103 protein-coding genes and 3 pseudogenes are annotated in these 112,747 nt (G+C 72.6%); 43 read left to right on the forward strand and 63 right to left on the reverse strand.

Annotated features, from left to right (window positions below; translation table 11 throughout):
- Positions 1-180 precede the first annotated feature (180 nt).
- The gene (locus tag AC07CM_RS26945; protein ID WP_478879008.1) at positions 181-753 is read right to left on the reverse strand and encodes a lamin tail domain-containing protein; all 573 of its coding nucleotides are present in this window, start codon (positions 751-753) and stop codon (positions 181-183) included.
- Positions 754-1,129: 376 nt separating this feature from the next.
- On the opposite strand from AC07CM_RS26945, the gene AC07CM_RS26950 reads away from it, so the two are divergent.
- The 6 genes from AC07CM_RS26950 (at position 1,130) to AC07CM_RS26975 (ending at position 9,275) form a co-directional block, all read left to right on the forward strand.
- Positions 1,130-2,368 carry an LmeA family phospholipid-binding protein gene (locus AC07CM_RS26950; protein ID WP_478879009.1) on the forward strand — a complete coding sequence of 413 codons (1,239 nt, stop codon included), beginning with the start codon at positions 1,130-1,132 and terminating at the stop codon, positions 2,366-2,368.
- 710 nt (positions 2,369-3,078) lie between these two features.
- Positions 3,079-4,458, forward strand: coding sequence for an MFS transporter (locus tag AC07CM_RS26955; protein WP_478879010.1), 1,380 nt, complete (start codon positions 3,079-3,081; stop codon positions 4,456-4,458).
- Positions 4,455-6,248, forward strand: coding sequence for a S9 family peptidase (locus AC07CM_RS26960; protein ID WP_478879011.1), 1,794 nt, complete (start codon positions 4,455-4,457; stop codon positions 6,246-6,248). The genes AC07CM_RS26955 and AC07CM_RS26960 overlap by 4 nt, the downstream gene beginning before the upstream one ends.
- A 57-nt stretch (positions 6,249-6,305) precedes the next feature.
- On the forward strand, positions 6,306-6,431 hold the full coding sequence (locus AC07CM_RS26965) for a hypothetical protein (RefSeq protein ID WP_328557511.1): 126 nt from the start codon (positions 6,306-6,308) through the stop codon (positions 6,429-6,431).
- 178 nt (positions 6,432-6,609) lie between these two features.
- Positions 6,610-8,568, forward strand: coding sequence for a RiPP maturation radical SAM C-methyltransferase (locus tag AC07CM_RS26970; protein ID WP_478879012.1), 1,959 nt, complete (start codon positions 6,610-6,612; stop codon positions 8,566-8,568).
- Positions 8,569-8,615: 47 nt separating this feature from the next.
- Positions 8,616-9,275: a DUF5825 family protein gene (locus AC07CM_RS26975; protein ID WP_478879013.1), complete on the forward strand. Its 660-nt coding sequence runs from the start codon at positions 8,616-8,618 to the stop codon at positions 9,273-9,275.
- Positions 9,276-9,450: 175 nt separating this feature from the next.
- Here AC07CM_RS26975 and AC07CM_RS26980 read toward each other — a convergent pair whose 3' ends face one another.
- On the reverse strand, positions 9,451-10,017 hold the full coding sequence (locus AC07CM_RS26980) for a TetR/AcrR family transcriptional regulator (RefSeq protein ID WP_478879014.1): 567 nt from the start codon (positions 10,015-10,017) through the stop codon (positions 9,451-9,453).
- 84 nt (positions 10,018-10,101) lie between these two features.
- Between AC07CM_RS26980 and AC07CM_RS26985 the strand changes: the two genes are divergently transcribed.
- Positions 10,102-11,025 (forward strand): SDR family oxidoreductase, encoded by a 924-nt coding sequence (locus AC07CM_RS26985; protein WP_478879015.1) that lies wholly within the window; start codon positions 10,102-10,104, stop codon positions 11,023-11,025.
- A gap of 89 nt (positions 11,026-11,114) precedes the next feature.
- Here AC07CM_RS26985 and AC07CM_RS26990 read toward each other — a convergent pair whose 3' ends face one another.
- Positions 11,115-12,326: a S8 family peptidase gene (locus AC07CM_RS26990; protein ID WP_478879016.1), complete on the reverse strand. Its 1,212-nt coding sequence runs from the start codon at positions 12,324-12,326 to the stop codon at positions 11,115-11,117.
- A gap of 329 nt (positions 12,327-12,655) precedes the next feature.
- The gene (locus AC07CM_RS26995; RefSeq protein ID WP_478879017.1) at positions 12,656-13,846 is read right to left on the reverse strand and encodes a S1 family peptidase; all 1,191 of its coding nucleotides are present in this window, start codon (positions 13,844-13,846) and stop codon (positions 12,656-12,658) included.
- 154 nt (positions 13,847-14,000) lie between these two features.
- Between AC07CM_RS26995 and AC07CM_RS27000 the strand changes: the two genes are divergently transcribed.
- Positions 14,001-14,522: a hypothetical protein gene (locus AC07CM_RS27000; RefSeq protein ID WP_478879018.1), complete on the forward strand. Its 522-nt coding sequence runs from the start codon at positions 14,001-14,003 to the stop codon at positions 14,520-14,522.
- 243 nt (positions 14,523-14,765) lie between these two features.
- Positions 14,766-15,575, forward strand: a complete 810-nt coding sequence (locus AC07CM_RS27005) for an SGNH/GDSL hydrolase family protein (protein ID WP_478879019.1) — start codon at positions 14,766-14,768, stop codon at positions 15,573-15,575.
- A gap of 42 nt (positions 15,576-15,617) precedes the next feature.
- On the opposite strand, the gene AC07CM_RS27010 is transcribed toward AC07CM_RS27005, so the two are convergent.
- From AC07CM_RS27010 to AC07CM_RS27030, 5 genes are all read right to left on the reverse strand, one after another.
- A complete protein-coding gene (locus AC07CM_RS27010; protein ID WP_478879020.1) occupies positions 15,618-16,361 on the reverse strand; it encodes a DUF2071 domain-containing protein in 744 nt (247 codons plus the stop codon).
- Entirely contained in the window at positions 16,358-16,690 is a 333-nt protein-coding gene (locus AC07CM_RS27015; RefSeq protein ID WP_478879021.1) for a metalloregulator ArsR/SmtB family transcription factor, read from the reverse strand. The genes AC07CM_RS27010 and AC07CM_RS27015 overlap by 4 nt, the downstream gene beginning before the upstream one ends.
- A 140-nt stretch (positions 16,691-16,830) precedes the next feature.
- Positions 16,831-17,799, reverse strand: a complete 969-nt coding sequence (locus AC07CM_RS27020; RefSeq protein WP_478879022.1) for an RNA polymerase sigma-70 factor — start codon at positions 17,797-17,799, stop codon at positions 16,831-16,833.
- Positions 17,796-18,728: an NAD-dependent epimerase/dehydratase family protein gene (locus AC07CM_RS27025; protein ID WP_478879023.1), complete on the reverse strand. Its 933-nt coding sequence runs from the start codon at positions 18,726-18,728 to the stop codon at positions 17,796-17,798. The genes AC07CM_RS27020 and AC07CM_RS27025 overlap by 4 nt, the downstream gene beginning before the upstream one ends.
- Positions 18,729-18,822: 94 nt before the next feature.
- Positions 18,823-19,788 (reverse strand): NAD(P)H-dependent flavin oxidoreductase, encoded by a 966-nt coding sequence (locus tag AC07CM_RS27030; protein WP_478879024.1) that lies wholly within the window; start codon positions 19,786-19,788, stop codon positions 18,823-18,825.
- 264 nt (positions 19,789-20,052) lie between these two features.
- On the opposite strand from AC07CM_RS27030, the gene AC07CM_RS27035 reads away from it, so the two are divergent.
- Positions 20,053-20,805: a CDP-alcohol phosphatidyltransferase family protein gene (locus AC07CM_RS27035; protein ID WP_478879025.1), complete on the forward strand. Its 753-nt coding sequence runs from the start codon at positions 20,053-20,055 to the stop codon at positions 20,803-20,805.
- Between the two features lie 25 nt (positions 20,806-20,830).
- On the opposite strand, the gene AC07CM_RS27040 is transcribed toward AC07CM_RS27035, so the two are convergent.
- The 9 genes from AC07CM_RS27040 to AC07CM_RS27080 form a co-directional block, all read right to left on the reverse strand.
- Entirely contained in the window at positions 20,831-21,787 is a 957-nt protein-coding gene (locus AC07CM_RS27040) for a hypothetical protein (protein ID WP_478879026.1), read from the reverse strand.
- A gap of 135 nt (positions 21,788-21,922) precedes the next feature.
- Entirely contained in the window at positions 21,923-22,534 is a 612-nt protein-coding gene (locus AC07CM_RS27045; RefSeq protein WP_478879027.1) for a TetR/AcrR family transcriptional regulator, read from the reverse strand.
- Positions 22,535-22,581: 47 nt separating this feature from the next.
- Complete coding sequence (locus AC07CM_RS27050) at positions 22,582-23,484, reverse strand: 3-hydroxybutyryl-CoA dehydrogenase (RefSeq protein WP_478879028.1); 903 nt, start codon at positions 23,482-23,484, stop codon at positions 22,582-22,584.
- A gap of 98 nt (positions 23,485-23,582) precedes the next feature.
- Positions 23,583-24,755, reverse strand: coding sequence for an acyl-CoA dehydrogenase family protein (locus tag AC07CM_RS27055; RefSeq protein ID WP_478879029.1), 1,173 nt, complete (start codon positions 24,753-24,755; stop codon positions 23,583-23,585).
- A gap of 37 nt (positions 24,756-24,792) precedes the next feature.
- On the reverse strand, positions 24,793-25,965 hold the full coding sequence (locus AC07CM_RS27060; RefSeq protein WP_478879030.1) for an acyl-CoA dehydrogenase family protein: 1,173 nt from the start codon (positions 25,963-25,965) through the stop codon (positions 24,793-24,795).
- A 44-nt stretch (positions 25,966-26,009) separates the two neighbouring features.
- Positions 26,010-28,064, reverse strand: coding sequence for an acetate--CoA ligase family protein (locus AC07CM_RS27065; protein WP_478879031.1), 2,055 nt, complete (start codon positions 28,062-28,064; stop codon positions 26,010-26,012).
- Position 28,065: 1 nt separating this feature from the next.
- Entirely contained in the window at positions 28,066-28,257 is a 192-nt protein-coding gene (locus AC07CM_RS27070) for a ferredoxin (protein ID WP_478879032.1), read from the reverse strand.
- Between the two features lie 56 nt (positions 28,258-28,313).
- A complete protein-coding gene (locus AC07CM_RS27075) occupies positions 28,314-29,567 on the reverse strand; it encodes an NADH-ubiquinone oxidoreductase-F iron-sulfur binding region domain-containing protein (RefSeq protein WP_478879033.1) in 1,254 nt (417 codons plus the stop codon).
- A complete protein-coding gene (locus AC07CM_RS27080; protein ID WP_478879034.1) occupies positions 29,564-30,001 on the reverse strand; it encodes a hypothetical protein in 438 nt (145 codons plus the stop codon). Before AC07CM_RS27080 ends, AC07CM_RS27075 begins: the two co-directional genes overlap by 4 nt.
- A 435-nt stretch (positions 30,002-30,436) precedes the next feature.
- On the opposite strand from AC07CM_RS27080, the gene AC07CM_RS27085 reads away from it, so the two are divergent.
- From AC07CM_RS27085 to AC07CM_RS27125, 9 genes are all read left to right on the forward strand, one after another.
- Positions 30,437-31,621, forward strand: a complete 1,185-nt coding sequence (locus tag AC07CM_RS27085) for an aromatic ring-hydroxylating oxygenase subunit alpha (protein ID WP_478879035.1) — start codon at positions 30,437-30,439, stop codon at positions 31,619-31,621.
- Positions 31,622-31,795: 174 nt separating this feature from the next.
- Positions 31,796-32,923 (forward strand): polyamine ABC transporter substrate-binding protein, encoded by a 1,128-nt coding sequence (locus AC07CM_RS27090; RefSeq protein ID WP_478879036.1) that lies wholly within the window; start codon positions 31,796-31,798, stop codon positions 32,921-32,923.
- Position 32,924: 1 nt separating this feature from the next.
- Positions 32,925-33,824, forward strand: a complete 900-nt coding sequence (locus AC07CM_RS27095) for an ABC transporter permease (RefSeq protein ID WP_478879037.1) — start codon at positions 32,925-32,927, stop codon at positions 33,822-33,824.
- A complete protein-coding gene (locus AC07CM_RS27100; RefSeq protein ID WP_478879038.1) occupies positions 33,821-34,702 on the forward strand; it encodes an ABC transporter permease in 882 nt (293 codons plus the stop codon). The genes AC07CM_RS27095 and AC07CM_RS27100 overlap by 4 nt, the downstream gene beginning before the upstream one ends.
- Before the next feature lie 4 nt (positions 34,703-34,706).
- Positions 34,707-35,777: an ABC transporter ATP-binding protein gene (locus tag AC07CM_RS27105; RefSeq protein ID WP_478879039.1), complete on the forward strand. Its 1,071-nt coding sequence runs from the start codon at positions 34,707-34,709 to the stop codon at positions 35,775-35,777.
- 36 nt (positions 35,778-35,813) lie between these two features.
- Positions 35,814-37,133, forward strand: a complete 1,320-nt coding sequence (locus tag AC07CM_RS27110) for a flavin monoamine oxidase family protein (RefSeq protein ID WP_478879040.1) — start codon at positions 35,814-35,816, stop codon at positions 37,131-37,133.
- Positions 37,126-38,547, forward strand: a complete 1,422-nt coding sequence (locus tag AC07CM_RS27115) for an aminobutyraldehyde dehydrogenase (RefSeq protein ID WP_478879041.1) — start codon at positions 37,126-37,128, stop codon at positions 38,545-38,547. The genes AC07CM_RS27110 and AC07CM_RS27115 overlap by 8 nt, the downstream gene beginning before the upstream one ends.
- A gap of 158 nt (positions 38,548-38,705) precedes the next feature.
- A complete protein-coding gene (locus AC07CM_RS27120; protein WP_391837208.1) occupies positions 38,706-38,906 on the forward strand; it encodes a DUF6229 family protein in 201 nt (66 codons plus the stop codon).
- 119 nt (positions 38,907-39,025) lie between these two features.
- Complete coding sequence (locus AC07CM_RS27125) at positions 39,026-41,851, forward strand: type 2 lanthipeptide synthetase LanM family protein (RefSeq protein WP_478879042.1); 2,826 nt, start codon at positions 39,026-39,028, stop codon at positions 41,849-41,851.
- Positions 41,852-41,875: 24 nt separating this feature from the next.
- Here AC07CM_RS27125 and AC07CM_RS27130 read toward each other — a convergent pair whose 3' ends face one another.
- Entirely contained in the window at positions 41,876-43,582 is a 1,707-nt protein-coding gene (locus AC07CM_RS27130) for a serine/threonine-protein kinase (protein ID WP_478879043.1), read from the reverse strand.
- A gap of 105 nt (positions 43,583-43,687) precedes the next feature.
- Positions 43,688-44,824, reverse strand: a complete 1,137-nt coding sequence (locus AC07CM_RS27135; protein WP_478879044.1) for a PP2C family protein-serine/threonine phosphatase — start codon at positions 44,822-44,824, stop codon at positions 43,688-43,690.
- A 233-nt stretch (positions 44,825-45,057) separates the two neighbouring features.
- Between AC07CM_RS27135 and AC07CM_RS27140 the strand changes: the two genes are divergently transcribed.
- Complete coding sequence (locus tag AC07CM_RS27140) at positions 45,058-45,780, forward strand: FAD binding domain-containing protein (protein WP_478879045.1); 723 nt, start codon at positions 45,058-45,060, stop codon at positions 45,778-45,780.
- 52 nt (positions 45,781-45,832) lie between these two features.
- Here AC07CM_RS27140 and AC07CM_RS27145 read toward each other — a convergent pair whose 3' ends face one another.
- Positions 45,833-46,444, reverse strand: a complete 612-nt coding sequence (locus AC07CM_RS27145; protein WP_478879046.1) for a TetR/AcrR family transcriptional regulator — start codon at positions 46,442-46,444, stop codon at positions 45,833-45,835.
- A gap of 100 nt (positions 46,445-46,544) precedes the next feature.
- On the opposite strand from AC07CM_RS27145, the gene AC07CM_RS27150 reads away from it, so the two are divergent.
- The gene (locus tag AC07CM_RS27150; RefSeq protein ID WP_478879047.1) at positions 46,545-47,336 is read left to right on the forward strand and encodes an SDR family NAD(P)-dependent oxidoreductase; all 792 of its coding nucleotides are present in this window, start codon (positions 46,545-46,547) and stop codon (positions 47,334-47,336) included.
- Between the two features lie 65 nt (positions 47,337-47,401).
- Here AC07CM_RS27150 and AC07CM_RS27155 read toward each other — a convergent pair whose 3' ends face one another.
- Entirely contained in the window at positions 47,402-47,608 is a 207-nt protein-coding gene (locus AC07CM_RS27155; protein WP_478879048.1) for a hypothetical protein, read from the reverse strand.
- Between the two features lie 112 nt (positions 47,609-47,720).
- Here AC07CM_RS27155 and AC07CM_RS27160 point away from each other — a divergent pair, with 112 nt between their 5' ends.
- Entirely contained in the window at positions 47,721-48,077 is a 357-nt protein-coding gene (locus AC07CM_RS27160) for a PRC-barrel domain-containing protein (RefSeq protein WP_478879186.1), read from the forward strand.
- Between the two features lie 25 nt (positions 48,078-48,102).
- Positions 48,103-48,276: a hypothetical protein gene (locus tag AC07CM_RS27165; protein WP_478879049.1), complete on the forward strand. Its 174-nt coding sequence runs from the start codon at positions 48,103-48,105 to the stop codon at positions 48,274-48,276.
- A 65-nt stretch (positions 48,277-48,341) separates the two neighbouring features.
- Here AC07CM_RS27165 and AC07CM_RS27170 read toward each other — a convergent pair whose 3' ends face one another.
- Entirely contained in the window at positions 48,342-49,187 is an 846-nt protein-coding gene (locus AC07CM_RS27170) for an SGNH/GDSL hydrolase family protein (protein ID WP_478879050.1), read from the reverse strand.
- 317 nt (positions 49,188-49,504) lie between these two features.
- On the opposite strand from AC07CM_RS27170, the gene AC07CM_RS27175 reads away from it, so the two are divergent.
- Together AC07CM_RS27175 and AC07CM_RS27180 are read left to right on the forward strand one after the other, a co-directional pair.
- Positions 49,505-50,059, forward strand: a complete 555-nt coding sequence (locus tag AC07CM_RS27175) for a TetR/AcrR family transcriptional regulator (protein WP_478879051.1) — start codon at positions 49,505-49,507, stop codon at positions 50,057-50,059.
- A gap of 128 nt (positions 50,060-50,187) precedes the next feature.
- Entirely contained in the window at positions 50,188-50,922 is a 735-nt protein-coding gene (locus AC07CM_RS27180) for an aquaporin (RefSeq protein WP_478879052.1), read from the forward strand.
- Positions 50,923-50,935: 13 nt separating this feature from the next.
- On the opposite strand, the gene AC07CM_RS27185 is transcribed toward AC07CM_RS27180, so the two are convergent.
- Both AC07CM_RS27185 and AC07CM_RS27190 read right to left on the reverse strand, forming a co-directional pair.
- Positions 50,936-52,759: an arabinofuranosidase catalytic domain-containing protein gene (locus tag AC07CM_RS27185; protein WP_478879053.1), complete on the reverse strand. Its 1,824-nt coding sequence runs from the start codon at positions 52,757-52,759 to the stop codon at positions 50,936-50,938.
- A 344-nt stretch (positions 52,760-53,103) separates the two neighbouring features.
- Complete coding sequence (locus tag AC07CM_RS27190) at positions 53,104-54,597, reverse strand: long-chain-fatty-acid--CoA ligase (RefSeq protein ID WP_478879054.1); 1,494 nt, start codon at positions 54,595-54,597, stop codon at positions 53,104-53,106.
- 159 nt (positions 54,598-54,756) lie between these two features.
- Between AC07CM_RS27190 and AC07CM_RS27195 the strand changes: the two genes are divergently transcribed.
- Both AC07CM_RS27195 and AC07CM_RS27200 read left to right on the forward strand, forming a co-directional pair.
- The gene (locus tag AC07CM_RS27195; RefSeq protein WP_478879055.1) at positions 54,757-55,941 is read left to right on the forward strand and encodes a PucR family transcriptional regulator; all 1,185 of its coding nucleotides are present in this window, start codon (positions 54,757-54,759) and stop codon (positions 55,939-55,941) included.
- A 147-nt stretch (positions 55,942-56,088) separates the two neighbouring features.
- On the forward strand, positions 56,089-56,244 hold the full coding sequence (locus AC07CM_RS27200; protein WP_478879056.1) for a DUF6131 family protein: 156 nt from the start codon (positions 56,089-56,091) through the stop codon (positions 56,242-56,244).
- 24 nt (positions 56,245-56,268) lie between these two features.
- Here the strand turns inward: AC07CM_RS27200 and AC07CM_RS27205 are convergent, their stop codons facing one another.
- From AC07CM_RS27205 to AC07CM_RS27225, 5 genes are all read right to left on the reverse strand, one after another.
- Positions 56,269-56,673 (reverse strand): SRPBCC family protein, encoded by a 405-nt coding sequence (locus AC07CM_RS27205; protein ID WP_478879057.1) that lies wholly within the window; start codon positions 56,671-56,673, stop codon positions 56,269-56,271.
- Positions 56,674-56,683: 10 nt separating this feature from the next.
- Entirely contained in the window at positions 56,684-57,136 is a 453-nt protein-coding gene (locus AC07CM_RS27210; RefSeq protein WP_478879058.1) for a MarR family winged helix-turn-helix transcriptional regulator, read from the reverse strand.
- A gap of 110 nt (positions 57,137-57,246) precedes the next feature.
- Complete coding sequence (locus tag AC07CM_RS27215; protein ID WP_478879059.1) at positions 57,247-57,534, reverse strand: DUF1905 domain-containing protein; 288 nt, start codon at positions 57,532-57,534, stop codon at positions 57,247-57,249.
- 466 nt (positions 57,535-58,000) lie between these two features.
- On the reverse strand, positions 58,001-59,641 hold the full coding sequence (locus tag AC07CM_RS27220; RefSeq protein WP_478879060.1) for a sigma-70 family RNA polymerase sigma factor: 1,641 nt from the start codon (positions 59,639-59,641) through the stop codon (positions 58,001-58,003).
- Positions 59,642-59,810: 169 nt separating this feature from the next.
- Positions 59,811-60,611, reverse strand: coding sequence for an SDR family NAD(P)-dependent oxidoreductase (locus AC07CM_RS27225; protein WP_478879061.1), 801 nt, complete (start codon positions 60,609-60,611; stop codon positions 59,811-59,813).
- An 87-nt stretch (positions 60,612-60,698) separates the two neighbouring features.
- Here AC07CM_RS27225 and AC07CM_RS27230 point away from each other — a divergent pair, with 87 nt between their 5' ends.
- Positions 60,699-61,550, forward strand: a complete 852-nt coding sequence (locus AC07CM_RS27230; RefSeq protein ID WP_478879062.1) for a helix-turn-helix transcriptional regulator — start codon at positions 60,699-60,701, stop codon at positions 61,548-61,550.
- 30 nt (positions 61,551-61,580) lie between these two features.
- Here the strand turns inward: AC07CM_RS27230 and AC07CM_RS27235 are convergent, their stop codons facing one another.
- Positions 61,581-62,165, reverse strand: coding sequence for an inositol monophosphatase family protein (locus tag AC07CM_RS27235; protein ID WP_478879063.1), 585 nt, complete (start codon positions 62,163-62,165; stop codon positions 61,581-61,583).
- On the opposite strand from AC07CM_RS27235, the gene AC07CM_RS27240 reads away from it, so the two are divergent.
- Complete coding sequence (locus tag AC07CM_RS27240; RefSeq protein WP_478879064.1) at positions 62,146-62,427, forward strand: Lrp/AsnC family transcriptional regulator; 282 nt, start codon at positions 62,146-62,148, stop codon at positions 62,425-62,427. The genes AC07CM_RS27235 and AC07CM_RS27240 overlap by 20 nt on opposite strands.
- A gap of 148 nt (positions 62,428-62,575) precedes the next feature.
- Here AC07CM_RS27240 and AC07CM_RS27245 read toward each other — a convergent pair.
- Both AC07CM_RS27245 and AC07CM_RS27250 read right to left on the reverse strand, forming a co-directional pair.
- Positions 62,576-63,014, reverse strand: a pseudogene (locus AC07CM_RS27245) (VOC family protein).
- Positions 63,015-63,086: 72 nt separating this feature from the next.
- Complete coding sequence (locus AC07CM_RS27250; protein ID WP_478879065.1) at positions 63,087-64,070, reverse strand: ArsR/SmtB family transcription factor; 984 nt, start codon at positions 64,068-64,070, stop codon at positions 63,087-63,089.
- A gap of 57 nt (positions 64,071-64,127) precedes the next feature.
- Here AC07CM_RS27250 and AC07CM_RS27255 point away from each other — a divergent pair, with 57 nt between their 5' ends.
- Complete coding sequence (locus AC07CM_RS27255) at positions 64,128-65,432, forward strand: MFS transporter (protein WP_478879066.1); 1,305 nt, start codon at positions 64,128-64,130, stop codon at positions 65,430-65,432.
- A 47-nt stretch (positions 65,433-65,479) separates the two neighbouring features.
- On the opposite strand, the gene AC07CM_RS27260 is transcribed toward AC07CM_RS27255, so the two are convergent.
- A complete protein-coding gene (locus AC07CM_RS27260) occupies positions 65,480-66,931 on the reverse strand; it encodes a purine-cytosine permease family protein (RefSeq protein ID WP_478879067.1) in 1,452 nt (483 codons plus the stop codon).
- A 348-nt stretch (positions 66,932-67,279) separates the two neighbouring features.
- Between AC07CM_RS27260 and AC07CM_RS27265 the strand changes: the two genes are divergently transcribed.
- The gene (locus AC07CM_RS27265; RefSeq protein ID WP_478879068.1) at positions 67,280-68,164 is read left to right on the forward strand and encodes a serine hydrolase; all 885 of its coding nucleotides are present in this window, start codon (positions 67,280-67,282) and stop codon (positions 68,162-68,164) included.
- Positions 68,165-68,226: 62 nt separating this feature from the next.
- On the opposite strand, the gene AC07CM_RS27270 is transcribed toward AC07CM_RS27265, so the two are convergent.
- Positions 68,227-68,928, reverse strand: a complete 702-nt coding sequence (locus AC07CM_RS27270) for a DUF4232 domain-containing protein (RefSeq protein WP_478879069.1) — start codon at positions 68,926-68,928, stop codon at positions 68,227-68,229.
- Between the two features lie 252 nt (positions 68,929-69,180).
- Between AC07CM_RS27270 and AC07CM_RS27275 the strand changes: the two genes are divergently transcribed.
- The 4 genes from AC07CM_RS27275 (at position 69,181) to AC07CM_RS27290 (ending at position 74,977) form a co-directional block, all read left to right on the forward strand.
- Positions 69,181-70,254 (forward strand): NAD(+)/NADH kinase, encoded by a 1,074-nt coding sequence (locus AC07CM_RS27275; protein ID WP_478879070.1) that lies wholly within the window; start codon positions 69,181-69,183, stop codon positions 70,252-70,254.
- A gap of 97 nt (positions 70,255-70,351) precedes the next feature.
- Complete coding sequence (locus tag AC07CM_RS27280) at positions 70,352-71,164, forward strand: intradiol ring-cleavage dioxygenase (protein ID WP_478879071.1); 813 nt, start codon at positions 70,352-70,354, stop codon at positions 71,162-71,164.
- Positions 71,165-71,273: 109 nt separating this feature from the next.
- Entirely contained in the window at positions 71,274-73,784 is a 2,511-nt protein-coding gene (locus tag AC07CM_RS27285; protein ID WP_478879072.1) for an ATP-binding protein, read from the forward strand.
- Between the two features lie 395 nt (positions 73,785-74,179).
- On the forward strand, positions 74,180-74,977 hold the full coding sequence (locus tag AC07CM_RS27290; protein ID WP_478879073.1) for a CAP domain-containing protein: 798 nt from the start codon (positions 74,180-74,182) through the stop codon (positions 74,975-74,977).
- A 126-nt stretch (positions 74,978-75,103) separates the two neighbouring features.
- Here AC07CM_RS27290 and AC07CM_RS27295 read toward each other — a convergent pair whose 3' ends face one another.
- Both AC07CM_RS27295 and AC07CM_RS27300 read right to left on the reverse strand, forming a co-directional pair.
- Positions 75,104-75,430, reverse strand: a complete 327-nt coding sequence (locus tag AC07CM_RS27295; protein ID WP_478879074.1) for an SCO4225 family membrane protein — start codon at positions 75,428-75,430, stop codon at positions 75,104-75,106.
- Positions 75,431-75,606: 176 nt separating this feature from the next.
- Entirely contained in the window at positions 75,607-77,370 is a 1,764-nt protein-coding gene (locus AC07CM_RS27300) for an LCP family protein (protein WP_478879075.1), read from the reverse strand.
- Positions 77,371-77,698: 328 nt separating this feature from the next.
- Here AC07CM_RS27300 and AC07CM_RS27305 point away from each other — a divergent pair, with 328 nt between their 5' ends.
- The 3 genes from AC07CM_RS27305 to AC07CM_RS27315 all read left to right on the forward strand — a co-directional run bounded on the left by AC07CM_RS27305 (position 77,699) and on the right by AC07CM_RS27315 (position 80,300).
- Complete coding sequence (locus AC07CM_RS27305) at positions 77,699-78,916, forward strand: serine/threonine-protein kinase (protein ID WP_478879076.1); 1,218 nt, start codon at positions 77,699-77,701, stop codon at positions 78,914-78,916.
- 96 nt (positions 78,917-79,012) lie between these two features.
- Positions 79,013-79,753: a VOC family protein gene (locus tag AC07CM_RS27310; protein ID WP_478879077.1), complete on the forward strand. Its 741-nt coding sequence runs from the start codon at positions 79,013-79,015 to the stop codon at positions 79,751-79,753.
- 133 nt (positions 79,754-79,886) lie between these two features.
- The gene (locus tag AC07CM_RS27315) at positions 79,887-80,300 is read left to right on the forward strand and encodes an SRPBCC family protein (protein ID WP_478879078.1); all 414 of its coding nucleotides are present in this window, start codon (positions 79,887-79,889) and stop codon (positions 80,298-80,300) included.
- A 52-nt stretch (positions 80,301-80,352) separates the two neighbouring features.
- Here the strand turns inward: AC07CM_RS27315 and AC07CM_RS27320 are convergent, their stop codons facing one another.
- The 6 genes and pseudogenes from AC07CM_RS27320 to AC07CM_RS27345 form a co-directional block, all read right to left on the reverse strand.
- The gene (locus tag AC07CM_RS27320) at positions 80,353-81,207 is read right to left on the reverse strand and encodes an oxygenase MpaB family protein (RefSeq protein WP_478879079.1); all 855 of its coding nucleotides are present in this window, start codon (positions 81,205-81,207) and stop codon (positions 80,353-80,355) included.
- A 47-nt stretch (positions 81,208-81,254) separates the two neighbouring features.
- Positions 81,255-81,743 carry an MSMEG_6728 family protein gene (locus tag AC07CM_RS27325; RefSeq protein ID WP_478879080.1) on the reverse strand — a complete coding sequence of 163 codons (489 nt, stop codon included), beginning with the start codon at positions 81,741-81,743 and terminating at the stop codon, positions 81,255-81,257.
- Between the two features lie 37 nt (positions 81,744-81,780).
- Positions 81,781-82,014 (reverse strand): hypervirulence associated TUDOR domain-containing protein, encoded by a 234-nt coding sequence (locus tag AC07CM_RS27330; RefSeq protein WP_478879081.1) that lies wholly within the window; start codon positions 82,012-82,014, stop codon positions 81,781-81,783.
- 54 nt (positions 82,015-82,068) lie between these two features.
- A complete protein-coding gene (locus AC07CM_RS27335; RefSeq protein WP_478879082.1) occupies positions 82,069-82,944 on the reverse strand; it encodes an SDR family oxidoreductase in 876 nt (291 codons plus the stop codon).
- A complete protein-coding gene (locus AC07CM_RS27340) occupies positions 82,926-83,132 on the reverse strand; it encodes a hypothetical protein (protein WP_478879190.1) in 207 nt (68 codons plus the stop codon). The genes AC07CM_RS27335 and AC07CM_RS27340 overlap by 19 nt, the downstream gene beginning before the upstream one ends.
- A 115-nt stretch (positions 83,133-83,247) precedes the next feature.
- Positions 83,248-83,618 (reverse strand): annotated as a pseudogene (locus tag AC07CM_RS27345) (NAD(P)/FAD-dependent oxidoreductase); the annotation flags it as partial.
- 242 nt (positions 83,619-83,860) lie between these two features.
- Here AC07CM_RS27345 and AC07CM_RS27350 point away from each other — a divergent pair.
- Positions 83,861-84,085 carry a hypothetical protein gene (locus AC07CM_RS27350; protein ID WP_478879083.1) on the forward strand — a complete coding sequence of 75 codons (225 nt, stop codon included), beginning with the start codon at positions 83,861-83,863 and terminating at the stop codon, positions 84,083-84,085.
- 36 nt (positions 84,086-84,121) lie between these two features.
- Here the strand turns inward: AC07CM_RS27350 and AC07CM_RS27355 are convergent, their stop codons facing one another.
- The gene (locus AC07CM_RS27355) at positions 84,122-85,051 is read right to left on the reverse strand and encodes a YegS/Rv2252/BmrU family lipid kinase (protein ID WP_478879084.1); all 930 of its coding nucleotides are present in this window, start codon (positions 85,049-85,051) and stop codon (positions 84,122-84,124) included.
- Between the two features lie 51 nt (positions 85,052-85,102).
- Positions 85,103-86,695: an FAD-binding oxidoreductase gene (locus AC07CM_RS27360; protein WP_478879085.1), complete on the reverse strand. Its 1,593-nt coding sequence runs from the start codon at positions 86,693-86,695 to the stop codon at positions 85,103-85,105.
- 83 nt (positions 86,696-86,778) lie between these two features.
- Between AC07CM_RS27360 and AC07CM_RS27365 the strand changes: the two genes are divergently transcribed.
- Complete coding sequence (locus AC07CM_RS27365; RefSeq protein WP_478879086.1) at positions 86,779-87,387, forward strand: TetR/AcrR family transcriptional regulator; 609 nt, start codon at positions 86,779-86,781, stop codon at positions 87,385-87,387.
- Positions 87,384-88,967: a glycerol-3-phosphate dehydrogenase/oxidase gene (locus AC07CM_RS27370; RefSeq protein WP_478879087.1), complete on the forward strand. Its 1,584-nt coding sequence runs from the start codon at positions 87,384-87,386 to the stop codon at positions 88,965-88,967. The genes AC07CM_RS27365 and AC07CM_RS27370 overlap by 4 nt, the downstream gene beginning before the upstream one ends.
- Before the next feature lie 6 nt (positions 88,968-88,973).
- Here AC07CM_RS27370 and AC07CM_RS27375 read toward each other — a convergent pair whose 3' ends face one another.
- Together AC07CM_RS27375 and AC07CM_RS27380 are read right to left on the reverse strand one after the other, a co-directional pair.
- Positions 88,974-90,332 (reverse strand): tannase/feruloyl esterase family alpha/beta hydrolase, encoded by a 1,359-nt coding sequence (locus AC07CM_RS27375; RefSeq protein WP_478879088.1) that lies wholly within the window; start codon positions 90,330-90,332, stop codon positions 88,974-88,976.
- A 372-nt stretch (positions 90,333-90,704) separates the two neighbouring features.
- Positions 90,705-91,474: pseudogene (locus AC07CM_RS27380) on the reverse strand (SDR family NAD(P)-dependent oxidoreductase).
- A gap of 1,104 nt (positions 91,475-92,578) precedes the next feature.
- On the opposite strand from AC07CM_RS27380, the gene AC07CM_RS27385 reads away from it, so the two are divergent.
- Entirely contained in the window at positions 92,579-93,931 is a 1,353-nt protein-coding gene (locus AC07CM_RS27385; RefSeq protein WP_478879187.1) for an FUSC family protein, read from the forward strand.
- 43 nt (positions 93,932-93,974) lie between these two features.
- Here AC07CM_RS27385 and AC07CM_RS27390 read toward each other — a convergent pair whose 3' ends face one another.
- The 14 genes from AC07CM_RS27390 to AC07CM_RS27455 form a co-directional block, all read right to left on the reverse strand.
- Positions 93,975-95,039, reverse strand: coding sequence for a YihY/virulence factor BrkB family protein (locus AC07CM_RS27390; RefSeq protein ID WP_478879089.1), 1,065 nt, complete (start codon positions 95,037-95,039; stop codon positions 93,975-93,977).
- 40 nt (positions 95,040-95,079) lie between these two features.
- Positions 95,080-95,478, reverse strand: coding sequence for an ACT domain-containing protein (locus AC07CM_RS27395; protein ID WP_478879090.1), 399 nt, complete (start codon positions 95,476-95,478; stop codon positions 95,080-95,082).
- A gap of 10 nt (positions 95,479-95,488) precedes the next feature.
- Positions 95,489-96,427, reverse strand: a complete 939-nt coding sequence (locus tag AC07CM_RS27400) for an L-tyrosine/L-tryptophan isonitrile synthase family protein (RefSeq protein ID WP_478879091.1) — start codon at positions 96,425-96,427, stop codon at positions 95,489-95,491.
- A 394-nt stretch (positions 96,428-96,821) separates the two neighbouring features.
- Positions 96,822-98,051, reverse strand: coding sequence for a cytochrome P450 family protein (locus tag AC07CM_RS27405; protein WP_478879092.1), 1,230 nt, complete (start codon positions 98,049-98,051; stop codon positions 96,822-96,824).
- A 9-nt stretch (positions 98,052-98,060) separates the two neighbouring features.
- On the reverse strand, positions 98,061-99,887 hold the full coding sequence (asnB, locus tag AC07CM_RS27410) for an asparagine synthase (glutamine-hydrolyzing) (RefSeq protein WP_478879093.1): 1,827 nt from the start codon (positions 99,885-99,887) through the stop codon (positions 98,061-98,063).
- A gap of 16 nt (positions 99,888-99,903) precedes the next feature.
- A complete protein-coding gene (locus AC07CM_RS27415) occupies positions 99,904-101,391 on the reverse strand; it encodes an MFS transporter (protein WP_478879094.1) in 1,488 nt (495 codons plus the stop codon).
- Positions 101,339-102,250, reverse strand: a complete 912-nt coding sequence (locus AC07CM_RS27420; RefSeq protein WP_478879095.1) for an ABC transporter ATP-binding protein — start codon at positions 102,248-102,250, stop codon at positions 101,339-101,341. Before AC07CM_RS27420 ends, AC07CM_RS27415 begins: the two co-directional genes overlap by 53 nt.
- Complete coding sequence (locus AC07CM_RS27425) at positions 102,247-103,311, reverse strand: FecCD family ABC transporter permease (RefSeq protein ID WP_478879096.1); 1,065 nt, start codon at positions 103,309-103,311, stop codon at positions 102,247-102,249. The genes AC07CM_RS27420 and AC07CM_RS27425 overlap by 4 nt, the downstream gene beginning before the upstream one ends.
- Before the next feature lie 2 nt (positions 103,312-103,313).
- Positions 103,314-104,381, reverse strand: coding sequence for an ABC transporter substrate-binding protein (locus AC07CM_RS27430; RefSeq protein WP_478879097.1), 1,068 nt, complete (start codon positions 104,379-104,381; stop codon positions 103,314-103,316).
- Between the two features lie 151 nt (positions 104,382-104,532).
- On the reverse strand, positions 104,533-105,156 hold the full coding sequence (locus AC07CM_RS27435) for a sigma-70 family RNA polymerase sigma factor (protein ID WP_478879098.1): 624 nt from the start codon (positions 105,154-105,156) through the stop codon (positions 104,533-104,535).
- A 170-nt stretch (positions 105,157-105,326) separates the two neighbouring features.
- A complete protein-coding gene (locus AC07CM_RS27440) occupies positions 105,327-106,019 on the reverse strand; it encodes a hypothetical protein (RefSeq protein ID WP_478879099.1) in 693 nt (230 codons plus the stop codon).
- A 404-nt stretch (positions 106,020-106,423) separates the two neighbouring features.
- Entirely contained in the window at positions 106,424-107,080 is a 657-nt protein-coding gene (locus AC07CM_RS27445) for a ScbR family autoregulator-binding transcription factor (protein WP_478879100.1), read from the reverse strand.
- Between the two features lie 294 nt (positions 107,081-107,374).
- The gene (locus AC07CM_RS27450; RefSeq protein WP_478879101.1) at positions 107,375-108,613 is read right to left on the reverse strand and encodes a cytochrome P450 family protein; all 1,239 of its coding nucleotides are present in this window, start codon (positions 108,611-108,613) and stop codon (positions 107,375-107,377) included.
- 121 nt (positions 108,614-108,734) lie between these two features.
- Positions 108,735-109,418: a ScbR family autoregulator-binding transcription factor gene (locus AC07CM_RS27455; RefSeq protein ID WP_478879102.1), complete on the reverse strand. Its 684-nt coding sequence runs from the start codon at positions 109,416-109,418 to the stop codon at positions 108,735-108,737.
- 395 nt (positions 109,419-109,813) lie between these two features.
- Here AC07CM_RS27455 and AC07CM_RS27460 point away from each other — a divergent pair, with 395 nt between their 5' ends.
- Positions 109,814-111,757 carry an acyl-CoA dehydrogenase family protein gene (locus tag AC07CM_RS27460; protein ID WP_478879103.1) on the forward strand — a complete coding sequence of 648 codons (1,944 nt, stop codon included), beginning with the start codon at positions 109,814-109,816 and terminating at the stop codon, positions 111,755-111,757.
- A gap of 85 nt (positions 111,758-111,842) precedes the next feature.
- Here AC07CM_RS27460 and AC07CM_RS27465 read toward each other — a convergent pair whose 3' ends face one another.
- Both AC07CM_RS27465 and AC07CM_RS27470 read right to left on the reverse strand, forming a co-directional pair.
- A complete protein-coding gene (locus AC07CM_RS27465; protein ID WP_478879104.1) occupies positions 111,843-112,256 on the reverse strand; it encodes a hypothetical protein in 414 nt (137 codons plus the stop codon).
- Between the two features lie 82 nt (positions 112,257-112,338).
- Positions 112,339-112,740, reverse strand: coding sequence for a peptidase M23 (locus AC07CM_RS27470; protein ID WP_478879105.1), 402 nt, complete (start codon positions 112,738-112,740; stop codon positions 112,339-112,341).
- Positions 112,741-112,747 lie beyond the last annotated feature (7 nt).

Below are 112,747 nucleotides of genomic sequence, written 5' to 3' on the forward strand. Positions count from 1 at the left end.
TGGACGACCTGCGGAGTTTGTGTCTCGCGGCCTGTCTGGACGACCCCTGACTCCCCCCCCCCCCCTGGGCCACCTGTCGTCCGCCTGTCTGACCGCCCGGCGCGCCGCTCCTCAGGAGCGACGCGCCGCGGTTCCGGTGATCGTGCACCGCCGCGGGGCCGGCCGGCACGCCCGGGGGAGTCAGCGGCCGTGGCCGCCGCGGTAGTGGCGGTCGTGGCCCGGGTAGTCGCGGTCGTCGCCGCGGTAGTGGTGGTAGTCGCGGTCGTCGCCGCGGTAGTGGCGGTGGTCGTCGCCCCAGGAGATGGCGTCGATGAAGCGCCCGTGGTCGTTGCGCAGGGTGGCGGTGTCGTCGTTCCTGTCCCACACGGAGCGGCGGCGGTCCTGGTAGAGATCGGTCTTGCTGTCGCGGCCGAATCCCGTGTGGACGCGGACGGTCGAGCGGCCGTCCAGCCAGTAGTGGCGGAAGGTGTAGGTGTTGCCGTCCCGGTCGGACAGCGTCCAGCCGGTCAGGTTCACGTCGCGACGGCCGTTGTTGGTGATCTCCACCCATTCCCGGTTGAGGGAATGGTTGGACCGCTCGTAGCGGCCGTGGATGCCGTACTGCACGTCACCGATGACCACCTTGGCGCGGTCCGGGTACGCGCTGGGACGGTCCGCGGCGGCGGCCGGCAGCGCGACCGCGCCCACGGCGACGGCCGCCACGGCGGCTGCCGCCGTCAGACGGAGCGAGCGCACGGAATCGGAAGCGGACACTGGGTCCCCCTTGCAGGGTGCGGGCACGCCCGGCGTCACGGAACGGGCCGTGGGCCGGGGTGCGGAGGTTGAGCGGCCGGACGGCCGCACACGCACACCTTCCAGCCTCGAAGCTGCGAAACTGGACATACACGACTTGTGTTACGTGTTGCGAACATATCGATGACACTCGCCTGCATCGTGCATCTATGTTGTGAAGTACGTATTTGACGCACCATCACGCCATTCCCCGCCTGGGTGCACGGCGGGTGCCACCTGAAAGTGAGCAACAACCGTGAGCCGCGGGCACCGCACGTCGGCCGCGAAGTGGTCGATTTCGCGCCTTACTTCAGTGAGGACTTGCAGGCCGGGTAGGCTTATATGATCAAATCTGCCGATGCGTACCCCCCACATACAGACGCATCAGCCTGCCCAGTCGGACGGGCCTCCCGCCGAGGGCGTTCCATCCCGCCCCAATCCGTACGACGAACTCGCCGCACTGGCGGACAATCCGCTCGACGACTTGCTCACCGAGGACGACACTCCGGCGCCCCGGGACGAAGAGGAGCCCTGGACCCCGCCCAACCACCGGCGCGGCAGCCGCCGCCGCAACCGCGCCACCGGCCTGCCCACCATGATCAGAGTCCTCGCGTGGGCACTCACCCTCGCCTGCCTCGTGACCCTCGCCGACCGCTGGGCGCTGCTCTACGCCGAGCACAAGGCCGCCGAACGGCTCAAGGACCAGCTGCACCTCACGGCGACCCCCGAGGTACGGATCGGCGGCTTCCCCTTTCTCACCCAACTGGCCGCACGGCGCCTGGACTCGGTCCGGGTCACCGTCCCCGGCATCCCGGCCCACCGGGTGACCCTCACCGAGGTCACCGCCACCGCCCACGGGATACGCGTCGACGGCGACGGACCCACCGACGTGCGCGGCGCACTCGTCCAGCGGATACACGGCAGGGTCCTGCTGTCCTTCGCCGATCTGAACCGCGAACTCGGCGCCTCACAGGTGGCCTTCACCGCCCGCGGACCCGGCCGCGTGCGCGCCGCCGGTGCCCTGCGCGTCGCGGGGCACGACCTGCGCGTACGGGCCGACGCCCGCATCCGGCGCGAGGGGCGCAACGGCATCGCCACCTCCGTCGACGGCATACGGCTCGACATCGGTGACCTCGCGACGTACCGGCCCGGCACCGGGCGCGGCGAAGGTCTCCACCTGACCCGTGCCTCGGCGCGCCGGCTCACCCGGGAGGCGGAGAAGATCAAGGCCCTGCTGGCCGTCCCGGAGATCGTGCACCGCCTGGGCGTCCCCGACAGCGCGGTGCGTGCGGCCCTGCGCGACGAGGACAAGCTCCACCGGCTCACCGGCGCGCCGCGCTTCCTGCACGACCTGACCCGCGTGAACCTCGTGGACGCGGCGCTCGCCCACCCGCGGCTGCTCGAGCGGCTCGGCCTCGACCTCTCCCTCCTCACCGCCCTGACCAAGCTCACCCGCCCGCAGATCGCCGACCGTTTCTCCTTCTCCTTCCAGCTTCCGAAACCACCTTCGGGCGCCCTGCGCCTGCGAGGCGTGACAGTGACGAAGGACGGCGTCCACGCCGACGTCGTGGGGACAGGGCTGCTGCTGGGGCGCTGAACCTGCCCACTCCTCACCGTTCAGCGCCGGCCGGGCAGGCTGCCGCACACCGAGGGGGCCCGGCGCGCGGGTCGGCTCAGCTTCATGAGCCGCGCCCGCGGTGTCCGAGGCGGAATGCTTGATTGCTGTTTGGATTCCGATGGGGGACGTTGTCGGCCAATGTGGCGCGCCCGCGCCGGACCGTCACCGAACGACCGCACCGCGCGGATCCGTGGAGCGTCGCGGAGCGGACTCGGGGGCACGTGCCCCCGGCAGGGAACGCCCCCCTTTCGCGGCGCAACGCCCGTACGCGCGCCGGGTTCCCGAGGCCGACGGCCGTGCGTCCGGGCCGGTGAAGGCTCGCGGCCTCCACCGGTGCGGCCCTTGCCCGAGGTCCACGGGAGCCGCCACGGCCGTCTCCCCGGTACGCGATCGCGAAGCAACGGGCTGCCTCGCGGGGCCACCGGGAGCGCCGGGCGGGACATGGCACGCGGGGCCTCGGCTGCCGTGTCCGGGCAGTCGAGTGTCGGCCAAATCCGGCGCCGCGAACGGGCGCAGGGAAGCTTCAGGGCCCTTGTTCCCGCCGCGCCGGGGTGATTAGGCTCCGGCTCGCTTTCGCACGTCGTACACATTTTCCACACATGACGGCCGGAATCTTCGGTCCGGCGGTCGCGTGCGCATGCGCACTTCGGCGATCTCCCACGGGGGGACCGTCAGCACGTCCAAGGGGGGTGGGGGGCATCGAGGCATCTCGGTTACCGCGGCGTGCCGACGGCGAGCTGTCCGCGCCGGCCGCCACTCCCCTCTCGCCGGCTGCCGGGACCCGTACGGGCAGCCGACGCGACGTCGCCGTCCTGTGGTGGGTCAACGCCGTCGACGGACTCGGCAGCCAGGCCTCCGGGCTGGTGTTCCCGCTCCTGCTCCTGGACCTGGGCCACGGCCCCGGAACGGCGGGCCTGTTCGCCAGTGCCGCCGCCCTCACCGGTGTGCTCCTCGGCCCGCTCGTGGCCGTACCGTCCGACCGGGGGCACCGGCGCGGCCTCATGACCGGTGCGGCGGTGGTGGCAGCCGTGGCGATGGGCGGCCTCGCCGTCGCCTGCCTGCGGCACCCGCCCCTGTGGATCCTGCTGGGTCTGGCCTTCACCGAGCGTCTGTGCGCGACGACGTACGAGACGGCGGCGCGCGGGGCGCTGTACCGGCTGGCGGCGCCCGACGACCTGCCGCGTGCCGTGGCCGGCGTCCAGGCGGGCGATCAGACGGCGCTGGTGGTGGGACCGGCGCTGGGCGGCGTCCTGTTCGGGCTGAGCCGTTTCCTGCCGTTCGCCGTCGACGCGGTCTCCTATGCCGCGGCCGCCCTCGGGGTGCGGGCCATCCGCACCCCCCTCGACTCTCCGGTCGTTCCCCCGGCGTCGACGGACACGTCCCGTGCCGCATCGACTGCCGCCGGCGGCAAGGCGGGCGCGCCGTGGCGGGCGGGCCTCCTCGCGGTGGTCCACTCCCCCGTGCTGCGGCTGGTTCTGCTGTGGTCGTCGGTCGCGAGCGGGGTGCTGGCCCTGCTGTTCTACACCGCGGTGTTCGTGCTCGGCCCCGACGCGGGCAGCACCGCCATCGGCGTGGTGCTCGCGGCCTCCGGCGCGGCGGGGCTGGCCGGTTCGCTGGTGGCAACGCCGGTGGTGCGCCGGCTCGGCGCGGGCCGGTCGCTGACGGCGGCGACCTGGCTGCTGCTCCTGCCCTGTGCCGCGCTGTCGGGGGCCGGCGGCGCGTGGTTGTGGGGGGTGTGCTTCTCCGCGCTGTGCCTGGTGCTGCCGGTGGTCACCGTCGTCCTGGGCGGGGCGGCCGTGCTCGCCGTGCCCGAGGACCTGCAGTCGCGGACCGGGGCCGTACTCGGGTCCGCCACCGCCGTGACCGCCGCCGTCGCGCCCGCCCTCGCGGCCGCCCTGGTGACCTGGGGCGGTCCCCGGGTCCCGGCCCTGATCTGCGGCGTCGTCCTGGCTCCGCTCGCGGTCCACACGCAGCGCACGGCCCGTACCGCCCTGCGGCCCGTCGTACCGGCGGGCGGGCACGAGCAGCACGCCGGCCCATCCGGTCCGCCCCCGGGGAGCCGGCCATGACCAGTCCCTACCAGGTGTTCGTCGCCGCCCTCCCCGACGTGTGCCCGGCGGACCCGCGCCGCATGGTGTTCACCGCCGACTCCGGCGGCCGTTGTGAGGTCTTCACGTGGGACGCCGGATCCCGCCGGGCCCTTCAGGTCACGGACAGCCCCGGGGGTACGGTCCATCGCGCGATCGACGCCGACGGCCATGTGTGGTGGTTCGAGGAGGACGCGACGGAGAGCGGCCGCTGGTGGTTCCGGCATTTCGACGGCGGTCCACGGCTGCCGGGCCTGCCCGGTGCGCCGGCCGGGCGACCGCGCGGACTGGCCGTGACCCCGGGAGGGACGGTCGCCGCGGCCGTCGACGACGGGCGGGAGACCGTGGTGCTGGTGGGGCGGCGCGGCAGCGCCCCGCGCGAGGTGCTGCGTGCCTCCGGACCGTGCCGGCTGGGTGGCATCGCCCCGGACGGCACGCTGATCGCCCTGGCGTCGTCGGCGGAGGACTCGGCCGCCGTCACGGTGGTCACGCCCGACGGCAGGACCGTCGCCACCCTGCCCGGCCCGGGGCGGCCCGGCACCGGACTGTGGTGCCAGGGCTTCTCGCCCCGGGCCGGACAGCGCGAGTTGCTGCTGGTGCGCGACCTCGGAGACCGCTACGCCCTGGCCACCTGGACTCCGAGGCGGGGACTGCGCACCCATGGCCGGTTCACCTTCGACACGGAGATCAGCGCCCGCTGGTACCCGGACACGCGTGAGGTGCTGGTGCGTCAGGACCGCTACGGCCGCTCCCTGCTGCACCGCCTGGACCTCGACCGGGCGCGGCTCGGTGTCGTGCCCACGCCCGCCGGGAGCGTACTGGACGCGGCACCCCGGCCCGGCGGGGCGGTGGACTACCTGTGGACCGACACCGCCCATCCACCCGTCCTGCACGCCACCGACGGCATGGCCCTGCCCCCGCCGGGGCCCTCGGCCGTCGTGCCCGGCCGGCACAGCGACCTGTGGACGCCCACCGACTCGGCCCGCGTGCACACCCTGCTGAGCCTGCCGGAACCGGCCGGAGCCGCGCCGCCGCCCGCGGTGTTCCTGATCCACGGCGGACCGGCCGACCACGACCGGGACGCCTACGACGCCACCGTGCACTCGCTGGTGGCCTCCGGCTACGCGGCCGTCCGCGTCAACTACCGCGGCTCCACCGGATACGGGCCGCACTGGCGGCGCGCGTTCCCCGCCGGGGTCGGCCACACCCAGGTGGCGGACCTGACCGCGGTCCGCGCCGACCTCGTCGCCCGGGGTCTGATCGCGGGTGACGCGAGCGCGCTGTGGGGCGTTTCCTGGGGCGCCTATCTGGTGCTGCTCGCCCTCGGCTCCCGGCCCGGGCTGTGGCAGGCCGGGATCGCCGTCAAACCGGTCGCCGACTGGGTCGGCGCCCACCGCACCACCACACCGGCGCTGCGGGCCCTGGACGTCCGGCTGTTCGGCGGCGGCCCGGACGAGGTGCCGGAACGTTACGCCAGCAGTTCGCCCCTCACCTACGCGGCCGCGGTCACCGCACCACTGCTGGTGGTCGGCGCGGCCCACGACGCCAAATGCCCGCCCGGGCAGATCCGTACCTACCTCGCCGCGCTGGCTGCCGCGGACGTACCGCACGAGGCCATGTGGCTCGACACCGGGCACGACGGCTACGACGGCGCGACGCACGTCGCCGTGCTGCGCCGTTCCTTGCGCTTCCTGCGCGACCGGTTGCCCGACCCGGCGCTCCGCGCCCCCGAACGTCCCCCCGCGCCCGCGGGAGGACCCCGGTCCCGCTGAGGCAACAGCGGGACCGGGCGTGCACAGCGACACCCCACTCACAGAAGGAGGAACACCGTGCAGAAGGACATCATCCACAACGACCCGCTCGCGGGCGACGAGGAGAACCGCAGGCCGGGCATCGGCATCACGATCACGATCCCGTTCCGCAACGCCGACGAGGGCGGCGACGACGAGGAGTGAACCCAGGCCCGGGGGGGGCGCGAGGGGGGGGGGGGGGGGGGGGGCCCCCCTTCTCCCCCCCGCGCCCCCCCCACACCCCCACCCCCCCCCCCCCCCCCCCCCCCCCCCCCCCCCCCCCCCCCCCCCCCCCTCCCCGCTCCTCCGCCCTTCTCCCACGCCGTTCCCCAAGGAGCCGACCGTGCGCGTTCTCCTGCTCAACATGCCCTGGTCGCCCATCGACCTGCCCTCGCTGGCCCTCGGCATCCTCAAACGCAGTGTCGACGAGCGCGTTGCGGGCGCGACGTGCGAGGTGCTGCACGCCAACCTGGAATTCACCGACTGGATCACCCGGCGCACCGAGTTCGCCGCGGAGGACTACGAGTACTACGCGCTGTCCTCCTACTTCCTCGGCTGCGGCGACTGGGTGTTCTCCAGCGCCCTGTACGACGACCCGGCCTGGAAGGACGCCGAGTTCACCGAGGTGATGACCGGCAAGCTGCGTTCGGCCCGGATGCGCATGACCCGTCGACTGCACGAGATCGTGCCCGAGTTCGTCGAGGAGATCGCACGGCGGGTGGCCGACCTCGCGCCCGACGTCGTGGGGCTGACGTCCACGTTCCAGCAGAACACCGCCGCCCTGGCCGTGGCCCGGCACATCAAACGGCTCGCCCCGCACGTCGTGACGGTCATGGGCGGCGCCAACTGCGACGCCGAGCAGGGCGCGGCCGTCCACCGCAACTTCCCCTTCGTCGACTTCGTGGTGCGCGGCGAGGGCGAGGACGCCTTCCCGCGCCTGCTCGAGGCAGTGCGGGACGGAGCGGAGGCCACCGCCTTCGCCGGCATCCCGGGGCTGTGCCACCGCGCCGACGGCATCGCCTCCACCGCCAATCCGATGCCCACCGGTCCACTGCCCCCGGCGGCGATCCTGCCCCCGGACTACAGCGGCTACTTCGAACGCCTCGCCGGGTCCGTCGCGCGCAACTGGGTGGAGCCGAAGCTGGTGGTCGAGGGAGCCCGCGGCTGCTGGTGGGGCGAGAAGCACCACTGCACGTTCTGCGGGCTGAACGGCTCGTTCATGCAGTTCCGCAGCAAGAGCCCCGACATCTTCTACCAGGAGATCATGGAGCTGGCGGAGCGTCATCGCGTCCTCGACATGTACGTCGTGGACAACATCCTCGACATGCGCTACCTGTCCACCGTGCTGCCCCGGATCATCGACAGCGGCTACGACCTGCGCATGCACATCGAGATCAAGGCCAACATGCGCCGCCCGCAACTCCAGGTCCTCGCCGACGCCGGGCTCATCTACGTCCAGCCCGGCATCGAGAGCCTCAACAGCAGGGTGCTCGACCTCATGGACAAGGGTGTCGGCGGCTGCCAGAACGTGCGCATGCTCCGGGACGCGGCCGAGACGGGACTGTCCGTGTCCTGGAACTACCTGCACGGCTTCCCCGGTGAGACCGCCGAGGACTACGACCCCGTGATCCGCCAACTGCCCGCGCTGGAGCACCTGAACCCGCCGGTCGACCTGTCCGCCCGGATCGCCATCGAACGCTTCAGCCCCTACTTCAACCGGCCGGAACTGGGTTTCACGGGGCTGCGCCCCGAGGAGCACTACCTGTTCACCTACGACCTGCCCGAGGAGGAGCTGCACGACCTGGCCTACGTCTTCCAGGCACCCGAACGCGGCATCGGCAAGGACACGGTGACCCGGCTGAACGACGCCATCGCCGGATGGAAGAAGCACCACACCGACGCCAGGCTCACCCACACCGACCTGGAGGACGAGATCGTCCTGGTCAGCCGGAGGCGCGCCTTCGACTGGGGGACCGTACGCCTGACCGACCCGTTCGCCGTCGCGGTGTTCCGGCTGCTGGACCAGCCGCACTCCCCCACGGCCCTGCACCGCAAGGCGACCTCCGCCCCCGCCTTCGCCGGCCGCACTCCCGAGGACGTGCGGGCCCTGCTGGACGAATGGACGGCGCTGGGCGTGACCTTCACCGACGCGGGCCAGTTCGTCCACATCGCCCCGGCCTCGGTCAACCAGGACCTCCTGCGCCTGGACTACATGCGCCACGTGCACGCCCGCCCCGCGGCCGAACCGTCCGGGGAGGCTCTCACGACGGCCCACACCGCACCCGCTCCCGCGCTCCCCTGAGCCCGCCGTCCCGCCGATCCGACTCCGGCCACCGACAAGGACCGACCATGCCACCCAGCACACCGAGCCCGGCCGTCGAGGCCTGGCGCGACCACGACACACAGGCCCGGGAGCTGCCGGGCATGGCCCTGGGCCGCGTCCCGCTCGGCGCGGACGCGGGCGACGCCGAACGGCTGTGGACCATGGGCGCGCGACGCGCCGAACTCGACGCCCCCGTGGACCTCGCCACGCCCGGACCGGCCGCCGCCCGCGCGGCGATCGACCGGCTCTGCCTGGTCCGCGACCTGACGGCACGCGCCGTACAGGTCGACTGGGACCTGCGCCTGCCGCCGGACCGGGCCGACCACCTCTGGAAGGTGCTGTCCCATCTGCACCCGCCCCGCACCCTCACCGGCCTCACCGAAGCCGACACCGCCCTGCACGCCTGGCGAACCCGCCACTACCTCTGCAAACTGATCTGGCGTCGGGGCCCGGGCTTCCTCCAGATCCGCGACCGGCGCTGGGGCGATCTGCGCCGGTTCACCGCCGACGACCCCCGCTACCCCGCGGCCCTCGCCCGGCTCGACCGAGGCGTCCACAGCGCGGACGTCTCCGCGGACATCGTGGAGGAGCTGACCGCCGAACACCTCGTGCTGCGAGCGGACGACCTGGTCTGGTGGCTGCCCTACCGCGTCTCCCGGTGGCTGCAGGAGGCCATGGCCGTGTAGGCGGCGCCGCGCGACGGAGAAGTGCCGTCCGCTCCGTGCCGGATCCTCCGGAGAAGTCCCAGGCCCTGCGTGGAGGGACGTAGGAACCCTCCACCGCCTGGGACTTCGCGCTCCGCGCGAGCCCCACGCCCGGCCGACCGCCGGTCCGGCTCCGCCACGGGGACCCGAGGTGCGTCTAGCCTCCCGCGGCCACCGTCTTGAGTTCGTCCAGGGATTCCCGCACCAGCCGGGACATCTCGCGGTCCTCGCCCGCCGCGACCCAGCGTTCGAAGCCGACCTTGAAGACGGCGACGCCCGCCTCCGCGGTCAGGCTCGCGGCCGGCTCCGCGACCCCGCGTTCGCGCAGGGCGCCGGCGAGCGCGGCCGACATCGAGGCGAGCTTGATCAGCTCGCGCTCACGGAGTTCCGCGTTCGCCATGATCACGCTCTGTCGTCTGCGCGCGTGTTCGCGCCGGTCGGCGAACACGTCGCAGACCGCGTCCAGGCCGACTGCCAGGACGTCGATCGGCGCCGCGGGCTCCGGCGCGCCGGCGACCGCCCGCACGAGCAGCTCCTCCAGCTCGCCGGCGCCGGCGAACAGTACCTCGCGCTTGTCCGCGTAGTGCCGGAAGAAGGTCCGCTCGGTGAGGCCGGCCCGTTTGGCGATCTCCGCCACGGTGGTCTGCTCGAACCCGCGCTCGCTGTAGAGCTCCAACGCCGCCTTCGCGAGGCGCTCGCGCGCGTTCGGCTGCCATCTACCCATGCGCAGATCCTACGCGATGACAGCGACTGACATCAGGTGCTAGCGTTGATGTCAGTGACTGACATCAACAGTTTGGGGTCCCCCATGCGTATCTTCGTGACCGGTGCGTCCGGCTGGATCGGCTCCGCCGTCGTTCCCGAGCTCATCGACGCCGGACACCAGGTGGTCGGGCTCGCCCGCTCCGACGCCTCCGCCGCGGCGCTCACCACCGCCGGGGCGGACGTCGTGCACGGCACCCTCGACGACCTCGACGTACTGCGGAACGCGGCCGCCGCCTCGGACGGGGTGATCCATCTCGCCTTCAAGCACGACATCGCCTTCACCGGTGATTTCCAGGGCGCCGCCGAAGCCGACCGCCGCGCCGTCGACACCATCGGCGAGGCGCTCGTCGGCACCGACCGCCCCTTCGTCCTCGCCTCCGGCCTGGCGGGCCTCGTGCTCGGGCGGGTGGCGACCGAGCGGGACACTCCGACGACCGACGACTCACCGATCTCCATCCGGGCCACCACCGCACAGGCGGTGCTCGCACTCGCCGCCCGCGGCGTGCGCTCGTCCGTGGTACGGCTCTCCCCGACCTGCCACGGTGAAGGAGACCAGGGCTTCATGGCGACGCTGGTCGCCCTCGCACGCGACAAGGGTGTATCCGGATACATCGGCGACGGCACCAACCGCTGGCCGGCCGTGCACCGTCTCGACGCCGCACGGCTGTTCCGCCTGGCGGTGGAGAAGGCTCCCGCCGGGTCGGTGCTGCACGGCGTCGCCGAAGAGGGCATCTCCCTCAGTGAGATCGCCGAGGTGATCGGCCGTCACCTCGACGTGCCGGTGAGGTCCGTGGCGCCGGAGGCCGCGCCCGAGCACTTCACCTGGCTGGCCGCCTTCCTCGGTATCGACGCCCCGGCCTCGAACACCCTGACCCGTCAACTGCTGCACTGGGAGCCGACCCAACCCGGCCTCCTCGCAGACCTGGACAAGGGCCACTACTTCGACCTGCCCGGCCGCGCCGCCTGACGGCAGCGGCCCGGCGGCCGCCCGCTGCGGTGAGCAGACGGCGTCGCCGGGCCGCTGTTGTCTCTCGGTCCTGCGCGGTCAGGTGGGTGCTACTCGGTCACCTTCAGCAGCTTGTTGGGCGTGCCGCTGCCGACGTCGGTGAGCCTGTCGGCGGTCGCCGCACCGGTCAGGGCCGAGGCGACCTGGGCCGGCGTGGCGTCCGGATGCCCGGCGAGGTAGACGGCGGCGGCTCCCGTGACATGGGGTGTGGCCATGGAGGTACCGGAGATCGTCTTGGTCCCCTGGTCGCTGTCGTTCCAGTCCGAGGTGATGTCCGAGCCCGGTGCGTACAGGTCGACGACGGAGCCGAAGTTGGAGAAGTCGGACTGGGCGTCCTTGTCGGTGCTGGAGGCGACGGTGATGGCCTCGGGCACTCGCGCCGGTGAGCTGTTCTTGGCGTCGGCCGATTCGTTGCCGGCGGCGACCGCGAAGGTGACGCCCGAGGCGACGGCCTTGCTCACCGCCTCGTCGAGAGCGGGGTCGGCGCCGCCGCCCAGGCTCATGTTGGCGACGGAGGGACCCTTGTGGTTCTTGGTCACCCAGTCGATGCCGGCCACGACCTGCTCCGTGGTACCGGAACCGTTGTCGTCCAGGACTCTCACGGCGACGATCTTGGCCTTCTTGGCGACCCCGTGCGCGGCACCGGCGATGGTTCCCGCCACGTGTGTGCCGTGGCCGTTGCCGTCGTCGGCCTTGTCGTCCTTGTCGACCGCGTCGAAGCCGTAGCTTGCACGGCCCTGGAAGTCCTTGTGGCTTATGCGTACCCCGGTGTCGATGACGTACGCGGTCACACCCTCCCCGGCCTTGTCCGGGTACGTGTACTTGTGGTCACCGGCCGTGTCGGACTGGTCGATGCGGTCGAGTCCCCACGAAGGCGGGTTGTCCTGGGTGGCGTCGATGTGGAACTTCTTGTTCTGCACCACGGTGGCGACCGCCGGGTCGGCGGCCAGGCGCTTGGCTTCCGTCTCGGTCAGGCTCGTCGCCGAGAACCCGTCGACCGCCGATCCGTAGGTCCGGCCGAGCTTGCCGCCGTACTGCGTCGCCAGCTCGGTCTTCTGCGCGCGGGACGCGTCGTGGTCCAGCAGGACGATGTAGCTGCCGGAGACCGCGCCCTGGGCGTGCAGTCCGTAGACCGTTCCCTCGGCGGGGCGTTCGGCGTGCGCGACGGGCGATACGACCGCGGCGATGCCGACGACGGTCGCGGCCGAGACGATCGCGGTGGCGAGCCTGGCCTTCCCGATGCGTTTGTGCTGCGTCGTCAAGAGGGGTCTCCTCGTTGTGTGGGGGGTGAATTGGGGGATGCCGCCGGCGGCGAACGCCGGTGCGCCTCGGAGCGTGCCGACTTGTCGCGAACGGATCAACCCCGCAGGAACGGGAGGGAAGTCACCCCCGCACACACCTCCACCAGATCCCCTCACCCGCAAGGCAACCCGACGGTAAAGCCCCAGCTCTCGGCCTTGTTTGAAAGCGGAAAGCAACATCGAAGGAGCCTTCGTGACTCTTTCTGCACAGGACGCCCACTCCTGCCGCCGGCGTCGCCCCGGGGGCTCCGCCGATGTGCGGACGGAACCCCCGGTGCGAGCGCGTGCGGTCAGTACGTGTGCAGGGTCAGGCCATAGCGGTTGAGGATCTCGTTGACCGGCTGGAACCAGGTCTCGCCGCCACTGGTGCAGTTGCCCCAGCCGCCGGAGGTGACGCCCTGTGCCTGGTCACCGGTGATGAACGAGCCCCCGGAGTCGCCGGGTTCGGCGCACACGCTCGTCTTCGTCAGCTCGTGCACCGCGCCCTGGCTGTAGTTGACGGTCTCGTTCGTGGCCAGGACCGTGCCGCAGTGCCAGTGCGAGGTGGACCCGGAACGGCACACCGACGAGCCGACGGGCGCCACGGCCGAGCCGCGCACGAGCTGGTCGGGCACCGTGCCCCAGCCCAGGACCACCGGAACCGTCCACCAGCCGCTGCCGACGCTCACCCACGCGTAGTCGTTGTCCGGGAACGAGGAGCCCTGGAAGGTGCCGATGTAGGAACCGTCCCAGCCACTGACCCCGGCGCCGGGCCGGCCGCAGTGCCCGGCGGTCACGAAGCCGCCGTACACCGAGAAGCCTATGGAACAGCGGACGTTGCCCGTGTAGTACGGGTCGCCGCCGACCGTGCCCGCGGCGAAGGTCCGCGGTGCCGCGGCGACGGTCTCGACGGTGACCGGACCCGCCTGGCGGGCTCGGGACACGAAGCGCTGGACATCGTTGTCGGACCGCGCGGCACGCACGACGTCCACGACGACCGTGTTGGCCTTCGGATCGACGTGCCAGCCGCTCACCCCCGCGGGGGCGGACAGCCGGTCGATGCGTGCCTTGACCGTGTCCAGCCGTTCGGCGTTGTGCACGGCCGTGCGGACGTCGGCACCGGCTTCCTCGATCGCCCGGCGTGTGGCCGTCGAGGCGTTCGGGGTGAGTGCCACCGCCAGGCGTCCGCGCGCGGCGTCGAACCAGGAACCCGCGTACGCGTCCCCGGCCGCCCGGCGCACCTTGGGAGCGAGCGTCTCGGCGGCCCGCTCGGCCGCGAACCGCGCCTCGGCCTGCTTCCGCGTCAGGCCGAGATCCCGCCGCATCGCGGTGACGACTCCGTCGGACGCGGACTTGGCCGACGTGGATGCGGACCCGGGCGCGGGTGCGGCGGTTTCGGCGGTGGAGCCGGTCGCCGAGGCGGGGAAGGCGCCTGCCGCACTCAGCCCGCCGAGAACCAGGAGTGCGGCCAGGAGTGAATGTGCAAGTCTCTTGCGTCTCATGGGCGTTGCCCTTCGTCGTTCCAGTGGTGGGGATGGAACAGCCGATGCCTGAGAGCGCTCTCACATGTGGCGGAGCAGAGCCTAGCGATCCGGCGGCGTCAGGTCCATGCCAATGTAGGGACGGAATTCGGGTCCGGCCTCTAGGGTGTCCCGGGTGAGCGTCGGGCGGCGGGGCTATCGGTATGTGGGACCGGCGGATCTGAGAGCTGTCGTTCTGCCCGGCAGTGAGGGGTGCCGGATCGGTACTGCGGCCGACTTCGGCGCCTGGATCGCGGAACGGTCCACCGGCGAACTGGCCGAGCCGTTCACCTTCGTGGTCGGAACCGACGGCCTGCTGCGGCTGGCTCCGCGTCGCAGCGAGCATGTGGCCTGTGCGGGTGGAGAACCGGTCCTGAGCGCCGGCGAGATCGCCTTCGTCCGCGAGGCGGGCCGCTGGTCGGTGTGCGAGGTCAGCAACCAGTCGACCGGGTACCGCCCGGACGTCAGTTCATGGCCGGCGGTGGCTCGGGCCTTGGAACAGGCGGGACTTGGGCATCCGAGCGGCTTCACTCACGAGGTCGTCTTTCGGCGCTGCCTTCGCTGCCAGGAGCACAACATCGTGCGCGAGGGCGATTTCGTCTGCGTCTTCTGTGGCAGCGATCTACCCGGGTACTGGAACGTGGACCCGGCCGGCTGAGACCGCGCATCACCACCACGGTGGTGCGCCGAGTCGCTGTGCGGGCGCCGCCGTACGGGTGACGGCCCACCGGGTGACGTCCGGCGCGGGAACGGCACGGCACCGCATGCCTGAATGCGCTCGGCCTCCCTGCGAGTGCTGGGCGCTTCGGGTACGGCATTGCCGCCGATGTTTGTCAAGGCGGCTGAGCCGGGTGGAGGGCGACGGCGGGCGATACGGGCAGGGCCGCGATACAGGAGAGGTATGAGACAGCCCCGAATAGCGTCCTACGGGTCCTCCCTGCTCCTCGCGGCCGCTTGCACTCTCGCCGGTCCGGCGATCGCGGAACCGGCGCCCAGCACGGTGGCCACGGGTTACGTGGCTCTCGGTGACTCCTACTCGGCCGGTGTCGGAGCCGGCAGCTATCTCGCCTCCGGCGGCAACTGCCTGCGCAGCAGCCGGGCGTACCCCGCCTTGTGGGCCGCGGCCCACGCACCGTCCACCTTCAGTTTCACCGCGTGCAACGGCGCACGGACCAGCGATGTCCTGGCGAGTCAGCTCGGCCCGCTCGGCCCACGTACCGGCCTGGTCAGCATCACGGTCGGCGGTAGCGACGCGGGCTTCGCCCGGGTCATGGGGACCTGCCTGCTGCCGGGCCGTACCGCGTGTCTGTCCGCCATCACCAGTGCCCTCTCCTACGTGGACGGGACCCTCGCGGACAACCTCGACCGTCTCTACGCCACCATCAGGACCAAGGCGCCCGCCGCCCATGTCGTCGTGCTCGGCTACCCCCACTTCTACCAGCTCCACGGCACCTGCTCGCGCGGCCTCCAGGACACGGAGAGGCTGGCGCTCAACGAGGCCGTGGACCACCTCAACAGCATGATCGCCCTGCGCGCCGCCGATCACGGGTTCACGTTCGCCGACCCACGGGCCGCCTTCAGCGGGCACGAGATCTGCTCGTCCAGCCCCTGGCTGCGCAGCGTCGAGTGGATGGACCTCACCGAGTCGTACCACCCGACGGCCCCCGGACAGTCCCTCGGTTACCTTCCCCTGTTCACCCGCGCGGCCTGAAGAGTCGCCGCGGACGTGGATGCGTGAGGCGGTGTGTTTCGATCAGGCGGCCTGAGCGTCCCGGTTCGTCGCCATGCTCCGCAGAGGCCGCCAGCCGACGGGCACGTTCCGCATGACCAGGGCGCAGTCCAACGTCGCGCTCCCTCGCGGAAAGCGGTCCGGGTCGTCGAAGAAGGACGACGTGACGGAGCGGACGCGGCCGGCCTCCACGTGCCAGGCGCTGGTGCTCAGCTCCATGCCGTCCAGGTGACGGCCCGATACGGTGGCCGAATAGCCCTTGGTTCCGCTACGGAAGAAGCGGGAGGCCTCCGGGAGGTCGGCGAAGAGCTCGCTGCCGCGCAGTTCGTCGGACAGCTCGACGGTCACGTCGACTCGTGTGTCGCCGTCCAAGGACGCCAGGGCCACGCGTACTTGGCCGGGTGTCTCGTGCACCTGGAAGTCGGCGCGGCCGTGTTCACCGGGGAAGACACGGCCCCCGGCCCAGGCGTTGACCCGGGAGGCGGTGTCGCGCCGTGGGATGTACACCCCGGTCTCGACGCCGTCCGGTCCGTCCCATTCGACGGCGATCCGGTGCGCGGCGTTCTCGCTCCGCAGACCGAGGGCCTTGGGCGCCCAGGCCGGTCGAACGTGTCCCAGACGCAGCAGGCAGATGCCCGCGACCGCGTGGCCGCGCACGAGTTGTGGGCGCAGCGGCTCGGGGAGCAGGCGTGCGGCGACGTCCGGGTCGACCCGGTAGTTCACCAGGAGTCGTCGCTCGATGACGCTGGAAAGGTGCGGCTGTCTCATGATTCCTCGCTCTGCGCCCCTGGGCGCCATCTGGTGTGGCGCAGCACGATCTGTTCGGGGCAGACGGCGCTGAGGAACCTGCCGATGCCGGTCGCCAGGCGGTCCTCGGCGAGGGTGTAGAGGATCCGGTTGCCCTCCCGGCGCTCGGTGACCAGGCCGGCTCCCTTGAGCACACCGAGGTGCCGCGAGACGGAGGGTGCGCTGATCGGGAACCTGGCCGCGATCTCACCGGCCGCGAGTTCGCCTTCTCTGAGGTACTCGAGGATCTGACGTCTCGTCGGGTCGGCGAGGGCCCGGAAGACTCCGGTCTCGTCCTGCGCTTCTGCCACACCCGATATTTAGCATGTTGGCTAAGTGGCTAACAAGAGTCGGTTGCCGTGACCGACAAGGCGGCCGTCCACGAGCGCGTCACACGGCTCAACGAGTACGTGCTTCGGGCGCCTTGCTGCGAGCCGACGGCGCCGGCCGCTCACGCGAGTGGGCCTTCCGGACCTTGTGGGGAGCGCCTTGCCTGCCGCACCTCGTGGACGACCGCCCAGGCGTCCGCCACCGGCCCCACGTGCCCGAGCTTGTCAGGGTTGAGTACCGTGCGGATCGTCTGGATCCGTCCGTCGAGGATGTCGAGGGTCCAGGTGTTGACGACCCTGCCGTCACGGTCGCGGAAGATCGCGCCAGGCTGGCCGTTCATCAGATGCGGCTCCACGACGCCACCGACCTGTGCGAAGAGAGGGACGATCACGGTGAGTGCCCGGGCCACCTTCTCAGCGCCGAACACGCCCTTGCCCCACCGCGGTGCCTTGCCACCGCTGTCGCTGACCAGGTGGACATCCGCGGCGAGCAGATCGCGCAGCCCGTCGACGTCCCCCTCCCGGAACGCTCCGAAGAAGCGCTCGGCGAGTTCCTCGCGTTCCTTCCGGTCGGCCTCGAATCGCGGCCTGCCCGCGTCCATGTGACGGCGCGCCCGCACGGCGAGCTGACGGCACGCCGCCTCCCCGCGCCCCACGGCCGACGCGATGTCCGCGAAGCCGTATCCGAACACCTCGCGCAGCACGAAGACCGCACGCTCGAGCGGGCTGAGCCGCTCGAGCAGGAGCAGGGCCGCCATCGACACCGAGTCGGCCAGCTCCGCGGACCGCGCCGGATCCTCGTACGGGTCGGTCAGCAGGGGCTCCGGGAACCACGGCCCGATGTACTCCTCCCGCCGGACCCTGGCCGACCGCAGCACGTCGATCGAGACCCGGGTCACCACCGAAGACAGGAACGCCCTGACCGAAGTGGGTCGGGCCGCTGTGGTCTCGTAGCGGAGCCAGGTCTCCTGGACCGCGTCCTCGGCCTCGCTCACGCTGCCGAGGAGCCGGTAGGCGATCGAGAACAGCAGCGGCCGCAGCTCCTCGAACTGCTCCGCCCGGGTGCTGCCCGTCCCGGCCTCCGAGGTCACGACAGCTCCTCCTCGAATCCCTGTCGCCACGACGGATAACGGAGCTGCCAGCCGAGCTGCCGCTTGGCCTTGGCGTTGGAGAAGGCACGTCCCTCGGTCATCATCACCACCGCCTGGTCCCCGGCCAGCAGCCGGGCCAGCCACACCGGGACCCGCATCGGCCGCTTCGCTCCCGCGCACGCGGCGAGACACGGCAGCCACTCGCTCGCCGGGGCCGGCTCGTCGTCGACGATGTTGAACACGCCCTGGACCTTCTGCTCCAAGGCCAGGACGGTGGCGCCCGCCGCGTCGTCGAGGTGCACCCACGAGCTGTAGCCGGTGCCCCGCCCGACGAGCGGGTACTGTCGCTTGCGGATCAGCTCGACCTGGTCGTCGATGGCGCCCGGCCCGTAGAACGCGCCGTACCGCAGGACCGCGCCGCCGGCCTTGAGGACCACGTCCTCGGCGTAGCGCAGCGTCTCCAGTCCCACCTGCGCCGCCGTGCCCTCCAGCAGGTCCAGCGGATCCTCCTCGGTCTTCACCCAGCCGCCCTCGCGGATCCCGTTCCAGCTGGCGTAGCCCTGCGCGACCACATGGGGCACGCCGTTCGCCTCGGCCGCGGCCAGCAGGTGGTCCGTGCCCTCCCTGCGCAGCCGGTTGGTCTGGGCGAACCAGCGGTCCGGATGCTTGATGTCCGGCTTGCCGGCGTGGGCCATGGAGATCGCGGTCATCTGGTGCACGATCACGTCCGGACGGGCCGCCGCCACCGCGTCGCCCACCGACGCCGCGTCCAGCCCGTCCATCACGACACCGTTCGCGCCCAGCCGCTGCACCAGGCCCAGCTTGGCCGCACTCGTCGTCGTGGCCGTCACCTGGTGCCCCCGGGCCACCAGTTGGGGCACCAGACGCTGCCCCAGCACCCCACTCCCACCTGCCACGAACACCCGCATGACCGTCACCCCTCAACCCTCGGAACGTCTTTCCGAGACACGAGACGAGACAGCCCGGCCGTTTGTGACATGCGGGGCGGTCCGGCGGTCGCGGTCAGCGTCTGCCGGCTCGGGCCAGCGCCTCCTCGGCCTGCGCGGCCAGGGTGCCGACCAGATCGGCCGCGGACGGCACGTCGTCGATGAGGTCGACGGCCTCGCCGGCCCACTGCGGCAGTGCGGGGATGCTGCCGGATGCCACGGCGTCCTGGTACGCCTGCCGGGCATGCGGGGAGGACGCGAGTTCGTCCTCCCGGCCCCGCCATTCGTCGAGGAAGGGGTGGCCGAGGGTGCGCGCGGTGTACCGGGCCGGCCAGCGTGAGCCGCGGGCGATGTCCAGCACCCTGCTGCGCTCGGTGTCCTCCCCGCCTCCCTCCACGATCGCCCTGGTGGTCGCGGGGGCGACGAGAGCCTCGGCCGTGGCCAGGAAGCGGGTGCCGAGCAGTGCTCCGGCGGCCCCCAGCGCCAGGACGGCCGCCACGCCACGGCCGTCGGCGATCCCGCCGGCCGCCAGCACCGGCACCGGTGCCGCCAGGTCCACCACGACGGGCACGAAGGGCAGCGTCGACCTTCCGTGCCGGGCTCCGTGTCCGCCGGACTCGGTGCCCTGCGCCACGATCACGTCGGCGCCCAGATCCACCGCCCTGCGGGCCTCCTCGAGGTCGGTGACCTGGATGATCAGCGCCGTGCCCGCGCTGCGGACGCGTTCCGCGAACGGACCGGGATCGCCGAAGGACAACATCACCGCCGTAGGGTCGTGCTCCAGTGCCCGGGCGACCGCGCCGTCGTCGATCGCCCATGTCTGAAAACCGATGCCCCAGGGTTTCCCCGCACCCTCTTCGGCGCGTACGGGCAGTTCGCGGGCCAGCCAGTCCCGGTCCCCGTTCCCGCTGCCCAGCAGCCCGAGCCCGCCGCCGCGCGAGACGGCCGCCGTCAGCGCGCCTCCGGCCGATCCGCCCATCGGGGCGAGGGCGATGGGGTGCGCCACACCGAACAGTTCCGTGAACGCCGTCGACAGACCCATGACCGTCATGGTCCCCCACCCGTCACGTCGGTCGCCACCACCGCCGTCGGTCGAGAGATCACGGCCGATCGGATGGATCTTATGACCAATCCCGCTCGTCCCGTCCGGTGGGCGGGGCCCCGAAAACTACTTTGGGGCCATGAGTTCCTTTGCCGGACAGCCGCCTTCCGTGGTGAGACAGCCATCGCTGGGCGAGCTGCAGGAATGCAGCCGGAGGACTCGTGGGCGGTGACCATCTCACCCGTACCTGCGTGAGGTTGCAGAATGGACTTCTCCAGCGCGCTGAGGCATCTCTCCGAGGCGCAGAAGCCCGGCAGAGGGGTTTCCCTCTACGCACGGTTCGTCAATCGGCCGGCCGGGCGGCTGCTCGCGGCGACGGCGCACCACCTGGGGCTCTCGCCCAACCAAGTGACGGCCGTGAGCGCCCTCGTCACCTTCACGGCCGTCGCCGCGACCGCCGTCTGTCCCCCTTCGAGGACGCTCGGGTCATGGGTCGCGCTCGCGTTGGCGTTCGGCTTCGCCCTCGACTCCGCGGACGGTCAGCTGGCCCGGCTGCACCGGACCTCGAGCCTCACCGGCGAGTGGATGGACCACGTCGTGGACTGCGCGAAACTCCTGGGCATCCACGCGGCCGTCCTGATCTCCTTCTACCGATTCTTCGGCCTGGAACGTCCCGCCCTGCTGCTCGTCCCGCTCGCCTTCCAGTTCACGGCCGTGGTGCTGTTCTTCGGCGGGATCCTGACGGAACAGCTGAGGAGACGGCAGGCCGACCCGGACACCGGCCGCTGGCCGCCCTCCGCCGTGCGCGGCATGGCACTGCTGCCCCTCGACTACGGTCTGCTGTGCCTGACCTTCCTCTTCCTGGGCGACCGGAAGGTCTTCCTCACGCTGTACGTCACCTTGCTCGCCGCCCATGCGGTGCTCCTGCCGGTGTTCCTCGTCAAGTGGGCCCGGGAACTCAAGCGGCGCAGCCCGGAGGACGGTGCCCGCCCGCTCGAATTACGCGGCCTGTGCTGAGCACGCGGGAGGCCGGGGCGCCCCTTCACAGCCCGGCGGAGGCCCTCCGCTGTGCATGGTCGAACTCCGTCAGGGGGTCACCGCCGGTCTGCCAGGGCCAGGCGCTGACGACGCCACCGAGTGCTTCGAAGACCACATGGGCCTCGCGGCGCCGGTCGGCGGCCATCAGCGCGTAGGCGAGCAGGTTGAGGTCGGCGAGAGTCCTGGCGTGACGCAGGAAACCCGGCTGCACCCAGGTTTGGGCCACCCGCTCGAGGGCCTGGGCCGCCATCGCATGGGACCAGTGATTGCGCGCCACCAGCGCTTCGAACCCGCCCCGCTCGAGCACGGAGTGGTACTGGAAGACCTGGGCGGTCAGCTCCGTCGCCGCGCAGGGCGCGTTCGCCGGCATCCGCGCGGACAGGCCGTCCACGAACTCCAGAACCTGCATGCGAGTCCCCGACTCCTCCGGGGTGAGATAGGTCAGCATGCTCAGGTAGGCCTCGCGGTTCCAGCGGTCGCGGGTGAGCACCTCGTTCCACACTCCGAACACCTGGGGCTGCTCCCAGCGTTCCAGGCGTGCCACGCCCAGCAGGGCAACCCAGGGAGTCGGGTCTTCCGGGGCGAGTTCGGCGGCCCGCAGACAACTCTCGACGACGTCGGCCCTGTCTTCCAGATGCCCCCGCGAGCGGGCGCTCACCACCTGGGTCCACGCGTGCAGCACGAGCGCGCTCGGGTTGCGCGGGTCACGCGTGGCCCAGGACCGGGGCAGATGCGATTCGGCCAGGAAGTCCGCCAGGACACCGATGCGGTGTGTCCGGCGGTCCCAGTCGCCCGGGTCCTGTTCCAGGAGACGGGAGATCTGCGCCACGCACAGGTCCGTCGTCGCGATCGTCCCGGTCCTCGTGGTCGCCAGGAGGGTCTTCAGAAGCTTGCCCAGGTCCTGGTCGTCGAGTTCCGGGGCGAGACGTGCCCTTCTGCGGCGACTTGAAAGAAAAGCCATGTCGGGAGGCTAGAGGTACACAGGATTCACACAAGGTTTCGGCCGAGATCGTTATGGATTACACGTCTCACCTGGGGGTTACCCGTCCGTACCGCAATATGGACCGTCCGGACGAGCGTCCGCGGCGGGCCGGGTTCACTCCGCCGGCAACGAGTCCGGCAGGCCCAGTGCGGAGGACACCTGGCGCCAGATGGAGGCGAGGGCCCTGTCCAGGGTGACTGTCGGATCGCGCAGCATCAGGCGGATGCCGTAGCCGTCGCTGAGGGACAGGACGAGTGTGCTGAGGTCGTCGACGTCGGTCGGGGTGAACTCGCCGGAGGCCATGCCGCGCCGTACCGCGTCGGCCACCCAGGCGTGCAGCTGGGCGTAGAGGTCGACGGCGAAGGTCCGGGTGGTCTCGTCGCGCAGGGAGCGGGCCCACAGCTCCTGCCACAGCCGCCAGTCCTGGCGCAGTTCGGGATCGGTGGGCAGCAGGCTGCGCAGGATGCGGGCGAGGACGACCGCCGCCGGTGCCGTCTCCGCGTCGCGTTCGACGTCGAGGGCGGTGTTGGCGAAGGAGTGGGTCATCGCCTCGGTGAACAGCTTCTCGCGCGTGTCGAAGTGGTAGTGCAGCAGGGCCGTGGACACGCCGGCCCGCTCGGCGACCATGCGCATCCGGATCTTCTCGAAGCCGATCTCGGCGATGACCTCGCACGCCGCGGTCAGGATGCGCTCGCGCGTGTCTGCCGTGCGCACCTTGGTGGACACCCGGCCGCTCCCCTCGTTCGGTGGTCGTACGCCGTGACCATCTTCCCTCACCGCTGCCCCGCCGGTGCGGCCGCCTCACGCCGCGGCTGTTCGTCGTACGTGTGGAAGCCCCGCCCGGACTTCCGCCCCAGCAGACCGGCCTCCACCATCCGGGACAGCAGCGGTGGGGGCGAGTACTGCGGCTCGCGGAACTCGGCGTACAGCGACTCGGCGATGGCGCGGGTGGTGTCCAGGCCGATCAGGTCCGCGAGGGCCAGCGGGCCGAGCGGGTGTGCGCAGCCGAGGGCCATGGCGCGGTCGATGTCCTCGGCCGTCGCGCTGCCCGTCTCCACCATGCGGACGGCGGCCAGCAGGTACGGCACGAGCAGCGCGTTGACGATGAATCCGGCCTTGTCCCGGGTCCGGACGACCTCCTTGCCGAGCGTGCCGGTCACGAAGGTCTCCGCGCGGGCCGCGGTGGCGGGCGCGGTGAGCAGCGACGGGACGAGTTCGACGAGTCTGAGGACCGGTACGGGGTTGAAGAAGTGCACGCCGAGGACGCTCTCCGGGCGGGTGGTCGCGGTGGCGAGCCGGATGACCGGGATGGAGGAGGTGTTCGTGGCGAGGACGGTGCGGTCACCGGTGATCACGCGGTCGAGGCGGGCGAAGACGTCGAGTTTGAGGCGCTCGTCCTCCGCCACGGCCTCGATCACCAGGTCCTGGTCGTGCAGGGCTTCGAGCTGGTCGACGACGGTGATCAGGGCGGCGGCGGCCTCGCGTCGCTCGGCGCTCAGCCTGCCGTGCGCGACCGCCCGGTCGAGCGAGCGGGTGATCCGCCGCAGGCCCGCGCGGGCCGTCTGCGCGTCGCGTTCCACCACCGTTACCGGTACGTCGGCGCGGGCACAGACCTCGGCGATGCCGGCGCCCATCAGCCCGCAGCCGACCACCCCCACGCGCTCGATGTCGGTCATCCGTGTTCCTCTCCGGTGTGTGGCGGGTCGTGTCGGTGCCGTCCGGGTGCGGCCGGCCGTTCGTGGGCCGGGGCCTGCCGTGGCCCCGGCCCCGGGCGTCATGCGACGGGCAGGTCCAGGACCCCTGTGCCGCGCTTGACCAGTTCGTTGGCGATGATCAGCCGCTGGATCTCGGAGGTGCCCTCCCAGATCCGGTCGACGCGCAGCTCGCGGTAGAGCCGTTCGACGGCGTAGGAACGGTCGTAGCCGCGGCCGCCGTGGATCTGCAGGCAGCGGTCGATCACCCGGCCGGCGGCCTCGCTCGCCGAGACTTTGGCGATGGACGCCTTGGCGTGCAGCGTCTTGCGGTCCTCGGCCGAGGCCCGGTCCACCTCCCAGGCCACCTGGTGGGTGTAGGCGCGGTTCACGGCGATGTCCACGGCGCAGTCGGCGAGCATGCCCTGGACGAGTTGGTACGTGGCGATGGGGGCGCCGAACTGCTCCCGCTCCACGGCCCAGTCACGGGCCAGTTCCAGGGCCCGTTCCGCCGCGCCGGTCGTGCGTGCCGCGATCATCAGGCGTTCCTCGGTGAACCAGGAGCGGGTGATGTCGTAACCCTCGCCGAGGCCGCCGAGCACGGCGGCCTCGCCCACCTGGACGTCGGTGAAGGTGAACTCGGGGTGCTCGTAGACGAAGGTGTGCATGAAGCGCGGCACCCGCGTCATCTCGATTCCGGGGGTGTCCTTGTCCACCAGGAACAGGGTCGGCGCCCGCTCCGGGCCCGCGGCGGCGAGCACGATCATGAAGTCGGCGTGGTCGCCGACCGTCACGAACCACTTCTCGCCGTTGAGCACCCAGCCGTGGTCGTTCTTCGTGGCCGTGGTGGCCAGGTTCTGCGGGTCCGAGCCCGCGCCGGGCTCGGTGACGGCGTAGCAGTCGCGCCGCTCGCCCCTGATGACCGGGACGAGGAAACGTTCGCGCTGCTCGGGGGTGCAGAACCTGAGGGCGTTGGCGGGGCGCCACACCATGTCCCACAGGGCGCCGGTGAGCCGGCCCAGTTCCTCCTGCACGGTGGCCTGTTCGGCGATGGTGAGTCCGGCGCCGCCCCATTCGGCCGGCATGTTGACCGCCTGGAGCCCCGCGTCGAGGACGGCGTCGCGGATCTTGGCGTGTGCGCTCGCGGGCAGGCCGTTGTCCTCCTCGCACTGCAGCTCGTAGTCGGCGATGAAGTCGGTGAGGGCGCGCGCCCGGGCCTTGAGCTGTGTCTGGCGCGGGGTGAGACGGAAGTCCATGGATGTCCTCGCTGTGGAGTGATCGGGGTGGGCGGTGTCAGTGCGTGGGCAGGGCCAGGGCGCGGGTCCCGCGCTTGACGAGCTCGTTGGCGATGATCAGCCGCTGGATCTCGGAGGTCCCCTCCCAGATCCGGTCGACGCGCAGCTCGCGGTAGATGCGCTCGACGGGGTAGGTGCGGTCGTAGCCGCGGCCGCCGAAGATCTGCAGACAGCGGTCGGCGACCCGGCCGGCTGCCTCGCTGGCGGCGAGCTTGGCGGTGGACGCCTTGGCGTGCAGCGTCTTGCGGTCGGTGCCCGGCTGGTCCGCCTCCCAGGCGACCTGGTGGGTGTAGGCGCGGTTCACGGCGATGTCCACGGCGCAGTCGGCGAGCATGCCCTGGATCAGCTGGTACGAGGCGATCGGCGCCCCGAACTGCTCGCGCTCCACCGCCCAGTCACGGGCGAGTCGCAGGGCCCGCTCGGCCGCGCCGACGGTGCGTGCCGCGATCATCAGGCGTTCGTCGGTGAACCATTCCTTGGTCAGTTCGTAGCCGTTGCCGACACCGCCGAGTACGTCCTCGTCGGCCACGAAGACGTTGGTGAAGGTGAACTCGGGATGCCCGTTGACCGCGGAGTGCATGAAGCGCGGCACGCGGGTCATCTCCACGCCCGGGGAGGCCTTGTCGACGAAGAACAGCGTGGGCAGCAGGTCGGGGCCGGCGTCCGCCTGCACCAGCAGGAAGTCCGCGATGTCTCCGCAGGTGACGAACCACTTCTCCCCGTTGAGCAGCCAGCCGCCGTCGGTGCGGGTGGCCGTGGAGGTCCCGGAGGACGGGTCGGAGCCGGCGCCGGGCTCGGTGACGGCGAACGCGTCGAACTTCTCCCCGCGGATGACGGGCAGCAGGTACTTCTCGCGTTGCCGCTCGTCGCCCTGGGCGAGGACGTTGGCGGGCCGCCAGGGGATGTCCCAGAGGCAGTTGGTGACCTTGCCGAACTCCTCCTCGACGATGACCTGGTCGAGCAGGCTCAGTCCGGCGCCGCCCCATTCGGCCGGCATGTTGATGGCGTAGACGCCGGCGTCCATGGCGGCCCGGGTCAGTTCGGTGACGAGCTGCTCGGGCAGGGGTCCGCCGGCCTGCTCGGACTGGTCCTCGTAACGCATGAGCAGGCGGGCGTAGTCGGCGGCGCGGCGCTTGAGGTCGGCCTGCTCGGGGGTGTAGCGCATGTCCATGGGGGCCTCTTCGGTCAGGGGTACGGCGGGTCGGGCGGGGCGGGTCAGGCGAGTACGGCTCGGGAGTCGAGGGCGAGGACCCCGTGCGGGCGGACGAGCAGCGGGTTCACCTCGATCTCGGCGATCTCCGGGTGCGCGGCGGCGAACGCCGTGATCGTCTCGACGGCCGCCGCGGCCGCGGCGACGTCCACGGACGGGCGGCCGCGCACCCCGCCGAGCAGGGCGGCGGTGCGCAGTCCGCGCAGGAGGTGCAGGGCGCGGTCGGCGGGCACGGGGGCCAGGGTGAAGGCGACGTCGTGCAGGGCCTCCGCCAGCACTCCGCCGAGGCCCACCATGGCGACCGGGCCGAAACGCGGGTCCCGGTTGACACCGACGATCAGCTCGATGCCGTCGGTCAGGTCCGCCATGGCCTCCACGGAGTAGGAGGAGGCGCCGAGCCGGGCGTGCATCTCGTGGAAGGCGGCGAGCAGTTCGGCCGGCTCTGCCAGGCCCAGGGCGACCCCGCCGGCGTCGGACTTGTGCAGGAGATGCAGGGCCTTCAGGACGTACGGGCCGGGGAACTCCTCGGTGACGGCGAGCAGTTCGGACTCGTCGTGGATCTCCCGGGCGGCCGGGAAGGGGAGTCCGGCTGCTTCGAGGGCCCGGCGGGTTTCCAGGTAGCCGCTCTCGCGCAGCGGGGGCGCGGGCCGGGGAAGAGGGGCGACGCCGGTGTGCGGTGCGCAGGGTGCCGCGGCGGCGAGGGCGCGGGCGGCGTCCTCGGTGGCGGAGAAGACCGGGATGCCCGCCGAGGCGAGGGTGCGGCAGCTGGGTGACTCGGGATACATCGACTGCACCACGAGCGGTTTCGCGATGGCGCGGTGCCGGGCCGCGATGAGGCGCGCGGCCTCCCGCTCGCCGTCGGCGAGCACCGTACCGCCTCCGCCGAGCCCGCCCTCGGCGGCCGCGTAGCCGCCGAAGTAGCCGGTCAGCAGGACGGCGTCGACCTCCTCGGCCGCCAGCAGCGCGGCGACGGTCCCGGCGTATGAGCCGGGGTCCTGCTCGCCCATGCCGGCGAGGTCCACCGGGTTGGCGACGGCCGACTGTTCCCACAGTGTCTCGCGCAGCCGGCGCCGTGTCGTTTCCGTGAGTTCGGGCACGGTCAGGCCGGCGGTCTCGACGGCGTCGGCCGCGATCACGCCGTGGCCGCCGCCGTCCGTGAGTACGGCGACCCGGCGGCCCGCCGCCCGCCGGGCCCCGCTCGACGCGGCCAGGACGACGGTGAGTTCGCGGGGGGTGGCGACCAGTTCCACTCCGGCGTCGCGGCAGGCCGCGCTCACCACGTCGGCCGACGTGGTCAGCGCCCCGGTGTGGGACTGGGCGCTGCGTGCGGAGGCGTCGCCGCGTCCGGCGGTGAGCAGCACCACCGGCTTCCCGGCGACGGCGGCCGCCTCGGCGAAGGCGCGTCCGTCGGCGAAGTCCTCCGCGTAGACCGCGATGGCCCGGGTGCCCTCGTGCCGGGCGCAGTCGGCGAGCAGGTCGACGAGGGTGACATCGGCCTGGTTGCCGAGCGAGACGAAGCGGGAGAAGCCGAGGCCGTGCGGGCGGAAGCGGAGCTGGAGTTCGAGGGCGAGGTTGCCGCTCTGGCTGAGGAGTGCGATGCCCCCGGGTGTGAAGGTGTCGGAGGCGAGGAAGAGGTCGGTGCTGTTGTCGGCGATCCCCAGGCAGTTGGGCCCGACCATCACGGCGCCCGCGGCACGTACGCGTTCGGCGACGGCCTGCTGGCGTGCCCGTCCCGCGTCGCCGGTCTCGGCGAAGCCGGCGGTGATCGCGACGATGGCCCGGGCCCCGCACCGCAGGGCTTCGTCGACGGCGTCCTCGAAGCCCGCGGCGGGCACGGAGACGACGGCCAGGTCGACGGGCTCGCCGATCGCGCTCAGGCTGGGGGCCGCGGTACGGCCGAGCACCGTGCCGCCGCGCCGGTTGACCAGGTGGACGGGGCGGCGGCCGTTCGCGCGGACGGCCTGCGCGGCGATGGCGTGACCGTACTTGGCCGGGTCGTCGCTGGCGCCGACGACGGCGACGGAGACGGGGTCGAAGAGCGCCGAAAGGTCGCGTCCCATGTCACTTCACCAACCGCAGCGCGGAGTTGGGGCAGGCGGCGACCGCGGCCACGGCGGCTTCCTCGCCGCCCTGCGGGACGTCGCTCTCGCGCACCTGTGCGTAGCCCCACTCGTCGAGGTCGATCAGCTCGGGCGCGGGTTCCTGGCAGAGGCCGTAGCCCTGGCAGCGGGTGGAGTCCATCAGGAGTTTCATGGTGCGGTCCTTTCGGTGCGGCGGGGTGAGGGTGCGTGGCGGGGCCCGGTTGCGGCTCAGGGCACCGGCACCGTGAATCGGCGTCCGTCCTCGGGCGCGGCGCCCGCGCAGGCGCGGCAGGCGGAGCCGCGGTGGGCGTCGACCCGGTCGGGGAAGTGGGCGAGGAGCGTGGCGGCGATGCGGGCGGTGGCGTCCAGGAGTCCGCAGGCCCCGCGTCCGGGCAGTTGCCGCGACCAGCGGTGCAACCGGCCGGCCGCGTCGTGGTCCGCCCGCCCGTGGGCGACTGCCGTGAGGGTTCTGGCCAGCGCTCCGGTGCCGGACACGCAGACTCCGCACTGCCGGGCGCTCTGCGCCGCGAGGTAGGCGGCCGCCTCGGCGGCCACCCCGACCGGGCAGTCCTCCGGGTGCAGGAAGTGCAGCGCCCCGCAGCCGAGGGCTCCGCCGGCCGCGCTCAGACCGTCGTGGTCGAGGGGAAGATCGGTCCAGCCGGCACCGTGCAGGCCACCGAACATGCCCCCCAGCAGCACTGCTTCGGCTCTGCCGTGTCCGCACAGGTCGGCGAGGACCTTGAGGTGGGTACCCGCGGGCGCCTCGATCAGCGCGCCCGCGCCACCGGGGCCCGAGACGGTCACCAGATGGGCTCCGGCGACGGCGTCCGCGGCCCCGGGGTGCGAGTGCGTGAGCGCGACACGTGCCAGCGTCTCCACGTTGGCGACGAGGGTGGGCGCGCCGCCGACACCGCTCTCGAAGGGGCGCGGGGGCTTCGCCGTGGGCAGTGCCGGGCCTCCGTCGACACGCCGTACGACGGCGGTCTCCTCCCCCGCGACATAGGTGTGCTCCGTACGGACGACGTCGACGGGCGGCTGGGGACGGCGCTCGGCGAGCGCCCGGCGCACGGCCCGCTCGGCGGGCGCGTCGGAGAGGTACACACAGCCGCGGGCGGCTCCGGTCATGGCGGCGGCCAGCCGGATGCCGTCCAGGACCGCGTGCGGCCGGTGGCGCAGCAGCCAGCGGTCCTTCACGGAGCCCGGCTCGCCCTCCTCACCGTTGGCGACGACGACCGCCGGGCCCGGTGCGTCACGCACCGCACGGATCTTGAGAGCGGCGGGGAATCCGGCTCCGCCACGGCCGCGCAGTCCCGCAGCGGCGAGCCGGTCGAGCAGGCGGTCGGGCGCGGGCAGCGGCGCGTAACCCCCCGCGGCCAGATAGCGGGAGAGGTCCTCGCTGCCGCCGGACAGCCCGGTGCCGGAGGGCAGCGGGTCGAGGAGGCCGGGCCGTCCGTCGGGGAGGAGGGAGAAGACGCCGGTCATGCGGTGCTCCTGGGTTCGGAGTGGCTCGAGGGGCCGGAGGGGCCGGGGCCGGTGCGGGCTCTGAGCCGTACCAGCGCCCGTTCCAGATCGCGCCGCTGCGTGGCGGTGCGCACGTATCCGGCGCCCGGCAGGCCGATCAGCATCCGGTGGTGATCGAGGACGACCTCGCCCGCCACCAGTGCCGCCCGCGGGTCGGCGGGCGCGGATCCCTCCCCGGCCTCGACCACCAGGTCGGTGACCTCGCGGAGGTAGCGCAGCCAGCCGCGCTGCGTGCCGCGCAGCACCAGCCGCTCGACGCGGTGCCGCTCGGCGGCGACGAGGGCCGCCTGCGGGCGGCCGGCCGCCGGGGCCCGCAGGGCGGCCACCGCGGCGGGCAGTTCCTGTTCGGGCTCGGGCGTGAGGCCGAGCCATACCAGACTTCGGCGAGCGCTCATGCGTGCCTCCTGGGTCGCACCGTCTGCGGGTGGTCCGCCGGACGGGGTGGCGCGGCGATGGCGTGGACGGAAGGTGCTCCGACGCCGTGACGAGAGGGGCGGGGAGCTGTGCGGGGCGACCGGCCGGGGCCGTGCGTCTCCCGGGGACCGGGGTGTCCGGACCGGACACCCGACGCGGCGCGGAATCTGGTCCGCAGGCTTGCGGAATGCGTGCGGGGCCTTCTGTGGCCCCGGTCGTCCGCCTGCCCCGACACTAACTAACTAATTAGTCAGCCCACAAGTCTTGACTTGCCACCCGGACCGCCCCACTCTGACTAACCAATTAGTCAGCCGGATCCGGCAGGCCCGAGCCGCGCCAGGCCCTGGACCCGCCGTTCGCTCCGGCCACAGCCTCACCGCCCATCGCCGCCGTCGCGGCGCGGAGGAGGACCCCACATGCACCCCTCGACCACCCGGGCAGCCGACGCCGTCTCCCCTGCCCCGCCCGAGCCGCCCCCCGAACGCGGACACCCCGGGGAAGCACTGCCCGCCCGCTACTACACCGACCCGGCCGTCGCCGAGGCCGAGACCGAGCACATCTTCGCGAGGTCCTGGCAGCTCGCCTGCCACGAATCCGACCTCCCCGAGCCCGGCGCCCGCCTCACCGCCACCGTCGCAGGCCGTGAGGTCCTGATCGTCCGGACCGAGGACGGCGGCCTCGCCGCCCACCTCAACGTCTGCCGGCACCGCGGCACCCGCCTGGTCACCGCTCCCGAACCGTCGGGCAAGGCGATCCGGTGCCCGTACCACGGCTGGACCTACAAGCTGGACGGACGACTCGTCGGCGCCCCCGAGGCGCGCCGCATCCCCTGCCTGGACAAGCCACGGCTCGGGCTGCACCCGGTCAACGTGGAGTCCTTCCTCGGCTTCGTCTTCGTCAACCTCGACCTCGAGGCGGCGCCGCTCGCGAAGACCTGCGCCGGTCTCGCCGAGGCCGTCGGCCGCTACGCCGGGCCCGGCCTCGTCCCCGTCGGCAGGCACCGCATCCACGACCAGGCGGGCGGCGAGGAGCAGCACGCCAACTGGAAGGTGATCGTCGACAACTACCTCGAGGGCTACCACGTCCCCGTGGCCCATCCCGCGCTCATGCGGCTGCTGGACTACCAGGCGTACACGGTGGACGTGCAGGAGAACTACGTCCTGTTCGAGTCACCACTGCGCGACAAACCATCCTCGAACTGGACGGAACGGCTCTATCAGCGCCTGGCGTCCCCGATGCCGGGGCTGACCGAGGCCGACCGGCGCGTGTGGCGCTACGCCGTGATCTACCCGAACACGCTCATCGACTTCTACCCTGACCACGTGCTCGCGTGGACCGCCCTGCCCACCGCCCAGGACCGGGCGGCGATCCCCGGCGGCTTCTACACCCGGCACGGGGAGAGCGTCCGCACCCGGCTGGCCCGGCGGCTGAACATCCACATCGGCTGGGTCACCAACGACGAGGACGCCGAGCTGGTGGAGCGCGTGCAGGCCGGACTGCGCACGCCCGGCTTCGAGCCGGGTCCGCTCTCGGAGCGCGAGGCCGCCGTCGGCTGGTTCGCCCGCCGGGTCCGGGACGACCTGGAGGGGCACACCGCGTGACGCCCCCCGCACCGCATCCCTCTCGCGTGCTCCTCCCGTCGGGCTTACCCCTCCCCCGCTGACACGCGTCCGCACCACCCCAGACCGGTCTTCACTGCGGAGTCAGGGCCCGTAGCGAGCCGACCAGCCGGTCCGCCCTGGACTTGTGCCGTTCCTCGACGGAGAGGACGCTTCATGTCCCCCGTTCCACCCACCCCACCGACCCGCCGCGCGGTCCTGCGCGCAGGCGCCTGCGGGCTGCTGGGCGCCGCGGCCGCCGGCTGCGGGTTCATGCCCGCCCCCAAACCCGACGCCGAGCAGCTCGCCCCGGTCCGGGCGCGCGTCGACGGCGACCTCGTCTACTTCAACTGGGCCGACTTCGTCGACCCGTCCGTCTTCAAGGGGTTCGAGAAGGAGTACGGCGTCAAGGTCGTCCAGTCGAACTTCGACTCGATGGAAGGCATGGTCGCCAAGCTCAACGCCGGCAACCGCTACGACATCATCTTCCCCACCGCCAAATGGGCCCAGCGCCTGGTGCGCGGCGGCCGGCTGCGCCGCATCGACCACAGCCAACTGAGCAACGCGCACGCCGTGTTCGGCACGTACACCTACTACGCGGACCCGTGGTACGACCCGGGCTCCGCGCACACCGTCCCGTTCACCGCCTACAAGACCGGCATCGGCTGGCGCCGCGACCGGATCGGCGAGCTGACCGGCTCCTGGAAGGACCTGTGGAGCGAACGGGCCAGGGGCAAGGTCTTCCTGCTGGACGACCGCGACGAGGTGCTCGGCATGGGCGCCCTCGATCTCGGCCTGGACGTCAGCACCGGGAACACCGGCGACCTCGACCGGATCACGTCCCTGCTGAGCACCCTGCGACCGCGGCTGCGCGGCTTCTCCAGCGACAGCTACAACAACCTCCTCAACGGCAACGCCGTCATGACCCAGGCCTGGAGCGGCGACATGGCCGCCATGCTCAACCAGGCCAAGGACCCCTCCGTCTTCGGCTTCCAGGCCCCCAAGGAGGGCACACCGATCAACTCCGACTGCTACGCCATCCCCTGGAACGCCCCCCATCCCGGCACGGCGATGCTCTTCATCGACTACATGCTGCGCCCGGAGAACGTGAAGAAGAACATCGAGTACATCGGCTACCCGATGCCGGTGGCCGGCTCCGAGAAGACCTACGCCGACCTGGTCAAGCCCTTCCCCGAGTGCCTGGTCACCGAGGCCGACCTGAAGGCGGACCTGTTCTTCCGCAACGGCAGCCGCGCGGCGGAGGACGCCCGCGACACCGCCTGGACCCATGTGAAGGCGGGCTGACATGGCACTGCCGCGCCCCTCCTCGCGCACCCGCCGCCGCGGTCCGAACGCCACCGGCACCCGCATGTGGACCTGGTTCATGCTGCCCGGCACCCTGTGGATGACCGGGTTCCTGATCGCCTCGCTGGTCCTCGTCGCCGTCCTCGCGGTCGGCACCACCGACGAGCTCGGCAACCCGCGCTTCGGCTTCGACCTGTCCGCCGTACGCGCCCTCGCCGACCCCGCCTACACCGAGGTGCTGGCCCGCTCCCTCGGCTACGCGCTGCTGACCTGCCTGATCTGCCTGCTGATCGCCTACCCGGTGGCGTACACCATCGCCCTGTACGGCGGCCGGTACAAGCACGCGCTGATCGCCGCGATCGTGGTGCCCTTCTTCGCCAACTACCTGGTCCGCATGTACGGCTGGTCGGTGGTCCTCTCCGACGACGGACCCGTGCTGCGCGCGCTGCGCGCGGTCGGACTGGCGGACGGGAACACGAAGATCCTCAACACCGGTGTCGGCGTGGTCGCGGGACTCGTCTACGGCTTCGTGGTCTTCATGATCATCCCGCTGTACGCGGCCCTGGAACGGCTGGACGTCTCGCTCATCGAGGCCGGCCGCGATCTGTACGGCGGCCCGGTACGCACCTTCCTCTTCGTCACCCTGCCCGCGACCCGGCAGGGCGCGGCGGCCGGGCTCGTCCTGGTCTTCCTGCCCGCCATGGGCGACTTCGTCAGCGCACAGCTCATGGGAGGACCGGACCAGATCATGATCGGCAACCTCATCCAGGACAAGTTCTTCCAGGGCCAGAACTGGCCGCTGGGCTCCGCACTGACCATGCTGCTGATGCTGGTCCTGCTGATCGGGATGTTCGGCTACCTGCGACGCACCCGCAAGGACGAGGCGGAGGCCGGCCGATGACCCTGCTGCGCCTGCCCTCCGCCACCGCTCCCGGCCGCACCCCCGCCCGGACCCGCACCCGCCGCGGGCGCGCCGACCGCAGGCCGCGGATCCTGATCGCCGTCACCGGGCTGTTCTTCGCGCTGCTCTACGTGCCCATCGCCGTGGTGGCCCTGTTCTCCTTCAACTCCAAGAAGTCCCTGACCGTCTTCGGCGGTTTCAGCCTGCGCTGGTACCGCGCCTTCGCCCACGACGACGTGCTCATCGCCTCGCTGGGCACCAGCCTGCGGATCTCCCTGGTGGCGATGGCCGGTTCGGTCGTCCTCGGCGTGGCGCTCGCGCTCGGCCTGGTGCGCTGCCGCACCCGGCTGGGCTCACTGGCCGGCCTGATCATGCTGGTGCCGCTGATCACACCGGAGATCGTCACGGGTGTCGCGTCGATGCTGCTGTTCAAGGGCCTGGGCGTGGCCCTGTCGACCGGCACGGTGATGCTCGCCGAGATCACCTTCTCCATCTCCTACGTCACCGTCATCCTCCGTTCCCGGGTCGCCGCGCTGAACCCCGAGGTGGAGGAGGCGGCGATGGACCTCGGCGCCACCCGCTGGCAGGCGGTCCGCCTGGTGACCCTGCCCGCCCTGCTGCCCGCCGTGCTCGCCTCCGCCGTCCTGATCTTCGCGCTCGTCTTCGACGACTTCGTCCTCGCCTACTTCACCACCGGCGTCGACCCCCAGCCGCTGTCGGTACGGATCTACTCGGCGATCCGCTTCGGCGTACAGCCCACCATCAACGCGGTCGGCACGCTGATGCTCGCGGGATCCGTCGCGCTGATCGCCCTGGCCCTGTTCATCCCGCGCCTCTTCGGCCGCCGCGGCGGCCTCGACATCCTCTCCGGGGAGTGACTCCATGGACGCGACCCCCGCGGTCCGGCTCGACGGCGTCTCCAAGCAGTTCGCCGACTCCTACGCCGTGCACCGGCTCGACCTCGACATCGAGGGCGGCCACTTCTTCTCCCTGCTGGGCCCCTCCGGCTGCGGCAAGACCACCACGCTGCGCATGATCGGCGGGTTCAGCGACCCCACCGAGGGGTCGGTGCTGCTCGCCGGCGAGGACGTGACGGCGCTGCCGCCCAACCGGCGCAACGTCAACACGGTCTTCCAGAGCTACGCGCTGTTCGACCACCTGAGCGTCGCCGACAACGTCGCCTTCGGGCTGAAGCGCAAGGGCGTCGCCAAGGCCGAGCTGCGCCGGCGCGTCGGCGAGATGCTGGACCTGGTCCAGCTCGGCGGCCTCGCCGACCGCAAGCCGCGCACGCTCTCCGGCGGTCAGCGGCAGCGCGTCGCCCTGGCCCGGGCGCTGGTGAACCGTCCGGCCGTCCTGCTCCTCGACGAGCCGCTTGCCGCCCTCGACCTGAAGCTGCGCCGGCAGATGCAGGTGGAGCTCAAGCAGATCCAGCGCGAGGTCGGCATCACCTTCGTCTTCGTCACCCACGACCAGGACGAGGCACTGACCATGTCGGACCGGATCGCCGTGATGAACGAGGGCCGCATCGAGCAGTGCGGTACGCCCGAGGACGTCTACGAGCATCCCGGCAGCCGGTTCGTGGCTTCCTTCCTCGGCACGTCCAATCTGATGACCGGCACCTACCGGGGTGGTGAGGTCGCCCTGGAGACGGGTCCGGCGCTGCCGGTCGGCGCCCGGACCGGCATCGCGGACGGCACGGCCGTCAGCGTGTCCGTGCGGCCCGAGAAGATCTGGCTGTCCGACTTCGAACCGGGCATGTCGATGCTGCGCGGTGTGATCCGCGAGACCGTCTACAGCGGCCCGACCACGACCTACCTGATCGAACTCGCCCCGGGCGTCACGCTGTCGGTGCTGGAGCAGAACACGGCCCGGGCGCGCATGGAGGACCGCTGGAGCGGTGGCGAGACGGTGGAGTTCGGCTGGCGGCCCGAGCACTGCCTGGTGCTGGCCTGAGCCCCGAATCCGCCCTTACCGACGAAAGCGAAGCTGATGCATCACGATGTGATCGTGCTCGGCGCGGGGCTTGCCGGGCTCACCGCCGCCCGGGACCTGGCCGCCGCCGGCACCGACGTGCTGGTCCTGGAGGCCCGGGACCGGGTCGGCGGGCGGGTCGAGCAGACCCGGACGCCCGACGGCCGTACCGTCCAGCTGGGCGGTGAGGTGGTCGGCCACGGGCACACCGCCTATCTCCGGCTCGCCAAGGAACTCGGCCTCGAACTGGTCCCGAGCTATGTCGCGGAGCCCGGCCGTATCACCCGTGCCACGCCGGAGGGCCGCTCTGCCGGGGACCCGCCGCACTGGTTCGGCCCGGGGGACGCGGTACTGCACGAGCAGCTCGGTGCGGAGTTCACCAGGCTGGCCGCCACGGTCGATCCCGACGACCCCTGGTCGCATCCGGAGGCGGCCGCCCTGGACCGGCTGTCCGTGGCCGGCTGGCTGCGCTCGCGGCATGCCACGCCCGCCGTGGTGCGCCTGTGGGAGATCGGTCAACTCGCCCTGGCCGGCGGTTCCTACGAGCGGATCTCGCTGCTCGCCGCGTTGCGCAAGAGCGCCGCGGTCCCCGGTTCCGGCAGGGGTGACTACGACTACGACGACTGGGAGGGCCTGCGGCTGGCCGAGGGTTCGGCGACGCTCGCCGAGGTCCTGGGACGCGAACTGGGCCCGCGGATCCGGCTCGGCTCACCCGTCGCCGCCGTGGACGTACGCCCCGGGCGCTGTGCCGTACGGCTGGCCACCGGGGAAGTCCTCACCGCGGCGGCCGTGGTGAGCGCCCTGCCGGTGGGGCCGCTGCGTTCCGTCGCCGTCAGCGGCGTGAGCGAGGACCGCCTCGCCTCCCTGCACCGGCAACGCCAGGCGGTCGCGGCCAAGTTCGCGGCCGTGTACGAGTGTCCCTTCTGGCGGGGCGACGATCTCAGCGGCCTGTCCGAGGCCGAGGGGGTCCTCGGCAGCACCTGGCCGCAGGGCGAGGGCATCCTGTCCGCGCTGATCCCGCCCGAGCGCTACGGGATCCTGCTGGGCACTCCACCCCAGCTGCGCACCCCGGAACTGCTCGCCGAGATCGCCGCCATGTTCGGCGACGAGGCGCTGCGGCCGGCCGCCTGCCACCTGCGGCTGTGGGGCACCGACCCGTGGACCCAGGGGTACGTCACCCAGTGGTCACCCGGTGAGGTCATGGCGGTCGGGCCGTTGCACGGTACCCACGAACCGCCGTTCTACGTCTGCGGCTCCGACCAGTGGGTCGCGGGGTACATGGAGGGCGCCGTCCGCACCGGCTGCGCCGCCGCCGAGGAGGCGCTGCGCCGTGGCTGAGAACTCCCGCCTCAACCTCATCGGCGGAAAGGAGCTGCCGGCCGCCTCCGGTGCCACCTCGCAGCTGGTCGACCCGGCCACCGCGCTCCCCCACGGCACGGCCCCCCTCTCCGGGGCCGAGGACGTGGACGCCGCCTGCCGGGCCGCGCAGCAGGCGCTCCACGACTGGTCGGCCACGACCCCGTCCCGGCGGCAGTCCGCGCTCCTGGGCATCGCCGACGCCGTGGAGCGGGAGGCGGACGCGCTGGCCGGTGCCGAGGTGACCGACACGGGCAAGCCGCGCGCCCTCTTCCTGGCCGACGAGCTGCCCGCGATCGCGGACGTGTTGCGTTACTTCGCGGGAGCCGCCCGCAACCTGCCGGGTGCCGCGGCCGCCGAGTACACGCCGGGCCGCACCTCCGTCCTGCGGCGGGAGCCGGTCGGCGTCTGTGCGCAGATCACCCCCTGGAACTACCCGCTGATGATGGCCGTCTGGAAGGTCGCCCCGGCCCTGGCCGCCGGCAACACCGTCGTGCTGAAGCCGTCCGACACCACGCCCTCCTCCGCGACGCTCCTGGCCCGGCTGGCCGCCGAGCACCTGCCGCCCGGGGTGCTCAACGTGGTGTGCGGCGACCGCGACACCGGTCGCGCCCTGGTCGCCCATCCGGACGTGCGGCTGGTCGCCGTCACCGGCAGCGTCCGCGCCGGCCAGGAGATCGCCGCCGCGGCGGCCGCCGATCTCAAGCGACTTCACCTCGAACTCGGCGGCAACGCACCGGTGCTGATCCACCAGGACGCCGATCTCGACGACGCGGTGGAGCAGTTGTCGTCGCTCTCCTTCTACAACGCCGGCCAGGACTGCACGGCGGCCACCCGGATCCTGGTGCACGAACGGATCCACGACGCCTTCCTCGACGCCTTCGCGCGGCGGGCCGCGCAGCGCCTGCCCGGCGCCCCCGACGACGAGCACGCCGACTTCGGCCCGCTGGCGAACGCGCCCCAACTTGCCGCCGTGAGGGGCCGGCTGGAGCGCCTGCCCGCCCATGCCGAGGTCGTCACGGGCGGCGCGGCCCTCGACCGGCCCGGCTACTTCCACCAGGCCACGGTGGTCGCCGGGGTACGGCAGGACGACGAGATCGTACGGAGTGAGGTGTTCGGCCCGGTCGTCACCGTCCAGCCGTTCACCGAGGAGTCCGAGGCCTTGCGCATGGCGAACGCCGTCCCCCAGGGGCTGGCCGCGAGCGTCTGGACCCGCGACCACGACCGGGCCATGCGCGCGAGCAGGGCACTGCACACCGGCATCGTCTGGGTCAACACCCATGGCACGACAGTCTCGGAGATGCCACACGGCGGAGTACGTCACTCCGGCTACGGCAGTGACCTGTCCCTCACCGGCCTACTCGACTACACACAGGTCAAGCACGTCATGCTGTGAGGGCGCGGAGGGCAGGCCGTACCGCCTCAGTTTCATTCAGGAGGCGTCAGTATTACCACTGGACTGTGGCTGGATCGCGCATCTGACGGGTGTTCGGACATCGCGATACTCAGGGCTGGGCAATCCGCCCCCACTTTCCCGCCTTCGAAGGGCCACTGATGTCTCAGACCAGTGTTCACACCGCCGCAGTGCTCGAAGCGTGGTTGTCCGGCGCCGAGAGCGCCTACGGGCAGCTCAACCCCGCCGGACCGCTCTACGTCGGCGGCGCCGCCGCGGAGGCAGCGCTCACCGACCCGAGTGACTCCCTGTACGGCTTCTGTTCCAGCCCTAGCGGGTCGCGCGGCAGCTGGTGCTGCTGATCGTCCGCGGTGCCTTCGGGTTCCGGGTGGGGAGCTGCGTGCCCGCGCGGCTCCCCGCGCCTTCCATGGGTGGTGCCTGGCAGGGCGCGAATCGTGCGGTGGAACAGGGAGGTCGAGTGGTGAGCGGATCGGCGCCGGACAGTGCGGAGGAAGCGGAATGGTTCGACCGGCCCGTACGGAGCATCGCCCGTCCGTGGCGGGAGGACCTGGCCCGGCGGCTGGCGGTCGTGACCATCCTCGGCCGGGAGGAGCGGGACGTGCTGCTGGAGGCCGGACACACCGCTCTGCTCAGGTCGTTGCACGCCAAGCTCTCCCGTCTGTTCCTCGTCGAACTGCACGCGCTGCGCATGGCGGCGGGCGCCGGTCCGGACACCGGGGAGATGGGCCCGGACACGCGGACGTGGACCGCGTTCATCGAGCAGGCCGCCGAGGACGGCTATCTCGACAAGCTGGCCGGCCGGTATCCGGGCATCGGCGTGCGGATCGCCTCGGTGGGACGGATGTCGGTCGCGGCCACGGCCGCTCTCGCGGAGCGGCTCGCCGCTGACCGGGAACGGCTGCGGCCCCTGCTCGGGGGACCCGCGGGGCCGATACGTGCCGTGGCCTTCGGGGCGGGCGACAGCCACCGGGGCGGACTGACCGTCAGCCGGGTCGACTTCGCCGGTGGGAGCGTCATGTACAAGCCCCGGCCGTCCGAGGCGGACATCGCCCTGGGCGCGCTGCTGGACGAGCTGTTCTCGGACTTCCCCGGCGCCCCGGCACCCGGCGAACGCATCAGGGTGCCCCGGACGCTGGCCCGCGAGGGCTACGGCTGGGCCGAGTTCGTCCACCACCGGTACTGCGCCGACGACGCCGAACTCGCCGCGTTCTACCGGAGCATGGGGCACTGGCTGGCCGTTCTCCGGTTCGCGGGCGGCACCGACATGCACGCCGAGAACATGATCGCGGCGGGACCGGTGCCGATGATCGTGGACGCCGAGACGCTCTTCGACTCCCCCGCGCCCTTCCCGCCCAGCGGCCGGGGCGACGCGGTCGACGTGGCCGCGGCGGCCATCCGCCGCACGGTCCTGCGCACCGGGCTGCTGCCCGTTCGGGGCACCGGATTCGCGCTCGGCGGGGTGGACATCTCCGGGGTGGGCGCACTGCCCGGCCAGCAGCCGCTGATCCCGAGCCCGGTGATAGCGGACGGGGGCACCGCGGCGGCCCGCTTCCAGGTGGACCTGGTGGCGATGCCCACCGCGGGCAACCATCCCAGCCCCACTCCCGTGCTGAGCGCCTACTGGGACCGGATCCTGGCCGGCTTCCGCGAGATGACCGCGCACCTGCGCCGGCCGGGCGTGGACCCGCACCGGCTGCTGTCCCGCTTCGAGGGGGCGCAGGCGCGGCGGATCCTGCGACCGACACAGGCGTACGTCGACATCGGCCGGATGCTGTGGCACCCGGCGTCGCTGCACGACGAGGCGACGGCCGTGGAGCGGGCCCGGGACATCCTGCGGCGCAACGCCGAGGTGCTGCCCGGAGCGCCGACGGACCAGGCGGCCATCGACGGCGAGATCGCCGACCTGCTGGCCGGCGACGTGCCGATGTTCGGCTTCACGGTGGACGCCGCCGCGGTCCGGAAGACGGTCGAGGACTGGCGTACCGCCGACCTCGCCCTGGAGGAGTCGGTGATCCAGGACGCCCTGGTGGGCGCGTACCTGAACGAGCGTTCGTTGCCGGCGCGGGTGCAGGCCGCCGCCGTCGGCCCGCACGCGCGGGACCGGGAGCGGCGCCGCCGGGAGCTGGCCGCGCGGATGGTCCGCCGGCTGTGCGACGGGGCCGTGCGCGGTGCGGACGGCACGGTCACCTGGATCAGCCCCGTCTTCACCCCGGCGGGATGGTCCATCAGGGTGCTGCCCGCCGACCTCTACACCGGGCAGGGCGGGGTGGTCCTGACGCTCGCTGAGTATCTGGCCGAGGTGCGGGCCGGACGCGCGCACGAGGTACCCGCCGTCGCCGAGACGTTCGAGGGCGCGCTGCGCGTCCTCACGGGCACCGAGGACCGGACCCCGACGCCGTCGTCCGGGGCGTTCAGTGGCGCCGCGTCGCAGGTGTGGACGTGGATGGCGCTGCACCGGGTGCTGGGTGAGGACCGGCTGCTGGAGCGGGCCGCGCAGCGGGCGGTGCTGCTCGAGGGCCGGCTGGTCGAGGAAGACGTCGAGGTGGATCTCCTCAACGGGGCGGCCGGTGGCGTCGTCCCGCTGCTCAACCTGGCCGCGGCGACCGGGCAGCACCGGTGGCTCGCCGCCGCCGCGCACATCGGTCGCCGGCTGGCGGGGCTGGCCACGGTCGATGCCGCCGGTGCCCGCTGGGCGACCCGGCTCAACCCGGAGGGCATCGGCGGCTTCGCGCACGGCGCCACCGGTATCGGCTGGGCACTGGCCCGGCTCGCCCTGAGCGACGCGGGATCCGCGGCCGAACGGCGCGGCTGGGGCGACCTCGCCGAGCGGGCCTTCGCCTACCAGGAGTCCCTGTGGCAGCCCGGACACGGCAACTGGCTCGACGTGCGCGTCGGCGCCGACGAGGACTTCTTCACCAGCTGGTGTCACGGCAGCGCGGGGATCGGGATCGGCATGCTCGACCTGCACCGGCGCACCGGTGATCCGGCCCGCCTCGACATGGCCCGGCGTGCCGCACGTGCCTGCGCCGCCGAGGGCTTCGGCTGGAGCCACACGCTGTGCCACGGCGACCTCGGCCTCTGGCAGTTCCTCACGTCCATGGACTTCGGCGACCGCGACGAGCTCGACGGCGAGATCCTGACCGGTCTCGAACAGCGCGGCCCGGTCGGTGGTCTGGCCCGGGAGGCGTTCTCCCCCAGCCTCATGTCCGGCCTCTCGGGAGTCGTGCACACCCTGCTGCGCATGCACCGCTCGGCCGCCCTGCCCGATCCTCTCCTCCTCGACTGAGCGGGGAGGAGAGGTGACCGCGGCTCAGCCCTCGCTGGGCATGACCCTGAGGGTCCTGCCCTGCGGGCTCGCCTTGAGGTAGCCGCTCTGGCCATGGGCGTTGCCGAGGTAGACGGACATCGAGGCCGGGTCGCCGAAGGTGTCGTCCGGCAGGTTCACCACCAGGTAGCGGGTGGTCACATGGTCGACCTTCAGCTTCCGCTCGCCCTCGGCCAGCAGGGACGGGACCTTGTCCCAGTCGAAGTCGTCCAGCGCGAGAGAGTGCTGTCCGCTCGTCAGCGAGTTGCTGATGATGTCCTTCTGGACGCCCTGACCCGGACGGTAGGTGTACGAGTCGTACTGGGTGTCGCTGCCCTTCACCATCAGGTCGGCCAAGACGTACCCCGGATACACCGTGAGCGAGCCGAACCGGTTCCGGCCGGTCTCCTTCTTGAACGCGCTGATCGCGGTGCGGATGCCGGACGGGGTCAGCAGGTTCGTCGTCGTGCCGGCCCGCTCCTTCGCCGAGGGCGTGACGTCCGTGGCGGCCGATGCACTGGCCGGCGGAGGTGTGGTGGCCGAGTTGCCGGAGCCGCCGGACGCCGAGGACCCGGACTTCTGGGAGCCGCCGTCCGGCAGCAGATTCCAGACGAGGACCCCGGCGAGCGCGACTCCGGCGACGGGCAGGCCGACCAGCGTCCAGCGCCTCCGGCGGTCCGGCCGCACGGGCACGGTGGGGGACGCGGGACGCGCGCCGCCCGGGCCCGGGTACGTCGACGCGGCCGGGGGTGCGTCGTACGGCCCCGACGACATCGTGGGTGCGGGGCCGAAGCCCGTGGGTGCCGGGCCGGGAACCGGCGCCGCGTACGGGGTGTTCAGGTGGTAGGAGGTGGGCGGCTCGGCCTCGTGGGCGGCGCCGCCCAGCATGCGCTCGAGTTCCTCGGCGCCTGGGCGTGCCGCGGGGTCCCGGACGAGGACCCGGGTCAGGACGTCCCGCAGCGGACCGGCGTTGACCGGCGGCGGGATGTCCTCGCTGAGGACGGCGGCGAGCGTCGCCAGGGTCGTGCCCCGGCGCAGCGGGTGGTGGCCCTCCACGGCGGTGTAGAGCATCATCGCCAGGGACCACAGGTCCGACGCGGGTCCGCCGTCCTTGCCGGATACGCGTTCCGGTGCCATGTAGTCGGGTGTGCCGATGACCGATCCCGTGGCCGTGAGCGTCGTCGCCTCACGGATGGCCGCGATGCCGAAGTCCGTCAGCACCGGGCGGCCGTCGGGCCGCAGCAGCACGTTCGCCGGTTTCACGTCCCGGTGCTGGATACCGGCCTCGTGCGCGGCGCGCAGCGCGCCCAGCACCTCGCGTCCGATCCGCGCCGCTTCCCGAGGGCCCATCGGTCCCTGCGCGAGGCGGTCGGCGAGGGAGCCGCCGGTGACGAGTTCCATGACGATCCAGGGGTAGCTTCCCGGACCCCCGTCGACGACGTGGTGGATGGTCACGACATTGGGGTGGTCGACACGGGCCAGCGCTCGCGCCTCGCGCAGGACGCGCTCCCGCAGCATCCCGGCGGCCTCCGGGTCGTACTCGGCGAGATCCGGATCGGGCGGCCGGACCTCCTTGACGGCCACGCTCCGCTGCAGCACGAGGTCCCTCGCGCGCCAGACCAGCCCCATACCGCCACCGCCGAGCCGTGCTTCCAGCTCGAACCGCCCGTCGACAACCCGTCTACCGCTGTTGTCGCTGCCCTCTCCGCTCATGCGCCGGAGCTTAGTTGCCACCGCCGTCGGCCGAGGTGGCAACCCCCGTCGCGGAAGCGCGGACCGTCCGTCCGCCTGCCAGGGCCCGGACGACAAGGCCGGTCCCTACAGGGGCCGCCGGTGACGGTGGCTCCGGTGGGTTTCCGACACCCGGCAGAGCGCGATGAGCGCGGCGTCGTCGTCGAGGCGTCCCCCGACATGCGCGAGGAGATCGCGCCGGATGTGATGCAGAAGCTGTTCGGGACTGTCACCGGCCCACTGGGCGGCGCGGGACGCGAGCGGATAGAAGGCTCCGGCGGCGTCGCGGGCCTCGATGACGCCGTCGGTGTAGAGCAGCAGGGTGTCACCGGGCTCGAAGGAGAACGCGTCGAGGGTGTATTCGGCCCCTTCGGGTCCGTGGATGCCGAGCGGGGGCGCCGGATGCACGGGGATCATGACGGCGTTGGCGGAGCTGAGCAGCAGGGGCGGAGGGTGGCCGCAGCTCAGGATCCGGGTGATCTGGTCCGTGTCCGGGACCTCCACCAGCAGCACGGTGGCGAACCGCTCCCCCGTCTCCTCGGCGGGCTCGATGTCGGGCAGGTTGCGGGCCACGCTCTGTTCCAGGGCGCCGGCGAGGGCGGGCAGGGTGGTGTGGTGGTGGGCGGCCTCCCGGAAGGCCCCGATGAGCAGGGCGGCCTCGCCGATCGCGGACAGGCCCTTGCCGCGCACGTCTCCGATCATGACCCGCACACCGCTGTCGGTGGGCGTGGCGGCGTAGAGGTCGCCGCCGATCTGGGCCTCGGCCTCGGCGGCCAGGTACAGGCAGGCTATCTTCATGGAGCCGATCTGCTCCGGCAGCGGCCACAGCAGCACGTGCTGCGCGGCCTCGGCGACCATGCGCACCTGGGCCAGCTGGCGTCGGCGCCGGTCACGCATCACGCAGTAGAACACGGTCATGGCCGACAGGACGGCCAGGGCGAGGATCTGCACCAGCACGTTGCGTGAGAACAGCACGCCGAAGTGCCAGCCGATGTACGCCTGCGCCCCCACGGCCAGGACCCCCACCAGCCCGGTCAGCCACGGACCGGCGAACGACGCCGTGATCGCGGGGGCGATGACCAGCAGCGGACCGAGATGGATGTCGGCCGGGACCAGCTGGTCCACCACCGTGATCACCACGATGAGGAGGAGCGGGATCACCAGCAATGCGTGGCTCGACTGCCACGGCTGCCGCAGCCCGACCAGACCTCGCCGAACATCCACATCTTCCACATTGCACCACTGCGCGACGGCGGACGACCGGTGCGCGCCGCCGCCGGGGCGCCGCGGCCCACCTGCGGAACGGGTCGTCCCGGCAGGTGCGAGGAAGCCCGGCATGCTCGCGTGAGCCCTGCATGCGCCCCTGCCCGCGCGACAAGAATGCGCCATGCCGCCGGACGGGCGACCGGTGCCCGGCCTCCCGTCGCCCAACTCTTCAGGAAGGCAGGTCGGTTGCGATGCTGTTGCGGCTGCCCACCTCCGTGTCGGAGGCCCGGGAGTGCCTGGCCGAGGGAGCCGTGCCGATCGGCGGGGCCACGTTGCTGTGGGCCGAGTGGCAGCGGGACGGGTTCCCCGCACTGGCCATGTCGTTGCGCGGTCTCCCGGAGGCCAACGTCGTCGGGCGCGGGACGCTGGGCGCCGCCGTGGTGCTGAACCGGATCGACGACCGGGTACCGGACGTCCTGCGCCTGGCCGCCGCCGGCGTCGGGACCGGTGCCGTGCGCCGGACTGCGACGGTCGGCGGCAATCTCGTGGGCAGCACGCTGCGCTGTCTGCTGCCCGCGGCGCTCGTCCTGGACGCGCGTGCGTCGGTGCTGGGACCGGAGGGTGTACGGGAGATCGATCTGGCCGAGTTGACGGCCAAGCGCCCCCTCCTGCTGAGCCTGCGCTGGCGTGAGCCCGTCGCCAGCGCCTACCGCAAACTGCCCGCCGAAGCGGGGGGCCGCCCGCCGCTCGTCGTCGCCCTGGCCGTGCACACCGGCGGCGCCGGAGACAGCCGCCTACGTGTCGCCGTGCGCGACGGATACGACGTGGTCAGCGGCAGCGCCCCGGGCGACGCCGGCGGCGAGGACGCGCTGTGCACGCTCCGGGGGACGGAACTGGGTGATCTTCCCGGCGCCGCCTGGGAGTTCGTGCGCGACGAGGTCGCGGCGCTGCTGGGTCCTGCCGCCGGCCGATGAGCGGGGCCCACGGCCTACCGGACGGCGACCGGCGCGGCTCGCGGCACTCGGATCAGCCCTGGTCCACGGAGGACGCCGCCTGCTCGGCAGTCCGGCCGACCGTCCCCCGGGCGAGCAGCAGGAGGGCGTCGACCAGGTCCTCCGCGGGGCTGCCGGTGGCCAGACGGCGTAGTTGCAGGCCCATCACCAGGGCGACCGTGGTGGCCGCGAGGCGTTCCGCGTCAGGCACGCCGAGGGCGGTGAGGATCTGCGCGGCAAGCCGGTCGTAGGCCCGGAACGCCTCCGCGGCCGCCTCCCGCAGTCGCTCGTCGCGTCCGGCGTGCAGGTACAGCTCGAACGGTGCGAGGTGGGCGCTGTCGAGTGCCGTGCCGCACGCGACCTGACCGGCCAGGGAGGCCGCGTCCTCGATGTCGATGTCCTCGGTCTGGCACTGGTCGGCCAGCTCGGTGAAGTAGCGGGCCTCCTCGCGTACGAAGTGCAGCAGGCTCTCCCGCAGCAGGTCGTGCTGGGTCTCGAAGTGGTAGGTGACCGAGCCGAGTGACACCCCGGCTTCCCTGGCGATCCGCCTGTTGGTGACCGCCGCCACCCCGTCCTCGCCGATGATCCGCAGGACGGCTGTGATGATGCGCTGGCGCGTCGTGGTGGCGAGGGCGGCGTTCGACATGCCACGCATTGTTCCATCAGCGCTCGCTCCGCCACGACGGTGGACAGGACTGCCCGTCCTCCCTATTGTTCGTTCGAACGAACAGAACTGGAGGGTAACCATGCAGATCGCCGGGGCGACTGTTCTGCTGACCGGGGTCACGGGCGGCATTGGTGGCGCGCTCGCCGCCGAGATGTCCGCGCGCGGGGCGGATCTCGTACTCACCGGACGGCGGGCCGAGGCGCTGAAACCCCTCGCCGATCGTTACGGTGCGCGGACCATCGTGGCCGATCTCGGCGACCCCGACGACGTACAGCGACTCGCGGAGGAAGCCGCGGACACGGACATCCTCATCGCCAACGCGGCCCTGCCCTCCAGCGGCGACGTGCTGGACTACACGCCCGGGCAGATCGACCGGGCGCTCGCCGTGAACCTGCGCGCACCCGCGATGCTCGCACGGCTGCTCGCGCCCGCCATGGTGAGCGCCGGGCGCGGGCACATCTGCTTCGTCGGATCGCTGTCGGGGATGGCGGCCACCAAGTCGTCGTCCCTGTACAACGCGACCAAGTTCGGCTTGCGCGGGTTCTCCCTGGCCTTCCGCCAGGATCTGCACGGCACGGGCGTCGGCGTCTCGATCGTGCAGCCGGGCTTCGTCCGCGACCTGGGGATGTTCGCGAACACCGGTTCTCCGACGCCCGGTGGTGTGCGCACCGTCGCGCCGGAACGGGTCGTCAAGGGTGTGACGCGGGCGATCGAGCGCGATGTCGCCGAGATCAACGTGGCGCCGCTCGAACTGCGGTTCCTCACCAAGGTCGCGTCGCAGTTCCCGGGGTTCGCGGAGCGGGTGCAACGGCTGGCCGGGGCCGAGCAGACCATGAACTCGATCGTGGCGGCACAGCGGTCGAGCCGCTGAGTCACGTCGCTCGGCGCGGACCCGCCGCCGGAGGGCGGATGCGTCCGGCCCGAGCGCCGGGGCGCTCAGTGCACCCAGTCGCCCGGGCCACCGCCCCGCCACTCGATCCATTCCGCGCTCGCCACGTCCTCCGGTTCCACGTCCTCCAGGCCCGCGCCGCGCAGGAACTCGACGATGTCGAGCATCGTGTACGCCATCCCGACGAAGGAATCGGCGACGCGGACGCGGCGACCGCCGTCCGGTGCGGAGGGGTACACGATCACCTGGGGCATGGCGCCACCCTCGCCCGCGGCCGATCGTGCCGCACTCGGGGCACCGCCGTTCGGGCAGGGGGATGACATCACCGGCGCAATGGTGGGTACCCGCTCCTGGCGGAGGTCAATGATGTTCGAGGCAGGCGATATCCGTGAATGGCGGGGTCACGACGTGCTGGACCCCGGCGGTCACAAGATCGGCGTTCTGGAGTCGGTCTACGTCGACACAGCCACCGACAAGCCGTCGTTCGCCGCGGTGACCGTGGGCCTGCCCACCCGTCGCCGGCTGGCGTTCGTACCGCTCGCCGGGGCGACGGTCGGCCCGGGCTATCTGAAGGTCGCCCACAGCAAGGACGTGGTCAGGAAGGCTCCCGCGATCGACCGGGACGGCGAGCTGCGTGCCACGGAGGAGCCGGGTGTCTTCGCACACTACGAACTGGACTATGCGCCGGGTACCGGCGGCGAGCGACGCCTGGCCCGCCGTTGACGCGCCGTGGCCGTCGGGAGGTCCGATGAGCTTGTTCCTGCTCCTGATCATCGTCGCCATCATCCTGGGGATCATCGGGTTCGCCGTTCATGGCCTGTTCTATCTGCTGGTCATCGGCGCCGTCGTCCTCGTGGTCGATCTCGTCTACGGCGCGATGCGCTTCCGCCGAGGGGGAAGGAAGCACCGCCTCGCCCGTTGACCCGTGACGCCCCGATCCACGCTGTGCCCCCGGCGCCTCGGCGACCGGGGGCACGGCGGTGCCGGTCAGGACAGGCCGAGAACGGTGAGGGTGCGCTCGGCCATGCGCTGCTCCCCGAGCGCGTTGGGGTGGACGGGGACGATGTTCTGCCCGAACAGGAGCGGTTCGATCCAGCGGGTGCCGGCGGCCTTGCACGCGTCGTGTCCCTCGGACGCCTGCGCGAAGTCCACGAAGGTCGCCCCGGTCTCCTCGGCGGCGCGCTCGACCACGGCGTTGAGGTGGGTCTGCAGGGCGCGCAGGTACGGCACGTCGCCGGAGGCGATCGGCAGCTTGACGAAGCACGACGGGTCCGCCGTGGCGGGCGTGATCCACGGGTATCCCAGCACCGCCACGCGGGCGTCGGGCGCCTTGGCGCGGACACTGCGCAGCGCGGTCTTGAGCGCGGGATAGGTGTTCGTGTCGATCGCGTCGTCGAACGAGCTGCCGTACTTGTCCTTGCACGGGCTGCCCTTGCCGCCGCTGAGGACGCCCGCGGTTCCGCAGGAGAGGATGGCGTTGATGAACGTGCCGTTGTCGTTGCCGCCGATCGTCAGCGTCACCAGGTCGGTGTCCGCGGTGACCGCGTCCACCTGAGGGGCGACTCCCGGGTACTGCGCCCCGGTGAAGTCCTTGGTCTGGGCGGCGCCGCAGGTGACGTCCGTCAGGTGGGCCTTCGTGCGCGAGGCGATGACGTGCGGGTAGTTGGCGGTGGAGCGCAGGCAGAGCAGGTTGGTGGGGTCGACGGGGAGAACGCCGGAGGCGGCGCTGTAACTGTCGCCGAGGGCGGCGTAGTCCAGGGGTGTGGTGGCGTGGGCGGCGGTGCCGGTGACGCTGAGGGCCAGTGCACCGGCGGTCGCGATTGTCGCGGTCATGACACGGCTCAGGGCATGCATGGGCAGGGTGCTCTCTCTTCTCGGGACGGATACACGAAAGCGGGCGGGCACAACGGCGCCCGGGGCGTGCTGGGTTCGCGAGAATGCGGCGGCTCGAGCAGGCGGGGTGCGGTCGACGGCACGTGGGCGAGAAGGCGCACGTCGCCGGCCGCGAAGGACCGGTCGCGGGATTACCGCGCGGTTCTACTGATAGGTAATGTGCGGCCGCCGGACCGCCGAGTCAACAATGTTGACCGAACTTCTTGAAACCCTGACTGCCCCCGAAGGCGGGCGGTGTCCCGCCTATGCTGAGCCGCATGCTGCAGACCGGATCCGGTTCCACCACCCGCGATGCCATCCACACCGCCGCCGCCCGGCTGTTCCGGGATCAGGGGTTCGCCAGGACCACCGTCCGCCGTATCGCGGCGGACGCCGGAACCGACCCCGCGCTGGTGATCCGTCACTTCAAGAGCAAGGAGCTGCTGTTCCTGGAGACGATGCACCTGACCATCGACGACGAACCGCTGCTCGACGTCCCGCTGGAGCAGTTGGGCGAACGGCTCGCCGAACTCCTCCTCGATCTCGACGGATCGGCCCGGGGCATCTTCCTGGCCCTGGTGCGCGGCAGCAACGAACCGCAGATCCTCGACCGGCTGCGGGAGACCCACGAGAACGTGTTCACCGAGCCCTTGCGTAACCGCCTGTCCGGTCCGGACGCCGACCTGCGCGCACGGCTGGCGGCCTCACTGGCCGGCGGACTGCTGTACGCGCTGTGGGTGGCGAGGGACGAGACGCTGCTCACGACCGACCGCAAGGAACTCATCGCCCGCTACGGCGCGCTCCTCCAGGAAGTCCTGACCCCCCGCACGTGAGGCCGGCCCGTACAACTGACGGGGGACACCGGGCAGGATGGGGTGTTTCTCCAGTGTCCCCAGGCCTGGGAGGCGCCGAGACTGCCTCTCATGACTTGTGAAGCGCCGTGCGCCGGGCCGGGTGCCGCATGACCGTCCCGCTCGCTCGCCGTGCCGCCGCCGAGGCCGTCGGGTCCGGGCTGCTGGTGGCCGTGGCCGTCGGCTCCGGGATCCAGGCCACCCGGTTGTCCCAGGACGCCGGCGTGCGGTTGCTCGCCTGCTCGCTCGCCGCCGTGTTCGGCCTGGCCGTGCTGATCACGCTGCTGGGCCCGGTGTCCGGCGGCCACCTCAACCCGGCCGTCACCCTGTCCGCCTGGTGCGCCGGGCGTCGCCACGGTAGGGGTCCGACGTTGCGGGAGGTCACCGCGTACGTACCGGCGCAGGTGGCCGGGGCGATCGGGGGTGCCGTCCTGGCCGACGCCATGTTCGCGAGGCCGCTGGTGCGGCTCTCCACGATCGAGCGGTCCGCCGGCCACCTGTGGCTCGGCGAGGCCGTCGCCACCGCCGGGCTGATCCTGCTCGTCCTCGGTCTGGAGCACAGCGGCCGTGCCCGGCCGGCGCCGGCCGCTGTGGCCTCGTACATCGGCTCCGCCTACTGGTTCACCTCCTCGACCTCCTTCGCCAACCCGGCGATGACCATCGGCCGCGCGCTGACCGACAGCGCCGCCGGGATCTCTCCCGCGTCCGTCGTCCCGTTCGTCGCGGCCCAGCTCATCGGGGCCGGGCTCGGACTGGGCGCCGCGGCGGTGCTGTTCGGGCGCCCGGCTCCCGGGGAAGCCGGCGCGGCCGTTCCTGCCGGCCGGGTGGAACCCGCGTCCGGCTGACGGAGTCCCGGGTTCAGTTCAGCCGGAACCTCTGCGCTGCAGAGCCGTTGCAGTCCCAGATCTGCAGCCGGGTGCCGTTCGCCGTGGCACCACTGGGCGAGTCCAGGCAGCGGCCGGACTGCGGGTTCAGCAGCGAACCGTCGGCCTGCTGCACCCACTTCTGACCGCCGACGCCGTTGCAGTCCCACAACTCCACCTGTGTACCGTTCACCGTGCCGTTGCCGTTGATGTCCAGGCAGCGTCCCAGCCCGCTCAGGGAGTTGTCCGTGCGGTGGAGCCAGTGCTGGTCCACCGCCCAGGACTGGCAGTCCCACAGCTGCACGGCGGAGCCGTTGGCACCGGTGTCGTCGGCCGCCACGTCGACGCACTTGCCGCCCGGACCGGCGACCGGGGCGCCGCCGTTCACCGAGAACTTCTGGGCCGTGGCGCCGTTGCAGTCCCAGATCTGCAGCCGGGTGCCGTTCGCCGTGGCACCGCTCGGCGAGTCCAGGCAGCGGCCGGACTGCGGGTTCAGCAGCGAACCGTCGGCCTGCTGCACCCACTTCTGACCGCCGACGCCGTTGCAGTCCCACAACTCCACCTGCGTACCGTTCACCGTGCCGTTGCCGTTGATGTCCAGGCACCGGCCCAACGTGCCGAGAGAGCCGTCGGGGTTGTGGGTCCAGTGCTGGTCCTCGGCATAGGACTGGCAGTCCCACAACTGCACGGCGGAGCCGTTGGCACCGGTGTCGTCGGCCGCCACGTCGACGCACTTGCCGCCCGGACCGGTGACCGTCCCCTGCGGCCCGTTGGGCACGTTCGTCTCACCGGAGTAGCCGACGGAGACGATGTTCGCCTGCACCGCGTTCTCGGCCGCGTCGGTCGGGTAGCCGGAGACCATCACCCCCTCGAAGAACGTGCCCATGTTCCAGTTGCTGTTGTCGCCGCCGATGCCGAGGATGATGCCGCCCTCCTGGTGCATCGGCTGATAGCCGCCGCGCGTCGGCAGGGCGCCGTCCCACCAGGTGGTCAGACCGCCGGACCGCGCGTCGCCGCCCTTCAGGGCGTACCGCGTCTGGCCGTTGTTCTTGAGCACCGCCGTGACGAACGCGCTGCCGTTGCCGCGGTTTGCGGTGTTGGACCCGTTGTCGCCCTGGAACATGCCGTTCTCGAGATCCGCCTCGACCCAGGGTCCCGAGCCGGTGCACGGCGCGAAGTAGCACGTGGTGGCGATGCTGACCGCGTCCATGTGACCGTTGCCGGTGTCGGCCGGTGTGCTCTCGGCGTTGCCGTAGTCGAAACAGCAGGCGGAGCCCACATGGGTGCCGCTGGCCACCATGTAGGCGCCCTCGGCCCGGCCGTTGACGGCGACGCCCGAGGCCACTCCCGTGTGGCGATAGCCCACGCCGGGTGAGATCCAGACCCCGTAGACCTTGTGGCCGCCCGCGGTGACCGCGATCTCACCGGCGTCTGCCCCGCGGTCCGCGCCCGTGCCGGAGGTTCCGGCGGGGCCCGGAGTCAGGTCGTTGTGCCGCGAGGTCTGGTCGTAGATCCTCGTGATCCGGCACGTCGTGCCGCCGCAGAAGGTGTCCTGGCGGGCGGCGTCCGCGTAGCCGCCGGGAGCCAGCAGGCCGATGTCGGCGCTCGACCCGTCCGAGGCCCGGGTGACCTGGTACAGGGCGCCGTTGTAGGACGCGAAGAGAGCCCGCACCGTACTGTGCGCGGCGACGCAGGGGGTGCCGGCGCCGCCGTAGATGTCGCATGGCTGCGAGCCGGCGGCCTCCGCCGGCTCGGCAAGGCCGACCAGGGCTCCCAGCAAGAGCATCAGGACGGCAAGGATCGATCTCTCTCCGCGCATCGTCTGCTCCTCGAAGGACGGGACGTGCCTGCAACTGGCGGACACAGCAGCCGAGTTCGGCATTCGCTGTGAAGGCTGCGGACGGTATGTGCGGAAGGTACGAACCATGGTCGGTCACGTCAAGATTTGTTGCTTCCGTCTTATTCAAGGTTTTGGACGTGTCCTGGTTTGTTGTATCGGTATGACCGTCAACGCGAGTCGGCGTGCGGCGAGTTGAGCCGAGCCTTGACCAGCCCTCGTGAGCCGCCGGGTGCACCGGCGCGTCGACACAAAAGGACCACCCCCACCCCCGGGACAGGGGCGGGGGCGGGGGCCGGCGGTCTCGGTCTCGGAGTGTCGCCCGGTCAGTGGGCCGGAGCGGCGATCTCCCGCTTCAGGATCTTTCCGCTCGGGCCCATGGGCAGCGCCTCCACCAGCCACACCTGGCGCGGGTACTTGTAGGCCGCCAACCGCTCGCGCACGTACTCCTGGAGTTCCGCGGGGCTCGCCTCGGCTCCGGGGCGCAGGACGACCGCCGCCGCCACCTCCTCGCCGAGCCTTTCGTCGGGCACGCCGAGGACGGCCGCGAGCGCGACGGCGGGGTGCTCGTGCAGGACCTCCTCGATCTCCCGGGGGTAGACGTTGTAGCCGCCGCGGATGATGAGGTCCTTCTTGCGGTCGACGATGTAGAGGTAGCCGTCCTCGTCCTGCCGGGCCAGGTCGCCGGTGCGCAGCCAGCCGTCGGGTATGGCGGCCGCGGTCTCCTCCGGGCGGTTCCAGTAACCCTTCATCACGTTCGGACCGCGGACCGCGAGTTCGCCGACCTCGCCGGGAGCGACGTCCTGGCCGGTGTCGTCCACCAGCCGCACCTCCACGTCCCGGACGGGTGTCCCGATGGATCCGGCCTTGCGCGGGCGGTCCGGGTGGTTGAAGGAGACGACCGGGCTGGTCTCGGACATCCCGAAGCCCTCCAGCACCATGCAGCCGAAGCGCCGCTCGAAGCCGTGCAGGATCTCCACGGGCAGGGACGCACCGCCCGAGACGCACATGCGCAGGGTCGACACGTCGGTCTCGTCGGCACCCGGGTGCTGGAGCAGTGCCGCGTACATGGTGGGCACGCCCTCGAAGACGGTCGCGCGGTCACGGGCGATGGCGTCGAGCACGGTCTGGGGGTCGAACCGGGGCACGAGGGTGAGCGCGGCGCCGCTGTAGACGGCGACGTTCATCGTGCAGGTCTGCCCGAAGATGTGGAACAGCGGCAGACAGCCCACGATGACGTCCTCGGGGGTCATCCGCTGCACATGGACGACGTTGACCTCGGTGTTGTGCCGCAGTCCCGCGTGGGTGAGCGCGGCCCCCTTGGGACGGCCGGTGGTACCGGAGGTGTAGAGCAGCACGGCGACGTCGTCGGCGGAGACCGGGGCGATCTCGGGACGCGGTTCCAGCCGTGCCAGCTCGGCGGTGAAGGCGGCGGGTTCGACGGCCATGCGCCGCACGCCGGCCGCGGCCGCACCCTGGGCGCCCTCGCCGGGCGCCTGGTGCCACTCGAAGAGCAGCACGGCACCGGAGTCCCGCAGGTGGTACTCGGTCTCCCGCGCCTTGAGCAGCGGGTTCATCGGTACGACGATCCCCCCGGCGCGCAGGATGCCGTAGTACAGGACGACGAACTCGGGCCCGTTGGGCAGCATCAGCGCGACCCTGTCGCCGGCCCGCAGGCCCTCGGTGCGCAGGAGGGCGGCGGCCTGGGCGCTCAGCCGGTCCAGCTCGGCGTAGGTGGTGGTGGCCGTCCCCAGCCGCAACGCGGTGCTCTCGGGCTGCCGACCCGCCGTCTCGGCCAGGAACTCCGCCAGATTCGCCATGATGCCTCCTCGCACACATGCTCGCCACGCTCGCCGGGCTCCCCCGCCGACGCTCACGGCATGGTGACCTCCGTGCCGGTGGGCGTCCATGGCCGGGCGAACAGCTCACCGCTCGGAGGATTGTTCCTGGAGACAAAAGATGCCCCGTACGCTGCGTCCATGAGTCTCTCGGACGTGAGCGCGGCCCTGCGGGTGCGGCTGCCTGAACTGGGCGAGCGGATGGCGCTGCGCATCCGTGCGGAGGTCGAGTCCTACGCCGACGAGTCGCTGATTCCGTTCGCGTCGCTGCGGGAGTCCTGCACGGCCAACGCCGACCAGTTGCTGGGGCGTTTCGCGCTGGACGCGGAACCCGATGTGCGGCCCGCGGAGCGGACCGGTCGTCTCCGCGCCGAGCAGGGGGTGCCCCTGGCGGACACGCTGCACGCCTATCGGATCGGCTTCGGGTACCTGTGGGCGCAGATGGTCGAGGAGGCCCAGCGGCATCCGGAGGTCACGGACGCGCACCTGGTCGCGGGTTCGTCGGAGATCTGGGCACAGTTCGGCCGGTATGCGGAGGCGGTCGCGGCGGCCTACCGCGAGGCCAGCGCCGAGCTGGCCCTGCAACGCGAGGCGCGCCGTTCGGCGTTGGTGGAGGCGCTGTTCACGGGCGCGCTCGCGGACCGGACGACGCTGTGGGAGACGGCGCGGCAGCTCGGCCTGCCGGAGCGCGGCCCCTACGCGGTCGTGGCCGCCGCCGTGCCGGATCCGGGTGGGGAGCCGCTGCCCGGGATCGAGGCGGCCCTGCGCCAGGCCGGTGTGGCGTCGGCCTGGCGGTTGCTGCCCGACGAGCAGCTCGGGCTGCTCTCGCTGGCTCATCCGGACGCCGAGACGGTGAGCCGCCGGGCGCTGCGGCACCGCCCCGCCCGGGTGGGGGTCAGCCCCCGGTTCGACTCGCTGCGCGACACACCGCAGGCGCTGCGTTTCGCCCGGCTGGCGCTGGCCGGGTTGCCGGGCGAGGGGCCGGGCGTGGCCCGCTTCGACGACAGCCCCCTCGCCATGCTGGTCGCCGCCGCCCCCGCCGAGGGGGCACGCCTCGTCGAGGTCGTGCTGGGGCCGGTCCTGGAGCTGCCGGCGGCCGAACGGGCGCGGCTGCTGCAGACGCTCGGGCACTGGTTCACGGCCGGAGGCGCAGCCGCCGAGACGGCGGACCTGCTCTTCATCCATCCGAACACCGTGCGCTACCGGCTCCGGCGGGTGGAGAAACTGACGGGACGTTCGCTGTCGGACCCGGCCGACCTCGCCGACCTCGGCGTGGCCCTGCACGCTCTGCGGCTCGTGCCTCGGGCGGACGGGCGCGACTCCTGAGACACTGACCACCGGTCACTGACAGCTACCAAGAGGTGCAATCGGTCACACGGAGTGTCCTCGAAGGTTTCGGTGCCGCGAGTGAGATTAATCGCGACTTCGGGGCACTAGAGAAGCAGGAATGCTGCTATCGGCAGGAGGCTCATCATGATCGCCCTCGGCATCATCCTGCTCATCGTCGGCTTCATAACCGGCATTTCGATTCTGTGGACCATCGGCGTCATCCTCCTGGTGGTCGGCGCGGTCCTGTGGATCCTTGGCTCCATGGGCCACGCGGTCGCCGGCCGGCGGCACTACTGGTAGACGCCGGAACGCTCCCGCACGGCGTCACGCCTGGGTTTCCAGGACCGCCTTGAGGGTGGACAGTTCCGTGTCGACCAGGGCGATCTGTTCGTCGAAGAACCGGTCGCCGAAGGTCTGCGGCTGATAGAAGGTCATCATGAACTCGGCGCCGTCGCCGTTGGGGACGACCCGGGCGGGTACACACCAGGATGCGGTGTCGTCCACGTAGTCGTGGTCCAGGATGCCGAAGTCCGCGTCGGCGCGCAGGCGGAGCCTGGCCGGGCCGACCGGAGTCGACATGGCCCACCAGTCGGGGTCGTCGGTGGGCTCGATGGACCTGACGTTGACGACCGCCCACTTGGTCCAGTTGGAGGGGTCGGCCAGGAAGGCGAAGACCTCGGCGGCGGGGCGGTCGATGCTGACGGACTTGGTGCGGGAACGGGCGATCATGGTCGGTTCCTCAGGGAGTTCGGTGCGGTGGCACGGAATGGGGTTCACCGATGAGGCGGCGGATCCAGCTCTCCAGCTGGTCCCGCTGCCCGGTCTCGAGTGAACCGAAGAAGTGGGCGTCGTTGCGGTCGGCGAGTTCGGCCAGCACGGGGACCAGGGCGCGGCCCTCGTCGGTGAGGACGAGCAGTACGCTGCGCCGCGAGGCCGGATCCGGCTCACGCCGGATCAGCCCCTTGGCGACCAGGCGGTCCACCAGCCGGGAGACGGCGCCGGGGTCGATGGCCATGTGCTGTGCCACCGCCTTGGTGCTGGCGTGGCCGTGGAACACACTCGCCATCACCCCCCACTGGGAGACGGTGACGCCGTGCCGGCCGATCTCTGCTTCGAAGCGGGCGTGGACCTCGTCGGAGAGCCGTCGCAGCCAGTAGCCGAGATGGTCGTGCAGTCCATGTGTCGTGGTCACACCCCCAGCATCATTGCCTGGACAACTGTTGTCAAGGCAATGCTGACGCCCGGACTCCCTGAACCGACTGCCGGAGCGGCGTCCGGTGCCAGAGCTGCAGCGTCCCGGTGCTAGAGCCGCACGGTCATCTTCACGAGCACGTCGTCGCCCGCCGCGAGGCCCTGCGGTGTGCGCACCGCGTTCTTGAGCGGCAGCAGGTAGGAGCCGTCCTTCGGGAAGAGCGAGGTCGTGAAGGAGACCTCGCCGATGCGGGCCTCGACGGGAATCACGCCCCAGCCGTACGTGGCCATCGCGGCCACGTCGCGGATGTCCGTGGACTCCTCGTCCGGCACGGTGACGAAGTAGAAGGGTGACGGCGCGCGCCACTCGATCACACGGCCGGAGAAGACGAGTTCCATCAGGTCGGTCCCGTTCCTCGAGGGGCCAGGTCACGCTCAGAGTACCGGCGGCGCCGTGGCGCCGTTCGAACGATGACGACGCGGCCGTCCACGGCGCGGCGACGGCGGGTGCACAGTCGGCCGACCCTCAGTCGGGCCACGAACTCCGGTGACTCCACGGCCGGTTGCGCGAGCGCCGGGTGCGGGTCGGCCGGGGCCGCCCGCGGCGCGAGCGGATCGCGGTGGGCGGCAGCGGGACGGGACCCACGGGCCGAGACCGGGCGCGGCGCGGGCGGAGGTACATCCGTTGTCCGGAAGGGCACCCGTCAGAGAGCGGTCGACGACTCGCGCCTGTCAGACGGTGGTTGGCGGCTCACGCCTGTCACAGGCTGCTGTCAGGGAGCGGCTCGCGCCCGCCGTCCCTGCCCCACGCCCCCGAGCCTGGGCCGCCCTCGGAGTGGCGGCACTCCGCGCCGAGTGGGCGGTGTCAGAGCTTGGCGCCGAAGTCCTGGGTCCACCACGGGCCGCCCGAGCCCTTGTGGACGCCCACGCCGATGTCCTTGAACGAGCAGTTGAGGATGTTGGCGCGGTGGCCGGGGCTGTGCATCCAGGAGTCCATCACCGACTCCGGGGTCTGCTGGCCCTTCGCTATGTTCTCCCCGTACGTGGACCAGCGGTAGCCCGCGGCGGTGATCCGCTGACCGGGGTCGGCGCCGTCCGGGTTCGTGTGGTCGAAGAAGTTCCGTGCGGCCATGTCGTCGGAGTGACCCTGCGCGGCCTTCTCCAGTTGCGAGTCCTCCGTGAGCGGTCCGCAACCGGCGGCAGCGCGCTCCTTGTTCACCAGCGCGACCACCTGAGCCACGGCGTCCGAGGGAGTCGAGCTCGCCTGCGGTGCGCTGGACGCGCTTCGGGTCGGGTGGGCGGAGGGTCCGGGAGCCGATGCGCTCTTCTTCGCCGGATGAGGCTTTTTGGAGGGTTTGCTCGTCCCTTTCGAGGCCGAGGCGGACGGCGTCACGGAGGCCGAGGCCGACTGCGAGGTCTCCACGACACGGGGCGCGGAGAGGTCGACCACGGGGTCGCCGGGGGTCCGCGCGGCGGTCGCCCCTCCGTTCCCCGACCCGGAGTCCGTCCCGAAGTACCAGAGGCCGCCGCCCGCGACGCAGGCCGCCACGACCGCGCCGCCGACCGCCCGGCGCCGGATGCGCCGGCGCCGCCGGGCCTCGCCCCGGGAAGCCGCCCGGCCGCGAGCGGCGCGGTGTCCGGACGCGGGGCTCATCGCGACCGGGTCCGCGGAAGGGTCCGGCCGGGACGCCGAGCCGGCCGGGGCCATCCCACCCATGGCGGCGTGCGTCTTCGCCGACAGCGCCGTCGAGACCACCACGAGGGCCAGGCCGGCCAGCAGTCCCTCCGCGGGCATCAGCCCGCTCCACAGACCCGAGCAGCGCACGCAACCACGAGCGTGCCGGGCTATTCGCTTGCGCCACAGCGTCGAGGGCCGCCCGTCCCAGGAGGCCAGCACGCCCCGGAGTTCCTCGCACGGCGGCTGCGCGTCGAGGGCCCGCACCACCACGCGGGCCGCCTCCAGTTGGGCCTTCATCCGCTGCACCCGAACCGCCGTGTGCTGGGGCGAAAGCTCCAGAGCCGCCGCCACCTCACCGCGCGTCAGCTCGCCGGCGCACTCCAGCCACCACAGCGACAGCAGTCCCCGGTCGTCCGGCTCCAGCCAGCGGGTGGCGCGCGCGGTCTCCTGGCGCTGGCCGGACAGCTGCAACTGCACGATGGTCAGGTCGACGAAGTCCGCGCCCGGATCCGCGAGATCCTCCGCCTCCTCGACGGCGCCGGGGGCGACCTGCCGGTCCTGCCAGTGCGTCCGGACCTGGTTCATCGCGATCGCCACGAGCCAGGACCGGAAGCTCTCGGGAGTACGCAGCCCGCCCAGCGCGTCCAGGGCACGGAGCATGGTCTCCTGCACCACGTCGTCGACATCGACCGAGCCGTTCAAAGCACGCCCCACGATGTTGTAGACGAGCGGAAGGTACGCGCTGACCAGGGCATCCTGGGCCTGCGGGTCGCCCGCCCGGGCAGCGGTCACCAGTGCCGCCGACTCCACCGTGTGCTGTGTACTCATCAAAAGCTTCCCTGTCCTCGATGCCGAACGGTGCTGTCCGATACCTGGGAGACCGCTCGCCGAGCCCCGGATAACAGTTCTTTCGCAGATTCGTTCGGCCAGAGGTTCGTCGTACCGGCCGGCAAGCGCAAGGAGGGAAGTCACAGGGAGTTGCGGGCGGAAGGCGCCGTCAGGCCCGTGCCCCGCCGTCGACGGAGAGGACAGCGCCGGTCACGAAGGAGGCACGGTCGCTGAGGAGCCAGGCGGCCGCCTGCGCGATCTCGTCGGGATCGGCGGCGCGGCGCAGCGGAGTGAGCGCCCTCAGCCGCTCGAGCAGACCCGGCGATTCCGCTTCCCACGTACGGATCATTTCGGTCAGCGTGCCGCCTGGAGCGATGGCGTTGACGCGGATGCCCTCGGGGCCGTAGGTGACGGCGGCCGACTCGGTGAGGCTGTTGACCGCCCGCTTCATCGCACCGTAGGCGGGCAGTTCGGGGTTGCCGCGCAGGCTGCCGATCGACGAGTTGTTGACTATGGCCCCGGTCCCGGCGGTGGCCCGGATGGCGGCGACCTCGGCGGTCACGGAGACCCAGACGCCCTTGAGGTTGACGGCGTAGACACGGTCGAAGTCGGCTTCCGGCAGCCGGTCCATGGGGCCGGGCCGCTGGATGGTCGCGCCGTTGTTGAAGGCCACGTCGAGCCGACCGTACAGGTCCACGGCACGGTCGACGGCGGCGCGGACGCTCGCCGGGTCGGCCAGGTCGCACACCACGTGGTCCGCGGTGCCGCCCGCCGCCCGGATCTCCTCGGTCACGGCCTTCAGCTGCCCTTCCGTCCGGGCGGCGAGGAGCACCTCGGCCCCCTCCCGGGCGAACAACCGGGCCGCGGCGGCGCCGATGCCGCGGCCGGCGCCGGTGATGAAGGCGACCTTGCCGGCCAGCAGGCCCGGCGCGGCGTGGGTGGATGCGGGGGTGGTGGATGTGTCGTTCATGGCAGCGAGCCTGCGCCGGTGCGAGGAGCGCATCCAGGCACTCGCGGTACCTGGATCCGCCCCTCGCGACCCGCGCACACTGGGGGTGTGGACAGAAGGGAACTGGCGGCCTTCCTGCGCAGCAGGCGCGAGCGGATCACCCCGGCCGAGGTGGGGCTGCCCGCCGGGCCGCGTCGCCGCACGCCGGGGTTGCGTCGCGAGGAGGCGGCACAACTGGCCTTCATCTCGACCGAGTACTACACGCGGCTGGAGCAGGCACGCGGCCCGCGGCCGTCCCGCGAGGTGCTGGCGGGGCTGGCCCGGGCGCTGCGTCTCTCGGACGCCGAACGCGACCATCTCCACCACCTCGCCGGCGCACCGCCCGGCCCGCCGCCCGGGCCCGCCCGTGAGGTGCGGCAGAGCATCCTCGACCTGCTGGACCGGCTGCCGCAGGCGGCTGCGATCGTGACGTCCGCGACGTTCGAGGTGCTCGCCTGGAACGACTTGGCGGCGGCCCTCATGGAGGACTTCTCCGCCCTGCCCCGGCGCGACCGCAACCTGGTGCGCAAGGTCTTCCTCGGTCCGCGCTCCGGAGGGCGGCGGTTGTACGGGGTGTCCGACGCGGACGCGTTCGCGCGGGTCTCTGTCAGGCGCCTGCGCGCCGCCGCCGCACGCTACCCGGACGACCCCGAGATGACCGGCCTCGTGGCGGAACTCCTCGCCGGGAGCGAGGAGTTCGCCGGGCTGTGGGCCGCCCATGACGTGTCCGCCGCACCAACCCTGCGCAAGACCTTCGAGCACCCGCTGGTCGGTCCGGTCACGGTCGACTGCGACGTTCTCGACATCAGCGACCGGGACCAGCAGCTGGTGATCTACACCGCCGCCCCCGGCTCGCGTTCCGAGGAGGCACTGCGGCTGCTGTCGGTCATCGGCACCCAGCGCATGGACACGATCCGCTGAGCGTCGCCCGGCCGTTTTACGCGCCCGGCATCACGGGCGTGCCGCGGTGCTCGGGGCCGCGGCCCGCCCTGCCAGGACCCGCCGCAGCGGGTCGTGGAGCGTGGTGGCCGCGACGAGGAAACTGTCCGAGCGGGAGGTCCATGGCGCGCCCTCGGCGTCCGTGACGACCGCGCCCGCCTCCCGTGCGACGAGGGCGCCGGGCAGCAGGTTGGCGTTGTCCCGGCCGAACTGCCAGAAGGCGTCGAGGCGTCCGGCCGCTGTGTCGGCGATCTGCCAACTGGTGGGGCCCAGATTGCGTACCGCGCCCACGAGCGGCAGCACCGCGGCGAGGGAGCGGCCCGCCTCCTCGGCCGCGCCCGGGTGCCGCGCGACGAACGGGGGCTGGCTGGTGGCCACGAGCGCGGCCGCCGGGTCCGTCTTCGCCGACGGCGCGATCGGCCGGCCGTCGCGGGTGGCGCCGCCACCGCGCGAAGCGAGGTACGTCTCGCCGAGCAGCGGCGCGTGCAGTGCGGCCGCCACCGGCTCGCCGTCGCGCACCAGCGCCAGGCTCACGCAGAAGTGCGGGAGATCCTGCAGGAACTGCACGGCCCCGTCGATGATCGACGCCAACGTCATGGCGCGCGTTCCGCCCGGCAGGCTCGACGCCGCCGGACGTGCGCTCGCCGTGCATCCCGCGGTGCACGGCGCCTTCGCCACCACGGGCAGCCACAATCTGCACGTGGCCGTGTGGGTGCGGGATCTGGCCGCCCTCTACCGGTTCATCACCGAGGACCTGGGCGCCCTGGGAGTCGAGGGCGCCGAGACCGTGATCGTCGGCCAGGCGGTCAAGCGGCCGGGGCGCCCGGGGCCGCGGCCCCTCGGGCAGCCGCGCCGGTGACGGCAGGTGAGGGGCCGCTCCCCGGCCCTTCGTTCACAGCGGCACGGGCCGGACGGCCGGCTCGTCGTTGAAGTCGTTCGACGCGGCCGGCGCCACCGGCCCTCGTGACGGCGAACTCGGCTCGCGGAGGTGCCGCGTTCGCGGCCGCTCAGTCGAGACAGAACTCGTTGCCCTCGATGTCCTGCCATCAGGAGGCACGACTCGTTGACGCCATCGGCACGCAGCAGTCGCACGCGTACCGCGCCGAGTGCGACGAGGCGTGCGCATTCGCCCTCGAGTGCGGCCACGCGCTCTTCGCCCACGAGCCCGGCGCCGACCCGCACGTCGAGATGCACTCGATTCTTGACGACCTTGCCTTCGGGAACACGCTGGAAGAACAGTCGCGGGCCCACACCTGAGGGGTCGGCGCATGATGCGAACCCCGGACCCTGATACTCAGGGGGCTGTGCGCGATCGAAATCGCCCCAAGTGGCAGACCCCTCCGGTGGCGGCGGTGCCACGTATCCCGGCACCTCTGACCAGAAGCGGGCGACGCGCTGGGGTTCTGCGCAGTCGAAGGTGACTTGCAAATGCTTGATCGACGCCATCGGGCCATCATGGAAGCGGGGTCTTTCGTCCGCTTTCGGGCCCGCACCTGTTCCGGTGTTCCTCAACTCCCTTCAACGGCACAGTTCGTCCCCCAGGGCCGTGCGCGCGTAGCGGACGGTACGGCCGCGGCGGGTGCGGCTGAGCAGGCCGGCGTCGTAGAGGACGGCCAGGTGCTGGCTGACCGCGCCGGGGGTGACGTTCAGGCGGTGGGCGAGTTCGGTGGTGGAGGCCGGTTCGGCGAGCAGGCTCAGCAGGCGGGCGCGGGGTCGGCCGAGAAGTCGTACCAGGGCGCGGTCGGTGACAGGGGGCGGTGCCTCGGAGAGTGTGGCGCGGCCGCGCGCCGGATAGATGAGCATCGGTGGTCGTGACGGGTCGAGCACCGTCTGGGCGCCGCGGGCGAAGAGCGTCGGCATCAGCACCAGGCCGCGGCCCGCGATGCGGATGTCGGCCGAGGGCCAGGGGGCCGTGTCTCCCGAGCGGGTCAGCAGCAGCCGGTCGCCGGTCCACACGAGCCGCGGGTCGAGACCGGCGAACAGCTCCGCCGCCCCCTGCTCGGCCAAGACCCGCGCCTGGTGGGCGAGATCGGCCTCCAGGATGCTCTGCACGCGCGGCCACCAGCCGTCGCTGAGGCAGGTTTGCCAGTAGGCGTCGAGGGCGTCGGCGAGCCGGGGGAGAAAGGCCGCCGGGTCGGACAGGCCTCGGGCGACGACCGGCGGGAGAGCGTCGCCGGTGCGGTAGGTGGCGTGGAAGTCGGCGGTGACGACGTCCGGCGGGGTGCGGCGGACCTCGTCGAGTTCCTCGGCGAAGGCGGGGCGCGCTCGGTCGGGGCGCGGAGTGAGGAAGTCGGGCACCCACAGCCAGGGGGCGATCAGGGCGGTGAGCAGTTCGCGGTCGAGGGAGTCCAGGCGCGGGCGGATGCGGCGCAGCCAGGGCCGGTGGTGCGGGTACCGGGCCGGGTCGTGCAGGCAGCGCAGCGAGAACACCGCCTCCTGCAGCGGGGAATAGGCGAAGGAGGTGGTGGCGAGGTCGCCGATGAGGAAACCGAACTCGATCATTGAGCGCCACGCTAAATCATTGTCGGACGCGCGAGGAGACCGGGTTGGCTGTCCGACATGACCACGACATCAGTTTCGCAGGGTCCTGACCAGGACGGCAGTCCCGAGGCGCCCCGCGCCACCCGCGCGGGCGGGCTGCTGCCTGCCGACCCGGCGCTGCGCCTCGCCACCGCCCTGACCGCCGTCAACTCCTTCGGCAACGGCCTGTACTTCCCGCTCGGTGTCCTGTACTTCACGCGCATCGTCGGCCTGGACGTGACGGCGGTCGGGCTCGGGCTGACGGTCGCGGGTCTGGTGGGCGTCGCCGCCGGCGTGCCCGCAGGGCGGGCCGCGGACCGGTGGGGCGCCCGCCGGGTCGGGGCCCTGCTGTGGGGCGGCACGGGGATCGCCACGGCCGCGTACACGCTGGTGCACTCCTACGCCGGGTTCCTCGTCGCGGTGATCTGCGCGACGGGGTTGCAGATGGCGAGCCGCGGTGTGCAGGGCGCGCTGTATGCCGACGTGCTGCCGGCGGGGACGCGGGTGGAGGCCCGGGCCTACTTGCGGATGGTGACGAACGTCGGGATGGGCGTGGGCGGTGCCCTGGGCGCGGTCGCCCTCCAACTGGACACGCGCGGAGCGTACTTGACGGTGATCGTGCTGAACGCGCTGTCCTTCGCCGGTCCGGCGCTGCTGGTCCCGCGGCTGCCGCTGGCGCCGCATGTGCGTGAGCGTGCGGTCCCGGACGCCGGAGCCCCGGCGGCCGGCCGCTGGCGCGCGGTGCGTGACCTGCCCTTCCTGGCCGTGACCGTGCTCAACGCGGTGCTGGTCGTGCAGTACACGCTGTCCGAGGTCGGGCTGCCCCTGTGGATCGTGGAACGGACCGAGGCGCCGCGCTGGACGGCGGCGCTGCTGATGATCGTGAACTGTGCGCTGGTGGCGCTGCTGCAGGTCCGGGTCGCCCGCCGAGCCTCCCAAGTGCCCAGCGCCGTACGGGCGATGGGCTGGGCGGGGCTGCTGCTGGCGGCGTCCTGCGCGGTGTACGCGCTGTCCGCGGGCCTGTCCCCCGTGTGGGCGGTGCTGGCGCTGACCGCCGGTGCGGTGGTGCAGGTCTTCGCGGAGGTGCTGTCGGCCGCGGGTGGCTGGACCCTTGGTTACGAACTCGCGGACGCCCGTGCGCACGGTGTCTACCAGGGCGTGTTCGGAGCCGGGATGTCGGCGGGGATGATGGCGGGGCCGGCGCTCGTCACGGTCACCGCGATCGCCCACGGCGCGCTCGGCTGGGCGGTGCTCGGCGTCGTGTTCGCCGTGGCCGGGCTCGCCGTGGCGCCCGCCGTGCGCTGGGCCCGGCGCGACGGCGCCTGGCGGGGCGAACCGGCCTGACGTCATTCTGTCGCCGGTGCGGGCGGGCGAGAGCCCGTGCCGGTGGGTCAGGGTTCGCGGTGCTCGTGTGCCGCCCGCTCCAGTTCCGCGGCCTCCGCCTCGGCCACGCGCATCTCCGCCTGCACGTCGATGGAGCGGGTCAGCCACCAGTACAGGACCGCCGAGACCGGCAGTCCGACGAACAGGGAGATGTCGGCTCCGCCGAGCGCCTTGGCGGCGGGGCCGACGTACAGGGTCCCGACGGAGAAGAACGGGATCATGAAGGCGAAGCCCACCAGGTACGAGATGATGCCGTGCCAGCCCCAACGGCCGTAGATGCCGTTGGGATTGAAGATCTCGGCGATGGCGTAGTGCCCGCGGCGCACGACGTAGTAGTCCATGAGGTTCACCGCGGTCCACGGGATGAACAGGTAGAGGACCAGCAGCAGGAAGTTCTCGAAGTTGTCCAGGAAGTCCGAGGTCGCTGCCAGCGCCCCGATGAGGGAGAGCCCGGCGGTCAGGCCGAGGGTCACCAGGCGTACGCCGAGCGTCGGCCGCACCCGCTTGAACGAGTCGATGGCGCTGATCAGGGTCAGTGAACCGCCGTACATGTTCAGCGCCGTGACGGACATCAGGCCCAGCGCGGAGAAGAGCAGGACGATCGCGCCGAACCCGTCGAACACCTTGTCGCCCGCGGCGTTGATCGACGGAATCGTGTCGAAGTTCTTGCCGGCCCAGGCTGCGAGCAGCGACCCGAGCACCATCAGCCAGATACCGCCGAGCGCGGAGCCGAAGTAGGTCCAGTAGAAGGTCTTGCGGACGGTCACGTCCGGCGGGAGGTAGCGCGAGTAGTCCGAGACGTAGATGGCCCAGCTGATCTGGTAGCCGGCGACCACGCCGAACTGGGCGAGGAACGGCGTCGCCTTGAAGGCGCCGAGGTCGAAGGAGCCGGGTGGATAGTGCAGGGTGACCAGGACGCCGACGGTGAAGACCCCGAAGATGACGAGGAAGACGTAGGTCAGGACGCGCTCGGCCTTGTGGATGATGTCGTAGCCCACCAGCGCGATGACCAGCGCGATCACCGTGACCACGACCACCCACAGGTTGACCTTGCCGTGCACCGTGGTGTGCATGGCGTCGGCGGCGAGGATGCTGTTGAAGACGTTGAATCCCGCGTACTGCACATAGGCGAAGAGCCACACCAGGAGGGCGCCGACATAGCCGAACTGGGGCCGAGACTGGATCATCTGCGGCAGGCCCAGCTGAGGGCCCTGGGCCGAGTGGAAGGCCATGAAGAAGGTGCCGATGAGGGTGCCGGCGACGATGGCGAGCAGGGACCAGATGAGGTTGCCACCCTCGGTGATGCTGACCAGACCGACCGCCAGGGTGGCGATCTGGGCGTTGGACATGAACCAAAGCGGGCCCAGATGCCAGAGCTTGCCGTGCCGTTCGTCCAGGGGGATGTAGTCGATGGACCGGACCTCCAGGCCGGACACCCTCGGCTCCGCTGATGTGCTCATGACGCCTCCCGGGCCCGGTGTGCCTCTCAGGTCACATTCTTCCCCCGTCGGTGCGATCACGACTGCTGACGGCCACGGGGCGCCCATGGCGTCACGCAGCGCGAGAAGCGGTCACGTGCGGTACGTCCTCCTCTGCCGTCCGCCCCGTTGCCGGGCGATGCGTTCCGGATGCCCCTGACACCTCGACCGCACGCACGAATGTGTTGTTCTGCTCACAATCCATGCCCAAAAGGGGCCCGCCGTGGCAGCGGTCACTTCGCGGAGCGGGCGTTTTGTTTAGGTTCGCAGTTCCGTGTCCCTGACTCCGAACTGCCGAGGCCCCCCACGATGGCGTACCGAATCCGCCCCATGTCGCACCCGCGGAGCCAGGGAAGGCGCGGCCTCCTCGGCAGGCGCGCGGCGGCCTGCGGCCTGCTCGCGGCCATGGCGTCGGCGCTGCCCACGGCCGTCTCGCCGGCGACCGCGTCGGCGGCCCCGGCATCGACGCCGTCCGGCTCCACCGCGGCCGACTTCGCCAAGTCGGTGCAGGCGAAGGGCAAGGCGCGGGTGACGGCCGCGGTGCTCGACCTCGACGGCACCGGAGGCAAGCCCGCGGTGTACGGCGGCGACACGCCCTACGACACGGCGAGCATCATCAAGGTCGACATCCTCGCAGCGACACTGCTCCGGGCGCAGGACTCCGGGCACGCCCTGACCGCGCCGGAGCGCGACCGGGCGGAGGCCATGATCGAGCACAGCGACAACGCGGCGGCCAACAACCTCTGGCGGCACATCGGCCTCGCCCCGGGCCTCCAGGCGGCGAACAAGCGGCTGGGGCTGACCTCCACCCAGGGCGGCCCGGGCGCCAAGTGGGGTCTGACGAGGACCACGGCGAGCGACCAGATACGGCTGCTGCGCGCGGTGTTCGGCACCGGGAAGACCCCGAAGGCGGCCTCCGCGGCGGCGCTCAGCGACTCCTCCCGGGCCTACATCCGCACGCTGATGAGCCGCGTCGCCGCCGACCAGTCCTGGGGCGTCTCGGCGGCCGGGGGTTCCGGGTGGGCCCTGAAGAACGGCTGGCTGCAGCGCGACACGAACGACCTGTGGGACGTCAACAGCGTCGGCCGGATCACGGCGGGCGGCCACCACTACCTCGTCGCGGTGCTCTCGGACGGCAACACGTCGATGAAGGACGGCGTCGCCCTGGTGGAACGCGCGGCCCGGGCCGCCGTGTCCGCCACGACGGCCCACTGACGGCCCGCTCCAGGCCGTCCGCCCCCGTGCCGGACGGGGGCGGGTTGCTTCTGAAGCAGCGGTCAGGAGGGCTTCGCCGCCGAGACCGCGGTCGCGGTGACCTTGTTGTCGCACTCGGCGAACTCACCGTCGGACAGGGCGACCTGGTGAGCCCCCGAACCGGGCAGGCCGACCACCAGCGTCGGGTACACGACGGGCTTCGCGCCGGACGCGCAGTAGCCGTCTCCCTCGCCCTGCACCTGTACGAAGGTCAGCTTCACCCAGGCCTTGCCGCCCGGCGCGACCCGCACGCTCGACGCGGATCCGGTGGGGGTCACCGACAGCGGGACGTTGTGCGCGGGAGAGCCGTTGCCCGCTCCGGCCACGGACGGGTGGCCCGAGAGGGTGCACGCCTTGCCGGAGGTGTTGGTGAACTCGACGACCGCCGCTCCGACTCCGGTGCCGTCGGGACGGTCGGCGGCCTGGTACGCCGTCGCCTCCAGAGCGCCGACCGCGCACGTCGGCGCGGTGCCGGAGGTGTCGGACGCCGGGGAGGCGGGGGCGCCCGTGGGGGTCGACGTCTTGCCGGTGGAGGGCTGCGACGCCTTGGTGGCCGGGGCGGTGGGAGAGGTCGCCGTGGGGGACGCGGTCGCCGTCGCCGGGGTCTTGGACGGCGCCTCCGCCGCCCGGTCGCTGTCGCCCGACTGGCACGCGGTCAGCGACAGCGCGGCCGCGATCGCGGCCATCGCCGACGCGGTGACACGGATGGTGTTTCGGTGCTGCATGGGGTCCCCCGAGGTCGGAAGTGCTGGGTCGACCGGCTCCGCGCCGGTGCTCACGGACTCAGACAGAGCCATCTGACCAGGGGTTCCGCTGTGGATCACCTGTGACGCCCCCGTGACAGGAACCGGGCCGGATCGGCACGCAGGAGCCGGAACGCGGGCCCCGGGCGACAGGCTCCGGCGGCGTGGCGTGCGAGGCGCAGACTGGGTTCGTGGCGAGGATGACCCTCTGGGCGAACCGGCTGGGAGGCGGGTATGACGGTGAACCGTGTCGGCCTGGTCGTTCACGGCGGACGGGCACAGGCCGTGGCCGCCGCGAGCGCCGTACGTGAGTGGTGCGCCGAGCACGCCGTGGGGTGTGCCGACATCGACGTGTGGCAGGAGGGCGAGCGGCACAGCGCCCGGGAGGAGGTCGACGCCGCGGGCGATCCCGACCTCATCGTCACCCTGGGCGGCGACGGCACCTTCCTGCGCGGTGCCCGGCTGGCGGCCGAGAACGACGCCATGGTCCTCGGCGTCGACCTCGGGCGGGTCGGCTTCCTGACCGAGGTCCCCGCCACGGCGGTGCGCGCGGCGCTGGACGCCGTACGGGAGGAACGGATCACCGTGGAGAGCCGCATGCTTCTCACCCTGCGGGCGTCGTGCCGGCTGAAGGTGCCCGAGCACCTGGAGGCGGCGGTGCGCTACGGCCACGGACCGACGCTGCCCGCGCCCAGGGTGCGCACGGAATGCGAGGTCGGTGACGACTGGGGGGTCGCCCTGAACGTCACCGCGCTGAACGACGTCGTCGTGGAGAAGCTGTCCCGGGACCGGCAGGTGTCGGTCGGCGTCTATCTGGCCGGACGGCTCCTGGCGTCGTACTCCGCCGACGCGCTGATGGTGGCCACGCCCACGGGCTCGACCGCGTACAGCTTCGCGGCCGGCGGTCCGGTCGTCTCGCCCCGCGCGGAGGGCCTGGTCTTCACGCCGGTGGCCCCGCACATGGTGTTCAACCGGTCGGTGGTGGCCGCCCCCGACGAGCCCATCGCGATGCGGGTGCTGGAGCGGTCGGGCCAGGCCGCCGTCAGCATCGACGGCCAGGTGCGCGGTGTGCTCAACCCCGGGGACTGGATCGGCGTGTACGCCGCTCCGCGCCGGCTCAAGGCGGTCAGGCTGGGTCCCATGGACTTCTACGGCCGGCTGCGCGAGCGCATGAACCTCACCGACGCGCCGGCCGCGCTGGCCGACGGGGAGGCCGCTCCGCTGTGGCCGGTGACCACACCCCCGCCGGGCGATCTCGCGCACCTCGCCCTGCCCCCCGTTCCCGAGGACGCGCGACGGCTTTCCTGAGGTCCGCCGGAAGGGCCCGCGCGGGTTTCGTAACGCGTCCGATCTCGTCGCTCGTCCGAGCGATCCCGTGGAACGTCGTGCGCGCCATTGTCGCCGCATGACTGACACCCCCCACCACAACGCCACGGACCCGCAGCGCGCCCCCGAGCCGGCCGAGGGTCCGGCCGGCGCCACCCGCAGATCCGTCATCGCCACCCTCGGCGGCGCCACGCTCGGCGTGGCCGCACTGGGTCTCGCCGCCACGCAGGCCGCGGCCGCGGCGCCCCGGACCGCGGACCGGACCGCTCCCCCGCTCACCGCGGCGTGCGTCCTCACGCCCGAGCAGACCGAGGGGCCCTACTACCTGGACCTGGAACGGGTCCGCAAGAACATCACCGAGGGCAAGGCCGGCGTTCCGCTGACCCTTCGCGTCACGGTCACGGACAGCACCACGTGCGCCGCGCTGCCCAACACGGCCGTCGACATCTGGCACTGCGACGCGCTGGGGATCTATTCCGGTTACGTCGCCGGCGGATCCACCCCCGACACGACCTTCCTGCGCGGCGTGCAGCTGACCGACGCCTCCGGAGTCGCGGAGTTCACCACCGTCTACCCGGGGTGGTACGTCGGCCGGGCCCTCCACATCCACGTCAAGACGCACGCCGGCGGGACCGTCTCCAACGGGACCTATCACGGAGGCCACGTCTCCCACACCGGCCAGCTCTACTTCCCGGAGACGTACAACACCAGGGTCGCCGCCCTGTCCCCCTACCGGAACAACACGGCCACGCGCACGCTCAACGCGAGGGACGGCATCTACCGCAACGGTGGTTCCTCGACCCTGCTGACCCTCACCCAGGCGGGCAGCGACCTGAGCAAGGGGGTGACCGGGACCGTCGTGCTCGGGATCGACCCCACCGCCACCCCCTGACGGTCGTCCGGGAGCGGTGGCCGGGTCCTGTGCCGGTGCCGGCCACCGCGCGCACCGCCCACTCGCCGCGCATGGTTTCGGCGCGGGAACGTGCGGCCAGGAATCGGGGATGAGCCGGAGTCGAACGTGCGAGGTATGCGGTACGGCGCTGATCACGAGGCCGCACGGCGGCCGGCCGGCTCGGTACTGTTCCAACGCCTGCCGGCAACGGGCACTCCGGCGGCGGACGGCAGCCCGGGACGCCGTCCGGGCTCAGGGCGCCGCGTCGGGTGCCGCCCCCACCGCGGCACCCGGTACGGCGACCGCGGCACCCCGTGACCGCGCCCTGCCGCCGGCGCTCGACTCCTTCGTCGGCCGGCGGCAGGAACTGTCGGGCCTGCGCGCGCTGCTCAGGAGCACACGGCTGCTCACGCTCACCGGCGCGGGCGGTGTGGGCAAGACGCGGCTGGCGCTGGAGTTCGCCAGGGGGTTACCGAGCCGGTACGCCCGGGTCGACCTGGTGGAGCTCGACTCGCTGCGGGACGGCGCAACTCTGACGCAGTCCGTGGCCGCCGCGCTGGGCGTGGGCGAACGGGCGGGCCGCACCGGGCTCGACGTCCTGGTCCGTGCGATCGGTGATGACTCCCGGCTGCTGCTTCTGGACAACTGCGAGCACCTCGCCGAGCCGTGCGCCCGGCTGGTCGTCACCCTGCTGGGCCGCTGCCCCCGGCTGCGGATCCTGGCCACGAGCCGGGAGGCACTGCGGGTGCCCGGGGAGACCGTGTTCCGGGTCGGCGAGCTGTCCCTGCCGCCGGCCGACGCCGGGGACGACGTGACCGCCCTGCTGCGGGCGGACGCGGTACGGCTGTTCGTGGAACGCGCCGCGTACCGCTCGCCCGGATTCGCGCTGGGCCGGAACAACGGCCGGCTGGTCGCGGAGATCTGCCGACGGCTGGACGGCCTGACCCTCGCCGTCGAACTCGCGGCTCGCCACGTCGGCACCCTCGCGCCGGGCGACATCCTCGCGGGCCTGGACGACCAGTTGTCCCAACTGGACCTGCCGGCCGGTGGCAGCAGGACCGGGCCCCGCCGGCACAGCGGGCTCGCCGCCGCCGTCGACTGGAGCCACCGGCTGCTGGATCCGGCGGAGCAGGCCGTCTTCCGGCGCCTCGCGGTCCTCGTCGGAGGGTTCGACCTGACCGCGGCGCGCTCGGTGTGCGCCGGCGGCGGCATCGGGCCGCGAGAGGTCTTTCCCCTCCTGTGCGCGCTCGAGGCGAAGTCACTGATCGTACGGCTGCCCGGGGACGCGGCGCCCACCCGCTTCCGGCAGCTCGGAGCCATCCGCGCCTACGCCATGGAACGTCTGCGCGCATCCGGCGAGCTGGGCGCCACCCTGCGCAGCGCCCTCGCATGGCTCCACGAGGTGGCCGAGCGAGATCGCGGGGACGTGTTCGCCGACCAGGCGAGCAGCCCGCTGACGGCGGAACGGGACAACCTCGCCTCGGTGCCGGCCCTCGCCACCGGCCAGGACGAGGCGGCGCGAATACGGCTGACCCTGGAGCTGGCCCGGGTGCACTACCAGCAGGAGCAACCGTCGGCCGCGCGCGCACTGCTGACCGGACTGCTGCGGGAGCCCGGCGGCCGGGCACTCGGCGGGGAGGTGGCCGCGCTCGCCGCACGGGTGGCCGCCCAGCAGGCCGACCCGCACCGAGCACTGTCCCTGGGCGAGCGGGCGGTGAACCTGGAGCAGCGGCGTGACGTGCCCGCCGGACTCGCCAACGCACTCGACGCCAGAGCGGCGGCGCGGCTGTGTCGCGGCGAGTTCACCGAGGCCGTCACGGATCTGCGCGCGTGCCTGGACCTCGTCGCCTCGCTCGGCTCACCCCAGGACGTCGCGTGGTGCACCCAGCACCTGGCCTGGGCGCTGCTCCAGGCGGGCGGGGAGCGCGAGGCCGACGAGCTGATGTCGCAGTGCCTTCCCGTGCTCAGGAAGCGGGCGCCCTGGCCCCGGGCCGCGGCCGCGCTGCACACCGCGGGCGCCGTACGGCTGGCTCTGGGGCAGCTGGAGAGCGCCGAGACCCTCTTCGCCGAAGTGCTGCGCATCGCCCCCGGGGCGAGTTTCCACGCGCTGTACCCCGTCGAGGGCCTGGCGCTGGTGGCCGCGGAGAGCGGTGACATGCAGCGCGCCCTGCGGTTGTGCGAGGCGAGCGCGCAGGCGCGACGCCGGCTGGACACCGAGCCCGAGGCGCCCTGGCGGCGCAGGATGGAGCAGGCGGCGGCCCGCGCCCGGACCCTGCTGCCCGCGGCGGCGCGGGAAGCCGCGGTCGTCGGCGCACGCGGACTGCGCGGGGACCGGCTCGTCGCCTACGCCCTGCGGACGGGAAGCGGTGACCAGGTCCGGCGGGGGCCGGACGCCGTCGGGGCCGGCGACGAGCCGTGGCGGCTGACCGCCAGGGAGTTCATGGTGGTCGAACTCGTCGCGGAGGGGTTGACCAACCGGCAGATCGCGGACGAACTCGGGCTTTCGGCGCATACGGTCGCCACGCACCTGGACAAGGTGCGCGACAAGCTGGGTCTTCGCTCACGCACACAGATCGCCCTGTGGTTCGGCCGACGAGAAGCGGAAGCTTCGGTTCCGTGACATCCGTCACGCCTCCTTCGAGAGCTCAGGAAGCCGAATAGTAGATGCCGCTCTGGCGACATATGGGATTTGTCCGTCTTGACGCAGGCACCCGCCGCGGCCGGGATGACGGCGTTCCATGGGTTCGGCAGGTGCACCCGTTCTCCCGTAGCTGGCGGGTTCCTGACGGAACGACAGCCCTGCTCGCCGACCACCCAGACCGGGTCAGCACGCTCCCCGGCCCTTGGCAAGGGCCGCACAGACCTACGAGGCGAGGTAGTACGAAGGGCCTTTGCACTCGCGATGCGACCCTTCTAAGAATGACGACCCACAGGAAGTCTCCGCAGCTCAGGAGCGGAGTCCCCGCAGAGCCCGCCGCGGCAGGCGGCGCTCGGCGACTACCGGTGAGGTCACGCATGGCGAAGCATCGCAAGAAGCAGCACTACCGGCGGATGGTCATAGCAGCCGTCGCCCTGAGCGCCGTGGGCGTACCTACCGCGGCCATGGCCTGTGGCGACTGGCAGGACGGCGGCGAGAGCCAGGCCGCGGGCGCCCCTGCGGTCACGGGCGCCGGTCTGGCCGCGGGCGCCGGGAACCACACGGTCACGGGCCGGCAGCAGCACGCCGTCCCGGATCACCCCCGGAAGCGCCACCACGCCCACCACTGGGCCCGCCACTGGAAGAAGGACCCGGCCGGCAAGCCCACTTCGGCGCCCTCGAAGACGCCGACCGCCCCTCAGAGCACCCCCACGGCCACCCAGCCGAAGCCCAAGGCGACCGCCCCCACCTCCGCGGCTCCCGCCGCGCCGAGCGCCCCCAAGGCCACCGCCACCGCGTCCGGGGTCACGGCCCGCATCGTGCAACTCGTCAACGCCGAGCGCGCCAAGGTCGGTTGCTCGGCCCTGACCCTGAACTCGACCCTGACCAAGGTGGCGCAGGCACACAGCCAGGACATGGCGGCGCACCAGAACATGTCGCACACGGGGTCCGACGGGTCCTCTCCCGGCGACCGGATCACGCGCGCCGGCTACACCTGGAGCACCTACGGGGAGAACGTCGCCTACGGCTACTCGACTCCCGAGCAGGTCATGGCCGGCTGGATGTCCAGCCCCGGCCACCGGGCCAACATCCTCAACTGCGCGTTCAAGGAGATAGGCGTCGGTCTGGCGCAGCCCAACAGCTACTGGACCCAGGACTTCGGAACCGCACGCTAGGTCCTGTCGTCGCACTCCCGTGGTCCGTCCGCAGGGCGGACCACGCGGCGTCGGGCGCGTACTCTCGGCCTGCCAGGCCCCGGCCCCCGTACTCGACGTACGGGGGCCGGGGCCTGGTTGCTTCCGTCAGGCGCCGCTCGCGCCGGTGCGGTGGTGGAGGCGGTCCGAGATCCTGCGGTACGCGGCGCCGAGCACCGCCGCCTGGAACAGGGCGCCGACGACGACCCCGACCCACGGGAGCGGGCCCGGCAGCGCCAGGAACAGCCACGAGGTGGGGGCCGTGACCACGAACGCCCGCACACCGGCGAAACTCGCGTCCTGGTGCTCGACGAACAGCCCGTCCACCACGACCCGGCCCAGGACGACCGTTACGACGGCCAGATAGCCCAGTGCCGCCGGACTGAGCAGGTGGCGGCGTACCGCCGCGGCCGGGGCGCGCTGCGAACCGTCCATGTCGGACCTCCTGAGATCGCCGCCGGCTCGCTGCCAACGATCCCGCAAGTCGGTTACACCGGACCGAGTAGCCACACTCACGTTCGCACACGCGAGTACCCGGGGCATCCGCGAGCAGTCGAGTCGCGGTGCCGCGGCCGTCGCGCCGGCCGGTTGCCGTTCAGTCCGGTGGCCGTTCAGTCGTCCGAGTCGGGCTTGCCGCGCGCCGCCGCGTACGCCTGGGCCGGCGTCATGGCGACGCCGTTGAGGCTGACCGTCTTGTAGGGGCTGACCTTGGCGCAGGTCCTTGCCTGGTCGGCGGTCTGTGCGTGGGCGTTGGAGACCGCGGCCTTCGTGTCGGCCGGGGTCGGCGAGACCGTGCCACCGGAGTACGTGGTGCCGCTCTGCCAGTCGCCGCCGATCACCAGGGTGAGGCCGCTGCCGGCACCCTGCTTCAGGTGCGCGGCGGACAGGCCGAGCGCCTTGGCCACGGTCTTGGCCTCGGCCTTCTGCCCGGTGCCGTAGGTGAGCGTGGTGGTGGTCGCGGGGCTCGGGGCGTTGGCCGTGGTCGTGCCGGAACTGAAGCCCTTGTCGGTGAGCGCGGTGGCGACGGCGAGGGCCCGGCCGGTGATGGCGGTGCCGTTCTCGACCGTCACGGCGATCCGCGAGGCGGGCACGGCCGACGCGGTGGCCGTGGCCTTCGAGGTCGCGGTGGCCGCCGCCGACTTCTTGCCCGAACCCGTGGTCAGCGACTGGTCGTTGGCGATGGACGCGAACAGGCTCTTGGCGCCCGCGGCCACCACGACTCGGTTGTCGTCGTTCGGGTCCGCGCCGGTCTGCATCGTGGTGAAGGTCATCCGCTTCGTGGGCACCTTGTTCAGATCGTCCGCGAGCGCGATCAGCCTCTTCACGCTGCCCAGGCCGTCGTCCACGGTCAGCGCCTTGGTGGCGGCGTCCGCGAGACGGTAGACCGCGGTGGGATCGGTGAGCGTCCCCGCACTCTTGAACTTGCGGATCATCGCGCTGAGGAAGATGTGCTGGGAGACGGTACGGCCGAGGTCACTGCCGTCGCCGAAGCCGTGCCGGGAGCGCACGAACTCCAGGGCCGCCACGCCCTTGAGGGTGTGGGCGCCCTTGGACAGCTTCAGGTGCGAGTAGGTGTCGTACACGTCGTCGCTGACGCACACGGAGACGCCGCCGACCGCGTCGGACATCTTGACCACGCCCGAGAAGTCGAGCTTGACGAAGTGGTCGACGGGGATGCCGGTGAGCTGGTGGACGGTGGCCACCTGACAGGCCGGGCCGTACTGCAGCGCGCTGTTGATCTGGCCGTAGTAGCCGGAGGTGGACTGGCCGCTCGCGCTGTCCTTGCAGGCCGGGACCCGTGTCATGGTGTCGCGGGGGATGCTCATCACGGTGGCGTTCGAGCGGTCGGCGGATATGTGCACCACCATCTGCACGTCCGCGTTGCTGCCGGTCTGCACGCCGGTCCTGGAGCAGCCGCCGCCGAGCTTGCAGTCCGACTTGCTGGTGCGGCCGTCCGATCCCATCACCAGGATGTTGATCGGGGTCCGGCCGAAGGCGTCGGCCTTCTCCGTGCCGCCCTTGCCGTCGAGCGAGACGCTCTGGAGGTTGCCGTTCAGGTGCTGGTAGAACCACCAGCCGACGCCCGCCGTGACCACGACGATCAGGGACAGGCTGATCGCGAGGATCTTCAGCAGCCGCCTGCCGCGGCCCGCCGGGCGGGCCCGGCGCCTCGACCGCGTGCCGCCGCGCGAGCGGGAGGCGGCCCGGGCCGCGGCCCTGGCACCCGTGGGGCGCGGTCCGTCGGGGCCGGTGGGGCGTGATCCGTCGGGGCCCGTGGGGCGCGGTCGGCCGGGATCGGCCGCACGCTGTCCGGGCACCCGGGCCGTACGGCTGCGAGTGGCCTGGCCGCCCGGGCCGTCCCACGGGTCGCTCATCTCCCACTCCCACGAACGGTCGGGCGCGGCAGACCGGGCCGTCGGGGTGTGCGGCCGGGCATGCACAGCGGTATGCGGACGGCCCGCGAAGCGCGGGCCTCACCTGGGTTGCGTAGTTGCGCAATCTAACAAACCCATGGCCCGAACAGCACGGATCCTGTGGGAATTCACAGGTGAGCGATCTCATGGAACTGAAGCGGCGCCGCAATGGCCGTACGAAGGGCCAGGGCCGCCACGTAAGATGATCTTGACTTTACAACTCCACATATGTGCCCGAATTCTTGACAGTTGGGCCAGAGCGTGCAGGTCTGTCACAAAGAGCGAAGGGATGCGGGTGGGACTGCTTCTGGCGGATCGCTACCACTTGGACGAGCCTCTGGGGCGCGGCGCCATGGGAGAGGTCTGGCGGGCCACGGACCGCACCCTCGACCGTGCGGTGGCGGTGAAACTCCTGCACACGGAAGAGGCGGCGGACACCGAGCGCTTCCGCCTCGAGGCCCAGACGGCGGGGCGGCTCAACCACCCGCATGTGGTGGGTGTGTACGACTTCGGTGCCCACCACCGCCGCCTCTACCTGGTCATGGAGCTCATCGACGGCTGGACGCTGGCCCAGGAGCGCTCCCTGCGCGGCGCGCTGCCCCCGCACGAGGCCGCACTCGTCGCGGCGCAGATGGCGGCGGGGCTGTGCGCGGCGCACGGTCGGGGCGTGGTCCACCGGGACGTCAAGCCGGCCAACGTGATGCTGACCTCCGACCGCACCGTGAAGATCACGGACTTCGGCATCGCCCGCTTCGCCGACGACGCCGGCACCCTCACGGCCACCGGGAAGATCCTCGGCACCGCCGACTACCTGGCTCCCGAGCGGGCCCTCGGGCGGCCCGCCCGGCCGGCCTCCGACGTCTACGCGCTCGGCTGTGTGCTGTACGAACTCCTGACCGGCCGGCCGCCGTTCCGCGGCGCGACCGGTCTGGCGGTGGTGCAGCAGCACGTCGACGCCGCCCCCGTGCCGCCCACCCACCTCCGGTCCGGGATTCCGGGCCCGCTGGCCGAGTACGTTCTCGGTCTGCTGGCCAAGGATCCCGCGCACCGGCCGACCGCGGAGCAGGCGGCCGCCTGGCTGACGGCGAACCGGTACGAGCAGCGGCCCGCACAACCCGCCGCCGCGCCGGCCGCGCCCGCGCCATCCCCGCCCCACCGCACCCGAACCGCATGCTCCCACGCTGCACGCTCCCGCTCCGGCGACCGGCGCGGCCGGGTCGCACAGGCCGTGCTGGGCGGCGCGGGAGTGCTGCTGTTCGCTGCCGCCGTGGCGGTGGGCGCCACCCTGAACTCCGAGGCCGGCTCCCCGCCGTCCCCCACGCCCTCGGGCTCCGCCCCGGCGAGCGGGACGCCCCTGGCCGAGGTCCCGTCGCCGGCGGCCTCACCCTCCGTCGCCGCCACACCGTCGACCGGTGACGCGGAAAAGCAGGAGAGGTCTCCCCACGCGGGACGGGGCAGGGACGAGAGGGGCCGCCACGGACGACACGGAGAGGATGAAGACGACTGAGCCCCGGAGCCGGCCCCGGCCCCGGCCGGAGTCGATCCCTGTTCGGCGACGGGATCTGCGCATGTCGTGGCAGAGCGGGCTCGTAGGATCGCCGGCATGGCACTGCGACCTGTTCAGGTGAACATCAAGGCTCTTGATTGCTCCGCGGTCGGCCGGTTCTGGGCGGAGGCGCTCGGCTGGAGTGCCTACAGCCCCGGCGTGACCACCTACGTCGGACCCGCCGGCGGTCCCGTCTGGCCTGACCCGGTCGCCGTCTGCATCGACGTCGTTCCCGTCCCGGAACCCAGGACGCCGGCGAAGAACCGTCTGCACCTCGATCTCGCCACCGCCTCCGCGGCCCATCAGGCGGAGCTGGTCGCGCGCCTTCAGGCTCTCGGTGCGAGGCCCGCCCAGGTGGGCCAGGGCGAAGTGCCGTGGACGGTCCTCGCCGACCCCGAGGGCAACGAGTTCTGCGTGCTGGAGCCTCGGGAGATCTACCGGGACACCGGGCCGATCGCCGCGGTGGTGGCCGACTGCGCGGATCCGCGGGCCATGGCCCGGTTCTGGGGTGAGGCGATGGACTGGACCCTGCACGAGGTGACCGACGATCAAGCGGTGTTGCGCTCCGCCAAGGGTGCCGGCCCGTTTCTCGAGTTCCTCCGCACGCCCGACGTGAAGACCGTGCCGGACCGGGTCCACCTCGACCTGCTGCCGTACCCCGGTGACGACAAAGCAGCGGAGGTGACCCGGTTGCGGGCCCTCGGCGCCACCGACCTCGACCTCGGCCAGGGCGACGTCCCGTGGTCGTGCCTGACCGACCCGGAAGGCCATGAGTTCTGCGTCCTCGCCCCGTCCTGACACGGAGCCTGTGGCGTTGTCCGCGGCACCGGGCAGGGCTCCTCGCTGAACGACTCGGCGGCCCGGCTTTTCGTCCGGAGCAGAAGGGGCACGCGGTCCGGGTACGGATTCCGACCGGAGGGGCGGTGCCGCGATGGCCGAGTACGAACGTTCCCGCACGATGCCCGCACAGCCCGAGCACGTCTTCGATCAGGCGGCCAACATCAACCAGCTCGACGCCTGGCTGCCGGACGCCCTGCACGTCCAGGCCGAGGATCCGCCGGCCGTCACCGTCCACGAGGACGACACGGACCAGGACACCGCGGCCCTGATGCGCGCCGAGAACGACCGGATGCGGATGGAGTGGGGCACCCGCGAGCAGGGAAGCTACGCGGGCTGGCTGCAGGTCGCGGGGATCGGCAGCGGTGCCAGCGAGGTGACCGTGCACCTGTCCTTCTTCGACGAGAGCCACGACCCGGGCGAGCAGAAGGTGTGCGACGCCCTCGACGACAGCCTGCGACGCCTGGAGGAGCAGGTGCGGCTGCGCGCCGAGAACACGGGCGGCTGAAGTGCCGGGGCGCGCGGGCGCCCTCCTGTGAGCCGTTGTCCGCCCTCGGTCCTCAGCCTCCGTTCGGCGGCGGGCTCATCGCCCAGCGGATGGTTCCGACGAGCAGGTGACCCGCTGGGCGGACCGTGAGGTCCTCGACCAGCGGGACTCGGGGCAGCCGCAGCAGGCTCCGGGCCCAGGACGGCAGCAGCGTCACCGCGGCCGCGGCCAGGGCGCCGTACAGAGGACGGACCGGGAGCGGCAGCGGTGGTTCGAGAAGCAGGAAGCGTGCCGCGGCCCGGGCCTCGGGGGTGGATCTCAGTTCGGGCCGGTACGCGGCCAGCCGCTCGGACAGGGCGCGGCGGTCGCGCGGCGGATCGGTCACCCCCAAGGCCTCGGCGACCCGCGCGGTGTCGGCGACGTAGGCGTCGTAGCCTGCGGGGTCCAGCGGGCGGGCGCCGTAGCGCTCGTGGGCGCGCAGGAAGCACTCCGTCTCGGCCGCGTGCACCCAGCCGAGCAGGTGCGGGTCGGCCGCGTGATAGGGCTCGCCCTCCGGAGTGCTCCCGCGCACCTTCTCGTGAATGCCACGGACGTGCTCCACGGCCGCCTGCGCGTCGGCCGCCGTGCCGTAGGTCGTCACCGCCAGGAAGGTGCTGGTGCGCTGCAGCCGTCCCCACGGGTCCCCGCGGTAACCGGAGTGCGCGGCCACGGCCGCCATGGCGTGGGGATGCAGGGACTGCAGCAGCAGGACGCTCACCCCGCCGACGAACATGGCGGCGTCGCCGTGGACGACGCGGATGGCACGGTCGGGCCCGAACCACCGTGTGCCGGGCGTCTCGTGTATCCGCGCACGAACGGACCGTCCGTCGGGGCCCGCCACGCGGCGGAAGAGCAGCGCGCCCAGGCGAGCTCGTACGTCCGGCAGCACGGCGGTCTCCCGTCCCTCGCTCCACCCGTCTCTCGCTCCACCCGCTTTCACCGGCGGGCGGACACGTCGTCTCGTGCCCGGTCGGACTCGGGCCACACATAGGGCAGGTCGTCGGGCGTGCCCGGGAAGGCGTCGGCGTAGGCGTCGCGGTCCTTTCGGACGAGCGCGGACCGGTGGCTGAGGTGGAAGGCCTCGTCACCGAGCCAGGGCGGCAGTTCCCCGGCGGCCGCGAGGTCGGGCTGGTCGCGCACCGGGGCGCCCGGGTGCACCCCGGCGAAACCGGCGACGAGCGAGGCGGCGCAGCTGTCCTGGTGCCCCCGCTCCCGCCAGACCCGGCAGATCTCCAGGCCGTAGCGGACGAGCGCCTCCTCGTACCCGGTCCACATGCGCACGGCGGGGTGCCGGCGCCACCCGTAGCCCGGGACGGTCAGTCCGCGCAGGACCTGGAGCGCCTCGACCCGCTGTTCGCCGAGGCGGCGGCGGTCCAGGAGCAGGGCGGAGCGGTGGAAGTCGGGATCCGGCAGGAACGTCTGCATGGCGGCCGTCCTCGAGTGGTGCGTGCGCCGTCTCCGCTCACTTCTTGCGCAGGGCGGACGGTTTGTGGACCGCCGGCCTGCCGGACTTCGCGCTGCGGACCTCGTACTGCGGGTCGTCGGGCCCGGCGTCCACGGTGCGTCCGGCGGCCTTCGTACGCTTGGTGATCTTCCGCTCGACATGTCCCTCGGCGGTGGATCCATGGCTCTTCCAGGTCACCGCGTCGCCCTTGGACAACTGCTTGCCGGAACCGCCTCGCTCCTTCTTGGCCATGATCATCGATTCCTTCTTCCGGATGTCGTAAGGCTGTCCTGCCGCACTGGTGGATCAGCCCCCGGTCACCACCCGGTCGGCCTCGCCCCCGGCGCCCAGCAGGCCGGTGTGGACGAACGGATCCTCGGCCTGGAGGCGGGGCAGTTCGCGGCGGGCCACCCGCAGGACCACGGCGGGCAGCGCCGGGCGGACCGGCTGGACCAGCCGCAGCCAGGCGGGCGCGTACACGGCGGTGCGCCGGCGTTCCAGGCCACGGACGACTCGGGCGGCGACCGCTTCGACCGGGTGGACCCGCCGGGCCGGCGGGGGCATGTGGAGGCGGAGTTCCCGCAGGACGGCGTACTGGTCGGCGTCGCGCACCATGTCGGTGTCCGTCCAGTTGAGGTAGGCGATGCCCACACCGACGCGTTGGTGAGCCACTTCGGCCCGCAGTGCGTGCGCGAAGGCCTCCACACCCGCCTTGGAGGCGCAGTAGGCGCTCATCAGGGGTGCCGCGCCGATGGAGGCCAGGGAGGCGATCTGCAGGTAGTAGCCGGCCGTCTCGACCAGATCCGGCAGGAAGGCCCGGGCCGTCTGGGCGCTGCCGGTGAGGTTGACGTCGATCACGCGGCGCCAGGCCGTAGGGTCCGAGGAGGCGAACGGACCGCCCTCGGCGATTCCGGCGTTCGCGACGACGACGGAGGGGCGTCCCAGACGTCGGCGCACCTCGCACGCGGCGCTCTGCAGCGCCGGCACGTCGGTGACGTCGACCCCGATCGCCAGGGCCGGTGCCGGGACGCGGGCGGCGACCTCCTCCAGCAGGTCCTGCTCGTGGCCCAGCAGCGCCGGTCGGCCCCCTCGCCGGGCGATCTCGTACGCGAGCGCGGCACCCACTCCCCGTGCGGCACCGGTCACCACGACCGTCCGGCCTTTCAGAGGGCTGCTTCGCACCGGGTCCTCCCTTCTTCGGGCGGTGAGTCGGCGCCGCCGGTCAGCTGGTGGAAGTCGTGGCGGCGGCCGCGTGCCCGTTCGGTCGTCTCCAGCGCCCTGGACAGTGATCCGAGGGCCTCGACGGTCTTGCCGTCGACACGCTCGGGGCGCCGGTGCCGGTGGTCGGGGCCGTCCTGGTGGTCGCTCATGCCGCTCCCCGGCCTGTTCCCGGTTTGGCCTCTTCTCGGTTTCCGGGTCCCTTTTCGTTCCCGGTCTCTTCTCGATTCGCCGGGTGGCCGGATGCAGTCGGTGCCCGGACGGGGGTCAGCGCCTGCGGCCGGTCCGGTCGCGGCGGGCGAGGACGCGCTGGGCGCGAGCCAGGACGGGGACCAGGTGCCCGCGCCGCGCGGCCCGCGCGGCGTTCGCACCGGGTACACCGTGCGCACCGCCGCCGGGGTGGGCGCCGGCGGAGGCCGGGAAGAGGCCCGGCACGGGGGTATCGGGGCGTCCGGTTCCCGGTACCGGGCGGAATTCGAGCTGCTGGTGAACGGCGGCCGTGCCGCCGTTGCCGGCGCCGTCGAGGAGGTTGCCGTCGAGCGCCTGCGGAGTGGGGGCGCGAGGATGCGCCAGGCGCGGATACGGGACCGGGAACCGGGCGCGAAGTGTTCGACCTGGCGTTCTACGCGGTCCGCCTCCTCGACGCGCCGTCCGCAGCTGAGCCCTCCCCCACGCGTGGACAGACGCCGGATCAGCGGCCCTGGCCAGGGCGCCGGAACCGCCGACCCGCCCTCGCGGGGGCTCTGTCCGCTCTGCCGTCACCGCCGAGTGCCCGGGCGGCACCGGCCCGACCACGCGGCGGATCGTCCGGCGGGCGTCGGGGAGGGGCGGCGCGCCCCTCTCGGATGCGCCGCCGCCCGATTCGGCCGACCCTGGAGCCATGACCGGCAAGCGCCCCGTGATCGTGCAACTGCCGTCCCCGACCGGTGGCCGGCGGGTGCGGGTGGACGGCGAGATCCTCGGTCTGGCCCACAGCGTGCGTGACCTGGTCGAGTTCCTGCGCCGGGCCGGGCTGGAGATCGAGCCGGAGGACGTGGCCGACTCACCGCTCATCGACTGGCGCGGTGTGGGACCCGACCGGTGGGAGGCGGAGACGCGGACCTGACGGAGCGGTCCGCGTCGCGACGGCCGTCCGGTGGTGTCAGCTCTCGCGCCCCCCGTGCTGTTCGCCGGGGCCGGCCGCGGCCGGACGGCACAGCACGGGCAGGTCGGCGGGCCGCACCCGGACCGTCACCGGCAAGGTGGCCTCCACCTCGCCGTCGGCTCCGTAGGGGACGGGGCGGGAGGCCTCGATGCGGAGTTCCTTGCCGCGCAGGATCCGTACTTCGGGGCGGTGCACGTGGGCGCCCGTCTTCAGCTCGTTCATCAGGGCGAAGAACAGCCGGCGCGGCGCCTCGCGGATCATGACGACGTCGAGGAGTCCGTCGTCGACCCGTGCACCGGGGGCGATCTGCCGACCGGAGCCGTAGTAGGGGGAGTTGGCGGCCACGACGGTGTAGCCGCGGTGGGTGTGTTCCTCGCCGTCGACGGTCACGCGGTAGTCCGCCGGCCGCCACGTGGTCACGGCGCGCAGGCCGCCCGCGTAGTAGGAGGCGGCGCCGCGCAGCAGCCGGGCGTGGTTGGCGTGCCGGTTGGCGAGGGCGTCGACCCCGGCGTACACGCTGCCCAGGACCACGGTGCGCCGGTGGACGGCCGATTCGACCTCGATGGTGTCGACGAGCCGGGGCTCCGCGTGCAGCAGGATGTCGGCGAGTGCGGCGGGGTCGCCGGGCAGGTCCAGGGCGCGGGCGAAGTCGTTGCCCCGTCCGGCGGGCACCAGGCCGAGGACGGTGCCGGTGCCGCTGAGCGCTCCGCCGACGCCGCCGGCCATGCCGTCGCCGCCCACCGCCAGGACCACCCGGCCGCGCTGCCCGGCCTGCCGGGCGATGTCCTGGGCGTGCGCGAGACTGCTGCTGTACTCCGTCTCGAGCTCGGCCCCGGCCTCGCGGAGCAGGCGGGCCACGTGGAGCAGCGTCGCCGCCCCGGTCGCGTCGCCCGCGGTCGGGTTGACGACGGCTGTGAACTGTCGCATCGGTGTGCCTCCGGGCGGTGACGGTTGGGGCGGGACGGCCGGGCGGGTGGGTCAGTCGGTGGGCAGCAGGACGCCGGGGTTGAGGACTCCGTCGGGGTCCAGCCGGCGCTTGACGGCGCGCAGGGCCTCGACGCCGAGCGGTCCGGCCTCCCTGACGTACCAGTCGCGGTGGTCGGTGCCCACCCCGTGGTGGTGGGTGATGGTTCCGCCGGCGGCGAGCACGGCGTCGTTGGCGGCGTGCTTGGCCGGTGTCCAGTGTGCGACGGGGTCCTCGCCCTGGGCACTGACGACGGTGAAGTAGAGCGAGGCGCCGTTCTCGTACACGTGGGAGATGTGGCACATCACCAACGGCGGGGTGCCGGCCCCGGTGAGGGTGTCGGTCAGGGCGGTGCGGACCGCGGTGTACAGGTCGGGGATGCGGGACCAGAAAGCGGCGGTCTCCAGCGTCTCGGCGAAGGCTCCCACGTCGAGCAGGGCGTCGCGCAGGTAGGGCGCGGAGTAGCGGCCGTGTGCCCAGCGTTCGCCGGGTTCGGCTCCGACCGGGGTGCCGCCGCAGGCGCTCAGTACGGCCGCCGCCTGCTCACGGCGCCACGCGGTGTCCTCGGCCGTGCCCTCGTAGCCGGTGATCGCCAGGCATCCGGCGGCGCCCTGGGCCAGTCCGTCGCCGATGGCGTCCGGTTGGGCGAGGCCGATGAGGGTCTCGGTCTCGTCGGACAGACGCAGCACGGTCGGCCGGGGCCCGTCCTGGGCGAGCCGGCGCAGGGCGGCTGCTCCCTCCTCGAAGGAGGCGAACCGCCAGCCCTCGTAGAGGCGCACCTCGGGCAGGGGGCGGATCCGTACGGTGACGGAGGTGATGACGCCGAAGGCGCCCTCGGATCCGAGGATCAGCTGGCGCAGGTCGGGTCCCGCGGCGGAGCGCGGGGCGCGGCCCGTGTCGATGGTTCCCTCGGGGGTGGCGAGGGTGAGGCCGAGCACCATCTCGTCGAAGCGGCCGTATCCGGCGGAGGCCTGTCCGCTGGAGCGGGCGGCGGCGAAGCCTCCGATGGTGGCCCACTCGAAGGACTGCGGGAAGTGGCCGAGGGTGAAGCCCTGTTCGGCGAGCAGGGCCTCGGCGTCGGGGGCGCGCAGTCCGGGCTGGAGGACCGCGGTGCGGGAGACCGGGTCGAGGTGGAGCAGGCCGTTCATGCGACGCAGGTCCAGGGCGACGAAGGCGCGCCGCTCGGGGGCGAGTCCGCCCACGACGGAGGTGCCGCCGCCGAAGGGGACAACGGCCAGGCCGTGGGCCGCGCAGGCCTTCAGCACGGCGAGGACGTCGTCGTGGGTGGCGGGCAGGACCACTGCCTGCGGCACGTCGGAGGCGTCACCGGCGCGCAGGCGCAGCAGGTCGGGGGTGGACTTGCCGCGGGTGTGCCGGATGCGGCTCTCGGCGTCCGTACGGACGCTTTCGTCGCCGCCGACGGCCTGGGCGAGGGCCTTCAGGGCCGCCGGGTCGGCCGTGGGCTCGGGCAGACGGACGTCCTCCAGGGCGAGCGCCGGCGCGGTGCGGGGTTTGACGCCGAGCAGGTCGCGCAGCAGTCCGGTCACCGCGTCGGGCAGCGGTGCCGCCTTGGCCGGGTCGCCCCAGCCGTTCCACAGCATGTCCATCGAAGGGTCGTCCTCACAGGTCGGTGTGCTCGGTTCGCGCGGCGTCGTCTCCGCCCGGCCCCCGGGGCGTTACACTGTGACACATGACGCCTATTCGTCACAACGGCCCAGACGGTTCCGGCAACGATCACGTACTCGACGCGGTGCGCGACTGTGTGCTGGCCGTCGGGGTCCGCCGCACCACGCTCGCCGACGTGGCCCGCCGCGCCGGCGTCTCCCGGATGACGCTGTACCGGCGCTGGCCCGACCTGCGCACCCTCGTGGGCGATCTGATGACCCGTGAGTGGATCGGCGTGGCCACCCGCGCGATACCGGAGCCCACGACCGGCACGGACACGCGCACCCGGCTCGTGGCGGGGCTGGTGGCGGGGGTGGAGGCGTTCCGCGCCCACCCGCTCTTCCACAAGATCGTCGACGTCGATCCCGAACTGCTGCTGCCCTACATGCTCGACCGGCGCGGAGCGAGCCAGGAGGCGCTGCTGGCGCTGCTGGCCGACGCGCTGCGCGAGGGGCACGCGGACGGCTCGGTGCGCACCGCCCACACCGAGCGGCAGGCCCGCGCCCTGCTGCTGATCGTGCAGTCCTTCACCCTGTCCCTGCGCACGATGACCGACGAGGACGACCCCGAGCTGGACTCCCCGGCCTTCCTCGGCGAGCTGCGCACCCTTCTGGAGAGGACCCTGACGCCATGAGCCACACCGAGGCACTACCCGGCTCGTCCCTCAGCGCGGGTCGCCGCACCCGGGAACTGGCCGAGGCCACGGACGGCAGGGTGGCCGACGTCCTGGTCGTCGGCCTCGGCGCCACCGGTGCCGGGGCCGCCCTGGACGCGGCCGCCCGCGGCCTGGACGTCGTCGCCGTCGACGCCCACGACCTGGCCTTCGGCACCTCCCGCTGGAGTTCCAAGCTCATCCACGGAGGGCTGCGCTATCTCGCCTCGGCGCAGTTCGACGTCGCCCACGAGAGCGCGGTCGAACGCGGGGTGCTGATGACCCGCACCGCCCCGCACCTGGTGGCCGCGCAGCCGTTCGTGCTGCCCCTGACCCCGCTGGTGTCCCGGGCTCAGGCCTCGCTGGCCTGGGCCGGGTTCCGGGCCGGCGACATGCTGCGGCTGGCCGCGCGGACCCCGCGCCAGGTCCTGCCCGCCCCTCGCCGGCTGTCGGTGACGGAGGCCCGGCACCTGGCGCCCTCGGTGCGCGCAGGGGGGCTGCGTGGCGGTCTGCTGTCCTGGGACGGCCGGGTCACCGACGACGCCCGGCTGGTGACGGCCCTGGCGAGGACCGCCGCCGCGCACGGCGCCCGGGTGCTGACCCGGCTCCGGGTGCTGGAGCTGACGGGGACCGGTGCCCGCGTCCGTGACGAACTCACCGGCGAGGAGGGCGAGATCCGGGCCCGCGCCGTGATCAACGCCACCGGGGTGTGGGCGGGTGACCTCGTCGACGGCATACGCATACGGCCCTCGCGCGGCACGCATCTGGTCCTGCGCTCGGAGCGGCTCGGCACCCTGCCGGCCGGCCTGCACATCCCGATCCCGGGCGAGACCAACCGCTTCGTCCTGGTGCTGCCCCAGGGGGACGGCAGGGTCTACGTCGGCCTCACCGACGAACCGGTCGACGGGGCGATCCCCGACGTGCCGGAGGTCCCCGAGACCGACATCGGCTTCCTGCTGGACGTGCTCGGATCCGTCCTGGACGCACCGGTACGCCGGGACGAGGTCGTCGGCGCCTTCGCCGGGCTGCGCCCCCTGCTGGACACCACCGGGCACGACGGCCCGGGCGAGACGCCGGCCCGCACCTCCGACATCTCGCGCCGGCACGCGGTGCTGACCTCGCCCGACGGCGTCACCACCATCGTCGGGGGCAAGCTCACCACCTACCGGCGGATGGCGCAGGACGCCGTGGACGCCGCCGCCGAGGCCCGGGGCCTGGCCGCGCGCCCCTCCCCCACCGCCGACCTGCCGCTGGCCGGCGCCGCCGCACCCGACCGGCTGCGCACCCTGCCCGCGCCGCGCCGCCTGGTCCGCCGCCACGGCACCGAGGCCCCGGCCGTGCAGGCCCTGGCGGAGCGGGATCCGGCCCTCGCCGAGCCGGTCCTGCCGGGGCATCCGGTCTCCCGCGCCGAACTCCTGTGGGCCGCCCTGCACGAAGGCGCCCTCGACGCGGCGGACCTCCTGGACCGGCGCACCCGGATCGGTCTCGTCCCCGAGGACCGCGCCGAGGCGCTCGCCGTCGCCGAGGAGATCCTGGCGCGGGTGACCGCCGGCGCCCGCTGACGACGCTCAGGTCAGGGAGCCCGTGTTGACCAGATCACCGGAGAGCGGCCGGGGGACCGTGCCGCTCGCCGGGGGTTCCACGTGGCGCTCCACCCAAGCGGTCAGCGCGGTGAAGGCGGCCCGGTAGCAGGGCAGGATCGGCCGCAGCCGGTCCGGGTAGGTGTCGTAGAGGCTGTCGACGTGGGTGCCGCCCTCGATCCGGTAGTAGCGGTGCAGCCCGGACCGGCCCCGCTCGGCGATCATCCGCACGTAGGCGTCGGACTGGACGGCGATGGGCAGCAGCGCGTCCAGAGTGCCGTGCAGGGTGATCATCGGTTTGCCGATGCGGCCGGTGAGCGAGATCCGGGAGACCACGTCGTGGACCCGGCGTGGCCGTGCGGCGTAGTCGTACGCGGCGTCGGAGGGGCAGGGGGCGAGGATCTCCTCGGCGGTGGTGCCGGCCGAGGCGCCGGGGCAGGCCGGGTCGTAGCCGGGGTCGAGCTCGGCGCGGTAGGTCTTCTGTGTGAGGCCCCAGTACACCTTCTCGTGGTACGGCCACAGGAACTCCGAGCCGCGCGCGAAGCCAGCCGCGTACATGTCCTCGTCGTCGGCCCGCCCGAGCTGCCGGGCGACGGCGGTGGGCAGGAAGGTGAGCAGGTTCGGGCCGTCGGGCCGCCACAGCGGGCCCTCCCAGTCGACACCGCCGTCGTAGAGCTCCGGGTGGTTCTCCAGCTGCCAGCGGGTGAGGTAGCCGCTGTTGGAGATCCCTGTCATGTAGGTGCGGCGCGGGGCGTGTCCGTAGTGCTGCGCCACGACCGCCTTGGCCGCCCTGGTCAGCTGCGTGGTGCGCCGGTGCCATTCGAGGAGGGCGTCGCCGGGACGGTCGCCGTCGGTGTAGAAGTCCGGGCCGGTGTTGCCCTTGTCGGTGGCGGCGAACGCGTAGCCCTGGGCCAGCACCCAGTCGGAGACGAGGGTGTCCATCGAGTACTGCTTGCGGACGCCGGGGGCGCCGGTGACGACCAGCTTGCCGTTCCAGTGCTCGGGCAGCCGGATGACGAACTGGGCGTCGTGGTTCCAGCCGTGCAGGGTGTTGAGACGCGAGGAGCCGGGGAAGTAGCCGTCGATCTGCAGGCCGGGCACGCCGGTGGGGTTGCGGGTGCCCCGGGCGGCGAGTCCGGCCCAGTCCGCCGCATCGGTGTAGGGCGTGCCGGTGAGGGCGCTGGTCGTCAGGTCGTCGTGGCGGGAGATCTGCTGCAGTGCGGCACCGGGGACCGTGATCCGGCGCCGGCCGCGGGAACCGTCGGCCCGGGCCGCGGTCGCGGGCGTGACCGCCGTGGCTGCGAGCAGGGCGGCGGACAGGAGGGTGCTTCGTCGACTGGGGCGCATGACGCACATGGTTGGCCCCCGCTCGCCGCCACGGCCATGGGGGAGACCCATACTCCAACGGCATCCGCAGTGGCGCCGACACACATGCTGCCCCCGTCCAGGCACCGCCGGCCCTCAGGCCGGGAGGGTGCCGGGCACCTCGCCTTCGGTCACGGCCCCCACTTCTGCCTGGCCGCGCTGATGGCCCGGACGGAGGCCGAGGTCATGATCAGGGCCGTGCTCGACCGGTTCCCCGGCATCCGGCCGGCGGTGCCCGCCGACGAAGGTCGAGTTCCAGCGCGAGGGACTCATCCGCGGCCCGAGGACCCTTCCGGTCACCTGGTGGCGCGCGAACCGACCGACTGGCGTCAACAACGCTCGTGATCAATACACCTAGGGCAGGATCGAGTCGACGTACCCGCCGTCGACGCGCAGCGCTCCCCCGGTCGTGGCCGACGCCTGCTCGGAGCTGAGGTAGACGACCATGTGGGCGATCTCCTCGGGCTCGATCAGCCGCTGCAGCAGGGACTGCGGGCGGTGCCGGCGCATGAAGGCACGCTGGGCCTCGTCCCAGGGCAGGTCCCGGTCGACGAGTTCGTACACGAAGTCCTCGACCCCGCCCGTGTGGGTGGGCCCGGCGATGACGGAGTTCACCGTCACCCCGGTGCCCGCCGCCTTCTTGGCGAATCCGCGGCTCACCGCGAGCAGCGCGGTCTTCGACATCCCGTAGTGGATCATCTCCGCCGGGATGACCACCGCCGAGTCGCTGGCGACGTACTGCACGCGCCCCCAGCCGCGTTCGACCATGCCGGGCAGATACAGCCTGGTCATCCGTACGGCGGCCAGGACGTTGACCTCGAAGTAGCGCCGCCACTCCGCGTCGGTGATCTCCAACGGGTCGGCGGCACCGAAGATGCCGAGGTTGTTGACGAGGACGTCCACCTGCGGCAGTGCCCGCGCCATCCGTCCGCGGCCACCGGCACCAGCTCCGCTCCGGGCACCTCCTTCGCCGGCGCGGCGACGCTGTCGGCCACGCGCCGCTCGTCGCGTCCGTTGACCGCCACGCGTGCGCCGGCCCGGGCGAGGCCGGCCGCGACGGCGGCACCGATGCCCTGGGTCGAGCCGGTGACCAGGGCGGTGCGTCCTGTGAGATCGATGTGCATGGGTGAGCGAGTTCCCCTCCCCCGGGCCCGGATGCACGACGCCGGCCGGTCCGGTCCGTACGATCTCGACGCCCCGGAGGCGGGCGACGGATACTCGGTACATCGGTCGACGCACGGGCACTCCCGGACGGAAGGTCGCGGATGCGGGCAGCAGCTGGCTTCGCCCTGCTGGGGAGGATCCCGGCATGGCTGCGGGAGAACGACCCCGAGCTGGCCGCCACCCGCAGGGCGGCCCGCACCGCCCTGGTGATGCCGGCGCTGTTCGCCCTGTGCGGTCAGGTCTTCCGTTCACCGCCGATGGCGACGTACGCGGCGTTCGGCTCCTTCTCCATGCTGCTGCTGGTCGAGTTCACCGGGCCGATGGTGCAGCGGCTGCGCGCCCATCTGGGCCTCGCCGCGGCCTGGCTGGTGCTCATCTGTCTCGGCACCTTCGCGTCCCAAGCGAGCTGGCTGGCGATCGCCGCCACGGTCGTGGTCGTCTTCACCGTGCTGTTCTCGGGGGTCGTCAGCTCCGTGCTGGCCGGGGCGTCGACCGCGCTGCTGCTCGCCTTCGTACTGCCGGTGACCACGCCCGCGCCGCTGTCCCAGCTGCCCGAGCGGCTCGCCGGCGCGGGCCTCGCCTCCGCCGCCGCCCTGCTCGCCGTCTCGCTGCTGTGGCCCCGCCCCGCCGCGGATCCGCTGAGCGCGCCCGCCGCCGGGGTCTGCCGCGCAGCCGCGGCACAGCTGCGCGCCGACGCGTCCCGGCTGGGGGACGACGGCGACGCTCCGAGCGTCCACGCGTGCAAGGTGGCCGCCGACGGGACCGCCGCCGCCGCGGCCGCCCTGCGCAGCGCCTTCGAGAGGACCCCCTACCGGCCCACGGGACTGTCCAGCGGCTCGCGTGCCCTGGTACGGCTGGTCGACGAGCTGACCTGGCTCAGCACGATCGTCGCGGACAGCGCTCCCCCGCCGGACGGCCACCCGCGCTGCGATCCCGCGGCCCGCGCGGTACGGCTGCAGGCCGCGACGGTGCTGGAGCGGACCGCCGACCTGCTGGACGCGCCGCGCGCCTCTCCCGACGCGCTGCGCACGGAGACGGCACGGTTGCGCACGGCCCTCAACCGCATGGAACGCGGCGCCACCGCCCTGCTTCCGGTGCACCTGCCCGGTCCGAGCACGGAGCCGGAGGTCCGCGCCTTCATCGCGACCCTAGACCTGTCCTTCCGCGCCCAGGAACTGGGCTTCGCGACCCAACAGATCGCGGGCAACGTGGACCTGGCGGCAGCGGCGGAGCGACGCAGCTGGCCCGAGCGGCTGCTCGGTCTGGAACCGGGCGCGCCGGCGCAGCCGCTGGCCGCTGCGCGCGAGCGGGCCGTCGCCCACCTGCGGCCCGGCTCGGTGTGGCTGCACAACAGCCTCCGGGGCGCGGTCGGTCTGGGCATCGCGGTCACCCTGGTCGAACTGACCGGTGTTCAGCGCTCGTTCTGGGTGCTGCTCGGAACCCTGTCGGTGCTGCGTTCGAACGCCTTGAGCACCGGGCAGAACGCGGTGCGCGCGCTCGGCGGAACCCTCGTCGGATCCGTCATCGGCGCCGGGCTGCTGCAGCTCATCGGCCACCACGGAACCGCGCTGTGGTTCCTGCTGCCCGTCGCGGTGCTGATCGCCGGCATCGCACCGGCCGCCGTGTCCTTCGCCGCGGGTCAGGCGGCCTTCACCATCACGCTGGTGATCCTGTTCAACATCGGCCAGAACCCCGACTGGCACATCGTGCTGCTGCGGATCCAGGACATCGGCATCGGATGTGCCGTCAGCGTGCTCGTGGGTCTGTTCTTCTGGCCGCGTGGCGCCGCGGCCGCCATGGACCGGGCACTCGCCGACGCGTACACCGGCAGCGCCCGCTATCTGGCCGGCGCGGTCGAGTACGCCGTGGGCCGCTGCGGTGCCCGGCCCACGGCGGCGGACGCTCCGCTGGCGGAGGGGCGCGAGGCGGCCGCCGCCGCGCGCAGGCTGGACGACGCCTTCCGGAGCTTTCTGGCCGAACGCGGCGCCAAACCCGTTCCCCTGGCGAACCAGGCCACGCTGGTCACCGGCATCGTCGGCCTGCGGCTCGCCGCGGACGCGGTGCTCGGGCTGTGGCAGCGCGCGGCCGAGCTGCACTCGGGCACGGACCGCGCCGAGGCCCGACTGGTGCTGCTGGGCGCGGCGGGCCGGGTGTCCGGCTGGTACCGGGACCTGGCCGTGAGCCTCGCCGGTCACTCCGCCGTCCGGGAGCCGCTGCCGCGCAGTCCCGCTGCGGACGCGGTCCTGGTCGACTCGGTCCGTCACGACCTGCGCGACGAGAACGGACGGGCCTCCGACACGGCCGTACGCATCATCTGGACCGTCGACCACCTCAACGCTGCCCGGCGGCTCCAGCCGGACCTGGCCGCCGCCGCCCGGTCCGGCGACGGAACCGCGAGGCCGGCCGGCCCGTCGTGAGACCGCCGGCGCGGCCGGGCGTGGGCCGGCCGGCCCGGAGCGGTCACTCCTGGTCGAGGCGGCGCACGTCCTCCTCGTCCCAGGCGCGCGTGTCGCGCGGCTCGACGTACGGCTCCGCCTCGGCCGGATACCCGCCGGCGATCGCCCGCTGCCGCATGGTCTCCGCGTCGAACTCCAGACCCAGCAGGATCGCCAGGTTGCTGATCCACAGCCAGATGAGGAAGACGATGACGCCGGCCATGGTGCCGTAGGTCTTGTTGTAGGAGGCGAACCCGGCGACGTACAACGCGAATCCGGCCGATGCGATCATCCAGACCAGCAGGGCCAGGAAACTGCCCGCGGTGATCCAGCGGAAGCCCTTCACCTTGGCGTTCGGGGTGGCCCAGTACAGGATCCCGATCATCACCGTGACGAGCAGGACCAGGACCGGCCACTTCGCGATCCCCCACGCCGTCAGCGCGGCGTCCCCCATGCCGATCGCCTGCCCGGCCTGCCGCGCGATCCCGCCGGTGAACACCACGATCAGCGCGCTGATCACGGCGAGGACCATCAGCACGACCGTGACGCCGAGGCGCACCGGCAGGATCTTCCACACCGGGCGTCCCTCGGGGACGTCGTAGACCGCGTTGGCGGCGCGGATGAACGCGGCGACGTAGCCGGAGGCCGACCAGACCGCGAGCACGACACCGACGACGGCGAGGACCGAACCGGTGCCCGCGCTGCCCTGCAGCTGCTCCACCGCCCGGGTCAGGATGTCGCGGGCCGGTCCGGGCGCGAGGTGCTTGAGGTTGTTCAGCACCCTGTCCGTGGTGGACTTCCCGGTGATGCCCAGCAGGGACACCAGCACGAGCAGCGCCGGGAAGAGGGACAGCACGGTGTAGTAGGTCAGCGCCGCGGCCCGGTCGGTCAGCTCGTCCTTCTTGAACTCGCGCAGCGAGCCCTTGAGGATCTTGCCCCAGGCCTGTCTGGGCAGTTTGGTCGGCCCGTCGGGTGCCCGCCGCTCGACGTCGGGGCCGGGCCCCGCCTCCTCCGGCGCCGGTACCGCGCGCGCCTGCGCCTCGTCGCCGCCGTGGTGATCCTTGTGACCTGGAAGATGCAGCTTCGCCATGTCCGCCGGGTACCCCCGGTGGCGCGTCTCGTGCCCGGGCTCAGGCGGAGCGTCCCGACAGACCCTCCAGGACGGCCACCGCCCGGTCGGCGTGCTCGTACGGCACGAAGAGGTGGTCGTGATGGAATCCGGCCACGACGTTGCAGCTCAGGCCCGCGTCGGCGAGTTCCCGCGCGACCGCGGCGGTCAGCCCCACCGCCTCCAGAGCGGAGTGGACCCGCAGGGTGATCCAGCCGGCGACGTAGTCGTACGCCATCCCCGCCGCGTCCGCCTCCTCCATCCGGGCGACCACCGTCAGCCCCTCCCGCTCGGCGACCGTCACGACCGGGTCCACCCCGGAGGGCACGCTCCCCTCGACGGTGGTGAACACATAACGGCCGGGGTTCAGCTCCGGGCGCATGCCGCTCAGCAGTGTCCGCAAATCTCTCTCGCCAGTCATGATCGCCACGCTAGGGCAAGCGGGGCCGGCGCTGCTCGAAGTGACTCGGCCGGTCGCCGCGGTGGACCAGACGGCCCGCCCGCGCGGCCGCGGCGCGGGGCATGAGGGTCCAGCTGCCGTCGGTGCGGCGCAGGGCGGCCGAGTGCCAGGGGGTGGTCCAGGTGTCCGGGGCGTCGAGCAGCCGGATGCCGAACTTGGCGGCGCCGACGGGCTGGGGATGGATGGACAGACGCACCGCACGGGGGTGGTGTTCGGCGACCAGGGCACCCCAGGCACGGCTGCGCTGGATGACGCCGTAGGCACGTTGCCGGCACTCCCGCTGCAGGGCTGAGCGGGTGCCGGGGAAATCCGCCGTGTCCTCGACCAGGAAGCGGGTGATGCCACGGTAGAGGGCGCGGGTGGGTTCGTCGGACCGGACGAGCGCGCGCAGGGCCTCGACCGTCGGGGCGTACCGCTCGTGGACCCGGGTGCGTTGGGCGTCGTACGGAAGAGCGCCGAAGACATCGCGCAGGTCGAAGAAGGACAGCCTGTCGAGGGACAGGTCTCTCACCAGCAGGCGCAGTTCGTCGGCGTACGCGTCGACGTGCCCGTCGGGGACGCGGACGAGGTCGCCGAAGACATGGCCGTCGGAGCAGACGACCACCCGGGCGCCGGGCGGGTAGACCCGCTCGATGGCAGTGCACAGGGTGTTCAGGAAGCGCAGGGACAGGCGCTCCGCCTGGTCGGGCAGGTGGCTGAGGACCTTGGCCGGGTTCGGCGACTTGCAGGGGAAGCCCGGCAGGGTGAACTCGACGGGTGCGCCGTCGCGCACGAAGGCGGCGATCCGGCGCCGCTGGTGCGGGAACGCCCCGGCGGGGGCGGGAGCGTGGCCGGCCGTGCGGTGGTGGGGCAGCAGCAGGTTCAGGATCGCGGTGCTGGTACGGGTGGGCGGGGCGGTCGTCAGCAGCATGTGGTTCCTCCGTGAAGCGGGCGGGCGGGCGGGCATGGCGCCGTGGCGGTCGCCCGGCGCGGCGGTGGGTCGGGGGGGCGGCCCCGGGGGACCGTCAGGGCCGGGAATGGTGTCGGGCCCGGGTCCGGACGGCCGGATGGCCTGACGGCCTGACGGCCGGATGGCCGGATGGCCGGATGGCCGGATGGCCGGATGGCCGGATGGCCGGATGGCCGGATGGCCTGACGGCCTGACGGCCTGACGGCCTGACGGCCGGATGACCGGATGGCCGGATGGCCGGATGGCCTGACGGCCGGATGGCCTGACGGCCGGATGGCCGGATGGCCGGATGGCCTGACGGCCGGATGGCCTGACGGCCGGATGGCCTGACGGCCGGATGGCCTGACGGCCGGGGTCAGAGGCGTCGGTCGTAGCCGACGGGCAGATGGAGGGTGCCGCGGCCGAGGACGGCCGGGGTCCAGACGAGGTCCTCGTCCGCGACGGCGAGGCGCAGGCCGGGCAGCCGGGCGAGGAGGGTGCCGAGGGCGATGCCGAGTTCGGAACGGGCCAGGGCGGCGCCGGGGCAGAAGTGGATGCCGTGGCCGAAGGCGAGATGGGGATTGGGGTTGCGCTCGAGGTCGAGGGTGTCGGGGGCGGGGAAGCGGCGCGGGTCGCGGTTGGCGGCGCACAGGGAGACGATCACGGAGTCGCCGGCCGGAATCCTCGTGCCGTGCAGCTCGCTGTCCTGGCCGAAGAAGCGCCAGGTGGTCAGCTCGAAGGCGCTGTCGTAGCGCAGGAGTTCCTCGACCGCGCGGGGCAGCAGCTCCGGATCGCCACGCAGACGACCGAGCTGGTCGGGGTGGCGGAAGAGGGCGATCAGGGCGGTGGTGATCTGGTTGGTGACGGGTTCCTGGCCCGCGACGAGGAGCTGGAAGATCATCGAGTCCAGTTCCTCCTGGGAAAGTTCACGCCGGTCACGGGCCATGACCAGGCGGCCGAGCAGGTCGTCGTCGCCGTGCGCGCGCTTGTGGGCGACGACGTCGGCGATGTAGCTCTGCAGGCCGTGCAGTCTGGCCTCGTACGTCGGCCGTCCGGGGTCGGTCGGACCGACCGGCTGGACGACCTTGCCCCAGTCGCGGTCGAAGCGGTCCGCCAACTCCTTTGGCAGGCCGATGACTTCGGCGAGCACCCGGAAGGGGAAGAGGGCGGCGAAGCCGCCGACGAGGTCCACGGGACCGGTCTCGGGCAGTGCGTCCACGAGCACGTCCGCGAGTTCCTGGAACCGGGGGCGCAGGCTCTCGACGCGGCGCGGGGTGAAGGCGTCGGTGACCAGGCGGCGCATGCGGGTGTGCTTCGGCGGGTCCTGGTGGAGGAGGTGGACCTGAAGCTGTGAGTGCTGCGGCTCGGGCATGATCGAAGCGCGGGCACGCCAGCGGTCGTTGCCCCGCTCGTGGTCCTTGCCGAGGCGGTCGTCGTTGAGCGCGGTGTGCGCGGCGTCGTAACCGGTCACCAGCCAGGCCCGAACACCGCTGGGGAAGAGGACGCGGTGGACCGGGCCGGCCCCGCGCATGCGCTCGTAGAGGGGGTAGGGGTCGCTCTTGTAGGGGCAGCCCAGCAGTGGGACCGGTTCGGGGAGAGTCGTCATGAGGGCTCCTCAGAGGGCGAGTTCGGGACGGTGGTGGTCCAGCCAGAGGGCGAGGTCGACGACGCGCTCCAGCCGCAGCCGGTGGCCCCAGCGCAGCCGGTCCGGCGGGGTGTCGAGGCACGGCTTGATGCGGGTCTCGTCGGCGAGGGCGCGGACCTGCTCGGTGGCGAGCGCTTCGCGGGCCAGGTTCTGCAGGCCACGGTTGTAGTCGGGGTGGTGGGTGGCCGGGTAGTGGTTCTTGGGCCGGTGCAGTACGGAGTCGGGGGCGAGTCGGGCGCCCGCGGCGCGCAGCAGGCTCTTCTCCCTGCCGTCGAAGCTCTTCAGCGCCCACGGGACGGTGAAGGCGTACTCGACGAGTCGGTGGTCGCAGTACGGCACGCGCACCTCCAAGCCCTGGGCCATGCTCAACCGGTCTTTGCGGTGCAAGAGTTGGCGCAGCCAGCGGGTCAGAGACAGGTGCTGCAGCTCCCGCTGCCGGTGCTCGGCGGGCGTCTCGCCGTCCAGGTGGGGTACGGCGGCCAGGGCGGTGCGGTAGGTGTCGTCGTGGAACTCGGCGATGCGCAGGTCGAGTTCGGGGTTCAGCGGCATCGCGGCCTCGTCGCCCGTCACCAGCAGCCAGGGGAAGGTGCCGGCGGCCAGGGCCTCGGGGTTGTGGAACCAGGGGTAGCCGCCGAAGACCTCGTCGGCGGCCTCGCCGGACAGGGCGACGGTGGAGTGCCGGCGTATCTCGCCGAACAGCAGGTAGAGCGAGGTGTCCATGTCGCCGACGCCGATCGGCGAGTCCCGGGCGACCACCACCGCCGTGCGGTGCGCGGGGTCGAGGAGCGCGCGCGGGTCGAGGACGACCGTGCTGTGGTCGGTGCCGATGAAGGCGCCGGCCTCGACGGCGAACGGGGTGTCGTGGCCGGTGCGCAGGACGTCCCCGGTGAACCGCTCGGCCTGGTCGCTGTAGTCGACGGCGTGGGAGCGGATCCGTGCCTGCGGGCCCTCGCGCAGCCGGAGCGCGTCGGCGATCAGGGCGGTCAGGACGGTGGAGTCGATGCCTCCGGAGAGCAGGCTGCACAGCGGGACGTCGGCCTCCAGTTGACTCCGCGCGGCCGAGCCGACCAACTCGCGGATCCGCTCGACGGTGGTGGCCCGGTCGTCGGTGTGGGGCGCGGCCTCCAGCTGCCAGTAGCGGCGCTCGCGGATGCCGTCCCGGTCCAGGACGAGCAACCCGCCGGGCTCGACCTCACGTACGCCGGACCACAGCGTCGGTCCGGTGCCGAACACCAGGCTGTATGCCTCCCGCAGTCCGTCGGCGTCCACTCTGGGCCGGATCTCCGGGTGGGCGAAGAGCGCCTTCGGTTCGGAGGCGAAGGCCAGGCCACCGTCCACGGCGGCCCAGAACAGGGGCTTGACGCCGAGCCTGTCCCGCACGAGCAGCAGCCGCTGCTCGCGCTCGTCCCAGACGGCGAACGCGAACATGCCCTCCAGGTGCTCGGCCACCGCCTCGCCCCATTCGGCGTAGGCCCGCAGCACCACCTCGGTGTCGCTGCGGGTGCGGAAGAAGTGCCCTCTGCCGCGCAGCTCGGCGCGGAGCCGGTGGTGGTTGTAGACCTCGCCGCTGTAACCGAGCACGAGCGTCGGCTCGCCGGGGCGGTCGGTCATCGGCTGGACGCCGCCTTCGAGGTCGATGACGGCCAGCCGGCGGTGGCCGATCGCGGCACGCTCGCCGACCCGGACGCCTCCGGCGTCGGGACCGCGCGGTGCGAGGGCGGCGGTCATGGCCTCGATGACCGGGGTCCGGGTCCGGGCGTCGCCGTGGAAGGACGCCCAGCCGGTGATTCCGCACATGGGAACAGCTCCTGGATCAGGGGGAGATGAGGTCGTCGGTCTTCGCGGGGGCGACGGCGGGACGTCGGCCGGGCACCGCGAGCAGGGGTACGGCGAGACAGGCGGCGCCGGCGGCCAGGCACAGCCCGGCCCGCGCCCCGGACAGGGACCAGGCGGCGGTGGCCAGTGCGGGCCCGAGGGCGAAGCCGAGGCCGCGGGCGAGCTGCACCGTGGACCCGACGGTGGCCGTCCGGTCGGGCGGGGCGGCATTCATGACCAGGGCCTGGGTGGGGCCGCCGTTCAGGCCCATGCCGAGGCCGGCCAGCGCCAAGCGCCAGGCCACCTCACCGGGCGACCAGTCACCGCCCAGCGGCACGAACAGCAGCAGACCGGCCGCGGTGAGGGCGGCCCCGGCCACCGCCACCCGCCGGGCTCCACCGGGGCTACCGGGGCTACCGGGGCTACCGGGGCTACCGGGGCTACCGGGGCTACCGGGGCTACCGGGGCTACCGGCGAGCGTGCGCGGCCGGGTGAGGGAGAGGTCGGCCAGGCGGCCGCCGAGCGATCCGGCCAGGCCCATGGCGAGCGGGAAGGCGAGGACCGTGAGTCCGGTCGTGGTGGCGCTGACGCCGTCGTCGCGTCGCAGGTGCAGGGCGACGAGGTAGTGCAGGGCCGCGAATCCGGTCGCGAGAGCCAGGACGGCGCCGTGCGCCCGCAGCAGCCCCGAGGCCCGCAGCACGCCGGCCACCGGGCGGCCGCCGGGAGCGCGCAGCCACCACCACACCGGCGGTACGGCGGCGGCCGCGAGCAGCAGCCACGCCGGGGCGTCCGCCGCCAGGGTGAGCGCCAGCAGGAGCAGCGTCACCCCGGCCGCGACCGGCAACGCGTCCGCGAGGGCCCGCCGGCCGGGTGGGAGCAGGCCGCCGTCCCGCGGCATCGCCCGCCACGCGATCGCGAGGGCGAGCGCGCAGAACGGGAGCTTGACGAGAAAGACGGAGTGCCAGCCGAAGTGGTCCAGCAGCAGGCCGCCCACGGCGGGTCCGGCGACCGCGCCGAGCGGGCCGAGGGTCGCGGGCACGCTCATCGCCCGCCCGCGCGCCCGGGGCCCCACGGAGCGGACGGCGAGGACCGGCATCAGGACGAACAGCACGGCGGCGAAGGCGCCCTGGGCGAGCCGGGCGGCGATCAGCCAGGCCGCCCAGGGGGCGAGGGCCGCGAGCGCGCTGCACAGGCCGAAGCCCGCCGTCGCGGTGAGCACGGCCGAGCGCATGCCCACGCCGTCCAGCCACCGCCCGGCGGGCAACAGCAGTGCCACCACCGGAAGTTGGTAGCCGAGCACGGCCCACTGGGCGGTCGCCGCGGACACCCGCAGGCCGTCGGCGATGTCCGCGAGGGCCACGTTGACGATGTTCATGTCGAGCATCGCCACGAACGCCAGCAGGCCGGCGAGCCCGACCAGCACCCACCGGTCCTCACCGCCGGGTATGTCGCCGGGCTGTTCCGGGCCGGACCCGTCGTGTGTCACCCTTCCGCCTTCCGTCGTCGTGGGTGGACCGCCGGTCGGCGGCCCCGTCCCACAAGTCGGGCGCGAGGGGCGGTGAGTTCCCGGCCGCGGCCGGGTCCCGGTGGTCGAACGCGATCAGCGGGTCCCCGGTGAGGGGGTGGTCGACCACGGCCGCCCGTACGCCGAACACCTCGGCCATCAGCTCCGGGGTGAGGACGTCGCGCGGCCGCCCCGAGGCGACCACGGCTCCGGCGTGCAGCACGTGCAGCCGGTCGCACACGGAGGCGGCCGCGTTGAGGTCGTGCAGCGACACCAGGGTCGTACGGCGCCGGCCGCGCAGCAGGGCGAGCAGCTCGACCTGGTGCCGGATGTCGAGGTGGTTGGTCGGCTCGTCCAGCACCAGCACGTCCGAGCCCTGGGTGAACGCGCGGGCCAGCAGCACCCGTTGGCGCTCGCCGCCCGACAGGGCCGTGAACCTGCGGTGGGCGTGCTCCACCATGCCGACGTCGGCCAGCGCCCGCGCGACGATGTCACGGTCGGTCGCGTCCTCCCCGGCGAAGGCCCGCTTGTAGGGCGTACGGCCCATGGCGACGACCTCGCGCACGCTCAGCTCGAAGTCGCCGCCGCGCTCCTGCGGCAGGGCCGCCACACGGCGGGCCGACCGGACCGGGGTCAGGTCACGCAGGTCGGTGCCGGCCAGCAGTACGCGCCCGGCGGTGGGCCGGAGATGCCGGTAGACGGTGCGCAGCAGCGTCGACTTGCCGCTGCCGTTCGGGCCGACCAGCCCCGTGATCTCGCCCTCGGCCGCGACGAGCCCGGCTCCCGCGACGACCGTACGCCCGGCGTAGGCGACGTGCAGGTCCTCGATGTCGATCCTCAACTGCCGCTCCCCAGGCGCCGGTCCAGCAGATACAGCAGGGCCGGAGCCCCGAGCAGTGACGTCACCACGCCGACCGGCAGCTCCTGGGTGTCCATGGCCGTGCGGCAGGCGATGTCGACCACCACCAGCAGCAGGGCCCCGCACAGCGCGGAGAGGGGCAGCAGGCGCCGGTGGTCGCCGCCGACGAGCAGCCGGCACACGTGCGGCACCATCAGCGCGACGAAGGCGATCGCGCCGGAGACCGCCACCAGGACGCCGGTCAGCACGCTGGTCACGGTGAACAGCTCGCGGCGCAGGCGGCCGACGTCGATGCCGAGCCCGGCGGCCGTCTCGTCGCCCATCAGCAGGGCGTTCAGCGCCCGGGCGCGCGCCTGGAGCCACACGAGGGCGGCCGGCACGGTCAGCGCGGGCACCGCGAGCAGGTGCCAGCTCGCCCCGCCGAGGCTTCCCATGAGCCAGAACAGCACGCTGTGCGTCTGCTGCTCGTCCCCGGCCCGCAGCACCAGGTAGCTGGTGAAGCCGGACAGGAACTGGCCGATCGCCACCCCGGCCAGCACCAGCCGCAGCGGGGCGAACCCGCCGCCGCGCCGGGCCACCGCCCACACGAGTGCGAAGGTGGCCAGCGCTCCGGCGAAGGCGGCGCCGGACAGTCCGAGGCCGAGCGCGCCGCCCGCCGAGAGTCCGAGCACGAGCGCGACGACCGCGCCGAGCGAGGCGCCGTTGGAGATGCCGAGCAGGTACGGGTCGGCCAGCGGGTTGCGCACCAGGGCCTGCACCGCCGTGCCGAGGAGGCCGAGGCCGGCGCCGACGAGGGCGGCGAGCAGGGCGCGGGGGATGCGCAGTTGCCACACGATGAGGTCGTCGGTGCCCGGTCGCGGCGCCTCGCCGGACAGCCGGCGCCAGACCACGCTCCAAACCTCCGCGGGCGGTACGGACGTCGAGCCCAGGGCGACGGCCGCGGTCAGCGCGGCCAGCAGGGCCAGGGCGAGGACCGCCGCGAACGGTCCCGCGCGCAGGCCGTGTGCGGCCGGGGCCTCACGCGCGGTCGGTGTGGAGAGCACGGTCAGCCGACCTTGCCCGGGTGGAGGGCCTTGGCGATCGCCTCGACCGTGTCGGCGTTCGCCACCCCGGCGATGGTGGTCCGCTCCGAGCCGACGCGCACGAAGTGGCCCTCCCGCACCGCCTTCAGGCCCTTGGTGGCCGGGTTGGACCTCAGCCAACGCTCCGCCTCGTCGAACGCCTTCTCGTTCGCCGCGCGGCTGCCCCGGTCGCGCACTCCGAGCTGGATCCAATCCGGATTCCGGGCGATCACGTCCTCCCAGCCGACCTGCTTGAAGTCGCCGTGGCAGTCGGCGAAGACGTTGCGGGCACCGGCCAGGGTGATCACCGCGTTGGCGACCTGGCGGTCGCAGGTGACGGTGGGCTGCCCGGTGCCGGCGTCGTAGTCGAAGAAGAAGTAGGTCGGCCGCGCGGTGCCGCCGACCGCCTTCCGCACGGCGGCCACCTTGCGCCGCATCCCGGCGACGAGTTCCTCGGCCTTCGCGCCGGTGCCGGTGACCGCTCCGAGGGAGGTGATGTCGGCCTCGACCGCGGTCAGGTCGGTCATCGGGCCCTTGCCGCCCGCCGCGCAGGCGGTGGACTTCAGGTGGACGTGCTCGATGCCGGCGGCCTTGAACTCCTCCTCGGTCGGGGCGTCGCCCATGCCCCCGCCGCCCATGCCGCCCATCGACGCGAAGGTGTCGATGTACAGGTCGGCGCCGGAGCCGAGGAGTTTCTCCTTCGGGATCACGCTCCGGCTGAGCACCTTCACCTTCCGCGCCTGTGCGTCCAGTTCACCGGGCAGGGTGCCACGGCCGGGCGGGAAGCCGGTGCCGATCACCCTGTCGCGCGCGCCGAGGCGGAGCAGCAGCTCCAGGCCGGCTGCGTTGCTGGTGACGATCTTCCGCGGCGCTGCGGGGATCGTCGTCCTGGCGCCCGAGCAGTCGGTCACCGACACGGGGTAGCCACCGGAGACGGTGTGGGCTTCCTTCCCCGCGCTCCCGTCCGCCGTGTCCGCTCCCCCGCCGCAGCCCGCCGTCAGCAGGCCGCCCACCACGAGGGCGGCGGTACCGCCCCACACCCCACTACGCATCCAAAGTCTCCAGGTTCTGCTCGGTACGCGGGCGAGATTGTGTTCACCCGGTCCAGTAGTCGGGGCGAACCCGCCCGGAGTTCCGGCCGGGTCGGGCGTTCCGGCGAGAGTGCCGGTGGCCTCGGCGGACACCGGCACCCTCGGACGCCGATCAGGCCGCCACGACGACGGCCCCCTCCGCGTCGTCCAGGAGGCCGATCAGCGTGGCGCGGGCCCGTGCCACGCGGGAGCGGACCGTGCCCACCGGGCAGCCGCCGGCCTCGGCCGCCTCCGCGTACGGCAGTCCGGCCAGCTGCGTGAGCACGAACGCCTCGCGGCGCTCGTCCGGCAGCGCCGCCAGCAGGTCGAGCAGGGCGACGCCCTCGTCGAAGCCGGGCAGGTCGCACGGCTGGGCCAGTTCCACGGCCAGCTGCCAGTCGGGGACGTCGGACAGCCGGGGCCGGGCGGCCGCGTACCGGTAACTGTCGATGACCGCCCGGCGCGCGATGGACAGCAGCCAGGCGCGCGCCGAGGAACGGCCCTCGAAGCGGTGCAGGCTGCCGAGCGCGCGCAGGAAGGTGTCCTGCGCGAGGTCGTCCACGGCCTGGGGGTCGGCGCACAGATGGGCGACGTAACGCCGGACGTCGCGGTGCAGCGCGCGCACGAAACGCTCCACCGCGCGCGGGTCGCCGCTGCGGGCCGCGAGGGCCCACGCGGTGATCGACTCGTCGGTCGACACCGGTTGGTCGGTGGTGGCGCGGTCTTCGCACGAGGCGGGCGGAGCAGGAGTGATCACCTGGTGTCCTTCTCGGGTCATCCGGGATCCGGGCGGCGGGCACGGTCGGGCGCCGGCGTTCCGGTGAGTGGGGTGACGGCCGTACGGCGCTCACGCGGGGGTGCGGCGTGTGCGCGGGCGTTCGGCCGAGGCCCGAGGCGCGGTCGGCGGCCTCGGGGAACCGGCTGTCGTCAGGCGACAGCGACCCCGGCGGGCGGACCCCGCGAGATGATCGAGTGGACGAGAAGCAGCAGACGCGGCGCGCGCCGCGAGCGCCGGCGGCCCAGGCGTGGCCGTGGCCGGTCGGGCGTGACGGGCAGGGCGAGCAGCAGCCGCAGCGGTGCCGCGAGCCGGGCGGCCACGGCCCGCAGAATGCGGAACGCGGCCCTCTCGCCGTACGCCAGCCACAGGCCGCACAGCAGCGCGGCGAGCAGGTGGGCGGTGAGCATGCCGAACGAGGACGAACCGCCGCCCATGAAGGGCCCTGTGTGCCCCATGTGGTCCATGTGGCTCAGGTGGTCCATGGCGCCCATGTCGCCCATGCCGCCCAGGTCCATGTTCCGCATGGCGCCCATGTCCATGGAGTCCATGCGCATCGGCCCCATGTCCATGGGGGCCGGGTCCGTGGCCGCCGACTGGGCGAGCGAGAACGCCTCGTGCAGCACCGTCTGCGCGGCGACCACGACCGTCACGATCAGCGGGAGACCGCGCTCACGGCCGGCCAGGGACCAGCCGGCGGCGCCGGTCACGGCCAGGGCGGCGGCCAGTGCCCAACCCGGCACGTGCTGACCGGACATCAGGACGTGGCCCAGGGCGGCGAGCAGCACGCACACGGCCGCGAACACCGCGGCCCGTACCGTGCGAGAACACCACCCTGCTGTCATGGCGCCTCATCTTCGCATCCGGGCACTCGTCTTCATGCCCCGGTACGGACTGCGCCCCGCCCCGGAACTCAAACTGTGCCACGTGATCCAGAACACACCAAGTGGCGGGAACTCATGACCTGTTGGCCCCGACGTGTGGGCTGAGGCCGGTGTGGTCGGCCGCCGCCACGGGCCGGGGCGTGTGCCGGGCCGGTCATCACCGCGAGGGTCCCGAACGCCCCGCCGTGCGCGACGTGTACCCGGCCTGTTCGACGGTCGCGACGAGTTCCCCGGGGCTGATCCGTGGCACTTCAGGAGTCGGGGCGTGCACGGGCCGGGTTCCAGGGCCCGGTCATGGCACGCGTCACCCGGTGGGCGGGGGCGACGCCGGGGGAGCCGGTCGTACCGGCGGGAGCGGCGCGGTGCTACAGACCGGCGAGGGTGGTCTCGGTGCCCCGGTCGCCCGCCGGTCGGGCGGCCGGCACCCGGGCGAGGTCCCCGCCGGGCACGGTCGCCAGCCGGGGCAGCAGGCAGGTCCAGAACTCCACCATGCGCTCCTGCGACAGCCAGTCCCTCTCCCGGCTGCCGAGCACCTCGAAGCCGACCGTGGCGGCCACGACGGCCCCGGCCACGCAGTCGGGCGAGAGGCCGTCCGTCAGCTCCCCGGCCTCCTGTGCCCGGACGACGAGGTCACGCACCCAGCCGTGCAAGGACTCCAGCACCGTGGCCCCGCCGTGTCGCGCGGGGTCACCGCTCAGGGTGAATCCGGCCCGCACGACGGGATCGGCCGCGAACGCCACGACGAGCTGACGGATCGCGGCCACCAGCGCCGCGAGCGCGCTGCCGTCCGTGGACCGGCACCGCTCGGTCATCTCCTCCACCGTGCGCGCCGCCGCGCTCTCGATCTCACCGGCGAGGGCGTCCTTGCTGGGGAAGTGGAAGTGCAGGGCACCGGCGCTCACTCCGGCGCGCTTGCTGATCGCGGGCAGGGACGCACGGGCGTATCCGTCGTGGGCGAAGGCTTCCGCCGCCGCGCGGATGAGGGCCCGCCGGGTGCGGGCCGCCCGTTCCTGCTTGACCATGACGCTCTCCTCCTGGGCCTGCGTGGTGAACGGGCCCACACCTCGACCCTCTCTAACCGCGTGTTCAGTATGTTTATGACGGTCCGATGCGGCAAGACCTGGCGGCGAGGCGGGAAGAAAACACCGACGGATGCTCAAAATCCCCGTGCGACAGGGCTGTTGGCCGAGCCGTACCGTCGAGCAAACCGCGTGTCTGGTTTGGCCGTCGGGGACGGGAAGGGCCCGTGAACGCACGGAGGTCCGCCGCCCTCGGCGGGGGCGGCGGACCTCCGGTGACTGCGCCCGCCCGTGCGCTCAGGACGCCGCCGGACGCAGCACCACGGGCAGCGAGCGGTATCCGTTCAGCATGAAGGTGGGCAGCGGAGCCAACTCCTGTGGCGCGCAGGCCAGTTCGACTCCGGGGAACAGGTCGAAGAGGCGGGAGAGGGCGGAGGCGGCCTCGATCTCGCCGAGCGGCGCGCCGAGGCAGCGATGCGGTCCGTGACCGAAGCCGAGGATGTCGCGGTCGCTGCCCCGCAGCAGGTCGAAGCGGTCCGCGTCCGCCCCGTGCCGGTCCGTCTCGTGGCCGCCCGCCGCGAAGTTGACGAGGATGCAGTCACCCTTGCGGATCCTGACCCCGTCGAGATCGATGTCCTCGACGGCGAACCGCATCGGCGCGTACGCCCCCGGCGTGTGCACGCGCATGGTCTCGGCGACCACGTCCGCCCAGGTCGCCCGGCCCGCGCGCAGGTGCCCGAGCTGCTCGGGCCGGGTCAGCAGGGCGCCGGCCGCGTTGGTGATGAGGGTGGCGGTGGTGTCCTGGCCGGCGGCGATGAACATGAAGAGGGAGCCCAGCAGTTCGTCCTCGGTGAGGCGGTCGCCCTCGTCGCGGGCCGCGATGAGGGAACTGGTCAGGTCGTCGCCCGGCCGCTCCCGCTTGGCCTTGACCAGGGCGGCGAGCCGCCCGAAGGCCTCCAGCCGCGCGGCCTCCATCTCCGCACCGGTGACGGTGGAGCTGAACACCGTGCTCAACGCAGCGGACAGGGCGTCGGTCTCGGCACCCCGCGGGACACCGAACAGCTCGCAGATGACCCGCAGCGGCAGCACCTCCGCGTACGCGGTGCGCAGGTCGACGACCGTACCGGGCGGGAGGGCGGCCAGTTCGCCGAGCAGTTCGGCCGACAGCTCCTGCACGCGCGGCCGCAGTGCCTCGGACCGCCGCGCGGTGAACGCTCCGGCCACGAGGCGACGCAGCCGGGTGTGGTGCTCCCCGTAGGCGAACAGCATGTTCTCGTTCGCCACCCATGGGTAGAGGGGCCACTCCTCGGTTATCTTCCCCTCGATGAACGGCGGCCAGTGCAGCCGGGCGCTGCGCGAGACACGCGGGTCGGTCAGCAGCCGCTCCACGTACCTCTGCCGTACGACGGCCCAGGCGAGCACTCCTCCGGGCAACTCCACCCGGACCGCGGGGCCCTGGGCGCGCAGCAGCGCGGCCTCCCCCATGTGGTCCTGACCCGTGAGGTCCAAGGCGTAGGGGCAGGCGGTCTTTTCCATCGTTGAGCTCCCTGGGTCGGTCCTGCATCACGGTGTGCCGTTGCGACGTGCCCATGGCAGCGATGCGCGCTCCCCGGGGCCCGGCGGGTGCCGACGTCCGTGGCCTGCGGACAGACCCTCTTCAGCCGGCGGCCGGAGCCTCCTCGGGTTCCCGGCGCAGCTCCATGGCCTCCTCGTAGACGCGCCTGCCACGGTCGAGCGAGATGTCCAGGCGGACGAGCACCGCGGGGACCGCGATGCTCGCCATCAGGTGCCGGTAGAGGTCGACCACCCGTTCCATCAGGTCCTCGTGGTCGTTCATGATCTTGGACAGCACCTGTGCCCCGGTGAAGGCGGCGACGAACGCCTTCGCCGCGGCGTCGACGTCGACCTGGGGCAGCAGTTCCCCGTTGGTCTTCGCCCGCTCGAGCAGCGCGGCGTTGTGCTCGACCCAGGAGGCCATCGGGACCCGACGGTCCAGGCCGTCGTGCGGCGACCCCTGGTCCACGGTCAGACGGATGCTGCCGCGCACCATGGGGTCGCCCGAGCCGAGCAGATGCGCGAGGAGGAAGCCGCCGTCCAGCCCTTCCTGGAGCACCAGTTCCCGTGGCGGCAACTCCGGCACGGACTTCAGCTGGTCGGTCAGCACCGCCTGGGCGAGCTGTTCCTTGGAGGCGAAGTGGAAGTAGAGGGCACCCTTGGTGACGTTCGCCCGCTGAAGGATCTCCGAGATGGTCGCGGCCTCGTAGCCGACGTCGGCGAACACGTCGGCGGCTGCGACCAGGATGTTGCGCCTCGTCCTGATCGCTCGCTCCTGCAGGGCCACAGCACATCCTCCGCACTGGCTTCACGGACCGGTCGGCCACAGAAAGAAACCGACAGGTACGTATCCTGCCACCCGGGAAGATGCCCTTTCAAGCATGCGAACGCCCCCCCTCCCCCCCGGCACGCGGGAACCGCCGAGCCGTCGACGGCCACCCACAATAAAACCTGTCGCCCGGTATCTCAACGTTCCAGAAGCACATGCCCGGCGGGAAAAGCCGACCGGTGCGCACCGGAGTTGAGCAAGCAGGACACGGCCGAGGCCCAGGATGCGCCGTCAACGCACCGAAGTTCGGCCACCGTTGGCAGAAATTTGGCTTGATTAGCAAACCGGGAGGTCCGTATCTTCTGACTCCACGCATCCCCACCCTTCCGGATCTGCGACTACGGGAGAGGGCCATGACCCTTCTGACACCCCTGGCGAATCCCGCCCTTGTGCCGGACACCGGTCACTACAGCGGGTATGAGGCGCTTCGTCCGGGCCGGTCCCTGGCAGACGGTACGGTTCTCGGTCCCGACGGCCCCCTTGCCGGTACCGTCGCCGAGTTGACCCGGCTCCTCTTCGACGGCGACGACCGGGAGCACAGCCACGGGATGTGGCGCGACCTCATCTCCAAGGACACCTTCCGCCACCGCCCCGGGCTGGACGCCGGCGAACGCGCCGCCCTCTCCTACGAGTGGCTGCGGCTGGTGAACGACACGGCCGGTGGGGCCGAACGCCTGTCGGACGACCCGGAGTTGCTCGCGGCACTGCACGAGTGGGCGGCGATCGTGGACGGCGGCGGAGGGCTGTGCACGGTGGCGAGCATCCACTACAACCTCTTCCTCGGCAGCCTGCTCGATCACGAGGGTGCCGAGCGCCGTGATCTGTCCGACTTCACCACCCTGCGCCGCACCGGCACGTTCCTGTGCACCGAGCTGGAACACGGAAACGACGCCTGGGCCCTGGAGACCACCGCCGAACTGGACCCGGTGACCGGCGGCTTCGTGCTGAACACCCCGCACGACGGCGCCCAGAAGTTCATGCCCAACACCAGCACGATCGGCGGGCCCAAGAGCGCGGTGGTGGCCGCCCGGCTGATCGTGCGGGGACGGGACGAGGGCGTCTTCCTGTTCCTCGCACCGCTGAGTGACGAGAGCGGCCTGCTGCCCGGGGTGCGGGTGCGCCGGCTGCCCCTGCGCACCGGCGCCCCGGTGGACCACTGCCTGACCGCGTTCGACCGGGTGCCGCTGCCGCGCGAGGCCCTGCTGGAGTCCGAACACGGGCGCCTGGACGCCGACGGCCGCCTGCACAGCAGCCTCGGCAACCGGCGCAAGCGGTTCCTGCGATCCATCGGCCGGGTCACGATGGGCAAGCTGTGCATGAGCGGCGCCGCCGTCGGCGCGACCCGGGCCGCACTCGCCATAGCCGTCCGCTACGGCGACCAGCGGCAGGTCAGCGGGCCCCGCGCCGGCGAGCGCATCCCGGTCAACGCGCACCGCTCGCACCACGGACGGCTGCTGAAGGGCGTCGCCACGGCCTACGCCATGACCTTCCTGCACCGCTCGGCGCTCTCCCGCTGGACCGCCGAGCACACCGGCCGTGGCACCGGGCAGCGGGCGGAGACGGAGCGGCTGATCGCGATCGCCAAGAGCTGGATCACCTGGCAGGCTCGGGACATCACCGTCGAGTGCCGGGAACGCTGCGGTGCGCAGGGCCTGTTCGCCGCCAACGGCCTGTCCGAGTTCCCGCAGTACATCGAGGGCACCATCACGGCCGAGGGCGACAACCTGGTGATCTGGGTGAAGGCCGCCGCCGAGATGCTCTTCGAGCACCAGCCGCCCCGGGAGACCCCCGAACCGCCGGGCGGGGTGGAGCGGTTGGCGGATCCCCGGCATCTGCGCGGGTTGCTGGCCCGGGCCGAGGCCGTCTGGCAGGACCGGGCGCGGGCGGCGCTGCGCCGTGGGCCCTCCGGGGATCCGGTGGAGCGGTGGAACGGCGCTTCCTCCGCCGCCCTGGAGATGGTCTCGGTGCACGCCCGGCTCCGGGCGACCGACGCCTTCCTGGACGCGGCCGCCCGGGCGACGGGCCCCGAGGCCCGCGCCCTGCTGGAGAGGCTGTGCCTGCTGTTCCTGCTGGAGCAGATCGGCGAGCACACCGGTGATCTGCTGGCCGACGGCCATCTGTCCGCCGACCAGGTACGTTCCCTGCCCCAGCTCATGGACGACGTGCTGCGCGAGCTCGCACCGCACATGACGGACCTGGTCGAGGCGTTCGACCTGCCCGCCCCGTACCTGGAGGGGATTCCGCTGGTCAACTCCGGCAGCGTCTCGCTCGCGGACCACTCCCTCGCGGCCGAGTAGCCCTCCGTCCAGGGCCCTTCTCCCGGATCCGGCCGGCTCGGAGGGACGGCGCCTTCTGCGCGAATCCGGCAAGATCCGGAAGAGACTACGGGTATTCGCAGTAGACGGGGCTGGTGTCGGTCTCCACGGGCACCCCGGGGACGGGGCCGTCGTTGGAGCCGCCGCTGACGTACACGGCGCTCACCCAGCCGAGCCAGCCCTGCGGGGAGACGATCTCGACCCAGTAGTGGTTGTAGTAGGGCCCGTCGGCCACTCGGTCGCTCCAGCGCTGGCAGTAGGCGTACACGTCGACGTCGGTCAGCCGTTCACTGGTCGCCAGGTCGCACGAGGCGCTCGCGCACTGGCGCACCCGCACCTGGCTCGCCCAGATGTGGACCGTCCGGCCCGAGGCGGCGGCCCGGGCAGGTGCGGGTGCGAGGGCGAGCAGGGCGGTGAGGCCGAGCATCGCCGCGAGCAGGGCCCGCGGGGAGAACAGCCGGGTCACGGTCTTCGAGAACACGAGGGGATCCCTCCCTTTCCTCAACTTCGTCACTGTGGCGGGGTGTTGTGCCGTGCGATGCCGTCGCGGCGGACGCGGCCGGTCAGCGGCAGTCGCCGTCCGTCGGGACGCCGGGCACCGGCTCGTCGTCGGCTCCGCCGCGCACGTACACGGCACTGATCCAGCCGATGGGCCCGCCCGCGTCGACCTGGACCCACCAGTGGTTGCGGTAGGGGCCGTCCACCACCTCGCTGCCGGTGCGCTGGCAGAACGCCGTCACCCACCGCCTGCCGATCCGGGCCCCGCTGATCGGCGGGCACGCGGTGGACACCTGCGGGCAGTCGCGTACGTTCACACCGGTCGCCCACACGTACACGCTCGGGTCGGCGGCGGCCGCCCGCGCCGGGGCCGGGCACAGCAGGGGCAGGGCCGCCGCGGTCGCGACGGCACCGGCAGGCACCGCGCGGCGCAGGGCGCGCATCGTCGTACGAAGGTCGGTCGTCATCGCTCTC

The sequence above is a fragment of the Streptomyces sp. NPDC044061 genome (genome assembly GCF_056434305.1).

Bases quoted from the DNA above. Each gene is read 5' to 3' on its own strand.
- asnB (WP_478879093.1), bottom strand. From the start codon at position 99,887: ATGTGCGGAATCACCGGCTGGGCGTCCTTCCACGGCGACGCCCGGACC.
- AC07CM_RS27280 (WP_478879071.1), top strand. From the start codon at position 70,352: ATGACTGACACCCCCCACCACAACGCCACGGACCCGCAGCGCGCCCCC.
- AC07CM_RS27080 (WP_478879034.1), bottom strand. From the start codon at position 30,001: ATGAGCGCTCGCCGAAGTCTGGTATGGCTCGGCCTCACGCCCGAGCCC.
- AC07CM_RS27250 (WP_478879065.1), bottom strand. From the start codon at position 64,070: ATGATCGAGTTCGGTTTCCTCATCGGCGACCTCGCCACCACCTCCTTC.
- AC07CM_RS27190 (WP_478879054.1), bottom strand. From the start codon at position 54,597: ATGGCGAATCTGGCGGAGTTCCTGGCCGAGACGGCGGGTCGGCAGCCC.
- AC07CM_RS27185 (WP_478879053.1), bottom strand. From the start codon at position 52,759: ATGCGCGGAGAGAGATCGATCCTTGCCGTCCTGATGCTCTTGCTGGGA.
- AC07CM_RS27070 (WP_478879032.1), bottom strand. From the start codon at position 28,257: ATGAAACTCCTGATGGACTCCACCCGCTGCCAGGGCTACGGCCTCTGC.
- AC07CM_RS26995 (WP_478879017.1), bottom strand. From the start codon at position 13,846: ATGAGACGCAAGAGACTTGCACATTCACTCCTGGCCGCACTCCTGGTT.
- AC07CM_RS27285 (WP_478879072.1), top strand. From the start codon at position 71,274: ATGAGCCGGAGTCGAACGTGCGAGGTATGCGGTACGGCGCTGATCACG.
- AC07CM_RS27085 (WP_478879035.1), top strand. From the start codon at position 30,437: ATGCACCCCTCGACCACCCGGGCAGCCGACGCCGTCTCCCCTGCCCCG.
- AC07CM_RS27075 (WP_478879033.1), bottom strand. From the start codon at position 29,567: ATGACCGGCGTCTTCTCCCTCCTCCCCGACGGACGGCCCGGCCTCCTC.
- AC07CM_RS27260 (WP_478879067.1), bottom strand. From the start codon at position 66,931: ATGAGCACATCAGCGGAGCCGAGGGTGTCCGGCCTGGAGGTCCGGTCC.
- AC07CM_RS27140 (WP_478879045.1), top strand. From the start codon at position 45,058: ATGCTGTTGCGGCTGCCCACCTCCGTGTCGGAGGCCCGGGAGTGCCTG.
- AC07CM_RS27050 (WP_478879028.1), bottom strand. From the start codon at position 23,484: ATGACCGACATCGAGCGCGTGGGGGTGGTCGGCTGCGGGCTGATGGGC.
- AC07CM_RS27025 (WP_478879023.1), bottom strand. From the start codon at position 18,728: ATGCGGGTGTTCGTGGCAGGTGGGAGTGGGGTGCTGGGGCAGCGTCTG.
- AC07CM_RS27205 (WP_478879057.1), bottom strand. From the start codon at position 56,673: ATGATCGCCCGTTCCCGCACCAAGTCCGTCAGCATCGACCGCCCCGCC.
- AC07CM_RS27195 (WP_478879055.1), top strand. From the start codon at position 54,757: ATGAGTCTCTCGGACGTGAGCGCGGCCCTGCGGGTGCGGCTGCCTGAA.
- AC07CM_RS27120 (WP_391837208.1), top strand. From the start codon at position 38,706: ATGTCTCAGACCAGTGTTCACACCGCCGCAGTGCTCGAAGCGTGGTTG.
- AC07CM_RS27300 (WP_478879075.1), bottom strand. From the start codon at position 77,370: ATGAGCGACCCGTGGGACGGCCCGGGCGGCCAGGCCACTCGCAGCCGT.
- AC07CM_RS27130 (WP_478879043.1), bottom strand. From the start codon at position 43,582: ATGAGCGGAGAGGGCAGCGACAACAGCGGTAGACGGGTTGTCGACGGG.
- AC07CM_RS27165 (WP_478879049.1), top strand. From the start codon at position 48,103: ATGAGCTTGTTCCTGCTCCTGATCATCGTCGCCATCATCCTGGGGATC.
- AC07CM_RS26985 (WP_478879015.1), top strand. From the start codon at position 10,102: ATGCGTATCTTCGTGACCGGTGCGTCCGGCTGGATCGGCTCCGCCGTC.
- AC07CM_RS26980 (WP_478879014.1), bottom strand. From the start codon at position 10,017: ATGGGTAGATGGCAGCCGAACGCGCGCGAGCGCCTCGCGAAGGCGGCG.
- AC07CM_RS27325 (WP_478879080.1), bottom strand. From the start codon at position 81,743: ATGCAGACGTTCCTGCCGGATCCCGACTTCCACCGCTCCGCCCTGCTC.
- AC07CM_RS27060 (WP_478879030.1), bottom strand. From the start codon at position 25,965: ATGGACATGCGCTACACCCCCGAGCAGGCCGACCTCAAGCGCCGCGCC.
- AC07CM_RS27360 (WP_478879085.1), bottom strand. From the start codon at position 86,695: ATGGACATGCTGTGGAACGGCTGGGGCGACCCGGCCAAGGCGGCACCG.
- AC07CM_RS27100 (WP_478879038.1), top strand. From the start codon at position 33,821: ATGACCCTGCTGCGCCTGCCCTCCGCCACCGCTCCCGGCCGCACCCCC.
- AC07CM_RS27005 (WP_478879019.1), top strand. From the start codon at position 14,766: ATGAGACAGCCCCGAATAGCGTCCTACGGGTCCTCCCTGCTCCTCGCG.
- AC07CM_RS27330 (WP_478879081.1), bottom strand. From the start codon at position 82,014: ATGGCCAAGAAGGAGCGAGGCGGTTCCGGCAAGCAGTTGTCCAAGGGC.
- AC07CM_RS27055 (WP_478879029.1), bottom strand. From the start codon at position 24,755: ATGGACTTCCGTCTCACCCCGCGCCAGACACAGCTCAAGGCCCGGGCG.
- AC07CM_RS26975 (WP_478879013.1), top strand. From the start codon at position 8,616: ATGCCACCCAGCACACCGAGCCCGGCCGTCGAGGCCTGGCGCGACCAC.
- AC07CM_RS27390 (WP_478879089.1), bottom strand. From the start codon at position 95,039: ATGGCGAAGCTGCATCTTCCAGGTCACAAGGATCACCACGGCGGCGAC.
- AC07CM_RS27270 (WP_478879069.1), bottom strand. From the start codon at position 68,928: ATGCAGCACCGAAACACCATCCGTGTCACCGCGTCGGCGATGGCCGCG.
- AC07CM_RS27450 (WP_478879101.1), bottom strand. From the start codon at position 108,613: ATGGAAAAGACCGCCTGCCCCTACGCCTTGGACCTCACGGGTCAGGAC.
- AC07CM_RS27290 (WP_478879073.1), top strand. From the start codon at position 74,180: ATGGCGAAGCATCGCAAGAAGCAGCACTACCGGCGGATGGTCATAGCA.
- AC07CM_RS27215 (WP_478879059.1), bottom strand. From the start codon at position 57,534: ATGGAACTCGTCTTCTCCGGCCGTGTGATCGAGTGGCGCGCGCCGTCA.
- AC07CM_RS27010 (WP_478879020.1), bottom strand. From the start codon at position 16,361: ATGAGACAGCCGCACCTTTCCAGCGTCATCGAGCGACGACTCCTGGTG.
- AC07CM_RS27315 (WP_478879078.1), top strand. From the start codon at position 79,887: ATGGCCGAGTACGAACGTTCCCGCACGATGCCCGCACAGCCCGAGCAC.
- AC07CM_RS27150 (WP_478879047.1), top strand. From the start codon at position 46,545: ATGCAGATCGCCGGGGCGACTGTTCTGCTGACCGGGGTCACGGGCGGC.
- AC07CM_RS27145 (WP_478879046.1), bottom strand. From the start codon at position 46,444: ATGTCGAACGCCGCCCTCGCCACCACGACGCGCCAGCGCATCATCACA.
- AC07CM_RS27385 (WP_478879187.1), top strand. From the start codon at position 92,579: ATGGAACGCGGCGCCACCGCCCTGCTTCCGGTGCACCTGCCCGGTCCG.
- AC07CM_RS27265 (WP_478879068.1), top strand. From the start codon at position 67,280: ATGTCGCACCCGCGGAGCCAGGGAAGGCGCGGCCTCCTCGGCAGGCGC.
- AC07CM_RS27255 (WP_478879066.1), top strand. From the start codon at position 64,128: ATGACCACGACATCAGTTTCGCAGGGTCCTGACCAGGACGGCAGTCCC.
- AC07CM_RS27155 (WP_478879048.1), bottom strand. From the start codon at position 47,608: ATGCCCCAGGTGATCGTGTACCCCTCCGCACCGGACGGCGGTCGCCGC.
- AC07CM_RS27370 (WP_478879087.1), top strand. From the start codon at position 87,384: ATGAGCCACACCGAGGCACTACCCGGCTCGTCCCTCAGCGCGGGTCGC.
- AC07CM_RS27395 (WP_478879090.1), bottom strand. From the start codon at position 95,478: ATGACTGGCGAGAGAGATTTGCGGACACTGCTGAGCGGCATGCGCCCG.
- AC07CM_RS27440 (WP_478879099.1), bottom strand. From the start codon at position 106,019: ATGACAGCAGGGTGGTGTTCTCGCACGGTACGGGCCGCGGTGTTCGCG.
- AC07CM_RS27180 (WP_478879052.1), top strand. From the start codon at position 50,188: ATGACCGTCCCGCTCGCTCGCCGTGCCGCCGCCGAGGCCGTCGGGTCC.
- AC07CM_RS27340 (WP_478879190.1), bottom strand. From the start codon at position 83,132: ATGAGCGACCACCAGGACGGCCCCGACCACCGGCACCGGCGCCCCGAG.
- AC07CM_RS27170 (WP_478879050.1), bottom strand. From the start codon at position 49,187: ATGACCGCGACAATCGCGACCGCCGGTGCACTGGCCCTCAGCGTCACC.
- AC07CM_RS27235 (WP_478879063.1), bottom strand. From the start codon at position 62,165: ATGACGTTGGCGTCGATCATCGACGGGGCCGTGCAGTTCCTGCAGGAT.
- AC07CM_RS26960 (WP_478879011.1), top strand. From the start codon at position 4,455: ATGACCAGTCCCTACCAGGTGTTCGTCGCCGCCCTCCCCGACGTGTGC.
- AC07CM_RS27430 (WP_478879097.1), bottom strand. From the start codon at position 104,381: ATGCGTAGTGGGGTGTGGGGCGGTACCGCCGCCCTCGTGGTGGGCGGC.
- AC07CM_RS27160 (WP_478879186.1), top strand. From the start codon at position 47,721: ATGTTCGAGGCAGGCGATATCCGTGAATGGCGGGGTCACGACGTGCTG.
- AC07CM_RS27040 (WP_478879026.1), bottom strand. From the start codon at position 21,787: ATGGCTTTTCTTTCAAGTCGCCGCAGAAGGGCACGTCTCGCCCCGGAA.
- AC07CM_RS27095 (WP_478879037.1), top strand. From the start codon at position 32,925: ATGGCACTGCCGCGCCCCTCCTCGCGCACCCGCCGCCGCGGTCCGAAC.
- AC07CM_RS27220 (WP_478879060.1), bottom strand. From the start codon at position 59,641: ATGAGTACACAGCACACGGTGGAGTCGGCGGCACTGGTGACCGCTGCC.
- AC07CM_RS27470 (WP_478879105.1), bottom strand. From the start codon at position 112,740: ATGACGACCGACCTTCGTACGACGATGCGCGCCCTGCGCCGCGCGGTG.
- AC07CM_RS27225 (WP_478879061.1), bottom strand. From the start codon at position 60,611: ATGAACGACACATCCACCACCCCCGCATCCACCCACGCCGCGCCGGGC.
- AC07CM_RS27295 (WP_478879074.1), bottom strand. From the start codon at position 75,430: ATGGACGGTTCGCAGCGCGCCCCGGCCGCGGCGGTACGCCGCCACCTG.
- AC07CM_RS27305 (WP_478879076.1), top strand. From the start codon at position 77,699: ATGCGGGTGGGACTGCTTCTGGCGGATCGCTACCACTTGGACGAGCCT.
- AC07CM_RS27090 (WP_478879036.1), top strand. From the start codon at position 31,796: ATGTCCCCCGTTCCACCCACCCCACCGACCCGCCGCGCGGTCCTGCGC.
- AC07CM_RS27350 (WP_478879083.1), top strand. From the start codon at position 83,861: ATGACCGGCAAGCGCCCCGTGATCGTGCAACTGCCGTCCCCGACCGGT.
- AC07CM_RS27110 (WP_478879040.1), top strand. From the start codon at position 35,814: ATGCATCACGATGTGATCGTGCTCGGCGCGGGGCTTGCCGGGCTCACC.
- AC07CM_RS27275 (WP_478879070.1), top strand. From the start codon at position 69,181: ATGACGGTGAACCGTGTCGGCCTGGTCGTTCACGGCGGACGGGCACAG.
- AC07CM_RS27365 (WP_478879086.1), top strand. From the start codon at position 86,779: ATGACGCCTATTCGTCACAACGGCCCAGACGGTTCCGGCAACGATCAC.
- AC07CM_RS27030 (WP_478879024.1), bottom strand. From the start codon at position 19,788: ATGGGTCTGTCGACGGCGTTCACGGAACTGTTCGGTGTGGCGCACCCC.
- AC07CM_RS26950 (WP_478879009.1), top strand. From the start codon at position 1,130: ATGCGTACCCCCCACATACAGACGCATCAGCCTGCCCAGTCGGACGGG.
- AC07CM_RS27460 (WP_478879103.1), top strand. From the start codon at position 109,814: ATGACCCTTCTGACACCCCTGGCGAATCCCGCCCTTGTGCCGGACACC.
- AC07CM_RS27355 (WP_478879084.1), bottom strand. From the start codon at position 85,051: ATGCGACAGTTCACAGCCGTCGTCAACCCGACCGCGGGCGACGCGACC.
- AC07CM_RS27035 (WP_478879025.1), top strand. From the start codon at position 20,053: ATGGACTTCTCCAGCGCGCTGAGGCATCTCTCCGAGGCGCAGAAGCCC.
- AC07CM_RS27175 (WP_478879051.1), top strand. From the start codon at position 49,505: ATGCTGCAGACCGGATCCGGTTCCACCACCCGCGATGCCATCCACACC.
- AC07CM_RS27310 (WP_478879077.1), top strand. From the start codon at position 79,013: ATGGCACTGCGACCTGTTCAGGTGAACATCAAGGCTCTTGATTGCTCC.
- AC07CM_RS27105 (WP_478879039.1), top strand. From the start codon at position 34,707: ATGGACGCGACCCCCGCGGTCCGGCTCGACGGCGTCTCCAAGCAGTTC.
- AC07CM_RS27200 (WP_478879056.1), top strand. From the start codon at position 56,089: ATGATCGCCCTCGGCATCATCCTGCTCATCGTCGGCTTCATAACCGGC.
- AC07CM_RS27240 (WP_478879064.1), top strand. From the start codon at position 62,146: ATGATCGACGCCAACGTCATGGCGCGCGTTCCGCCCGGCAGGCTCGAC.
- AC07CM_RS27375 (WP_478879088.1), bottom strand. From the start codon at position 90,332: ATGCGCCCCAGTCGACGAAGCACCCTCCTGTCCGCCGCCCTGCTCGCA.
- AC07CM_RS27445 (WP_478879100.1), bottom strand. From the start codon at position 107,080: ATGGTCAAGCAGGAACGGGCGGCCCGCACCCGGCGGGCCCTCATCCGC.
- AC07CM_RS27405 (WP_478879092.1), bottom strand. From the start codon at position 98,051: ATGACGACTCTCCCCGAACCGGTCCCACTGCTGGGCTGCCCCTACAAG.
- AC07CM_RS27065 (WP_478879031.1), bottom strand. From the start codon at position 28,064: ATGGGACGCGACCTTTCGGCGCTCTTCGACCCCGTCTCCGTCGCCGTC.
- AC07CM_RS27400 (WP_478879091.1), bottom strand. From the start codon at position 96,427: ATGCTGCTGACGACCGCCCCGCCCACCCGTACCAGCACCGCGATCCTG.